Here is a 109,657-nt window from a genome sequence, read left to right on the forward strand (position 1 = left end):
CATCGAAGCGCCGTTCCACTGCGCCTACGGTTTCAACATCCATCTGGGCGAGGGCGTGTTCCTCAATGCCGGCTGCACCATCCTCGACACGGCAACCGTCAGCATCGGCGCGGGCACGATGTTCGGCCCCGGCGTACAGATCTATTGCCCCGAGCACCACAAGGACCCGGTCCAGCGTCGCGCCGGCCTGGAGATTGGCCGGCCGGTCACCATCGGCCGCAATGTCTGGATCGGCGGCAGCGCCATCTTGCTGGGCGGCATCGAGATTGGCGACGACGCTATCGTCGGCGCCGGCTCGGTGGTGACGAAAAGTGTTGCGGCCGGCGCGATCGTCGTCGGCAATCCGGCACGGCTGATTTCTGGATAGAGAAACTATTATTCCTGTCATTGACAGCGCCCCTGCGCGCCGCCATATCCTAAGGCGTTAATGTTCTCAGGGCGGGGTGAAAGTCCCCACCGGCGGTAAGGGTTTTCGAACCCAAGCCCGCGAGCGCTTCCCGGTAACGGGAGGGTCAGCAGATCCGGTGCAACTCCGGAGCCGACGGTCATAGTCCGGATGGAAGAGAACGAACGGGAAAGCGGAGGCGCAAGCCGCCGGGATTCCGTCTCGTGCGTCCTGATTCTGGTTCGAAACGGAAGGATGGACCCATGAATCAGCAATCCCCGAAAGACTTCGATACAACCCGCGTCGCCGTGATCCGTGCGCGCTGGCATGCCGACATCGTCGACGAATGCGTGAAAGCCTTCAGCTCCGAGATCGAGACGCTGTCGGACGGCCGCTTCGCAGTCGATGTCTATGACGTGCCTGGCGCCTACGAGATCCCGCTGTTTGCCAAGACGTTGGCCGAGACCGGCCGCTACCAGGCGATCCTCGGCACCGCCTTTGTCGTCAATGGCGGCATCTACCGCCACGACTTCGTGGCGCATGCCGTGCTCGACGGCATGATGAATGTGCAGCTTCAGACAGGCGTTCCGGTGCTGTCGGCGGTGCTCACCCCGCACAATTACCACGACAGCGCCGAGCATCACCGCTTCTTCTTCGACCACTTCAAGGTCAAGGGCAAGGAAGCCGCCAACGCCTGCGTCGAACTGCTCAAGGCACGCGCCCTGGTCGCCGCCTGAAGTGATCGCACCGACCCGGCCCTCCTCTCAGGGGAGGGCCGACGGCCCCTGCGATGGCACGTCACACCGGAAGCCAGAAGCTGGCCCTATGCTTCGGAACGCTGCGGTTGCAGGATGCGCAAAGCATCATGCAAGGGGGCTGACATGTCGTCCATTCCACTGCCACTCAAGGGGGCGTGCCGCTGCGGCCGCGTCGAGATCGAGGTGTCAAAAGCGCCGATCTGCACCGCGGCCTGCCACTGTCCCGGCTGCCAGAAGATGTCGTCCTCGGCCTATTCGCTGACGGCGATGGTGCCGGCAGACGGCTTTGCCGTCACCCAGGGCGAAACCGTTGTCGGGGGAGCGCATGGGGAGCAGTTGCACCACCAGTTCTGCGACCATTGCAAGACGTGGATGTTCACCCGTGTCGCCGGTGTCGACTGGTTCGTCAATGTGCGTCCGACCATGCTGGAGGATGCCACGTGGTTCCGGCCCTTCATGGAAACCTATACCAGGACGAAGATGCCCTTCGCCGCGACGGGGGCTGTCAGGAGCTTCGACGAATTCCCCGAAATGGAGGAGCTTGAGCCGTTGTTGCACGAGTATCTCGCCTGGGCGGAAGCGGGCGAGACCTAAGGTGCCCGGCGCGCCAGCGGCGCAAAGCTGCTCAGGCCGAGCCAGGCCTGCATGGCGTGGGCGATCTTGTCGTCGCCATCGAGCTCCAACCGACCGGAATCGAGTTCCTGGTTGAGTTTGGACAGGCCCATCCAAACCGATGTCATGCTGCGCAGGGATCCCCTGACCTCGAGGTCGATGTCGAAGCCGGGGTCGGAATTGCAAAGGTCGACTGTCCCGTCGGCGACCACCAGCCACCAATTTTGCTGCGCTTTCGCCACTTCGGGGTACAGAAAGTGAATCGTGCAGCGTTTTGGCGGCAGGGGCTGCGGGTTGAGGTTGCGGCGCATGTCCCACATCAGGAGCGAAGGGTCGAGATTCCTGAGGGTTAGCTGGGATTCCACCCAGCGATGGCCCCAGTCGCCGAGGCCGAGAATGATCGGCCGCAAATCCTCTCCGGCCTCGGTCAGCCGGTATTCGACGCTGCCCGCGCCCCCACGCTCGGTCTGGATCACGCCAGCGCGCTCAAGTTCCTTCAGCCGCTTGGACAGCAGAGCCGGTGACATGCGTGGCACGCCGCGGCGCAGATCGTTGAAACGGCTCGATCCCATCAGCATTTCGCGCACGACCAGCGTTGTCCAGCGGGTGCACAGCACTTCCGACGCCATCGAAACCGGGCAAAACTGGCCGTAACCGCCGCGATCGCTCATCTCGCACCATTCGCAGGAGACCCGGCCTTATAGCGCAAAAGCAGCGTGCTCGCACCTAGCCCATAGGGACGATCGGCTCGGCCGGCGATTCACTTCCTGAACTGGACCGGGGCGGCCCTTGGCGCGATCCTTGGCTCTGACCTGCCGGTCAACAGGAGACGACTTGATGAGAAGTCTTGATAACGCTGCGCTGGCACGTGCCGGCGTGACTGGTGCAATGCCGATCGATGTGGTCGCTGCGGCTAACGACCTGGTTCCAGCCCTGTCCGAGCGGGCGCGGCAGTTTGACGAGGGCGACATCTTCGTCGCCGACAATTATGCGCTCTTTAAGAAGGCCGGCCTCACCAGCGCTGGCGTGCCGCTCGAACTGGGCGGCGGCGGTGCCGACATCGCCGAGCTTGCGGAAATGCTGCGTATCATGGCGCGGGCTTGCGGCTCGACAGCGCTCGCCTTTGCCATGCACACGCATCAGGTGGCCATCCCCGCCTGGCGCTGGCGCCACCAGAAGGTCGCTGCTGTCGAACCGCTGCTCAAGCGCGTCGCTGCCGAAAACCTGATCCTGCTGTCGTCAGGCGGGTCCGACTGGATCGGTGGTTCAGGCAAGGCCGAGAAGGTCGAGGGCGGCTACCGCATCACGGCGCGCAAGGTCTTCACCTCAGGTGCTGCCGCCGGCGACATATTGATGACCGGGGCGATCACTTGTGCCGACGACGGCAGCGAAAAGGTGATCCATTTCGGCGTGCCGATGCGGGCGCCCGAGGTTCGCGTGATGGACAACTGGCGCACGCTCGGCATGCGCGGCACCGGCTCGAACGACGTCGTCATCGACGGGCTGTTCGTGCCCGATGCGTCGGTCGCCTTTTCGCGCGCGGCGGGCCACTGGCATCCGGTGTTCCAGATCATCGCCACAATTGCCTTCCCGCTGATCTACGCCGTCTATCTTGGCATAGCCGAGAGCGCCCGCGACATTGCTGTCGAGATCGCCAGGAAGAAGCCGGCCAGCGAGACCGTACTCAACCTTGCCGGCCGCATGGACACCGCCCTGCGCGCCGCCCAGATGGCGCATCGTTCGATGATCGAGGAGGTCGGGCGCAACCGCCCGTCGGCGGAAAGCGTCAATGAGGTGATGATCGGCCGTACGCTGGTCGCCAGCCATGGGCTCGAAGTCGTTGAACTGGCAATGGAACTTGCCGGCGGCTCGTCCTTCTACCGCGACAAGGGCCTTGAACGCCGCTTCCGCGACATGCAGGCCGCGCGCTTCCACCCGCTTCAATCCGGCCCGCAGGCGCGATATGCCGGGGCTGTGGCGCTTGGGCTTCCGGTCGACACGATCTTCTGAACATAACTCCCAAGGCAATCAGCCGTCGCGACCAGTCGCGGCGGCTGATATGTAGTGTTCGAGCCTTTCGCAATGCGGTACATCTGCACACGTGCATGTTCCCGCGAAGTCGGTTCCGGCTATGGTTAGGCTTCGATCCGCACCCGCTGATCCAGTGTCAGACCCATGTCCGGGCCAACGGTCCTTGCCTCGCGAATGAGTGCCACGACCTCGTTGCGGTAGACCATGCCGGTGTGATCGAACGGCAAGCCCCTGAGGTCCATGCTTGGGATCTGGCCGGGCACGTCGCCGCCGATCGGCTTGCCGTTCCAGGTTTCGCCAAAACCGCCCAGCGCGACGTAGGTGTTGAACGCAACCTTGAATTGCCGATCGAGGACGTCCTCGATCGGCTTGCCCGCGATCGTGATGGCCGTCGCCGTGGCCTCGATGGCAGATGCGTTCAGCTTGATCGTGTAGCGCAGGGCGGAAGAGAAATGCAGGAAGCCGCGCGAAACGAAGGCTGAAGTGTCGACCTTGCTCACTTCTTCCGGCCGCAGCACACGCTTGGCGTTGCTCTGGAGCATGTCGCGGATCTGGGCGCCGGTCATCGTGGCCACGTGCACGCCGTCGGCATAAGGCATGACATCATACCACTGGCGGAAGCTGAGCGGTCCCTGTGGCAGACCCGAGGTGATGCCCGAAGCGTTGAACAACGCCACGTCGATGCGGCCGCCGGGGAAATCCTCCGAACGCCTGACCAGCGCGTCGTTCATGAAATTGGCAAGCGCGGTCTCGCCAACATAACGATCGGCGAAGGTGCGTTCGTTCGAAACGAGCGTGTCGTCCGGAACCTGGCCGATGACTTCGTTCAGCCTCGTGTCGAGCGCCTTGATCAGCGGTGCCACATGCGTCTGTTCGAAATCGACGTCGTAGTCCGCTTCCTGTTCGAAGGTCTCGTAGCCGGCCTCGCCAGCTTTGACGCGCTGGTCGCGCGCCTTGGTGGGACGCAGGCCGACCGAAGTGAACCAGCCCTTGCGGCCGTTGTCGCTGCGGATCGATATGGCGATCTCGCCGAGATAGGCGCCATGGGCCTGCGCCTGCGTGATCAGCACGCCTTCGACGACATTGTCGGTGTCGATACCCTCGGCGTTGAGCTTGGTGTGGGTATGGGCGCCGATGATGACGATCGGCTTGTCCGTCAGAGGGGCGATGGCCTGGGCGATGGCGAAGTCGCCTTCGCCGACGGTGCGGGCGGTGCCCGCCTTGCCGCTCTTGTGCTGGTCGCCGCCATAACCGCAGTGCGACAGCACAACCACGATGTCGGCGACCGACGCCACCGCCGGCAGCACGTTGCGCACAGCTTCGAGGGGGCTGGCGACCGCAAGCTTCGGGTCGGCGGGCTGGCCGACGCGCGTGTCGACGGATGTGGTCAGGCCGACGAAACCGATTCGCAGTCCCTTCGCCTCGCCGATCACGGCGGCGAAGTAGTCTTCGTCACGCTTCAAGTCCGAGGAACCATGCACGTTTGCCGACAGCAGCGGGAAGCTGGCATCGGTCTCGATGCCCTTCTTCAACACGGCAGCGCCACGGTCGAATTCATGATTGCCGAGCACCGCGACATCCACGCCGCCGGCGGAATAGACGCGGTATCCGGCGTCGGCGATGAACTCGTCCGGCGACCATCCAAGCAGTTCGTCGAAGATCGATCCGGTGTGATCGTCGCCACCGGAAACAAACAGCACCACCTCGTCGGCGACGGCGTTGGCGCGTGCGTCCTTCACCTGCTTGACCATCTGCGAGAAGACGTGGGTGTCGCCCTTCTTCGCGTGCATTTCGGTGATGTGGTTGTGCAAGTCGTTGAAATGCATCAGCCGCAGCAGGCGGCGTTCGCCCATTTCCAGCCCTGACATGGGGACGGCCGCGCCCGTTTCGGTCACGATCGCCTTGATCGGCCCGGCCAGCGGGTCGCCCTTGAGCAGGTATAGCTTTTCAAAGGCGCCGTTCGAATTCGGCGTCGCGGCGATCATGGCAAGTTCACCAGCCGCAGGCGCTGCTTGCGCGCGGAAAACGATGTAGGGAGATATGGCTGCTGTAGCAGCCAGCGCTGCGCCGCCTTTCAGCATCGAACGTCGCGAAAGGCTGCCTTTATGCGTAGTCATGTAGTCTTCCTTGCTGGTCCCACGCGACATGCGTGGACTCATGGCGGGCAGGCCTAGAGTGACCACATGACAGTGCGATGAAGCTCCTGGGAACTAACAGGTTTCCTGCACTGCGTGCCGCAACGACAAGATCGGGGATGGTGCAGCCAGGTTCCGTATGCGTGGCAGCGTCTTTCTCTCGCTTGACCCTCACGCGACGTGAGGGACTACTCATCCGGTCCTGCGGAGACATGGTCGGATGACGGCATATGCTGTGGGTGAACTGGCGCGGCTTGCTGGCGTGACGGTCCGGACGCTGCGCCATTATCACGACATCGGTCTGCTCAAGCCCGTTTTTGTCGGCGCGAACGGCTATCGCAGCTATGGCGAAGAACAACTGCTGCGGCTGCAGCAGGTGCTCATCCACCGCGAACTCGGCATTCCGCTCGGCGAGATCGCTGCCATCCTCGATGCGCCCGGTCAGGCAGCAGCGCCGGCGGATGGAGGCCGAGGCAAGCCGCTACCGCCAGCTTGTCAGGACGATCGACCGCACGATCGCCAAACTCGAAGGAGATCGCGCGATGAAACATGCCGAACTGTAAAAGGGCTTTTCCGAAAAGCAGACGGAACTTGAGGACTGGCTGGTCGAGCGTTACGGCGAGCCGATGCGCAAGGCAGTTAGCCATGCGCCGAAGCTCAGCGCAGAGCAGAGCAACGCGATGGCCGAGCTGCGCGACATCGAACAGGCACTGGCGTCAGCCATGGAAAAGGGCATCGTGCCCGAGGCGCGCGAACTCGACATGCTGGTCGAGCGCCACCACCGCGCCGACATCTACGACCATCCCGACTTCGCCCGGCGCTACGAGGAGCTTGCGCCGGGCCTTGCCAGCTGGCTGCCCACGGCGATGAAGGCCTGGGCACGACGCAAGGCCGCCTGAAGTCGTAGAGCACGCGCCTGTTGGGACTTGCGCCAATGACGGCGATGGGCGTTTCGAGGAAAGCGATGCGCCCGAAAAAGAAAAGGGGCGGGGCCTTGCGGCCTCGCCCCTCCGTCTGGGTATGACGCCCCGAACTCAGAACAGTCCTTCGATCTGGCCCTGTTCGTTGAGGAAGATCTTCTCGGATGACGGTGCCTTGGGCAGGCCGGGCATGGTCATGATCTCACCGCAGATGGCGACGATGAAGCCGGCACCTGCTGCCAGGCGCACTTCACGTACCGGTACGACGTGGTCGACAGGGGCACCCCTGAGGTTCGGGTCGGTCGAGAACGAATACTGCGTCTTGGCCATGCACACCGGCAGGTGGCCGTAGCCGGCCTGTTCCCAGGCATGCAGCTGGTCGCGCACCGACTTGTCGGCGATGGCTTCGGAGCCGCGGTAGATGCGCTTGACGATGGTGTCGATCTTGTCGAACAGCTTCATGTCGTCGGGATAGAGCGGCGAGAACTGCGAGGCGCCGCTTTCGGCCAGCTGCACCACCTTGTGGGCGAGCTCCTCGATGCCGGCCGACCCCTTGGCCCAGTGCTTGCACAGGATCGCTTCCGCACCCATCGAGGCGACATACTCCTTCATCGCTGCGATTTCGGCGTCGGTGTCGGAGACGAAGTGGTTCATCGCCACCACCACAGGCACGCCGAACTGCTTGACGTTCTCGATGTGGCGGCCAAGGTTGGCGCAGCCCTTCTTCACCGCCTCGACATTCTCCTTGCCGAGCTCTTCCTTCTTGACGCCGCCATTCATCTTCATCGCGCGCACGGTGGCGACGATGACGGCGGCTGCCGGCTTGAGACCCGCCTTGCGGCACTTGATGTCGAAGAACTTCTCGGCACCGAGGTCAGCGCCGAAGCCGGCTTCGGTGACGACATAGTCGGCGAGCTTGAGGGCGGTGGTGGTGGCGACGACCGAGTTGCAGCCATGGGCGATGTTGGCGAAGGGGCCGCCATGGACGAAGGCCGGGTTGTTCTCCAGCGTCTGCACCAGGTTCGGCTGCACCGCATCCTTCAGCAGCACGGCCATGGCGCCATCGGCCTTGAGGTCGCGGGCATAGACGGCGGTCTTGTCGCGGCGATAGGCGACGATGATGTCGCCGAGGCGCTTCTCGAGATCTTTCAGATCGGTTGCCAGGCACAGGATCGCCATGACTTCGGAAGCGACGGTGATGTCGAAGCCGGCTTCACGCGGAAAGCCGTTGGCGACGCCGCCGAGCGAGCAGTTGATCTGGCGCAGTGCGCGGTCGTTCATGTCCATCACCCGGCGCCAGACGACGCGGCGGGTGTCGATGCCGAGCTCGTTGCCCCAGTAGATGTGGTTGTCGATCAGCGCCGACAAAAGGTTGTGCGCGGTGGTGATGGCGTGGAAGTCGCCGGTGAAGTGGAGGTTCATGTCCTCCATCGGCACGACCTGGGCATAACCGCCGCCGGCGGCACCACCCTTGACGCCGAAGTTCGGCCCAAGCGAGGCTTCACGGATGCAGACGATGGCCTTCTTGCCGATGCGGTTCAGGCCGTCACCGAGGCCGACCGTGGTGGTGGTCTTGCCTTCGCCGGCCGGCGTCGGGTTGATCGCGGTGACCAGGATCAGCTTGCCGTCCTTGTTCTTGCGCGCATTGGCAATGAACTCGGCCGAGATCTTCGCCTTGTCGTGGCCATAAGGCAGCAGATGCTCGGTCGGAATGCCGATCTTGGCACCGACCTCCTGGATCTGCTTCTTCTTCGCCGCACGCGCGATCTCGATGTCGGTCTTGAATTCGGCCATGACGGCTCCTCCACAATGATTGCCCAGATGGCGCGCCGCGGCCATCGATGTCGCCGCCATAGAAGCGCGACATCGCCATCGCCTGCCGTCTCAAAACAGCCGCCCAATGCACGGATTGCGACAGGGCAGGTGAGTGAATAGGGAGCAGCGAATAGCGAGTGGAGAGGAGCCGCGACGCGCGGAGCGCGCCTCTCACCACCACTCCCTATTCGCTATTCGCCATCCCCTTACCTGCTCAGCACGTTGCTGATCTCGACCAGGTTCGAACGGACGCGCAGGATGTAGAAGCCCATGGTGATCAGGTGCGAGGGCATGAACCAGCCGTTTTCAGCACCATTGGAGATGATGAAGGGCTGGATGTTGAGGGCGGCACGAGTCTGCTGCTCCATCGTATCCCAAAGATTGTCGAGGTTGCGTGTCTTCAGCACGTCCTCAAAATCGGCATGGGTCGCCTTGAGCAGGCCGTAATAGCCGTAGAGCTGGCCATAGGCGAACCAGAAGCGGTCGTCGGCGCGCGGGTCGAACCAGCCATTGTTGTAGTTCTCGGCGCGGTCCTTGAGGATCGCCGACGTCGCGCCGATATCGTTCGAAATGCGGTCGATGAACTGGATCAGATTGTCGGCGCGGGCGTCGAACACCGCCTGGCACTTCTCGAGGCGGCCGTTGAAATTGTTCAGGCTCTTGATCGCCGAGCGGTAGTAGCTTGGGGTCGGCGTCTTGGGGCCGAACGGGGTCAGGCCGAAATACCAGGTGTATTCGTCGAACTGCATGTTGCCACGGGCGTCCTGCAGATCGGAATCGACCTGGCTGGTGCCACGCACGCGGCCGAGATTGTCGGCCAGTTCGGTGGTCGTGCGGCGGATCGCCTGGTTGATGCCGCGCTGGAACGAAGCCTTGTTGTCGAGGAAAGGCGTGTGATCCCAGGACAGGCCGAACAGGCCGGTCTTGTACAGGACCATAGACGAGATCCAGGCATTCTGGTTGACGTTGAGGTCGATCAGTTCAGCGGAGATGTCGGCGATCGCCGAACGGCCGCAGGTCTTGGCAGTGTCGGTGCCGCCGCCGGCGACAACCTGCTCGCCGGCCGAGACATTGCGGTTCTCGAAATTATGAGTCGCTACATAGTCGGGGTTGAAGTTGGTCCACACCTGGGTGTTCCAGCCAAAGTAGCCATACAGCGCCACAAGCCCGACGACAGCGCCGCCAACTAGCGTCTTCAGCACCCATCCGCGCTGGACGAACCAGCGCCAGGCCCAGATGAACGGCAGCAACAATATGCCGATGACGAAGCCAAGGCCCCTACCGATCAGCTGAAACATCCGGGTGAAGAAACTCACGATCGGATCAAGCATTTGGAATCCCCTCAGTCGGTCAGGCCGTAGAGCTGTGCGCGGAACGCCGCCTTGTCTTTCAGATATGTGGTTTTCAATGTGTCGACAACATTGGATCGCCAGGTCTCGTTGAGCTCTTCATAATCCTTGTAGAAGCCTTGCTTGTTGAAGACATAACGCGAGACGAAATCCGACGGCACAAATTCGGAGATCAGACGGTTGGTCAGCCAGGCGTCGGGATGGTCGGTCTTGGCGCGCACCACCAGGAAGCGGTGCAGCGGAAATACCTCTTCCAGCCGCAACTGGCCGAGCTGGGCGATCTCGCGCTTGGCGGCATTGAGAAAGGGGAAGGTGCCGTCACGGTTGATCGCGTCGGCATGGCTGTGGATCCAGGTCTGCAGCCAGACCTTGTCGACCTTGCCGATGTCGCGCTTCGGCTCGGCCTCGCGGATCAGGGCGCGCACAGCCATTTCAGCGCGGTGCTCGAGATAGCCCGAGCTTTCGATCCACGAGGCGCGGGGCAGGTCGAGCCGGCCGGTCGACGCCAGGAACTTGAACACCTTTTCGGCGTCTTTGATCGAGAGATAGCTCACCTGCCATGGCCGCGAGCGGCGGAAACCAGGCGCCGACGGATCTGATATGACCGTTGTCACATCAGGGTCGACGAAGACGTAGAGCCCGCCGAAATGGCTGGTCCAGAAGGCGTTGTGGCGGAAGATCACCTGGTCGGGCACCAGCGCGTTCTCACGGATATCGCCGCAGACCTTGGCAAGTTCGACCATACGCTGGAGCATGGCATCGTCGCGCCAGGCCTCGGGCTCCTGCTTGAGTTTGTCGACAAGCTTGCCGAGCTCGGCCGCCTTGCCGAGCACATCCTCGGCCGACAGCACGCGGAACTCGACCTGATTGATCGACAACAGATCTTCGATGTCCTCGACCTTGGACACCGAATCCTCGATCTCGCCGTAGATCACGTCCTTGATCGTCAGCGCATCGATGGCGCGCTGGTTCTTCGACATGAATTCGAAAAGCAGCTGCGAGGTGTTGGAGAATGCCGTGTGCACGACCGGCAAGTCGATCTGCGACGGCGTCAGGATGATGAAGCGGCGGTTGACCTCGTTGGGGTCAAGATACTGGTAGTCGCCGAGCTCCTCGGCAATCTCTGGCGAGAAGCCGGTGCGGTCGATCTCGAAACTCTTGAGCTTCGTCGCGGGCAGGCCGAAAGCGGTCAGCGCCTTGTTATAGCGCCCGATCAAATGCGATTCGTCGACCGGAAGGAGACGACCGTAGATGAGTTCATTGTCGCGGAGGAGGTCCATCTATTCCTTCTCCCCGCTTACGGGGAGAAGGTGCCCGAAGGGCGGATGAGGGGCAGCACCAAGCTTCACAGGTGATCCTCGTTCGAATGCGCAGGAAGAAACTTCAGATCCAGGGCAATTGTCTTGTTGTCGAGCCGACCGTCAAGCACGGCAACAATCGTGTCCAGCACCTGCTTGCGTCGCTGGAGCACATCGATGTGCCAAACTCTGATCACTGACCGTCCGTTTCGATTCATAGTCTCGTCACGATGCACATCCCGTATGTCGTGCGCGTGTTGGCTGCCATCAACTTCGACCACGAGATTGGCTTCTCGGCAGGCGAAGTCAGCGAAATAGGGGCCGGCATCTGGCGAATGAACTTATAGCCGTTCAAGCGTCTTGACCGAAGTTCGAACCAGAGCTTGTCCTCGGCATCATTATCCACTTGCCTAAGCTGCCGTGCCCGTGAAGTCTTGAGTTCATTTCCGCCACGCACTGCGCTGCCCCTCATCCGCCCTTTGGGCACCTTCTCCCCGTGAACGGGGAGAAGGAAACTCAAGCATTCCACAGCCCCTTCGCTTTCAGCTCCTCCATCTCCTTCGCCGCGCGCTCGCGCAGCCTTGCGTCGCGCAACAGCTTGGACACGGCGGCATCGTCTGATTTGTCGGAGTAGCGGAATTCGCTGTCGGCGTAGCGGTTGATCTCCTGCATCACCATGTCCATCGAGAACGGTCCGCGCAGCTCCTCGATCATCGCCTTTTTCTCGTCGTAGCCCTTGTGCATGAAAGCCTCGGGTTTTTCGAACCATTCGTCAGGCAGCTCGATGTCCATGGCGCGCATCTTGATCGCGTCGGTGACGTTCTTGATGGCGCGACCGGTGAAGCGTGGCTCGGCTTCTTTGATCATGTGCAAATAGGTGCCGACGTCGGCCAGCGTCTTGGGTACGCCATTGTCCTTAATGAAGCGGTCGTAGACCTTTTCCAGGCCGTCTTCCTGCGGCTTGGCGTGCTCCTCATAGGCCTCGGTCACGGCGCGCTGGATCTCCTGCGCGGCATAAAGCTCATGCTCGCCGAGCGGGATCTTATGGTTCTTGCCGGCAAGCAGGACAAAGATGTCGATGTAGTCGTCGCGGGTCTGCGGGCCGTCGACCAGCCAGCGGGCGCCGGCGCGCTGGCGCAGCGCATCGTCGACATTCTCGGGATAGTTGGAGAACATGCCGAAGGAGCAGTTGCCGCGCACGACCGTGCCGGCACCGGCGAATGCATCCATCAGTACGCCGGTGATTTCCTGCTGGCCGGCCGACGCCCGGTCGTCGGAGCGCTTGGCAGCCACCTGGTCGATGTCGTCGATGGTGCCAAAGCCGATGGCGCGCGGGTTGAGCACGTTGTTGATGAACTGGCGGCAGTTCTGGCCAGACTTGCCCTGGTAGGACGAGATCTGGTCGACGCCGAAATTCTCGTAGGCGAAGGGATAGCCGGCGACCTGGCAGTAATTGTTGACCAGGCCTGCGATCATCTGGATCAGCGTGGTCTTGCCGGTGCCCGGTGCGCCGTCGCCGATGAAGGTGAACAGGAAGCCGCCGAGCTCGACAAACGGGTTCAGCTCGCGGTCGAAATCATAGGCCATCAGCATCTTGGCCAGCCGGACCGACTGGAATTTTGCGATGTGGTTGCCGACCACCTCCTGCGGCTTCTTGAAGGTCATGACCAGCGGCTTCGACTTCTTGCCCGGCGCGACGTCGAAGCCGTCGAGGGTGAAGTCGTCGGCGTCGATGCGGATATGGGCGTTCTCGAAGGCGCCGATGCCGTCGAAGCGGCCCTTGCGCTGCAACAGGCCCTCGATGGCTGTGCGGGCAAAGGCGCGACCGCGCGTCAGAAGGTCGGCATCGTCCTTGGCGCCCGACAGCGCTCGGTCGAGGCCGGAGACGATCGACTTCACCGCGTCCTGGGGCGTGTCGAACAGGAAGTCTGGTTCGCTGACGTCATTGGGCGCTTCGCCGTCGCTGTCGATCAGCTGGGCAAGGTAGGAGGCGAGCGTGAAGCCGGCGACATAGGCCGACGCCGACAGCAGCTTCTTGAAATGGCTGGCCTCGTCGCCTTCGAGCGGGCTGCGCGCATTCTTGGCCTGCAGCCCCTCCAGATCGGTCGAGCGCGAGAACACGTCCGAAACGGCAAGCGCCACCGCAATGCCGCGGCGGGCGCGAAACAGCAGCGTGTGCTGTGGGATCGACATCAGTTGGTCGTCGGGGCGGATCGCCGTGACGGTCTTCTGCAACTCGACCTCGCGCGTCTTGCGGATCGAGCCGGCCGAAACCGTCGAGACGAAACGCCTGTTGGTGCCGGCAAGCGCCGTACCAGATTGGCCGGAGGAATCCTCCAGCACGACGATGCGGGTGATGAAGCTCTGCGCCGTGGCGCGGTGCTTCTCGATGTCGGCTTCGGAAATCGTGGTCAGGCCGGTGTCCATCAGATTTCTCCCGCTATCAGTGTTTTAGTCCTGCCAGGGTTTCCCCCACTCCGCCTCGCTGCGCTCGGCACCTCTCCCCTCTCCGGAGGGAGAGGAACGGCGCGAGGCCCGATGGCGGTCTTTCCTCTCCCCCGTCGAACGGGGGAGAGGTGTTGTCGAGGCGAAGCCGAGACGGAGTGGGGGCGACCGCCTTGCTCTCAGACATCCGAGATCACCTGTCCCTTCGACAGGATGTGCACCTTGTAGCCGCCGAAGATCTTCTCGGCTTCGCCCGCGGCGTAGAGCGTCTGGTAAGCCTCGTGCGGGATCAGTGCGTGTTTCTCGTAGCTCGAGACGCCCTGGCGCGCGGCCTCGAGGTCGTCGGTGTTGATGAAGAACTCCTCGCTCGACGGCTCGCTCGACCACAGGCCCTTGCGGCCGGGTTTCTCGGCCTTGGAGTAGACCTCCTGGATAGTCCAGGTCAAAAGCCAGGCGTTTTCGGCCTTGCGCACTTTCGACAGCACCTCGCTGACCGTCGAATTGTGCTCCGTGATGCCGGCCGAATAGAACGGGCCCAGCACCATCCGCCTGAGCTGCTTGGGGTGCAGGACGGGAAAATCCTTGTCGAGATTGGTGGCGACTGTCAGCGGTGACAGCGAATAGGCCGAGTTCTTCTCGGTGAAGTCGTCGAAGCGGTGGGCGAGATCGGGGTTGAGCAGGCCGTCGACCGGCAACGGGATCTCGATCCTCTCGTTGAGCCTGCCGCTGTCGGTGTCGACGAGCTGCTCGACCATCGCCTCCGACGAATCCTCGACGGTCGCCATATAGATCAGCGGCAGGTTGGCAGTGCCGTCGAAGCTGCCCCAGTGGACGAGATAATAGGGCCGCATCGACTTTGGATTGACCGACACCTTGGCAGTCTGCGCCAGGATGAAGGGCGAGAAGGTCGAGCCGTCCTTGACGTCCTCGAGATAGAGCCGCTCGGCCATCGAGCGCTGCAGCGCCTCGGGAAATTCCTTGTGGCGCAGGATGAAGTCGGCCATCTCCTCGCGCAGTTCGCCCGGTGGTGGGATGCTGGCCAACCGCTGCGCCGCCGTCTTGCGGTCGTTTTCCAGTTCGAGCACGTTCTGGAACACCGGGAAGCCGCTCTCGGCGCGCGAAATCTTGAAGGTCTCCATGAAGCCGAGCCGGTTGCGCCAACAGGCGAAGGACCGTTCCAGTCGCGAGATATAGGCCGCCGCCACCTTCGCCACGATGCCGTGCCGGTAGAGCGGCGAGCGGTCGTCGCGCATGAAGATTTCAAGCCCGCTGAGCGCCGCCGCAATCGCGTCGAAGTAGCGGACGGCTGGGTCGTCTGTGGGGGTCATGGGCAAATTCTCGAATGCATGGGCTCGACGTTGCCCCCCTCTGGCCTGCCGGCCATCTCCCCCACAAGGGGGTAGATCGGCTGTCGCGTTTCCTGTCGCCCGAACTTCATCGCCGAATACTGGCGAAGCGCCAACCACCGCCTAATCTCCCCCCTTGTGGGGGAGATGGCCGGCAGGCCAGAGGGGGGCGCGACAGGGCGCGACATTGCGGATGCTTGCTAGGTTACGGCTGCACGTAGTCCGAAGCGTTGTGCTTCTTCAGCACCTCGTCGAAGCGGCGGGCAAACGCGTCGTCGGCCAGCTTCTTGCGGCGCTGGATGTCGGCCGTCGCCACCATGTTTTTCTCGTGCAGTTCGAGCAGGTCGCCGATGTGCTTCTGGGCGGCGGCGCCGATGCCGGCCATGGTCTCTTCGGCGGTGTTGTCGACCTTCGAGCCCAGCGTATTGATCTTGTGGGCAACGTCCTGCTGCGCTGCCGTCTTCAGCGAGTCTTCCAGCGCCTTGTACAAGACGATGCGCTGCTCGGTGTCGATGGTCAGCTTGTTGATCAGCGTCGCCTGCGCTGCGATCTGGTTGTTCAGCGAATCGACGAAGGTCTGGAACATCGAGGTATAGCGTTCGAGCGTCTGGCTCTCGGCCAGGATTTCCTGCTCCTTGGCCTGCTTCTCGTTGTATTCGGTGGCGAGCTTGGAACGCTCGGATTCGAGCTCGGTGCGCTCCTTCTGGCTGGTCGAGGCCGCGATCTTGTTTTCGATGTCGAGCAGAAGCGGGTTCAGCTCCTCGATGCGCTTCTGGGTCGCTTCGAGGTTTGACATCGTCACCTTGCGGCGCTCGATCACCTGGGAAAGGCTAGCCTCCGAGGTCTTGTAGCGCTCGTCGAGGACCTGCTTCTGCGCCTTCAGGATGCCGACGATGGTGTCGGACTTGACCAGCAGTTCCTGCAGATTGCCGGCCAGCGACATGTTGCGCACGCGGTCGGTGCGCATGCGCTGCTTGCTGGAATCGGAGAAGATGCCGACGAAGGTTTCCCAGCCGGTGAAGCTCTTCATGCTCTCGAATTCCGAACCGAAGACGTTGGTGGCGTCCTCAAGTCCGATGATCAGGTCGGCGATGTTGCCTTCCATCACCTTCTGCTGCTTCAGCACGTCCTGGATGCGCGCGTTCTCGATGTCGAAGTCGGAGGCGCCGATCTTGGCGTCCGTCGTGGCAATCTTGTCGAGCACTGTGCCCGACTGCTCGATCTTGCTCCGCATGTCCTCCACGACCTGCTTGGTCTTGGCGATTTCGGCATCGAAATTCTGCAGCGTTGCCATACGTTCCTCCGGTGTCGAATGCGGGACAGTGGCGCCGAATATATGTGGCGCATCTTGCGATTGAAAGACACACAGCCGCGGGCGAAAGCAATTATGCCGGGGCTACTTAGCTTGGTGTGGCAAATCCGATGAAGTCGTCGGGCTGGGCGCGGCCCATTTCCTCTTCCCAGTGGCGCCGACACAAGGAGACGTAGACGTCCTTGCCGATCGCCACCTGCTCGCCCTGGCGGGCGACCTTGCCGTCCGGGCCGAGCCGCACGACCATCGTCGCCTTGCGGCCGCAGCGGCAGATCGTGCGCACCTCGCGCAGGTCGTCGGCGATGGCGAGCAGCGCCCGCGAGCCCGAGAACAGATTGCCCTGGAAGTCGGTGCGCAGCCCGTAGCACATGACGGGAATGCCCAGCCTGTCGGCGACGCGCGCAAGCTGCCAGACCTGCTCTTCCTCGAGGAACTGCGCCTCGTCGACAAAGATACAGTGGACGGTCGTGTGCTGATGATGCTCGGCGATGCGGGCATAGAGGTCGTCGCCGCCGCGGAACATCTCGGCGCCTGCTTCAAGCCCGATGCGCGAGGAGATGTAGCCGGTGTCGCCCTTGCGGTAGTGGCCTGCGACAAACAGCATCGTCGTCATGCCGCGCTCGCGGTAGTTGTAGGACGCCTGCAGCAGCATCGTCGTCTTGCCGGCATTCATCGTGGCGTAATGGAAATAGAGCTTGGCCATGGTTCTTCTAATCAGAAGCCGTCGGGCGCGGGGAGGGGCCAGCCCTGCCATCCACCGCAAAAAACCTTTGTGATGTCGCTGATGGATAAGCCAGCGGCGTCTGTCGTTGCGTCATGTCACTTGAATCCAAAGGAAAATGGTGTTTGGCTCGCGACAAAGACGAACAACAACAATACCGCGTTGCCGTCATAAATACGAATGGGAGATTCCATATGTCGCGCTTGAAACTACTCGCCGCCGCTGTCGGCGTGTCGGCGGTCATGACTGCCGGTGCCGCTTTTGCGGGCGATGCCGAAAGCTGCAAGAAGGTGCGCCTGTCCGATGTCGGCTGGACCGACATCCAGGCCACGACAGGCGTCGCTTCGGTGCTTTTGACCGCACTCGGCTACGAGCCGGAGGTTATCCAGCTGTCGGTGCCGGTCACCTACGCCTCGCTGAAGAACAAGGATCTCGACGTCTTCCTCGGCAACTGGATGCCGTCGATGACCGCCGACATCAAGGAATATGTCGCCGACGGCTCGGTCGAGACCATCGGCGAAAACCTGTCCGGCGCCGGCTACGGCATCGTCGTGCCGTCCTACGTCGCCGAAGGCGGGGTCAAGACGCTGACCGATCTCGGCAAGTTCAAGGACAAGTTCGGCGGCAAGATCTACGGCATCGAAGCCGGCAATGACGGCAACCGCATCATCCTCGACATGATCTCCAAGCCCGAGAACAATCTCACTGGCTTCGAGCTGGTCGAATCATCGGAAGCCGGCATGCTGACCCAGGCCGAGCAGTCGATGAAGTCGAACGAGTGGATCGCCTTCCTCGGCTGGACGCCGCATCCGGTCATGGGTGCGATGAAGATCGCCTATCTCGATGGCATGGGTGACTCGGGCTTTGGCGCTGCCACCGTCAGCACAAACGTGCGCAAGGGCTATGTCGCCGAGTGCCCGAATGTCGGCAAGTTCCTCGGCAATCTGAAGTTCAACCTGGAGATGGAAGGCACCATGATGGATGCCATCCTCAAGGGCGGTAACGCCAATGACGTTGCCAAGGACTGGCTCAAGGCCAATCCGGATGCAGCAACGCCCTGGCTCAACGGCGTCACCACCTTCGACGGCGGCGATGCAACGGCTGCGGTGAAGGCTGCTCTGGCGAGCTAATTCGGCATCCTTGCCTGCAAATGACATGATGAAGGGCAGCGAAGCGAGACAGCTGCCCTTTTTCGTATCAAGTTAAGCGAGAAGCGCCGGCGCGACCGGCGCCTGCGAAAGCAATAGAGAGGGGACAGATGGATCCGGTATCGAACTTGCTGGCTGCCTACAAGATTCCGATCGGCCTGTGGGGCAAGGCGTTCTTCACCTTCCTGACCGACAATTTCAACGCCATCTTCCGCGGCTTTTCCAACGGGCTCAACTTGTTGCTCGACGGGCTCGTCGACGGGCTGCTGCTGCTGCCTCCGGTGGTGGTCGTGGCGCTGGTCGCGGCTCTCGCTTGGTACCTGCAGCGTTCGCGGGCGCTGGCTATAGGGGTTGCGCTCGGTCTGCTGTTCATCATCAATCAGGGCCTTTGGAAGCAGACCGTCGAGACGCTGGTGCTGGTCGTTGCTGCCGCTGCCGCCTCGATGGCCATCGGCGTGCCGCTTGGCATCTGGGCGGCGCACAAGCCCAAGGTCTACCGCTTCATGTTGCCGGTACTCGACCTGATGCAGACGCTGCCGACCTTCGTCTACCTGATCCCGGTGCTCACCTTGTTCGGTCTTGGCAACGCGCCCGGCCTGATCGTCACCATCATCTTCGTCATTCCGACGGCGGTGCGCCTGACCCATCTCGGCGTCACGTCGGTGCCGACCGCGATCATCGAGGCCGGCCAGGCCTTTGGTGCCACCAAGCGCCAGCTGCTGTGGAAGGTCGAGCTACCGGCGGCCCTACCCACCATCATGGCGGGACTCACCCAGTGCATCATGCTGTCGCTGTCGATGGTCGTGTTCGCCGCCCTCATCGGCGCCGGTGGCCTCGGCACCGAAATCAACCGCGCGCTCGGCTCGCGCAAGATCGACCTCGGACTTGAAGCAGGGCTGGCGATCGTCGTGCTCGCCATCGTTCTCGACCGCATGACGCGCATCGGCGTGGGAGGCAAGAAATGAACGTCGCCGTCGATTTCAAGAATGTCGACATCGTCTTTGGTGCCGACACCTCCGCTTCGCTCGCCATGCTCGACAAGGGTGCCACTCGCGCCGAGATCCTCGAAAAGACCGGCAATGTGCTGGGTTGCGCCGGCGCCAACCTGACCATCAACGAGGGCGAAATATCTGTCCTGATGGGCCTTTCCGGCTCCGGCAAGTCGACGCTGCTGCGCGCCGTCAATCGCCTCAACATCGTTTCGCGTGGCCAGGTCATGGTCAAGGACGGCGACAGGATGGTCGACGTCGTCTCCTGCGACGAGCCGACCTTGCGCCGCCTGCGCCAGCACCAGGTCGCCATGGTGTTCCAGCAGTTCGGCCTTTTGCCCTGGCGTACGGTCGAGGAAAATGTCGGCCTCGGCCTCGAGCTTGCCGGCATGCCCGACGCCGAGCGCAAGGCCAAGGTCGGCAAGCAACTCGACCTGGTCAACCTGACGCCCTGGGCCAAGAAATACGCGCATGAGCTGTCGGGCGGCATGCAGCAGCGTGTCGGCCTAGCCCGCGCCTTCGCCACCGAAGCGCCGATCCTGTTGATGGACGAGCCATTCTCGGCGCTCGACCCGCTGATCCGCACCAAACTGCAGGACGAGCTGCTGCAGCTGCAGAAGACGCTGAAGAAGACGATCATCTTCGTCAGTCACGACCTCGAGGAAGCGCTCAAGATCGGCAACACCATCACCATCATGGAAGGGGGCCGCATCGTTCAGTCCGGGCCGCCAGAAGATATCGTGCTGCGTCCGGCCAATGACTATGTCCGCGACTTCATTGCCAACGTGAATCCGCTGTCGGTGCTCACCGCATGGAATGTCATGCGTGACCGCCGCGACCTTGAGGATGCGGGCGAAGGCTGGCTCTGGCTCGATCGGCGCAAGACCACGCGCTTCAAGATCGACGCGCAGGGCCTGGTTGCCGCCGCCGAGCGCAACGGCCAGCCGGCTGTCTGGGTTTCGGTCGACGACATCGACAAGTCGGCCGACGAGGCCTCGCACGTCTTCTGGGCGAAGCCGGGCACATCGCTCAAGCTGGTGATGCTTGCCATGCACCGCTCGCAGACATCGCCGGTGGCGCTGTTCGACGATCAGTCCCGCTTCGTCGGCGCCATCGGTATCCGCGACGTGCTGAGCGCGGTGCTGCGCCGATGACAGCTCTCTTCTCCCCGTGAATGGGGAGGTGAGATGAGTTCCGCGTAGCCGACGAAGAGCCGGCTGCTTGGCTTTTCGATCATCGGACGCCGGCACGCAGATAAGGGGCAGCGCTAGCGTCTCAGAGTTCGCTCTGCCCTTCGGGCCATCTTCTCCCCGGTGGACGGGGAGAAGGAAAGCCTTTCACTCTTCCTCATCACCCAGAAGCTCGTCCAGCCTGGCCGCATAAGGCTGCACGGCGTCGATATATTGCGCGCCTTCGGCGCGCAGGGCCCGTGTCTCGGCGATCTTTTCCTCGACGAAGCTGCGCATTTCGGTTTTCTGCTCGGCATTCAGGTCGCTGGCATCGACCTTTTCCGTAAGGCCAGAGAACGTCGCTTCGAAGCGTTCGGCGGCGATCGTCGCGAGATAGCCGCGGAAGGTGGCGCCGAGCGCCTCCTTCCAGCTTTCCCTGTCGAAGCCGGCCTTGGCGATGCGGCCGTCGAGCCCGGCATCGTCGTCGAACCAACGGTCGGCCTCCTCCTCGTCATAGGCGAGGCGACCAAGCTCTGGCTCAAGTTCGCCCAATAGCTGCACCACCTTGCCGGCCTCTTCGAGCGTCAACGCGCGGGCTGGCAGCACCAGGGCGCCAAGCGCCAGGCTCGCCGCCAACAGGCCCGTGGCGATGCGGCGTCCGAGGATGGCGCTCATCCCATGCACTCCGCATCGAGTGCCTTGTCGGCGTCGTTCTGCGCTTTGGCCTGAACCAGCGAACCGCCGACCGAGGCGACCGAGCCCGCGATCGCGCCGCCGCGGCCAAGTCCGCCGAAGCCGCCGACCATCGACAGCGCGCCGCCGAGCATGGCGGCATTCGTCTGCGCCTGGGTCGCCTTGCGCATGGCTTCGTCGCAGCGCTGTGCTGCCGTCTGCTTCTTGCCCTTGGTGGCCAGCTGCGCCGCCGTCTTGGGCGCGCCTGCCGTTGTCGAGGTGCTGGTTGTCGACGTCGTCTGGCTGCAGGCGGCAAGCACGCCGCACATCATCAATGCAATCGCTCTTTTCATGGGTCTCTCGATTTCGCTGGAGAAGGCGCGAACTCCGTGGGGCGGGCCATGCGCGGACCGTCGACTCTGCCCAGTCGACGGTCCGGCGATGGCCGGCCTCGCATGCGTTCGAAGAGCGCCCCCGCCCGTCGGATGCATCGGTCCGCCACGGCGCCGATTTACGATGGCAGCACAAATGTCGTCTTGGCGTGGGGCGAACAGGTGCGGTCTGGAGCGAACAGGGCGGTGCGTCTAACGCATGCGCCGAGAACCGGAACCGATATTTCGGCAAGCCGATACGAAGCCTCCATGAGGTTGATCGGCTTTCATGCGTCGGGAGGCACGGCGCTTTATTGACAGCGGCGCAGCGCTGCCGCCTTGATTTCCGACGGTGTCACGCCGAAGCGCTGCCTGAAGGCACGGTTGAAGTGGGACAGGTCGTTGAAGCCGGTATCGAAGGCGATCGCCGACACCGTGCTGGCGCCGGCAAGGTCGAGCGCGTTGTAGGCGAGGTCGAGCCGAGCATCGCGCAGGAACTCGGAGAAGGTGATTCCTTCCTGCTCGAACAGTCGCTGGATGTAGCGCGGGGTCACGCCCTGGCGCCGCGCAATCGCGGTGACTGTAAGCTCTGGATCGGTCAGCTGGCGCAACATCTCGGCCTTGATCAGTTCCAGCCGCGCGGCGCCAAGGCTGGCGCGCACCGGTTCGGCGTTGGCTGAGGTCGCGCCTTGCACGACGAGGGCGGCTAGATCGTAGATGTGATTGCCGGCAAGCCGGCGGCCGGCCTCGCCCTCGGGTGCCTGCGACCGCAACAGGTCGGCATAACCCGTCAGCAGCCCGGCGCCGGCGGCATCGGCACGGATATGATGAAACGCCTTCTGACGGATGCGCGGCGCAAGCGCTGCCAGCCGCGCCTGGTTCAAGGACACGACCTTCAGCAGCGTGTTGGGCAAGGCGAAGGCCATCGACGTCGCTTCGTTGAGCAAGGTGATGTCGCCGGCCTTGATCGACAAGGCCGGCTTGCCAGCCACCGCCACCTCATAGTCGGTGGTGTGGATGGTCATCAAATAGTCCTGGCGGCCGTCCGCCGCCATCAGGTCCTTGGGGCGCTCGCCGAGCACGGCCGAATAGCATGCGGTGCCGACGGTCGTGCCGGCGTCGAGGAAGTAGGCGGAAACGTCGAAGGCAAAGTTGTCGGCATCTTGCGGCCGAAAGCGCAGGCCGGCGACATGGCGGGCGACAAAGTCGTGCAGGTAGGCCAGGCGGTCGCGCGCGGGAACGTCAAAGGTCGAAAGGCGCTGCATCGAACGGTTCCGTTTCAGAATGCACCCGACAGCTACCTAGGCGGGAAGGTTTTTCTGTTTCAATCTATGCGGGGTTGCATCCTTATTCACGGAACGGCTGTTGCGGTCAAGATGGCGGTTTGCCGGTAGCTGCCAGTAACCGCCATCAATTGGCCAGAGGGATCAGGCTTCTACAAACGGCTTGAAGCCGCCATAGATCATACGCTTGCCGTCGAACGGCCATGACGCCGGATCGCCCTCCAAGCGTGGGTCGGCCATCACCTTCTTCATGATCTCGTCGCGGTCCTCGCGCGAGCGGTAGACGATCCAAGAGAAGACGACGATCTCGTCGTCCGTGGCCTGCACCGCGCGGGGAAAGGAGGTGACTTCGCCATAAGGCACGTCGTCGGCCAGGCACTCGACATAGGCGATTGCTCCGTGGTCCTTCCAGACCTCGCTCCCGAGGCGAGCCATCTCCTTGTAGGCATCGATCTTGCCCTTCGGCACGGCGAGCAAGAACCCATCGACATAAGACATGCGTTTTCTCCTCGTGTTGTGACGTTGCAAGGACGAATGGCTGCCGGCCGATCCTACAATGCCGGCCAAAATTTCTTGTAGGCGTCCTCGAACGCATAATGGTCGGATAGAGGGCCGGGTTCCGAAACCGTTGCGGCGCGCTGCGATCAACCCCATACTATGGCGAGGTGAGCATGAGGCGCGATTGCCATGCCCGAAACCTCCACGGCTCCACGCACCAAACTCCGTCCCAAGACCGAGCGGCCGAAGCTGCACAAGGTCATTCTCGTCAATGACGACTTCACCCCGCGCGACTTCGTCGTCACGGTGCTGAAGGGCGAATTTCACATGTCGGAAGACCAGGCCTACAGGGTGATGATCACCGCACACCAGCGTGGTGTCTGCGTCGTTGCGGTGTTCACCCGGGATGTCGCCGAGACCAAGGCGACGCGGGCGACGGAAGCCGGCAAGGCCAAGGGCTATCCGCTGCAGTTCACGACAGAACCGGAGGAGTGAGGAGCGTCCGCGCAGCAGAGGGCAAGATGCCCGCAGGCAGGCTGCCGCCAATCCGCTACAATGCTGCCGGTCCCGTACCCGAGGCCGGGCCGACATAGAGTTCGCGTCCGCCCCAGTCGCAGATGCGGACATGGTCAGGCACCTGCGGCATTGTGAGCGTATGGAAAAGCGAGCTGGCGACATCGACGGCCGCGTCGATATCCGGCGCTTCGAGGGAAATGCGGTCGAGCGTCGCGTGCGCGCCGTCTTCCTTGCGCAGGCGATAGAATTCGATGACGAAATTCACATCTGCCTCCAGCCGCCTTCGCGAACAGGTCAGCCTTTCGGCTTGCCTTTGTAGGATGTTGTCTCTGCCTGCTTGACCTGCGAACCGAAGGTGGACGCGGCTTTGACTTCGACCTTCTCCTTCTTGGGCTTTCTGGTTTCGCGGTTGCTGCGTTGTTGGCCCTTGGCCATGGTCGTGCCCTTCCTGTTGCGAAGCGAACCTATTCGGCTACCGCTTCGACGCCCTCGAGATTGTCTTCCGTGGTGACCCGCTCGTGGTTTTCGCCGTCACTGCGGATGCGGTATTGCGGCGAGCCGTCCTTGGCCGGCAGCGTCGCCTTGACGTGGAAGGTCTCTGCGTCCTTCACCGCGATGCCGATCCGACTCTTGATCCGCACCATCTGGCCGACGGTGAAGCGATGCGACGGCTTTTCCACACGCGGGGCTGAAGCCGGTCCTTTTGTGAACCTGATCATGCGGCCTTTTCCTGATCCTGCCGCAGCGCGGCTTCGAGTTCGGCATAGTCGATGGCGAGAACCTGGCTGGTCAGCAGATTGGATGATCGCGCGGGCAGGTGAATGTAGGTGGCGACGCGGCGGTAAGCGATCCACGAGATGCCGTCGATCAGCTCTTCGTCCTGGTCGATGTCGTAGTCGCCTGCCGGCTGGATCTCCTCGATCCCGCGCAAGGCGAACGGCCTGTCGAAATGGACGGTTGAACGTTTGGTGCGCCCGGTCATCGATGTCTCCCGAAATGAACGAAAAGCGGAGCAATGCCCCGCTTTCGCCGCCTCAAGCGTGCCTGGGTCGGACCGGATGGGTGCTGCCAGTACATCCGTGGTCAGCGTCCATCGATCCGGGCCAAATGAAATCAGAGCAGCTGAAGATTGGTGGCCGACTCGCGGCCCTTGTTGTCACGCTCCAGCTCGAAATTCAGCTTCTGGCCTTCGGCCAGGCCGGAAAAGCCGGCGCGCTCGAGCGCGCTGACATGGACAAAAACGTCCTTGCCGCCGCCGGCCTGCTCGATGAAGCCAAAGCCCTTCTGGCCATTGTAGAACTTCACGGTCCCAGTGTTCATGTGAGTATCTTTCGAATGAGAAAAGTCGTCGCGCGGCAAGTATTGCCGCACATCAATAGATCGACGATTTGGAAAGAGTTTGGCGGGTCGAGAACCTCTGACGCCGCGATAGCCAAGCTGGCCCAAAAAACGATTGGTTACTTCTAAACCTTAATTGCGGTTTATGTAAGGTGTTTTTTTGCATGCTGGGTTCTAATTCAAAATTTATTTCGGATCGTGTCCGTCTAGCCGCGGTCGTGGAATGCTGATACCGTCTCAGCACTAGCAGACAATTGGCAGTTGCTTTCCCGCAGGACCGTCTGGTCCTTCGCGGCGGACTGCATTTCCCCCATGCGAGGACAAAGCCATGATGTTCACGAGAAGGCCGAAAACCTCAGTCGTCAAAGTTTCCGCGCCGCCGGCCAAGCTGGTCAAGCTGACCGCGCGCAAGGACGAAATCGCGCGTCTGCGGCTCGCCGATAGCGACGGCTCGCGACGTCGCGAGCTGCAAATGATGGAAGACAATCGCCTGCGCTGATTGATTTCGAGGGGCTACCGGCCCTCGCGGTACCACATTCCGCCAAGCGCCAGCAGCAGCAATCCAAGGCCGAGGAAACCGCCGAACAGCGGCACACGCGACACTGACTTCAGCACGCTGTCGTCGGTGGTGCGGAAGCCGAGCCAGTCGCGGCCGGAGGCTTCGGCGTTGCCGCGCACCGGTACGATGCTTGGCAGCGAGATGCCGTTGGACAGGGCCGAGATGGCGGTCGCCGCAAGGCGGCGCACGTCGCCGCCGGTTGCCTCGGCGGCTGGGCGCAGCACGTTTTCGGTCGAGACCACGTCGGCGAATTCGGGCGCGTTGACCGGCCCGACATGGGCAAGCGCGGTCAGGTCGCCATTGCCGACCTGGTAGAGGCCGATCTCGCCGACCTCGACGCTGCCGGTGAAGATGCCGGGGTCGCTCTTGTCGAGCTGGACGTCGAGTGTCTTGCCGGACGGCGTGATGACGCGGGCAGGACCAGCTTCGTCGCGCATCGTCTGGCGGCGGATGTCCAGCACCATGCCGCGACCGTCTGCGGTCAGGCGCTCTTCCTCGAGCTCGGGTTCCTTCATCAGCCAGTGCGCGATGCGGCGGTAGAGCGAGACATGCGGGCCGCCACCCTCGAAGCCGCGCGCCCACAGCCAGCCCTGGTCGGACAGGAACATGCCGACCCGGCCTTCGCCCTTGCGGTCGAGCAGGAGCAGGGGCCTGTCATCGGCACCCTTCATCACCACTTCGCCCTCCGGCTGTTCAATGCCGATCTGGCGGAACCAGCGGCTCCAACGCGGCGGCTCCTGCGCCGAACCCTCGAGGCCGCGCGTCACCGGGTGGCGCTGACCGAGTTCGGTCAAGCGTGGATAGAAGGCTTTCTCGACAACGTCGCCATTGGGCATGGCGGGCAGGGCAGAGATCAGCGGTGTATTGGCGATCGACTGCTCGCCGGCATATTCGGGGCCGGCGGCGATCAGCAGCGCGCCGCCCTTTTCGACATATTCGGCAATGTAGTCGTAATAGAGGATCGGCAGCACGTCGCGGTGCTGGTAGCGGTCGAAGATGATCAGGTCGAAGTCGTTGATGCGCTCGACGAACAGCTCGCGCGTCGGAAAGGCGATCAGCGACAGCTCGTTTATCGGCGTGCCGTCCTGCTTTTCAGGCGGCCGCAGAATGGTGAAATGCACGAGGTCGACCGAGGCGTCGGACTTCAAGAGGTTGCGCCAGGTGCGCTCGCCGGCATGCGGTTCGCCCGAGACCAGAAGTACGCGCAGGTTCTCGCGGATGCCGTCGACGAGGGCTATGGCGCGGTTGTTGCTGTCGGTCAGCTCGCCCGGAACCCGGTCGATCGACAGTTCGACGATGTTGCGCCCGGCCGACGGCACGGTGATCTGCAGCGGCATTTCCTGGCCGACAAACGCGCGCTGCACCGACACCTGGTTACCGTTGATCGACACGCGCACGTCGACCGACCCGGCCTCGCCTCCGGTGTCGATCACGCGATAGGTCATGTCGAGCGGCTTGCCGACGATACCAAAGCGGGGAGCGTTCTCGAAGCGGATGCGGCGGTCGCGCTCATTCTCCTCGCCGGTGATGAGCGCGTGCAGCGGTGCGCTGATCGCTGGGGCACCGGGCACGTCATGCACCTGGCCGTCGGTGACCATCACGGCGCCGCCGATACGCGACGGCGGAACATCGCGGAATGCACCTTCGAGTGCCGCAAACAGCCGCGTTTCGGTGCGGTCGTCGGCGGCCTCGGAACGGCCGGCCTCGACGACACGCACCTCGAACTGCCTGAAGCGCGCCAGCCGTTCCTTGAGGCCTTCGACCACTGCATTGGTCTGGGCGGTACGGTCGCCGATGTCTTGGCTCTGGCTGCGGTCGACGATGATCGCGACCACGCTCTTCAGCGGCTCGCGCTCTTCGTCGAGGATCACAGGGTTTGCCAGTGCCAACCCGAGCGCGCCGAGCGCAACCAGTCGCAGCCAGGCGCCGCGCTGGCGGAACCAAAGGCCGACAAAAGCGAGCAGGGCGAGCGGCACGAGCAGCGCCGCCAGAAGTGGCCACGACAGCAGGGGCTCGAAGGCGACGGACCAGTTCATGCTATTGCCCCAGCCGTTCGAGCAGGACAGGTACGTGCACCTGGTCGGATTTGTAGTTGCCGGTCAGCATGTACATCATGATGTTGACGCCGGCGCGTAGCGCATAGACGCGCTGCATCGGGTCTGAAGGCACCGTTGGCAGCATCGGGTCGCCGTTTTCGTCGATGGCCCAGGCGCCGGCGAAATCGTTGGCGGTGATCATGATCGGGGTCACGCCGTCACCTGTGCGCACCGGCCGGCCCTCCGCGTTCGATGCCTCAAGCGACGCCTCGACCCACAGCGGGCTGCCGTTGAAACGGCCGGGGAACTCCGGAAGGATGAAGAACGCCTTGGTCAGCACATGATCGGCCGGCACCGGCTCCAGTGGGGGCACGTTGAGGCTGGAAAGGATATCGCGCAGCCGCTCGGTCGCCGGGCTCGCTGCATCGGCGCCAATGCCATTGGCGAACTGGTCGCGGGTATCGAAAAGCACGGTGCCGCCCTGCTTCATGTAGGCGTCAACGCGGGCGATCGCCGCTTCGCTCGGCATCGCGGCGGCCGGGTCGATCGGCCAGTAGATCAACGGGTAGAAGGCAAGTTCGTCCTTGGCGATGTCGACGCCGGCCGGCTCGCCCGGTTCGAGCGCGGTCTTCTCGATCAGGAATTTTGTCAGCCCGGCGATGCCGGCACGGCTTATGGCATCGACCGCGGATTCGCCGGTCAGAACATAGGCGACGCGGGTCTTCGAGATAGCCTCGACCGCCTCGACGTCGCCTGGCTTGGCGTCGTCGGCATGCGCCAGATCCGGCTGCGCCATCAGTGCGCCGAGGCAAAGCAAAACTGCCGCGGCCGTGCCGGCCGTTCGCCCGCGTCTCGCGCCACGGCGCGAGAACGTGCCGCCCATCCAAAGCACGGCGAGCGTGTCGAGCGCCATCAATGCCAGAGCTGCTGCCACAAGCGAACCTTTCAGGTCGCGCGATTCGTCGAAAGCGTAACGTATTTCGGTCACCGGCGCAGAAAGCTGCGGTCGCACCAGCGGCGACAGCGTGCTGTCGGTTTTCAGCAGATTGTGGGCGAGCACACCTTCTTCGCTGCCATAGAGGCCGGGTGGGTTTTCGAGCGTGACGGGCAGGGCGCCGGCACCTGCCAGCAGCGGCCGGGCATCCGGCGTCGGCGGCACAATGCGGCCGTCCGCCGAAATCATCCGGTACGGTGCCAGCGATGCCGGCTTGCCCTCGATGCCTGAGGTTGCCGTGCCCTGGTTACGCGACAGCTGCACGATCCGGCGCAGCATCTCGACGAAGCTGCCCGAGATCGGCAGGTTCGACCATGTCGCCTGCGGCGCGATGTGGAACAGCACCAGCGTGCCCTTGCCGCGCCGGGCGCCCGTCACCAGCGGCGTGCCGTCGGCGAGATTGGCCCAGGTGCTGGCAGCAAGGTCAGGCGTCGGCTCGGCCAACACCTGCTTGCTCACAGTCACCTCGTTGGGCGGCGACAGGTCGGCAAACGGGCCGGCGTTGGGGAAGTCGCTGACCGGTTGCGGTGCCGTCCATGACAGGGCGCCGCCGAGCGAACGTTCGCCGAGCCTGAGCCGCACCGGCAGCAATTCCTCGTCATTGCCGGCCGCGGCGAGGCGGGAGCCGGCGAAACGCACCAGCGTGCCGCCCTCCTTGAGCCAGGTCAGCAATTTTTCGCGCGCCTGCGGCGGGATGGTGCCGACGTCGGCCATGACAATCATTGCCGGCTTCTGCTCCAGCATTTGCGGGATCGCCTCGGCGAGATCCGAACTCGTCGGCTCGCTCAGGTCAGCAAAGGGTTCGAGCGCGCGGCGAATGTAATAGAGCGGCGCCAGCAGCGGCTGCGAGTCGTCGGCGTCCGACTGCGACAGCAGGCCGACACGGCGGCGTTTGGAGCTGTCGTCGAGGACCCGCACGGCGCCTGCCTGGCCCTGGCCGTCGAGCGCGATCGAGGCAAAATCGTTGCGCAGTTCGAAAGGCACGGTCATCGTGCCGGTTGCCACCGTCTGGCCCGGCGCGAAGGCCAGCGTGGCGTCGGCGATGCGGCGGCCCTTGTCGTCGAAGGCACCCGCCGTCACGGCCCCCGGAGCGGGGTCGCCCGGCGCGCGGATGGCGGTCAGCGCAAAGCCGTCCATCTCGTTTTCGGCTGATGTCAGGCCCTTGGCGTCGAGCCGTTCGGGCGAGGCCCACAGCACATTGGCTGGGTTCTGGCCCAGCAGCGTCGAAAACGCTTGCTCGTCGCCTTCACCCGCCAGCCCGTCGTCGAGAACGGCTATGCTCGTGCCGGGCAAAGTTGCCAGGACGGTAGCGACGCGTGCGTAAACGGGGCCCCTGTCGGTCGGCACCGGCCGCGGTTCGGCGGCGCGCAGGCGATCGAGCGCTGCCTGCGCATCGAACGGACCGATCTCGGCATTGGGCTTTTCGGCGGTGAAGGCCAGCACGACCGGCTGTCCTGATGCACCGGCATCGGCGATAAGCCGTTCGGCCGTGGCAACGCGGCGTTTCCAGTCCGGTGCGCTCGCCCAGCCATTGTCGACCACAAGTGCCAGCGCAGCTCCACCCGTCGGCACCTTCTCGCGCGGATTGAACACCGGCTCGGCCAACGCCAGCACCACCAGTGCCGCCATCAGCAGGCGCAGCAGGGTGAGCCACCACGGGCTCTGATGTGGGGTCTCTTCCTTCTTGAACACCCGCGCCAAAATCTTCAGCGGCGGGAAGATTTCGGCCTGCGGCTTGGGCGGCGTCAGCCTGAGCAGCCACCAGATGACGGGCAGGGCGAGCAGCCCCCACAGCACGGCTGGAAATCCGAACGACAGCGGCAGCCAGCTCATCGGCGCCCTCCCGGTCCGTGGCCTTCCGAGGTCAGTGCCATATGAACGCGCACCAGCGCCTCGGAGGCAAGGCGGTCTGTATGGTTGACCGTGTAGCTCCAGCCGAGCCGCTTGCACCAGGCGGCCAGTTCCTCGCGGCGCGCGCCGTAGAGATTGCGATAGGCGTCCGACAATTGCTCGGCACGGCCGGCGGTCAGCTTTTCGCCCGTCTCGGGGTCGGTGAATTCGGTGCGGCCGGCATAGGGAAAACTCTCTTCCGCAGGATCGGCGACCTCGATCAGATGGACACGGGCGCCATGGCGGGCCAACGTATCGAGCCAGGCCATCGTCTCTTCGACCGGATCGAGGAAGTCACCGATGATGACGATGTCGGAGAAGCGACGGATGCTGGACAGATCAGGTTTCGCCGGCAGTGAAACGGCTTGCGCCAGATGCGAGGCCAGCCGCTCGGCGCCGTTGCGGGCGCTGAACGGGTCGGTCAGTCCCGGCCATGCTATGCGCTCGCCGCTGCGTGACAGAAGCTCGGCCAGCGCAAAGACCAGCACCAGTGCGCGTGATTCCTTCGACACGGTCGCCGTCTTCGACTTGTACAGCATCGACGGCGACAGGTCTGCCCACAGCCAGACCGTGTGGGCCGCTTCCCATTCGCGGTCGCGCACATAGGTGTGGTCGTCGCGGGCCGAGCGCCGCCAGTCGATGCGCGCCATCGCCTCGCCCTGCACATAGGGTCGGAACTGCCAGAAATTCTCGCCTATGCCGCGCTTCTTGCGGCCATGCCAACCGGCGATGACAGTGTTGACGATGCGGCGGGCCTCGACCAGCAGGTCAGGCACCAGCGAGGCGCGCAACCTGCCACGGGCAAGCGCATCGCTGGTCCCAACCGGTACCGATGCCTCGCCGATGCGCGCCATCAGATGTCCTTGACCAGCCGCGCCACCACGTCGCGGACCGTCATGCCTTCGGCGCGGGCGGCGAAGGTCAGCGCCATGCGGTGCTGCAGCACCGGTTCCGCCAGCGCGCGGATGTCGTCGATCGACGGCGCAAGCCGCCCGTCATAGAGGGCGCGCGCCCTGGCACACAGTGTCAGCGCCTGGCTGGCGCGTGGACCGGGCCCCCAGGAGACGTGTTTGTCAGTCTCGGCATGGCCCTGGCCGGGGCGCGCCGAACGCACCAGCTTGAGGATCGCCTCGACCACGGTTTCGGGCACCGGCATGCGCCGGATCAGCAACTGGATGTCCTTCAGGCGTTCGGGATCGAGCACATTCTGCGCCCTGGCGTCTTCGATGCCGGTGGTTTCCAGCAGGATGCGTCGCTCGGCTTCGAGCTCGGGATAAAGGATGTCGACCTGCATCAGGAACCGGTCGAGCTGGGCTTCCGGCAGCGGATAGGTGCCTTCCTGCTCGAGCGGATTCTGGGTTGCCAGCACATGGAAAGGGGCAGGTAGGTCGTGGCGCTCGCCGGCGACCGTCACGTGGTACTCCTGCATCGCCTGCAGCAGTGCTGACTGGGTGCGCGGGCTGGCGCGGTTGATCTCGTCGGCCATCAGCAATTGCGCGAAGATCGGCCCTGATATGAAGCGGAAGGAGCGCTTGCCCTGGTCGTCCTGCTCCATCACCTCGGAGCCGAGGATGTCAGATGGCATCAGGTCGGGGGTGAACTGGATGCGGCGCGAGTCGAGGCCGAGCACGATGCCGAGCGTCTCGACCAACTTGGTCTTGGCAAGGCCGGGCACGCCGACAAGCAGCGCATGGCCGCCGGCCAAAAGCGCCACCAGAGTGCGTTCAACGACGCTTTCCTGGCCGAAGATGACGCGGCCGACGCCAGCGCGGATCTTGGCGATGTCGGCAAGCGCACGTTCGGCTGCGGCGATCATCTCGCTCTCGCTCATCGCCGTTTCCTTGATCATCACGCTCATGCGGGCCGGATCCTTCTTCTGGCGCGGCGCCTGAAATCAAAACCGATTCCCGGACTGCCGATGCGCTCACTCAAAATGCTACAGCGTGCCTCTCTCGTCCATCAGAACAGGGGGCCGCTTCGTCAATCTACAAGGATTATTTGCCTCTTGGTCCGGTGCGTCGTCCGTGTGGACGTCGTGCCTGCCGCCCAATCCCCAGAGGTCAAACGATCCCGGGCGTCGCGATCTCCATGCCCGCACCTTTGCGAGGTCATGGCATTGAACTTAAATCACTTGCCTATGCTGACAAGCGCAACAACAGTGACTATTTCGTGACCATGACTGGCGACCTTGACCATAGCCGCGAGGCAGCAACTGACCTTGGCCTGACCCGCGCCGGCGACACCGCCGGCCTCGAGGCGCTGATTTCGCGTGCCGCCCGCGCCGGCAAGGGCCTGCCGCCGGTCGAGCGCTGGAATCCCGATTTCTGCGGCGATCTCGACATGGAAATCAAGCCCGACGGGACCTGGTTCTATTTGGGCACGCCGATCGGCCGCATGCCGCTGGTGCAGCTGTTTTCGACCGTCCTGCGTAAGGACGAGGACGGCAAGACCTACCTGGTCACCCCGGTGGAACGGGTCGGAATCCGCGTCGTCGACGCGCATTTCGTTGCTGTCGAGATGAATGTGACGGGCGAGGGCGCTGACCAGATCCTGACCTTTCGCACCAATGTCGGCGATGTCGTCGAAGCCGGGCCCGAGCATCCGCTGCGTTTCGTCGACGAGCCCGAGACAGGCGGCCTCAAGCCATACCTGTTGGTCCGCGGGCGTCTCGAGGCGCTGGTGGCGCGTCCGGTGATGTACGAGCTCGCCGAAGTTGGCGAGCGCATCGACATATCAGGTAAGGACATGTTTGCCGTGCGCTCGAAGGGTGAGGTCTACCCCATAATGCCCTGGGACAAGCTGGAGCGGCTGAGCGCGTGATGGTTCATGCCCTGAGAGCGCATTATTCGGCGCAGGATTTCCGCCAGCGCGCCGCACAGGAGCATCTCAACGATGCGGTTGCCGACCATGGCGACCACGTGCTGAACCCGGACATGCGCGAACTGTTCGTGCACGACCGGCTGCGCGATGCCGCTGTGCTGATCCCGGTGGTGGATCACGGCGATGCCTCGACGGTCATCCTCACGAAGCGTGCCGAAAAGCTGAAGAGCCATTCCGGCCAGATCGCCTTTCCCGGCGGACGCATCGACCCGACTGACGTCTCGCCCGAGGCGGCGGCGCTGCGGGAAACAGTCGAGGAGATCGGCATAACCTCCGATTTCGTCGAAATCATCGGGCGCTTGCCGGATTATATCACCGGCAGCGGTTACCGCATCGCGCCGGTGCTTGGCATCGTGCGTCCCGGCTTCCGCCTGACAGTCAACGAGGGTGAAGTGGACGACGTCTTCGAGGTGCCGCTCGGCTTCCTGATGGATCCGGCCAATCATGGCCGCGCCAGCCGCACCTGGCAGGACCAGGAGCGCTTCTTCTATGCCATGCCCTATGAAGAGCGTTACATCTGGGGCGTCACCGCCGGCATCATCCGCGCGCTCTATGAAAGGCTCTACACATGAGCGCAACTATCGCCGGCGCCTCCTGGCTGAGCGACCCGCAGCTGCAGAAACTGCTCGCAGTGCTGAACGCCGACGGCGGCGAGGCGCGCATCGCCGGCGGTGCCGTGCGCAATACGCTGCTCGGTGAGCCCGTCGCAGATGTCGACATCGCTACGTCAAATCTGCCTGACGAGACCGTCCGCCGCGCCGAAGCGGCCGGCTTCAGGACCGCACCCACCGGCGCCGAGCATGGCACCATCACCGTTATTGCTGGCGGCAAGCCATTCGAGGTCACCACCTTGCGCGCCGACGTCGAGACCGACGGTCGCCGCGCCAAGGTCGTCTTCGGCAGCGACTGGACGGCTGACGCCGAACGACGCGATTTCACCATCAACGCGCTCTATGCCAGCGCCGACGGCAGCGTGATCGACCTCGTTGGCGGGCTGAGCGATCTCGACAGCCGGACGCTGCGCTTCATCGGCGACGCCGAGACCCGCATTCGCGAGGACTATCTGCGCATCCTGCGCTTTTTCCGCTTCTTCGCCTGGTACGGCAAAGGCCGTCCCGATGCCGAAGGGCTGAAGGCCAGCGCCCGGCTCAAGGACGGCATCGCGCGGCTGTCCGCCGAACGCGTCTGGTCGGAGCTCAAGCGGCTGCTCGGCGCGCCCGATCCGTCGCGTGCCATGTTGTGGATGCGCCAGGCCGGCGTGCTGACCGCCGCTCTGCCCGAGAGCGAAAAATGGGGCATCGATGCCATCCACGCGCTGGTCCGCGCAGAGAACGATCTCGGCTGGAAAGCCGACCCGCTGCTGCGGCTCGAATCGATCGTGCCACCGGATGCGGCGCGCATGAAAACCCTTGGCGACCGGCTGAGGCTTGCCAATGTCGAAACCGACAGGCTGGTCCAGTGGGCGGCAACCGCCAAGGTTGAGCCAACCGTTACCGAGGGCGAACTGGCCAAGCGGCTCTATCGCGGCAATGTCGACGCCATCGCCGATCGCCTGCGCCTCGATCTCGCCTCAGCGCGCGGTCGCGCCGAGCAGGACGACAAGGCGCTGATCGAAGCCGGCGGCTATTTCCGCCTGCTGTCCTTCATCGGCACATGGCAAAAGCCCGACGTTCCCTTGCGCGGCGGCGATCTTGCTGCGCTTGGCGTCGAGGGCGCGGCACTCGGTTCGTTGCTCAAGGCATTGGAAGGAGAGTGGGTCGACAGCGGCTTTGTGCTGGACCGCGACGCGCTGCTCGAGCGCGCCGCCAAGATGCTGAAAGTCTAGCGCATAGGCCCGAAAATTGGTGTCGATTTTCGGAAGGCACTATGCGTGAGATTCAGAGGTCAGGCCGCGTTGCGGACCTTTTCGATGCGCGAGCGAATGGCTTCTATCATCGTCTCGCGGATGATGGTTTCGCCATGGGTCTCGCGCATATGCTCGGCGACGCGGCGAATGATTTCAGCTTCGTCCTCGTGGCGGGTGTGCCACTGGCAGCCGGGGACAAGCGACCCGCACTGAAATTCCTTCATCGGATGTCTCCTTCCTCGTCCGTTTCGGGGGTGCACTATAACACGCAATCGGGCGATTGGTTGCGCTTGGTGGTGGGCCAGTCGACAGTTTGAGTTGGTCCGCCCGAGCATTCGTGGAAAAATCCCGCTTTGTCAGTGCGTTGACGCTGCAGGTTGAAAAAATGATTCCGCCGGCTCGCAATGAAAAGGGCGGAACCTCGTGTTCCGCCCTTTTTTGCAGCGCGCGGCTTGGGCGCTACTTCACGATCTTGACGGACTCAGCCACCTTGTTTGTGCCGCTCATGTCCCAGGTGATCGAAACCTTTTCGCCTGCCTTCAGGCCGGGATCCTTGAACTTCTTCGACAGCAAGAAGGATGTGCCGTCGGCGAGCGTCAGGCTCATCGCCTTGGCGTCGAAGGTCTTGATCGTCCCATCCGTATGCTGGACGGCGGCGAAGGATACGGCAGAGGTTGCAAAAATGGCAGCTGCGGCTGCCGGAACAAGAAGCTTGCGCATGGCATGCTCTCCGACGAATGCGGGCGCCCGAATGGACCGACCCGCCTTATGAAGGGCCGTCCAGTCACGTCGCGTCGCGGCCCAAGAGATCGAGCCGCCGGCGTTTCCCGGCCCCGGCGATAGAAATAGCCGTGCTTTGCCAGGGGCATATTAGACGAAAAACATATTTTCAAACGGTGACTTAGCCACATTCCGCGCCCAAATCTCTGTTTGTGGCGCCGAATGTGGCAACTGCGAACCTTACGAAAAAGTAAGACCCCGTGAGAGCTTGGCGATTACTCGCCGAACCTCTTCTTCGGCTTGTACTTCTTGGCCGCGCCAGCACCCGCCGGCTTGTCGTAGGCCGGCTTGTCACCCGCACGCTTTTCGAACGGCTTCTTCTCGTAAGGCTTCTTTTCAAAAGCCTTCTTCTTGAAGGGTGGCTTGTCGGCGGGATCGTATTGGCCCTTGCGGTGCTGCTTCTTCGGCTTGGCGCCGTGGTCGGATGCAGGCGCGGCACCAGTACGGGTGATGGTCACGCCCTTTTCGCCGGTGCCCTGTTCCTCGACGGCCGCGGCAAAGGCGTCGGCACGCTCGGAGATGATCTCGAAATGCGAATCGTTCTCGAAGATGCGTATCGAGCCGATCTCGCGCTTGGTGACGCGGCCTGCCTTGCAGATCAGCGGCAACAGCCAGCGTGGTTCGGCGCGGTGCTTGCGGCCGACCGAGACGGCGAACCAGACGCCGCTTTCGAAGCGGTTGTCGGGACGTTCCGCCTTGGCGGCGTCGAACACCGGTACAGGGCGGTCCGAGAGCTCTTCGGCGGCGGGACGCGAGGCCATCTGCTGGCGCAGCCAGGCCAGCGCGATCGTCTCGGGCGAGTGGGCGGCGAGGATTTCGGCGACCTGCGTTGCCTCGTCCTCGGCGGCAGCCTCGATGTCGGTGAGTTCGGCCAGCATGCGCTCGCGGTTGCGGGCGTCGATCTCTGCCGGGCCGGGTGCTGCCTGCGTCGTTGCCTCGAGCTTCGCGAGCTTGAGCAGGCGGGCAGCGCTGCCACGACGGTGGAACGGCACGATCAGCACGCACACGCCCTTGCGACCGGCACGGCCGGTACGGCCCGAGCGGTGCAACAACGTATCAGGGTTGGTTGGCAGGTCGGCGTGGATGACGAGGTCGAGGTTCGGCAGGTCGATGCCGCGGGCGGCGACGTCGGTCGCCACGCAGACGCGGGCGCGGCCGTCTCGCATTGCCTGCAGCGCGTTGTTGCGTTCGGCCTGGCTCAGCTCGCCCGACAGCGCCACAACGGCGAAGCCGCGATTGGCAAGGCGCGCCGAGAAGTGCTTGACCGCTTCGCGCGTCGCGCAGAACACCATTGTGCTCTGGGCATCGAAGTAAAGCAGCGTGTTGATGATGGCGTTCTCGCGCTCGGACGGAGCGACCAGCACGGAGCGGTATTCGATGTCGTCGTGCTGGCGGCTTTCGCCTGCTGCGGTGATGCGCAGCGCGTTGCGCTGGAAGCGCTTGGCCATCTGGGCGATCTGCGGCGGCACTGTTGCCGAGAACAGAAGCGTGCGGCGTTCCTGCGGTGCTGCCGCCAGGATGAACTCCAAGTCTTCGCGGAAGCCGAGGTCGAGCATCTCGTCGGCTTCGTCGAGAACCACGGCGCGCAGACCGGAAATGTCCAGGGAACCGCGGGTGATGTGGTCGCGCAGGCGGCCCGGCGTGCCGACGACGATGTCGGCGCCTTCGTCGAGTGCGCGGCGTTCCTTGCGCATGTCCATGCCGCCGACGCAGGAGGCGATGCGGGCGCCGGTCGCGGCATAGAGCCATTCGAACTCGCGGCGCACCTGAATGGCGAGCTCGCGCGTCGGCGCGATGATCACTGCCGAAGGTGCTGCGCCCGGCGTGAAGCGCTCGCGGCCGTCAAGCAGGGTCGGCGCGATGGCGATGCCGAAGGCCACCGTCTTGCCCGAGCCGGTCTGGGCCGAGACCAGGAGGTCGACGCCGCTGGCCTCGGGAGCCAGCACCGAGGTTTGCACCGGGGTCAGCGTTTCGTAGCCACGCGCGGCGAGCGCTCCGGCCAGCGCCGGAACCATGTTGTCGAAAATCGTCACGAAAATCTTCCAATGAGAGCAAGGCCCGTCACCAAAGGACGAGGGCCAAGGAAAGCGCGCTCTCTAAAGCTTTGCTGCCCGCACGTCAATGCGACGGCGGGCAGGGCAGCCATGCGTCCGGCTCAGGGCCACCTGACCTCAGGTGGCATGCTCGACAGGATCGAGGCGATGTTGCCGCCGGTCTTCAGGCCGAAGATCGTGCCGCGGTCATACAGCAGGTTGAACTCGACATAGCGGCCGCGGCGCACCAGCTGTTCGTCGCGGTCGCCGTCGGTCCAGTTGGTGTTGAAGTTCTGCCGCACCAAATGCTGGTAGGTGACGAGGAAGGCGCGGCCGACGTCCTGGACGAAGCGGAAGTCTGCGTCCCAGCCGCCCTTCTCCTCAGGCGAATGCTGCCAGTCGAAGAAGATTCCGCCGGTGCCGCGCGGCTCGTTGCGATGCGGCAGGAAGAAGTATTCGTCGCACCAATCCTTGTATTTCTGGTGGTCGGCCACACCGGCGTGCTTGGAGCAGGCAAACTGCATCGCCTTGTGGAAGGCGACGGTATCGGCGTCGTCCTGCGTGCGGCGGCGGTCGAGCACCGGCGTGAGATCGGCACCGCCGCCGAACCACCAGCGCGAGGTCGCCACCATGCGTGTGTTCATATGCACGGCGGGTACGTTCGGGTTCTGCGGGTGGGCAATCAGCGAGATGCCCGAGGCCCAGAAGCGCGGGTCTTCTTCGGCGCCCGGCATCTGCTTGCGGAATTCCGGCGAGAACTCGCCATGCACGGTCGAGGTGTGCACGCCGACCTTCTCGAAGACGCGGCCATGCATCATCGACATGATGCCGCCGCCGCCCTTGCCGTCGTCGCGCTGCCAGGGCGTGCGCTCGAAACGGCCCGGTGCCCATGACGCCAGCGGTCCCTCGACCTCATCCTCCAGCGCCTCGAAGGCGAGGCATATGCGGTCGCGCAGCTCCTCGAACCAGGCGCGCGCGCGCGCCTTCCTGTCTTCGATGTCGGCCGGCAGTCCCGCCGGGATTTCAGGACGCTGCAATTTAGGCTCCGCACAAATGACTCGTAATTGTCCGGCGCGATCCCTAATCTCCTTCTCGCAAGGGTCAAGGAGTTCTTTATGGGCACACCGACCAGACCGCCGCTGGAGGATCTCGCCAAGAGGCTCCAGCGCAGCCGGGCCGAACGTGAGCGCAGGCCGCGCGACGGGTTCCTGCGCGAGACCTTCGTGTTGCCGCGCCACGACGCACGGCTCAAGGCGCAGGAGTGGTTCTCGCGCTGGCCGAAGCAGGCTTACTGGACCGAGATCGAAAGCTGGTTCGAGCGCCCCGGCGACGTCATCGAGTTCACCATCCGCCGCCTGCCGACATCGGACTGATCTTCTCTAAACCGAGACTGAGTCGGGCTGCCGCGCAACCGCAGCTGGCGGCTGCAAGCTATTGGTGCGAGATTCCAAACTGCCCTTCGGTGCCCTGGCTAACCAGCCGGCCGTTTCGCAAATCCCTTGACCAGGATCGGTCCCGTCGGCTTGCCGGTCGGCGAGCCCGGGCGCGGTTCGAGCGTGATCTCGTAGAGCTGGTCGGCCGCGGGCACAGGCAGCTTCTGGCCCTTGAGCGTGGTCACCTCGGCGCTGGACAGCGTGCCCAGCGAAACCGGGCCGACCGAGGCGTCGTAGAGCGTCCACACCTGCATGATCTTGTCCTGCGGCACCTCGAAATCGGCAAGCGGGATGATCTTGACGCTGTTGTCGGCAAAGGCCTCGAACACTGCTCCCGTGGTGTTGTCGGGCGTCTGCAGCACCACGAGCACAACCGGCTCCGGCACCGTCTTCATGACGAAGCCGCCGGCATAGCCGAGGCCGAACGCGGCCGCGAGCGACGCTGCCAGGGCGAGTTTGCGCCAGGGGGTCGTATGCGTCGCGCTGTTCTGATTGGCAGCGCTTTGTGCCGGCGGTGAGGTGCCGTGGTCCTGCGGCAGGGTTGCAATCTTGCCCAGGATTTCGTCCCACATGCCGGCAGGCACCTCGGCGGGCTTCGCCGTGTGGTCGAGGCTGGACATGCGTTCGGCGAGCCGTCGCACTGTCTCGGCAAATTCCGGGTCGCGCTCCATATCGCGCTCCGCTTCGGCGCGGGCGTCATCATCCAGCAGACCGAGCACATAGTCGCCGGCGTGGGCAAAGCGTTCGTTGTCGCGGCTCATGACAGGCACTCCTGCAAGGCGATGACGCCGCGGCGAATCCAGGCTTTGACGGTGCCCAGCGGCGCGTTCAGCTTCGCTGCGATCTCGCCATGTGTGTAGCCCAGCACATAGGCCAGCAGGATCGACCTGCGCCGCGCCTCATCCAACTGGCTCAGGCAATGCTTGAGCGCGTCGGCCTCGTCGAGAGCCTCGAAGGCCGCGTCGGCGCTGCTGTCGCTTTCGCCGTGCCTGGCCATGTCGTCACCTGTCAGACGGAGGCGCTGGCCGTCACGCAGCATGTTGAGCGCGCGGTTGCGGACGATGGTGGTCAGCCAGGCGCGGGCACTGCCGCGTGCCGGGTCGAAGCGCGGCGCATGCTTCCAGGCGGCGATGAAGCCTTCCTGTACTGCTTCCTCGGCGAGATCCTTGCGGCGCAGGATGCGGCGGGCGATGGCGATCAGCCTGCCGGCCTCGCTGGCGAAAAGGTCGCCGAGCGCCTCGCGGTCGCCGCTTGCGACCCGAAGCATCAGGCCGTCACAGAATTGGTCGCTTCGTTCGACAGCCGACATGCGGTCCCTTCTCGCCCGTTTGCAATGATACACGCCGGATGCATCTGGGGATGCAAGCCCTTCTGAGAAATTTGCGGCGTCCTGCATCCAGAACCCGATCCCGTGGGTAAGGCCGGCGAGCGACGCAAAATCACCAGCGCTCACCGACCAATGAGAAGGAGATCGACATGAACCGCATCGCACTGCATATCGCCCTTGCCGGCACAATGCTCGCCGGCTTTTCCGCAGCGGCAGTGGCTGCTCCGGCGCTTGGCCTTTCCGGCGACAAGACCTTGATCTGGTTCGACACCGACAAGCCGGGCGAGGCCAGGAAGATGGAGGTGACCGGGGTCGACAAGCTCCATGGAATCGACCTGCGATCGTCCGATAACATGGTCTATGGCTTGGCCGGCGACGGCTCGCTGGTCACCATCAACCTCGACACCGGTGCGGCTGCGGCGGTGTCGAAGCTGTCCAAGCTGCCGCCCGAGGGCGCCAAGGTCAGCGTCGACTTCAACCCGGCAGCCGACAAGCTGCGCGTTATTGCGTCCGACGGCACCAATCTGCGTGTCGATCCCGCGACCGGCGCGGTAACCGAAGACGGCAAGCTCGCCTTCGAGGCTGGCGATGCGAGCGCCGAGATGCCGACTGAGATCATTGCCACCGCCTATACCAATTCCTTCGGCAAGCCCGAAAAAACGGCGATGTACGACATCCATGCCGGCGGGCTGTTCCTGCAGCAGACCAAACCGAATGACGGTACACTGAAGACGATCGGCAAGCTCGGCATCGAGCCCGGCGACGCCGTCGGCTTCGATATCCAGACGTCGGAAGATGGCGCCAACACCGCGTGGCTGGCCACAGGCGGCATGCTCTACAAGGTCAACATGGAGAGCGGTGCTGCCGAAAAGGCGGGCGAGGGCCTCGATGCCGGCTTGCGCGACCTGGCTATCCTGCGCTGACGCATCGAACACCACTGATCCGGGGAGGCAACGCCCCGGGTCGGCCGTTTTCACTCCACCAGCAGCCGCCGCGGCCCTGGGCCCTGGCGCGCCAGCCGGTCCTCGCGGTTGCGCAGCGGGCACTTGTCGATCGACATGCAGCCGCAGCCGATGCAGTCGGTCAGGCCGTCGCGCAGCTTCTTCAACTGTTCGATGCGGTGGTCGAGGTCGTGGCGCCAACCCGTTGAAAGCAGACTCCAATCCTCACGCGTAGGCGTGCGCCCGTCAGGCAGGGCGGCGAAGGCGGCGGCAATGTCGGCGAGCGAGATGCCGACATCCTGGGCGATCCGGATCACGGCCACACGGCGCAGCACGTCCCTGGAGTAACGCCGCTGGTTGCCCGCCGTGCGGTGGCTGTGGATCAGCCCGCGCGTCTCGTAGAAATGCAGCGCCGAAACCGCAACGCCGCTGCGCTTTGCCACCTCGCCGACAGTCAGTTCGCTTGCCATCGAAAATTCCCGCTTGACCTCAATATTAGTTGAGGTTGTACGAGGATATCCTTCACCGTGCAACGAAGGATGACGACATGGCGAGATCCGCTGCAGACGAATGGAACGACGGTTTGCCAGGAGGCTGTTTCGCCGCGGCCGCACTGCGACTCGCGGCAGCCATTTCAGCCGAGCTGGCGCATCGCCTCGCCGGAAACCATCGCAGCAGCCAGCGCGACGTTGAGGCTGCGACCGCCGCCGGGCATCGGGATGAGCAGCCGCTCGAAGGCGAGATCGTGGATGTGATCCGGCACACCGGCCGATTCGCGGCCGACCATGACGACGTCGCCTGGTTCGAAGCGGAAATCCGTGTAGGGCAGGGTGGCTTTCGTCGACAGCAGCACCAGGCGTCGGCCTTCGCCTCGGCGCCAGTTCTCGAAGCGGTCGAAGTCGACGTGCCGGGTCAGCGCCGCCATTTCGAGATAGTCCATGCCGGCGCGTTTCAGCGAACGGTCGGAGATGTCGAAGCCGGCGGGTTCGATCAGGTCGACGGCGACGCCAAGGCAGGCGGCCATGCGCAGGATGGTGCCGGTGTTGCCGGCGATGTCGGGCTGGTAGAGGGCGATGCGGAATGGGCCGTTCATCTTGATATCCTAATCTGTGGCAGCAAGGCCACAGCAAGTCGTGCCCAAGCAAAAAGTGAAGATGATGCTGTGGCGTTCTGCCGCGAAGGGGAGTATACGGCCTGCATTGTCAACCCGAACCGATGGAGGGGTACATGATGCTGCTTGACACACACCGCCCCGACTGTGGGCGACGTACTGCCTGAGGGCGGACCGGTTCGACGACTTTTCCTGACAATTCCAGGCATATTCGCATCGCGGTCCGCAGAAGCCCTTATCCGGTTTTCGAAGGACAATTCCGATGTTTGTCAACATCCCCACCGGGCACGACGCCCGTAACGAACACGACTCTGCATTTTTCGCCCACCGCAACGAGTTAGCTGAAGCAAGGCACCATGCCATGATGCTGGCGCTCGGCGCGCATCAGCCCAAGGCGCACCCTCCGGTACGCCGGCGGCCGCATCGCGGCATGCTGCCAGACGTCGACCTGTCGAATGTCGTCGTTGATCCCAGCTACAGGCCGCTGTTCGGCCGCATCGCTGCCCTGATCGGCCGGCTTGCCGGCCGGTCGGGTGCTACCCGGCCTGCTGCCGGAACGATGTCAGGAGGCAATAGCTGAGGATTCGCCGAATCCTCAGCGGCCCCCTACATTTCGAAAGCCCCCGCCGGCTCTTAACTCCGAGAATCCGGCGTAATATGGCCGTGCCAGTGACCTTCCAAGATACGTCCCACGCGGAATTCGCCGCGTGCAGCATACCGAACTGAGAGACTGAAATGTTCCGCTGGTTTGAAAACAGACTGAATCCGTTCCCGGTGGAGGAACCGGTCGAGCCGCCGAAGACGCTGGTCGCCTTCTGCCTGCACTACACCAAGGGTGCCTGGCTCTACATCATGATCGCCGCCGTGCTGACGTCGCTGATCGCGCTTGCGGAAGTGTGGATGTTCGGCTTTCTCGGCAACATCGTCGACTGGCTGTCGGCCCAGAACCGCGAGACCTTCCTTCAGAACGAAGGCTGGAAGCTCGCCGGCATGGCCTTCATCGTCATGGTCGTGCTGCCGGGCATGGTGGTGCTGCAGTCGCTGGTCAACCAGCAGACGCTGATGGGCAACTATCCCATGCGCATCCGCTGGCAGGTGCACCGCTACCTGCTCAAGCAATCGATGAGCTTCTACCAGGACGAATTCGCCGGCCGCATCGCCACCAAGCTGATGCAGACCGCACTCGCCGTGCGCGAATGCGTGGTCAAGCTGATCGACGTGCTCAACTACGTCATTGTCTATTTCATCGGCGTGCTGATCATCGTCGGCTCGGCCGACCTGCGCCTTGCCGCCCCCCTGATCGTGTGGCTCGTCTGCTACGTGCTGTTGCTGCGCTACTTCGTGCCGCGTCTCGGCAAGCTGGCTGAAGAGCAGGCCGACGCGCGCTCGACAATGACCGGCCGCGTCGTCGACAGCTACACCAACATCCAGACCGTCAAGCTGTTCTCGCATTCACGCCGCGAGGCGACCTTCGCCAGGGAAGGCATGTCGCTGTTCATGGATACGGTCTACCGTTCGATGCGGCTGGTGACCTCGCTCTACGGCGTGCTCTATTTGCTCAACTCGACGCTGCTTCTGTCGGTTGGCATCCTGTCGATCTCACTGTGGCTCAACGGCGCCGTTTCCATCGGCGCGGTCGCGGTCGTACTTGGCCTGGTGCTGCGCCTTTGGGGCATGTCGCAATGGATCATGTGGGAGGTCTCCGGCCTGTTCGAGAGCATCGGCACCGTCCAGGATGGCATCACTTCGATCGCCATGCCGCGCCTGGTCGAAGACAAGTCCGAGGCAAAGGAGATCGTCGTCGACAAGGGCGGCATTGCCTTCGACAATGTGCGTTTTCACTACGGCAAGAAGAAGGGTGTCATCGAGGATCTCACGCTCAACGTTCGTCCTGGCGAGAAGGTCGGCATCGTCGGCCGCTCGGGTGCCGGCAAGTCGACGCTGGTCAACCTGCTGCTGCGCTTCTACGACATCGAAGGCGGCCGCATCCTGATCGATGGGCAGGACATTTCGGCCGTCCAGCAGGACAGCCTGCGCGCCCGCATCGGCATGGTGACGCAGGACACCTCGCTGCTGCACCGCTCGGTCGCCGACAACATACTCTACGGCCGTCCCGACGCCACCGAAGAGATGATGATCGAGGCGGCGCGGCGCGCCGAAGCACTCGACTTCGTCGCCACTCTTGCCGATCCCAAGGGCCGCAAGGGTTTCGCGGCGCATGTCGGCGAGCGCGGCGTCAAGCTGTCGGGTGGCCAGCGTCAGCGCATCGCAATCGCCCGTGTCATGCTCAAGGACGCGCCGATCCTGATCCTCGACGAGGCGACGTCGGCGCTCGACTCCGAGGTCGAGGCGGCGATCCAGGAAAACCTCTATCGACTGATGGAAGGCAAGACCGTCATCGCCATCGCCCATCGGCTGTCCACCATCGCCGCGATGGACCGCCTGGTGGTCATGGACAAAGGCCGCATCGTCGAACAGGGCAGCCATGACGAACTGGTCGCCAAGGGCGGCATCTACGCCGCCCTCTGGCAACGCCAATCCGGCGGCTTCCTGCTCGACGACGTTGTCGATGCGGCGGCAAACGACGGCGAGGCCAAGAGCCAGGCAGCAGAGTAGTGTGGATCGATATCGAGGCCTTCCGCCGGTGCGGAAGGCCTCTTTCATTTCGGATGGCGGGGCCAGCCCTCCTCATTTTGTGAACATGCCGCCCAAGATTCGCCTGGCTTGGCGGCACGTTTCTCCTGCCAAGTCACGGTTGCCTCAATGGTCGGTTTGGGCCGAAAATAGTGAGTCGTTGCAGCCGGATAGCCCAGAGAGCTGATGAACAGAATCTACAAATGGTTCGAAAGCTGGGTCTATCCCTTCCGGGAGCCTAGGAATCTCAGGCCGCCGGCGACAGTCTGGGGCTTCCTCTGGCATTATGTCGGTCAGGCGAAATTTGCCTTCTTCGCCATGCTGGTCATCGGCGGGATCGCCCCCCTTGTCGAGGCCGGGCTGTTCTATTTCGTCGGCCGCCTCGTCGATATCCTCGACGGCTTGCCCGCCGATCGTAGCTGGGCGGCACTGTGGGATGTCGCGGGGCCCGAAGTGCTGTTCATGGCGCTCGTCGTGCTGGTCATCCGCACGTTCGTCGTCGGCTTGTCTGCGCTCGTCGACGAACAGACGATCACGCCTGGCTTCTACAACCTCGTACGCTGGCAGGCGCATCGCCATGTCTCGCGCCAGTCCTATTCCTTCTTCCAGAACGACTTTGCCGGCCGCATCGCGACAAAGGTCTGGCAGGCTGGGCAGGCGACCGGCGACCTGATGGAAAGCTTCATAGAGGTTGTCTGGTTCATGCTGGTCTACACCGTCACCACGCTTGCGGTGGTAGCCGGCCTCGACTGGCGGCTTGCGGCACTTGTCGTCGTGTGGATCGTCGCCTTCGGCTTCCTCGCCAACCATTACCTGCCGTCGATCCGCAAGCATGCAGAGGCGACCGCCGAGGCCGGCTCGATGATCAACGGCCGTATCGTCGACAGCTATTCCAACGTGCAGACGCTGAAGCTGTTCGCTGCCGACGGCGACGACCGCTACATCCGCTCCGGCTTCGACATCTATCTCGATGCGCTGCGGCCGTTCACCCGCAGGCTCACCGGTGTGCGCCTGGCGCTGACGGCACTGTCGGGCGTCATGATTACGGCCATCGCCTGGTATTCGATCCATCTCTGGATCGAGGGCGCGATCACTGTCGGCGCCGTCGCCTTCACGCTCAGCCTCGTGTTGCGCCTCAACATGCTGCTTGGCCGGCTGATGATGCAGCTCAACGGAATCCTCAGGAATCTCGGTGTGCTTGAAAACTCCAAGGCGCTGATCAGCCAGCCGCTTGGCCTTGTCGACAGGCCCGATGCCGGAGAGCTGGCGGTCAAGGGCGGCGAAATCCGCGCCGACAAGGTGGTCTTCCACTATGGCAAGGGGGGCGGCGTGCTCGACGGCATCGAGCTTGTCGTCAAGCCGGGCGAGAAGGTCGGCATCGTCGGCCCGTCGGGCGCCGGCAAGACCACGCTCGCCAATCTCATCCTGCGCCTCTACGCCCTCGAAGGCGGGCGCATCCTTATCGACGGCCAGGACATCGCCACCGTCACGCAGAACTCCCTGCGCGGACAGATCGGCGTCGTCAGCCAGGACACGGCGCTGTTCCATCGTTCGCTGCGCGACAACATCAAGCTCGGCAAGCCCGACGCATCGGATGATGAGGTCGTTGCTGCCGCGCGCAAGGCCGAAGCGCACGACTTCATCCAGACGCTTGCCGACAATCGCGGCCGCCAGGGCTATGATGCCTTCGTCGGCGAGCGCGGTGTCAAGCTGTCGGGCGGCCAGCGCCAGCGCGTGGCGATCGCGCGCGTCTTCCTCAAGGATGCGCCGATCCTGATCCTCGACGAGGCGACGTCGGCGCTCGACAGCGACATCGAGGCGGCGATCCAGGAAAACCTGCACGCCCTGATGCAGAACAAGACCGTGCTCGCCATCGCCCACCGGCTGTCGACCATCGCCGCTCTCGACCGGCTGGTCGTGCTCGACAAGGGCGGCATTGCCGAACAGGGAACGCATGACGAGCTGCTCGCGCTCGACGGCCTCTACGCCCGCCTGTGGAAGCGCCAGTCCGGCGGCTTCCTGTTCAACGAGGATGGCGTCCTCGACGAATCGAGGCCGGCGTGATGGTTACTGTCGTGCGAAGCACCCCCCTCTGGCCTGCCGGCCTTCTCCCCCGCAAGGGGGGAGATCGGCTGTCATCGCAGCCTGCTTCAATCACCATCGTTGCAGGACGAGAGCTGCAGCCGACGAGACTAATCTCCCCCCTTACGGGGGAGATGGCCGGCAGGCCAGAGGGTGCCTCGCGCCAACATATGCGACAGGCCTCGCACCGACCTCGGCATAGTGCCTCATGCCAACCTCAACTGAACATCTGGTGCCAATCTACGCGAAGCGCCTCGCGCTACCCCGTGCTGAACACCTTCCGCCAGCCCGCGCGGAGCACGCCATGACCCCCGATCCTTTCCAGCAGAAATTCTGGCGGCGCTTCGAAGGCGCGATTGATCCGTTCCAGGACACCGAACGCGAGGTGCTGCCGGAAAGTGCGTGGGCCTTCATCCTCTACTTCGCCCGCCAGGCGAAGGGGCCGTTCACCTTGCTTTTGATCAGCGGCTTCCTCGCGGGTGCCATTGATGCGGCGTTGTACTGGTCGGTCGGCTGGCTCATCGACCTGCTCGACGCCACCACCCCGCAGCGGCTGTTTGCCGACCACTGGCCCGAGCTCGTTGGCCTGCTCGTGCTGATCCTCGTCGTTCGCGCCGTCATCATCATCGGCTCGGCCGTCGTCGAGCAGCAGGTCGTCGTCCCCGGCTTCTTCTCCATGGTGCGCTGGCAGGCGTTCCGGCGTGTCATCGAGCAGCCCTATGATTTCTATCAGAACGATTTCGCCGGCCGCATCGCCACCAAGATCGTGCAAGGTGGCGAGGCGGTCGGCGACTTCATCGTCAACGTGCTGCAGACGATGTGGGCGTTCCTCACCTTCGTGCTCCTGTCGCTGACCATCCTGGTCTCGCTCGACCCGCTGATGGGAGGCGTGGTGCTCGCCTGGTTCGCCGGCTACGCCGCGATCGTCTATTTCCTGTTGCCGGAGATGCGCCGCGCCGGTCGCGCTACTGCCGACCAGCGCTCGATCTTCAATGGCCGCCTCGTCGATGCCTTCACCAACATCATGGCGGTCAAGCTGTTCGACAGCGGGAGGCGCGAGCACGCCTACGTCCGTGACGGGCTCGAAAGCTATCTCGGCGCGGTGTTCAGGTTAACCCGCTCGATCACGACAGTGCGTTCGGCGGTGGCGCTCATCAACGGTGTGATGATGTCGGCGGTGGCGGCGATCTGCATCTTGAGCTGGTCGCGCGGCGAAATCTCCACCGGCGCCATTGCTGCGGCACTAGGCCTCGTCTTCCGGCTCAACCAGATGTCGGGCTGGATGATGTTCAACATCAATGGGCTCGTCCGCAACTACGCCACCATCCAGGACGCCACCCGCACCATCTCGGTGCGCCCGGCGATCCGCGATGCCGAGAACGCCGCCGTGCTGCCGCGCGCCTCCGGCGACATCCTGTTCGACAACGTCTCCTTCCACTACGGCAAGGGCAGCGGCGTCATCGAAAACCTCAATTTGCACATCCGGCCGGGCGAGCGCGTGGCACTTGTCGGCCCATCGGGTGCGGGCAAGACCACTATCGTCAACCTCGCGCTGCGCCTGTTCGACGTCGAACAGGGCCGCATCATGATCGACGGTCGCGACGTGCGCGACATTACCCAGGCGTCGCTGCGGGCCCAGTTCGGCGTCGTCAGCCAGGATGCGATGCTGATGCACCGCTCGATCTCGGACAATATCGGCTATGGCCGGGCAGGGGCATCACAGGCCGAGATCGTCGACGCCGCCCGCCGAGCCGCGGCCCACGACTTCATCGTCGATGTCGCCGACCCGCGCGGCCGTCGCGGCTACGACGCCCATGTCGGCGAGCGCGGCGTCAAGCTGTCTGGCGGTCAGCGCCAGCGCGTGGCCATTGCCCGCATGATGCTGAAGGACGCGCCGATCCTGATCCTCGACGAGGCGACGTCGGCTCTCGACAGCGAAGTCGAGGCGGCGATCCAGGACAATCTCGACCGGCTGATGGAGGGCAAGACCGTCATCGCCATAGCCCACCGCCTGTCGACCATCGCTGCCCTCGACCGGCTGATCGTGCTCGACGAGGGCCGCATCGTCGAGGAGGGCAGCCACGACGCGCTGATCGCCAAGGGCGGGCTCTACGCGCAATTGTGGAAGCGCCAGTCCGGCGGCTTCCTCGCCGACCGGCTCGCGGCGGAGTAGGATCGCGCCATGCCGGTCTTCAGTCTGGAGCCTTTGGTGCCCGATTCAGCTGCTTTCCAGGGGTTGCGGGAGACGAGCCTTGAGGAGGGCTTCAGCATGCTGCAGCGTCTCCAGGAACATTGGCGCGACGGCAGCAACACGTTTTCGAAGCCCGGCGAGGCGCTGCTCGGCGTCTTCGTCGGCGCATCCCTGGTCGGTGCCGGCGGACTCAACATCGATCCCTATCTCGCTGGCGGCGGTTCAGGTCGCGTTCGACATGTCTATGTCGGCCCCCGGTTTCGGCGCCATGGCGTCGGCCGATTGCTGGTCGAGGGCATCATCGCCCGTGCCCGCCCGGAATTTGCTGTGCTGAACCTGCGTGCCCCCGACACAGCGCATGCGTTCTACGAAGCCCTGGGGTTCAAGCCGGTGGAGGGTGAGAAGTTCGCCAGCCATCGCCTGATATTCGCCCAGTCATCTCAGGGGAGCTAGCGATGTCCTCCGTTCGTCCGCCCTCGATCCTCTCGAACCGCTCGGAACAGACGCTCAATGTGCTCGAATACGAGTTCCTCGCCGAAAAGGCGGCTGCACTCGGCCGCGCCGGGGAGCGGGTCGGCGAAGCGCTCGGCAAGCTCAACCTGCACCAGGGCGACGCCGAGCAGCGCCGTGCGCTCGTCAAGGCTGCGGCGGACGCGGTCTATGTCTATTTCATCCAGCGCGAGCTGTGCGGCCTGCGCAAGCATGACGACGCCATTCGCGACCATGCCATCCCGCGCGAGGTGTTGGTGCGACTCGGCGCGAGCTGAACCTTTGGCGACGCTTTTCCGGTGCAAGGGCAGGGCGCCCTCGTCGATGCCAAAGCGCGCTTATGTCAGGGGCTGCTGAACAACCGCAAACCCGCCGCCACCGGCGCTTTGGCAGGGGTTTTCCACTGCTTTGCATCGTCCCCGCGACAATCTGCCCATGTGCCGTGTGCCGTCTGGACAAAAAGGGCCTTCACGCATAAACCGAAGTCCAAATGCCGGAGGAATTCGCTAGCCTGGTTGCCATGCGCTGTCGGGCGTGCATCGTTGAGCGGGGACAATTGCTCAGCCTCCGGTTGGAATTGAGGCAAAAGGATCAGTCCCGTGAGCGCAACCGATACGAGCGAGCCAAATCGCCGCGATTTTCTCTATGTCGCTACCGGCATGGCCGGTGCAGTCGGCGCCGCCGCCGTGGCTTGGCCCTTCATCGACCAGATGCGCCCGGACGCCTCGACGCTCGCCGCTTCGTCGGTCGAGGTTGACGTCTCGTCGCTCACGCCGGGCATGTCGCTGACGGTCAAGTGGCGCGGCAAGCCGGTGTTCATCCGCAACCGCACCCCCGAAGAGATCAAGGCGGCACAGGAAGTGCCGATGGCCGACCTCAAGGATCCGGTCGCGCGCAATGCCAACATTTCCAGCGACGCCCAGGCGACCGACATCGATCGCACCGCCGGCGAAGGCAAGGAAAACTGGCTGGTCATGGTTGGCGTCTGCACCCATCTGGGCTGCGTGCCGCTCGGCCAGCAGGGTGATTTCGGTGGCTGGTTCTGCCCGTGCCACGGCTCCCACTACGACACGGCGGGCCGCATCCGCAAAGGACCGGCGCCGGAAAACCTTCACATACCGAATTTCCAGTTTCTTTCCGACACGACGATCCGGATAGGCTGAGGCAGGGGGACATAATTCCATGAGCGGTGGACACTCGACCTATTCGCCCAAAACCGGCATCGGCCGCTGGATCGATGCACGCATGCCGCTGCCGCGGCTGGTGCACGACTCGTTCGTCTCCTACCCGGTTCCACGCAACCTGAACTACGCCTACACCTTTGGCGGCATTCTCTCGATCATGCTGGTGGCGCAGATCATCACCGGCGTCGTGCTGGCCATGCACTATGCCAACGACACGACGCTCGCCTTCCAGTCGGTCGAAAAGATCATGCGCGACGTCAACTCCGGCTGGCTCTTGCGCTACATGCACTCCAACGGTGCGTCGTTCTTCTTCATCGCCGTCTACATCCACATCATGCGCGGTCTCTACTACGGCTCCTACAAGGCGCCGCGTGAACTGCTGTGGATCCTCGGCTGCATCATCTATCTGCTGATGATGGCGACCGGCTTCATGGGCTACGTTCTGCCCTGGGGTCAGATGTCCTTCTGGGGCGCGACCGTCATTACCGGCTTCTTCACTGCCATTCCGCTTGTCGGCGAGTGGGTCCAGCAGCTGCTGCTCGGCGGCTTCGCCGTCGACAATCCGACGCTGAACCGCTTCTTTGCGCTGCACTACCTGCTGCCGTTCATGATCGCCGGCGTCGTCGTGCTGCACGTCTGGGCCCTGCACGTCACCGGCCAGACGAACCCGACCGGCATCGAAGTGAAGTCGAAGACGGACACCGTTGCCTTCACGCCCTATGCGACCATCAAGGATGGTTTCGCCATGGTCGTGTTCCTGGCCGTGTTCGCCTACTTCATCTTCTACATCCCGAACTTCCTCGGCCACCCCGACAACTACATCCAGGCCGACTCGCTGAAGACGCCTGCGCACATCGTTCCGGAATGGTACTACCTGCCGTTCTACGCGATCCTGCGCGCCGTCACCTTCAACATCGGGCCGATCGACTCCAAGCTCGGTGGCGTGCTCGCCATGTTCGGTTCGATCGCCGTGCTGTTCGTCGTGCCGTGGCTCGACACCTCGAAGGTCCGTTCGGCCGTGTACCGTCCGTGGTACAAGCTGTTCTTCTGGCTCTTCGTCATCAACGCGATCTTCCTCGGCTGGCTCGGTTCGCGCCCCGCTGAAGGTGCCTATGTGATCATGTCGCAGCTGGCCACGCTCTACTACTTCGCATTCTTCCTGGTCATTATGCCGGTTCTTGGCCTGATCGAGACTCCGCGCCGCTTGCCCAACTCGATCACCGAAGCCGTGCTCGAGAAGAACAAGAGCGGCTCGGCTCATCCGGCCGGTGCAACCGCTGCGCCCGAAACCCGCGGCTGAACCAACGAGAATCTGAAAGGGATTTTGGAATGAAAAAGATTCTCAACGGTCTGGCGGCCATCGGCTTCCTTCTCGCCGGCACCGCCGGCGCGGCGGTCGCCGCCGAGGAAGCGAACCACGCTGCCGAGCCGACCCACTTCCCGATCCACAAGCCGAAGGAAATGGACTGGACCTTCGCCGGACCGTTCGGCACCTTCGACAAAGGCCAGCTCCAGCGCGGCCTCAAGATCTACAAGGAAGTGTGCTCGGCCTGTCACTCGATGAACCTGGTGGCGTTCCGCACGCTCGAGGACCTCGGCTACTCCGAAGCGCAGGTCAAGGCTTTCGCCGCCGAGTATGAAGTGCAGGACGGTCCGAACGCCGAAGGCGAGATGTTCACCCGCAAGGCGCTGCCCGGCGATCACTTCCCGTCGCCCTTCCCGAACACGGCCGCCGCTGCCGCCGCCAATGGTGGTGCTGCTCCGCCCGACTTCTCGCTGATCGCCAAGGCGCGCGGCGTCGAACGCGGCTTCCCGACCTTCGTCTTCGACATCTTCACGATGTACGCGTCGAACGGCCCCGACTACATCCACGCGCTGCTTACCGGCTATGACGAACAGCCGCCGGCCGGAATGGAAATCGCCGAGGGTACGCACTACAATCCGTTCTTCATCGCCGGCAAGTCGCTGGCCATGGCCAAGCCGCTTTCGGACGGCCAGGTGACCTACGAGGACGGTTCGCCAGAGACGGTCGAGCAATATTCGCGCGACGTATCGGCGTTCCTGATGTGGGCTGCCGAGCCGCACCTTGAGGCACGCAAGCAGACCGGCTTTGCCGTCATGATCTTCCTGGTGCTGTTTGCTGGCCTCGTCTACGCCACCAAGCGCAAGGTCTGGGCCAACGTCGCCCACTAAGCCGCACCGCAGAACGATAGTGAAGGGCGCTCGCAAGGCGCCCTTTTCTTTTGCCGTCCAAACCGTCACAACTTCCGCTGCATCCCCGGTGCCGAACCGGGATGGTGCGCGAACCACAGCGCCAGGGCGTTGATTGCGGGGAGGCCCCCGCGGCGCCGCCGGCAACGGAGCCCCCGCCGATGAACACCTCGCTCGAACAGACGCTGCTTGGCGCCATCAGGACGATCCCAGACTATCCGCGCCCCGGCGTGATGTTCCGCGACATCACCACGCTGCTCGGCAATGCCCGCGCCTTCCGCCGCACCATCGACGAGCTCGTCCATCCCTATGCCGGTGCCAAGATCGACCAGGTCGCCGGCATCGAAGCACGCGGCTTCATCCTCGGCGGCGCCATCGCCCACCAGATGTCTGCCGGCTTCGTGCCGATCCGCAAGAAGGGCAAGCTGCCGCACGAGACCGTGCGCATCGCCTACAGCCTCGAATACGGTCTCGACGAGATGGAGATGCACAAGGACGCGGTCAAGACGGGCGAGAAGGTCATCCTCGTCGACGACCTCATCGCCACCGGCGGCACGGCAGAGGCCGCCGTCAAGTTGCTGCGCCAGATCGGCGCCGACATCGTCGCCGCCTGCTTCATCGTCGACCTCCCCGAACTCGGCGGCCGCAAGAAACTTGAAGCACTTGACGTCGACGTTCGCACCCTGATCGCCTTCGACGGACATTGAGGGGCGTACTGCCCATTGCAGCGTGGAGAACTTCTCCACGCTTCTGCGCTTTTCTGATCGGTTCGTTGCGCATTTGCATGGTTGCAGGAACGCGACCCTGATGTCGCTTGCCTCCGCTCGACCGGATGTCCAGCCAGGCTCGAAAGCCTAAGACGCTCGCTCGGTTCCTTGCGCCATTTGCGGTCTCGCAGGCCGCTTGCCGCTGAAACAATCGAAACACTCTCGTGGCGGTTCAGAAAAACAGCTGAAATCGACGCGGCGTAGGACTGGACATGCCGCGAGTGCGGCAGGTTCAACCGGCCAAGCGCGGCCCTCCATTGCCCGAACCCAAGATCGCGGCAGAGGCGCGGGTGCGTCTTGTTCCCAACACGAGTGTTCGACAATGCTGAAGTCAACTGCTTCGCACGAGTTTCCCGAGCGGCTCCGCGCGCGCCTCATCGGCCAGGACCATCCCGGCTATGAGGCGGCGCGCAGCCTTTACAACGCCATGATCGACAAGCGGCCGCGCTGGATCGTGCCCTGCGCCGACGTCGGCGACGTGGTTGCGGCGGTCAATCATGCCCGCGACCGCCAGCTGCTTGTCGCCATTCGCGGCGGTGGCCACAACGGTCCTGGCCTGGGCAGCTGCGACGGTGGCATGGTCATCGACATGTCGCCGATGAAGCGCATCGACATCGACCCGGTTACGCGCACCGTTCGCGTCGAGGCAGGCTGCACCCAGGGCGACGTCGACCGGGCGACCAGCGTGCACGGGCTGGCGGTGCCGGCTGGCATCGTGTCGAGCACGGGTATCGCAGGGCTGACGCTTGGCGGCGGCACTGGCTATCTGACCCGCAAGCACGGCCTCACCATCGACAATCTGCTCGCCACCGATATCGTTCTGGCCGATGGCAGCGTCGTCACCGCAAGTGCTGATGAGCATCCCGAGCTGTTCTGGGCGCTGCGCGGCGGCGGTGGCAATTTCGGCGTCGTCACCCGCTTCACCTTCCAGGCGCATCCGGCGAAAGACGTCTATGCCGGGCCGATCTTCTACGACATCGCCCATGCGGCCGAGATCATGCGCTGGTACCGCGACTTCCTGCCAGAGGCGCCACGTGAACTCGGCATGTTCTTCGGCATGAAGACGGTGCCTTCCTGCGATCCGTTCCCACGCGAGATCTGGGGGCGGCGCATCTGTGCGCTGATCAGTTGCTACAACGGCCCCGAGGAGGACGGCATCCGGGCCATGGAGCCGATGCGTGACGCGCTTCCCAAGCCACTGATGGACGGCATGATGAAGATAGGTTTTGCCGACCTGCAGGGGCTTTTCGACCCGCTGCTGCCCAAGGGGCTGCATTGGTACTGGAAGGGCGACTATGTCGACGAACTGTCCGATAGCGCCATCGCGGCCCATGTCGAGCACGGCTCCAAGAGCCCGAGCGAACTGTCGCTGATGCATCTCTACCCCATCGACGGCGCGGTCCACGACGTGGCCCACGATGCTACCGCCTGGGGCGCACGTCGCGCCCGCTGGTCGATGGTCATCGCCGGCATCGACCCCGACCCGGCGAAGGCGCCGGCGCTGAAGCAATGGGCAAGTGCCTACTGGGCCGCGGTGCACGAGCACAATGGGCATGGCGGTGCCTACATCAACTTCATGATGGACGACGAGGGCGAGGCGCGCGTGCGCGCCGCCTATGGCGGCAACTACCAGCGCCTGGTTGCCGTCAAGCGCCGCTACGACCCGGCAAACCTCTTCCGCGTCAACCACAACATCCGGCCGTAAGCCGGCGCCTGCGACGAACATTCTGCCATCCGTGGGAAACTTCTCCACGGGTGGCCGTTTCTTTTTGCTGCGCGCGCCCGATACTAGTCGCCAGCGTCGTGATCGGTCGCACCCCTCTGGCCTGCCGGCCATCTCCCCCACAAGGAGGGAGATCAGTCGCGTCGCCGTCGGCGCCTTTTCTGAGAGGCCGCAAGGGGCAAGCAGCTACGTCGGTGACTAGGCGAGGCGTCTATGAAGGCCTGATCTCCCTCCTTGTGGAGGAGATGGCCGGCAGGCCAGAGGGGGGTGCGAAGGATCGAGAGGTGGAAGATTGGCTTCGTGCGGCACCCTCCGAGCCAGGGGAGATTAGGGGCAGATCATAACTGAGAGATCTTGGCTCTGCCCCTCATCCGGCCCTTCGGGACCACCCTCTCCCAGAAGACGGGGTGAGGGGAATGTCCAGCGCTAATCCACCTTCACCAGCACGGCGCTGTCGAACTCGATGACCTTGTCGCCGGTCGAGTCGAAACCTTCGGAGTGCAGTGTCATCATCCGCCAACCAGGGCGCGTGGCGAGCGGGCGGTGGTCTATGCCGCGCCGGGTGAAGGTCACCGTCTCGCCGGCGAAAACCGGCTTCAGCCATTTCAGGTTCTTGAAACCGGGCGATGGACCGAATTCGGGCTTCGGTCCGGGACCGTCCCAGGTCCGGCCGCGATGCGCCAGGTTGAGCTTCATCCACGCCGCCGTGGTGTGCCAGCCCGAGGCGCACAGGCCGCCGAAGACGCTTGCCTTGGCAGCTTCCTCATCGGTGTGGAAGGGCTGCGGGTCGTACTTGCTGGCGAAATCCTTGATCGCCTCGGCGCTGAAATGATGGCTGCCGAGCGTTGTGGTGACACCGATGCCGAGATACTCGTCGAGGGTCATTGAGCTGCCTCGCGGGTCAGGAACATACAGGTGTTGACCAGTTCGAAGACGGGCTCACCCTTCTGGTTGACCAGTTCGGCGCGCCACCTGACGAAGCCGAGCCCAGGCTTGGAGCGCGACAGGCGGCTGGACAGGATGGTCAGCTTGCCACCCAGCACGTCGCCGGCCAGCACCGGCTTTTTCCACTTGGCGTAGTCGATGCCTGGCGCGCCTTGCGAGGTCGAGTCGAGCAGCAGGGCATCGCACAGCATGCGCATGAACATCGAGCAGGTGTGCCAGCCAGATGCCGACAGCCCACCGAGAATGCTCGCCTTGCCGGCCTCCTCATCGAGGTGGAAGGGCTGGGCATCGAATTCCGAGGCGAATTCGAGGATCTCCTCGGCGACTACGACCTTGGAACCGAGGTCGATGACGACGCCCTCGGCGAGGTCCTCATATGCCCATGTCTTGCTGCTGCTCATCGGCAATCCTGTTCAAGCTTGTACGATAACCTTGGACCGACCCCGCGGGTCACGCAAGGCCGGCCACAGGGCAATCGTTGGCTCAGAGCCAGCCGCGGCGGCGGAACCACCAGAACGGCAGGATGGCCGATACCACCATCAGCCCGATCGCCATGGGATAGCCGAACATCCACTTCAGCTCCGGCATCAGGTCGAAATTCATGCCGTAGATCGAGGCGACCAGCGTCGGCGGCAGGAACACCACTGCCGCCACCGAGACGATCTTGATGATGCCGTTCTGCTCGATGTTGATCATGCCGAGCGTGGCGTCGAGCAGGAACGTGATCTTCTGCGACAGGAACGAGGCGTGGTCGGTGAGCGACAGCACGTCGCGCGACAGCGTCTTCACCCGTGCCTTGGCATCCTTGCCGTTCTTGCCCTGGGCCAGTGCATTGGCGAGGAAGCCCGACAGGCGCTGCAGCGAGGTCAGGCTGTCGCGGATGTTCGACGTCAGCGACTCCTTGCGGCCGAGATCCTTGAGGATCTGCTGAAAGCCCCGGTCGCGGCTGGAGGCCTTGGTTCCGGTCGGGTTGAAGATGTCTTTCGACAACAGTTCGATATCGCGGGACACGCGCTCCAGCACGTCTGCAAGGCGGTCGACAAGCGCCTCCAGCAGCCCGACAAGGATCGTTTCGCCCGAGGTGCAGCCGATCGCCGCCTTTTCGGCGCGCAGCGGGAACGCGAGGAACGCCTTCGGTTCGTGATAGCGGATAGTGACCAGCAAGTTGCGTCGCAACACGAACGTCACCGGCGACATCACAGGGTCGTCACTGTCAGATTGCGACGGCAGCGTGGCGGTCATGAAGTAGGCGCCGTCCTCGACATAGAGGCGGGACGAGATTTCGATCTCCTCCATTTCCTCGCGCGTCGGAACGCCAACGCCGAGCCACTGCTCGACGTCGGCTTCTTCCTGCTTGGTCGGATTGAACAGGTCGGCCCAGACAATGCTGTCCTTTTCGGCCGTGATGGAGCCTGCAAGGCGCAGACGATCGTTTTCCACGACGAATGCCTTGATCATCGTCGGTCTCCCATATTGGAGCTGATATCGTGCCCGATCTTGGGCGGGGTTATAGGATTGCGCCGCAGGATCACGAATGGCCGGGCAAGCGCCTAGGCGCGATAGACCTGCGCGCCTGCGACGTCAAGTTGCAAATCGATAAGGTGATGCCGGGCCGGCAGCCGCTCAGAAGAACTCGTCGAGCAACTGGTAGTAGGACAGCTTGGCCGCGTCCGCCTCGGGCAGGCCGTAGAGCGCGAGGAAAGGTTCGATCCACTCTTCGCCGAGATTGAAGTGGATGCTCCAGCAGGCAAGCGCGAGGTCCTGGTGCAGGTCGGCAACACCAAGCCGGCTGCAATCGACAAAGCCGGTGAAGCGGCCGCCATCGGCCACGAAATTCGGCATCGAGGCGTCGCCATGTGTCACGACGAGGGTCTCGGATGCCGGCCGTCGCGCCAGAAGCTCGCCGAACACCTGCTGTGCGGTCTGGCCGAGCCGTTCATCGTCGAAATCGTATTCATCGACCTCGCCGGCCTCGGCGCGGGCCTTGGCGACGGCGATGCGTTGCCCGAGGCGGTGATCGAACGGGCAGGTGGCGACGTCGAGTGCATGCAACCGTCGCAGCGCGTCGGCCATGATGGCGATGGCCTTGTCGGGCGCCATTTCTTGCGAAACGAGATCCCGTCCGGCAACTGCAGTCATCAACAGCCAGTGGTGGCCGGCATGCGTTTCGAAGACGAAGACCTCAGGGCAGGGAATGCCATGGTTGCCCAGCCAGCGCAGTCGGGCCACCTCGTCAGGCAACTCGGCGAATTTGCCTGACAGCTCGGTCTTGAGGAACAGCACAGGCTTGCCGTTGGCCGTCAGCTTGAACACCCCGGCATCCGAATGACCGATTGTCTGCCGGTCCCAGCTGTAGCCCGCCAGGGCTTCACGCAGCGATGCGGGAAGATCCATCTCGAAATGTGCGTGCTGTTTCATCCAGTCCCTCAAAGCGGTCGCTTTTGGCGCGGGGTAGCATCACTGTCGTCCCTCGTGGGGGCCAGATAGGTATTCGAAGTTGGGCCGTCGAGAACAATCCGGTTGATCGTGCGTAAGTCGGTCGACGTTTCGTGACGACGTGCTGGATTTAGCTGCATGAACAAAAAAGGCCGGGGTGACCCCGACCTTTCTCTAGCGTCTCAACATCCAGTGCCAGTACATCCGTGGTCAAAGCTGGAGACGATCTGCAAAACTCCAGGCAACCGTAGCCAGGCTTGGTTAGCAAAAGGTTAACGCTGCGTGGACAAAAAGCCGGCCTCGCGAAGGCCGGGCGACCGACTGGCTCATTGCCAAAAGAAAAGCCCCGCAGAGCGGGTCCCGCAGAGCGGGGCTTTCGTACGCGGGCATGATGGTGCCAAGCGATCAGGTGTTGAACTTGAACAGCATCACGTCGCCGTCCTGGACGACATATTCCTTGCCTTCGTCGCGTGCCTTGCCGGCTTCCTTGGCCGGGACTTCGCCGCCAAGGGTGACGAAGTCGTTGAAGGCGATGGTCTGGGCGCGGATGAAGCCGCGTTCGAAGTCGGTGTGGATGACACCGGCAGCCTGGGGTGCCTTGGCGCCCTTGTGCACGGTCCAGGCCCGCGTCTCCTTTGGGCCCACGGTGAAGTAGGTGATCAGGTGCAGGAGCTCATAGCCGGCGCGGATGAGCTTATCGAGGCCCGGCTCGTCGAGGCCGAGATCGGCGAGGAATTCCTGCGCCTCTTCGTCGGGCAGCTGTGCCACTTCGGCTTCGATCGCAGCGGAGATGACGACAACGCCGGCGCCCTGTGCCTCGGCCATCTTCTGGACGGCCCGAGTGTGCTCATTGCCGGTGGCAGCGTCGCTTTCGGCGACGTTGCAGACATAGAGCACCGGATGCGAGGTCAGAAGGTTGAGGCCCTGCAGGATCTCGAGATCCTCGGCAGCAATGCCCTTGAGCAGCAGGCGTGCCGGCTTGCCGTCCTGCAGCAGCGCCAAGGCCTGCTCCATCATCGGCAGGATCGTCGTCGCTTCCTTGTCCTTGCTGGCCGCGCGCTTGCGGAACTGCACGATGCGGCGCTCGAGGCTTTCGAGATCGGCGAGCATCAACTCGGTCTCGACAGTCTCGGCGTCGGCGACGGGATCGATGCGCCCTTCGACATGGGTGATGTCGTCGTCTTCGAAGCAGCGCAGGACGTGCACGATGGCGTCGACTTCACGGATGTTGGCGAGGAACTGGTTGCCCAAGCCTTCACCCTTCGAGGCGCCGCGCACCAGGCCGGCAATGTCGACGAAGGAGATGCGGGTCGGAATGATCTCCTTCGACTTGGCGATGTTGGCCAGTTGCTTGAGGCGCGGATCGGGAACCGCGACCTCGCCGGTGTTCGGCTCGATGGTGCAGAACGGATAGTTCGCCGCCTGTGCGGCGGCTGTGCGCGTAAGCGCGTTGAAAAGCGTCGATTTGCCAACGTTGGGCAGGCCGACGATGCCGCATTTGAAACCCATGGTCTTCTGGTCCTATCGGGAAATCGGAATTTGCTGAGGGCTATGGGCGATAGGGCCTAAGATCGTCAAGTCTTTCAGCGTCGCACGCGGTATTGCGCATGCACTGCACCGTTGGCCAAGGGCTTGGCAAAGGCGAGATCGAGCCAGCGATCGGCCTGTTTGCCGCCGAAAGCCTGCAGGCCCGAGCCGAGGATTATGGGGATGGTGCCGATCTCGATCGTGTCGAGCAGGCCGGCATCCATGAACTGGCGGGTTAGGTCGCCGCCGCCAAGCAGCCAGATGCGGCCTTTGGCGCCCCGCGCGCGAAGATTGGCAAGCATTTCCGCTGGCGTGCCGGCCATGGCCTCTGCGTTCTCGGGCAGATTGTCGAGCGGGCGCGAGGTGGCAACGAGGCAAGGGTATTTGGCGTAGGCCCATTCGGGTTCACGGCGGACGACATCATAAGTGGCGCGGCCCATGACGATGCCGCTCAGTGACGCCATGAAGCCGGAAAAGTCGTAATCGTCATCAGGTGGAAAGTTGTCGAGCCAGTCGAACGTGCCGTCCTCGCGGGCAATGAAGCCGTCAAGCGACATCGCGAACATGTAGATGACGTCGTCAATGCCTGTTGTCGCCATGATCCGCTCCCTGTTGCCAGCGACGGGTTCTACCATTGCGGCTGGTCGTCTTGTGTCAGGAGACTTTCAATGGCCGGGCGAATCCGGTGGCCCCTCAGTCCTTGCCGAGCAGCTTCTTCAGCATCGCGGCCATCGGGCCGGTCTCGGGAAGCTTGACCACAGGCTGGTTCGGGCGGGCCTGGCGGATGTGGCTCTGGGCCTTCGGCGCCTGCGGCTTGGGTGCCTTAGGCGGCGGGGCGTCGTTCGCGCCGGTCGGCTGGAGCTTGTCGCGCAGGCCGACGGTGACCTTGTTCATGAAACCGTTGTCGTCACCCTTGGTCAGCAGATCGGCGCTGTCGGCCATCAGGTCGAGCAGAACGTCGAGCCACTCCTTGTCGGCCTTGGCGAAGTCGCCGAGCACGTGGCCGTGGACCATCTCCTTGACGCCAGGATGGCCTATGCCGATGCGGACGCGGCGATAGTCCCTGGCGATGTGCTGGTCGATGGAGCGGATGCCGTTGTGGCCGCCGGCGCCGCCGCCAACCTTGACCCTCACCTTGCCGGCAACGAGGTCGAGTTCGTCATAGAAGACGGTGAGATCGGCAGGGGCGAGCTTGTAGAAGCGCATGGCCTCGCCGACCGACTGGCCGGACAGGTTCATGAAGGTCTGAGGCTTGATCAGGACGATCTTCTCGCCGGCGATGTTGCCCTCAGCGACCATGCCCTTGAACTTCTTCGTCCAGGGCGAAAACGAATGGCGGCGGGCAATTGCGTCCGCCGCCATGAAGCCGACATTGTGCCGGTTGTTCTGGTATTGCGTACCCGGATTGCCGAGACCTGCAAAGAGCAGCATGTGTCGGGATCTCCGGGTATGCGCCGATTATGCCTCGGAGGCAGCCTCGGTTGCGCCTTCTTCCGACTTCGATGCCGAGGTGCCGGCGATCGTTGCGATGGTGAAGTCGCGGTCGGAGATGACGGGCTTCACGCCCTTCGGCAGTTTGACGGCCGAGATGTGGATCGAATCGCCGATGTCGACGCCGTCGAGATCGACGGTGATGAACTCGGGGATCGCGTTGGCCGGGCAGTGGAACTCGACCTCGTGACGGACGATGTTCAGCGCACCACCGCGCTTGAGGCCTGGCGACTTCTCTTCATTGATGAAGTGAACCGGAACCTGGACGTTGACTTCGGTGTTTGCGCCAACGCGCAGGAAGTCGACATGCATCGGGAAGTCGCGGACCGGATCAAGCTGGTAGTCCTTCGGCAGGACCTTGATCTTCTTGCCGTCGACGTCGATCGTCGCCACGGTGGTCAGGAAGCCGCCGCCATGGATCTTGTAGAAGATGTCCTTGTAGGACAGGGCGATGGCCAGGGGAGGCTGCTTGTCGCCGTAAATGACTGCAGGCACTTTGCCGTTGCGACGAACTTCACGGGCGGACCCCTTACCGACCAGTTCGCGTGCTTCGGCCTTGAGCTCGTATGTTTCGCTCATGGCATTTCCTTTCGGTTGTATGGAGCGCCTACGGCGGGCATGAAGCCTGATCCGTAAACGTCGAAAGCCGCCGGGTGAGGCGGCCTTCCGCCGCGTTGCCTCCAAGGGTGTCTACGCGGGTGGCGGCTCTATATCGGAAGGCGGCAAAAAGTGCAACCGCCGCACCGGTTTTGGGGCTGGCTCGCTGTTGGCGCCGCTGTGGCTGCTCGCACTTATGCTGCCAAGCCTGTATCAGGCCGAGTTCAAGTAACTAAGCCGACAAGTTCATCATGTACGAAATTCTCCCGCTCCAGCTTTCGACCGGTACCATCGTGGTGCTGGTCATTGCCGCCTTCGTTGCCGGTTGCGCGCGCGGCTTCTCGGGTTTTGGCGGGGCGCTGATCTTCGTGCCGGTGGCAAGCGCGCTGATTGGCGCCAAGCTTGCCGTGCCGTTGCTCTTGATCGTCGACCTGGTGCTGACGCCGGGGCTGATCCCCAAGGCGTGGCGCAGCGCTGACCGCGGCAATGTCGGGGTTATGGCGCTGGGGGCGATGATTGGCGTGCCCAGCGGCACTTACCTGCTCACCCATGTCGACGGCGTCATGATCCGCTGGGCGATCGTCGCCATCGTTGCCGGGCTGCTGGCGCTCCTGATGTCGGGCTGGCGCTATCACGGCCGCCCGCATGCCAGCCTGACGGCGGCGGTCGGCATGACCTCGGGGGTGTTTTCGGGCGCTGCCCAGGTCGGCGGGCCACCCGTCGTCGCCTACTGGCTCGGCGGCGCCATCCCGCCGCTGACGGTGCGGGCCAACATCGTGCTCTATTTCGCCATATCGAGTGTGCTGTCGATCACCAGCTACCTCATTGCCGGCCTGCTGACCTGGGAGACGGTTGGGCTGTCGCTGACCATCGGGCCGACCTTCGCAATCGGCCTCTATATCGGCTCGCGCCTGTTCAGTCGCGCCAACGAGGCAACCTTCCGGCGCATCTGCTACGGTCTGATCGCCACCGCCGCGATCATCGGCCTGCCGGCACTCGACGGCGTGCTGAGATGATTGAACCAGTCGACGCTTTCAAATAGACTTCACATATCGGGGGCATGGTGGACTCCCCGTGAGGCCGAAGGGCCCAAGCTCCGCCTTCGCGATGTTGTGCGGAGGAAAGACCATGCCCGGAATGATCTCAGCAATAAAACTGATCCATCTCATCGGTACGGAGAAGTGTCCTTTGATCGTCGACGTGCGTCGCCGCGCCGCGTTTGCTGCCGCGCCGACGCGGATCGCCGGTGCGTTGTGGCGCGACCACATGAAGGTAGGGGAGTGGCTGCCACAGTTTCCGGCGGGGAGGAGCATCGTCGTCTATTGTGCGCATGGCCACAATGTCAGCGAGATCGGGCTGACCAAGCTGCTCGCCGCCGGTGCGGATGCGCTGATGCTGGAAGGTGGCATCGACGCCTGGCTTGCGGCTGGCGGGCCTGTCGTGGCGCGCGAGGCACCAGGCCTCGAGCCGGGGCTGCCATGGCCCAGCGAATGGGTGACGCGGGCCCGGCCGAAGATCGACCGCATCGCCTGTCCATGGCTGATCAGGCGCTTCATCGACCCGCTGGCCATTTTCCACTTCGTCTCGGCCGAATGGGTCAAGGACGTCGCCGACGAGACCGGCGCCATCCCCTTCGACATCAAGGACGTGCATTATTCGCACCGTGGCGACGACTGCAGCTTCGACACACTCATAGCGGAATTCGGCCTGTCGGATCCACCGCTGCTGCATCTCGCCCGCATCGTCAGGGCTGCGGATACGGCGCGGCTTGACATGGAGCCCGAGGCTGCAGGACTTCTCGCCATGTCGCTCGGCCTGTCGGCCATCGAAGGCGACGATCATGCCCAGCTCGAAAGAGGCATGACGCTCTATGATGCGCTCTATGGCTGGTGCCGTTACGCCACCCAGGAAACCCACAACTGGCCAGCGAAGGCGGTTTGACATGGATGCCACGCTGCCAAGCCCCAACCCTTCCTTCGGAGAGGCGACGAGGACCTTCGCCAGGATCGGGCTTTTGTCGTTCGGTGGGCCGGCCGGCCAGATCGCGCTGATGCACAGGATCCTCGTCGACGAGAAACGCTGGCTCGACGAGCCGCGTTTCCTGCATGCGCTCAACTATTGCATGCTGCTGCCCGGACCCGAGGCGATGCAGCTTGCGACCTACTGCGGCTGGCTGCTGCACGGCATCAGGGGCGGTCTGGTGGCCGGACTATTGTTCGTGCTGCCCGGTGCCTTGGTCATCACCGCATTGTCGGCGATCTACCTCACCGTCGGCCATGTCGCGCTGGTGCAAGGGCTGCTGTTCGGGCTCAAGGCGGCAGTGCTTGCCGTCGTGCTCGAGGCGTTGATCAAGGTGTCAAGGCGGGCGCTGAAGGGTGGCGCGATGGTCGCACTGGCGATTGTGGCCTTCATTGCCATTGCCTTCCTCAAGCTGCCATTTCCGCTGATCGTCGTCGCGGCGGCGGCAATCGGCGCGGTGCTGCACCTCGCCGGGCTGCAACAGAGCGGCGCCGAGGCGGCTGACGAAGATGACGTTGCCTACGCCATGCCGGAATGGACAAGGCCCAGCGCGCGGCGGCTCTTCTCCACGGTCGCCGTCTGGCTGGCAATCTGGTTCGTGCCGCTGATCATCCTGTGGCAGGCGCTCGGTCCGGCCCATGTCTACACGGCGGAAGCGACCTTCTTCTCCAAGATGGCAGCGGTGACCTTTGGCGGCGCCTATGCCGTGCTTGCCTATGTCGCCCAGCAGGCGGTCGAGGTGCATGGCTGGCTGAAGCCCGACGAGATGCTGACCGGCCTCGGCCTTGCCGAGACGACGCCGGGGCCGTTGATCCTGGTGCTGGTCTTCGTCGGCTTCCTCGGCGGCGCTCGGCTTGCGGCACTGGCGCCCTTGGCCGGTGGCATTGGCGGGGCGTTGGTGACGCTGTGGTTCACCTTCGTGCCGTGTTTCCTGTGGGTCTTCGTCGGCGCGCCCTATGTCGAGACGGTGCGCCATGTGCGCTGGTTGGCGAGCGCGCTGTCGGCGGTGACGGCGGCAGTGGTCGGCATCATCGCCAATCTCGCCGTGTGGTTTGGGCTCCACGTCCTGTTCGGTAACGTCGACGAGGTGGGTTGGGGGCCGTTCGTGCTGCCGGCACCTGAAATCGGCAGCTTCGACGCGGTTGCAGCGGTCATTGCGGTCGCCGCCGGGGTGGCGCTGATCCGCTTCAAGGCCAACATGATCGCCGTACTCGCCGTCGCGGCGCTCGCCGGCATGGCCTGGCGGATGTGCTGAAACAGTGCTGCCGGGACGAAAAAGCCCCGCCTCGGCATGCCGGGCGGGGCTTTGAAATGTCTGCTTGCGGCAAAGAATCAGTCGAACAGGCTCGACACCGATTCTTCGGTCGCCGTGCGCGAAATCGCTTCGCCGATCAGGTCGCCGATCGAGACGACGCGAATGTTGTGTGCGTCCATGACAGCCTGGGTCGGCTGGATCGAGTCGGTAATAACCAGTTCCTGCAACTGCGAGCCGGCGATGCGGGCAGCGGCACCGCCCGAGAGCACGCCGTGGGTGATGTAGGCGGTGACCGAGGTGGCGCCCTTGGCGAGCAGCGCGTCGGCCGCGTTGCACAGCGTGCCGCCGGAATCGACGATGTCGTCGATCAGCAGGCAATCCTTGCCGTGCACTTCGCCGATGACGTTCATCACTTCGGATTCACCGGGGCGCTCACGGCGTTTGTCGACGATGGCAAGCTGGGCGTCGATGCGCTTGGCCAGCGCACGTGCACGCACCACGCCGCCGACATCAGGCGAAACCACCGTGACGTTGCCCAGCTGCTTGTACTTGGCCTTGACGTCGCGGGCCATCACCGGAACCGAGAACAAATTGTCGGTCGGGATGTCGAAGAAGCCCTGGATCTGGCCGGCATGCAGGTCGAGCGTCAGCACGCGGTTGGCGCCGGCACGCGCAATCATGTTGGCGACGAGCTTGGCCGAGATCGGCGTGCGGCCGGAGGCGCGGCGATCCTGCCGTGCATAGCCGAAATAGGGGATGACGGCCGTGATGCGCCGTGCCGACGAGCGCATGAAGGCATCGATCATGATGAGCAGTTCCATCAGGTGATCGTTGGTCGGGAAGGCGGTCGACTGCAGGATGAAGACATCCTCGCCGCGCACGTTCTCCTGAATTTCGACGAAGATTTCCTGGTCGGCGAAGCGCCTGACGCTGGCCTTGCCCAGGGGAATGTTGAGATAGCGAGCGACAGCTTCTGCTAGCACCCGGTTGGAATTGCCCGCGAAGAGTTTCATACGCCGATCCTGGAAGTGAATATGAGCGGGCTTTTAGCGGCCTTGGCTCGTATTGCAAGCGGAGTCGCCATTGAATCCCAAAAAAGCGACATACCGGAACGGAATGCCGCAGCTTAGCCGGGTTTTGCCGCCAGCCACTGGGCCAACTGGTCGATGGTGTTGTCGGCGATGGTCTGCATGGTCGCGGGCGCTACCGTTGGCCATCCTTCACCGCTGCCGGTCGACGGCGCGGTCTGCTGGCCGTTGATGCGGTGCAGCCGGGTGCCGGCGGGGTCGTAGACGTCCCAGACATAGACGACCGTCGTGTCCTTGCCCTCGGTCATTGCCGAGAAATAGCCGCGCATGATGATGCCGGGCGGCGTGGTGTCGGTGCTGCCGGCGAGCGTGATGCCGCGTTCGCGGGCCCTGATGCCGAGGCGCTGGGTCAGCGGCGTCGCCGCTTCGACGGTCGCGCCGACGATCGGGGCGAACTGCACGCGCGCTTTGCCGACGATGGCGGCGGTCTGTGCCGGAGCGGCCGCTGCAGCCGTCGATGCAGGACCCGCTGCTGCGGCGGCGGTTGCCGCGCCCGTCACGGCGGGTGCTGCGACATCGGTGCCTTCAATCCGGGCAAGTGCCGTCGACTGCTCGGTGGGGGCCACGGCAGACGGTTCAAGGACGTCCTTGGCGCTGTTGCAAGCGGACAGGGCGGCAGAGGCGGACAGGCAGGCTGCCGCAAAAATCCAACGTCTCATTTGCCCGAACTCCCTGGCAAACGCCCCTCAGCGCTCTGCGCAATCATCGTACGATCAAGTCGAGATCATGGCGGGACAGCGGCTTGGGTGCGGATTCAGTGGTCAGATAGGTACGACCCAACGTCATCGCGGTCTCGGTTTCCGAATCCATGATGATCATGTGGGCGAACAAAGTCATGTTGGGGGCAATCGGTTCGGGATTGCCCTGGTAGAACATCGGCATGTCCATCCAGGACGGGGTAAAGCGGGCGCCGACCGAGTAACCGCAAGCATTGAGCCGATGCTTGGTCAGGTCATGTGCTTCCAGCGTGCGAGCATGCGCGTCGAAGACGTCGCCGAAGGTGTTGCCCGGCGTCATCGCCTTTTCAACCGCCAGCAGGGCGGCCAGCGAGGCGTCGTAGAGCTCCTGGTGGCGCCTGGAGGCCTTGCCGGTCAGCACCGTGCGCATCATCGGCGCATGGTAGTGGTTGAACACGCCGGCCCATTCCAGCGTCAACTGGTCGTTCTTGTTGAGCTTGCGGCGGCCGGACTTGTAGCGGCAGAGCAGGGCATCCGCGCCGGAGCCGATGATGAACTCGTTGGCGGGATAGTCGCCGCCGCCGGTGAAGATCGCGCCCTGCATGGCGGCCAGGATCCTGGCTTCGTCACCGCCCTGCTTGATCAGCGGCAGGGCCGCGTCGAGCGCATCGTCGGCGAGGCTCGCCGCTTTTTCCGCCTTTTCGATTTCAGCCGGGCTCTTGAACAGGCGCAAACGCCCGACGATGCCGGACGCATCGACGATCTGGCCGAAGGTCTGCAACTGCTCGTCGAGGCGGCGGCCGTTGAACGCGGTCAGGCCATGGGTGTCGTATTCGACGCCGACACGCGCTCCGAGCAGGCCGAGATCGTTGAGCAGGTTGCGCAGGTCGAGCGTCGGATTCGCATTGTCGCGGTCGGTCCACAGCACGATGTTTTCAATGATCGAGGTGTGGCGTGCCTGGCGCAGGTCGGCCGAACGGGTCAACAGCGTCATCGAGCCGTCGGCCATCACCACCAGCGACTGGAAGAAGCAGAAGCCGAACGTGTCGTAGCCGGTCAGCCAATACATGCTTTCCTGCGCGAACAGGACAACGGCATCGAGCTTCTTTTCGGCCATCTCGATCATCAGCCGGTCGCGCCGGGCGTCGAATTCGGTTCGTTCGAAATGCAGCGCCATGCTGTCAGTCCTCCAATGCAATTGCCGAAATCTGCCGCCCGTAATCAGCTTCCTTGCGGTGCGTGGTGCGCCGGTAGGAATAGAACAGCTCTTCTTCCGCATAGGTGCAGCGGTTCAGAGCTTCCGCCTGAACGCCGGCCTTGCGCAACCGGTCGACCGTGTAGAGGTTGAGGTCGAACATGTGGTGGCCAGCATTCTCCGACGGTGTGAAGTACCTGGCATTGTCGGCGTCGCCTTCGACGAAGCGGGCGACGAATTCGGGGCCGACCTCGTAATTGGCGGCGCTGATCGACGGGCCGAGCACGGCGAGGATGCGCTCACGCCTGGCGCCGAGGCCCTCCATCGCGGCAACGGTGTTTTCGAGCACGCCCGTAAAGGCGCCTTTCCAGCCGGCATGGGCAGCACCGATGATGCGCGCTTGCGGGTCGGCAAACAGCACTGGGCCGCAATCGGCCGAAGAGGCACCGAGCGCGATGCCGGGCCTGTCGGTCACCAGCGCGTCGGCCTTGGGGCGGCCGTCGGCAAAGGGGCCGGTGGCGACGACGACGTCGGGCGAATGGACCTGGTAGAGGCTGAGCAGGTGGTCGGCCGGCACACCCATCCAACTGGCGACGCGGCGGCGATTCTCGGCCACGCGCGTCTGGTCGTCGTCGGAGCCGACGCCGATGTTGAGGCCCTGATAGATGCCTTCGGAGACCCCGCCGGTGCGGGTGAAGTAACCGTGGCGGATGCCATTGGCCTCCGCGCTGGCGAGCAAGTTGGACCGGATCGGATCCGGTTTCGAGTCGTTCAGCATTGCCGCCTTGTCATCCTCGTCAGCGATTTCGTCAAGGCCGGGCCAGCCGCCACAGGTCGCCTCGCCATCTCGAGGCCGGACAGTGGGGCAGGCGCAAGCGTGCTGTCAACTGACGGCGGGGAAGGGAATTCTTGTGCCACGCGGAGCAACCGCAAGCACCTTGAACAGTGTTCCCATGGCATCGGGGCCGGCCAGCCGCTCGACCTCGCCGCGGATCTTTTCACGCCCGGCGGCGTCCGCATCGGCACCGAGCTTGCCGGCGCGTTCGAGCAGCCCCATGGCGAGCAGGAACGCGCCCTGGGTTGCCAGATGTGCATGAAGCCCATGTGCCCGGGCTGCCAAAGCAAGGGCCGCGAAGTCGACATGCGAGGTGAGGTCAGCCTCGCCGGGATTTGCGAGCACGTCGTCATAGTGGTGCTTGCGCAGCGCCTGCAGCGTGTCGCCGATGCCTGGTTCGACATGGCCGTAGTCGAAGAACAGGCCGGCGCCGCCAAAGGTGGCGAGATGGGTGGCGATCTGCTCCATCGTGCCGGTGCGCGCCGGGGCGAATTCGAAGATCGCACCCTCTGGCGCGGTCGCGGCGGCAACCGGCAGCAGCGCCGTCTCGATCGTTGCCGGGCCGGCAACGAAGCCAAGCTCGCCTGTTTCATCGAGGCCAACGACGCGCTCGTGCCAAGCGGCACCGATCCTGACGAACTGGCGGGTCGGGATGGCGTCGAACAGTTCGTTGCCGACGATGAACAGTGGCGCAGTGGGCAGCGTCGACACCGTGTCGTGCCAGTCGATCCGGATGCCGCTGCTGGCGAGCGTCTGTTTCTGCACCCCTCGCAGCTTCGGGCTCGTCTCAACCAGGGCGATGGAGGCGCCGGCGACGAAAGCGCCGTCGAGTTTTTGCAGAACCCTGAGCACGTCCTTCATCAGCGTGCCGCGCCCAGGGCCGATCTCGGCCAACGTCGCGCCGGTTGGAGACCCTGCCGCCTGCCAGGCGGCATAAAGCCAGACGGCGACGAGTTCGCCGAACATCTGGCTGACCTCGGGCGCCGTAGTGAAATCGCCCTCGACACCGAACGGCTCGCGCGTCGTGTAATAGCCGTCAGTTGGATCGAACAGGCACAGCGCCATGTAGTCGGCAACGCTGATCGGGCCCGATGCCGCGATCAGGCCTGCGATGCGCGTCCTGAGCGCAGTCATGCCGGCCTGGCGATCTGCGTGACCGGCTTGGCCGACAGCATCGCCCACAGGCCGATCAGCACCATCGGCACCGACAGCACCATGCCCATGGTCAGCCAGCCGCCGAGGAGATAGCCGATCTGCTGGTCGGGCTCACGGAAGAACTCGACGAATATGCGCGACAGGCCATAGCCGCAGACGAAGGCGCCGGCGATGAAACGCGGCGTCTTCAGTTTGAGCCTGGAATGAGTCAGGAAATACAGCACGAGGAACAGGACCAGGCCTTCGAGCAGGGCCTCGTAGATCTGGCTCGGGTGACGCAGAAAAGGTCCGCCGGTGGGAAACTCGATCGCCCATGGCACGTCGGTCACCCGGCCCCATAGCTCCGAATTGATGAAGTTGGCGAGGCGCACCAGGCCGAGGCCGACCGGCACGCCGGCGGCAACGACGTCGATCAGCGACCAGACGAGGATGCCGTGCTTGCGGGCGAACAGCACCATGGCAAGGGTGACGCCGAGCAGGCCGCCATGAAACGACATGCCGCCCTGCCAGACCGCGAAGATGTCGAGCGGATTGGAGATGTAGCGGGCGAGGTCGTAAAACAGGATGTAGCCGATGCGGCCACCAAGCACGACGCCAGCCGCTGCCCAGACCAGGAAATCGTCGAGGGCCTCGGGCTTCATCGGCAGCACGCCGTTCGGCCACAGACGGGTGTTGGTCACCAGCCGCTTGCCGTACCACCAGGCAAACAGTATGCCGACGATGTAGCCCAGCCCGTACCAGTGAATGGCCAGCGGCCCGAGTTGCACGATGACGGGATCGATGTTCGGAAAGGGCAGGGCAGCCAGCGGCAAGGCAAGGTATTCGCTCAAGTCAGTCTCCAGGGCAGGCAATCGCGGCGGACCATGCGGCAGGCTTTTGGCACGGTCAAGGCAGGCAACCCCGCAGTAACCGAGAAGTCATTGCGAGCAGGCGGGCATCTTTGCCGCAGCATTTGGCACCCTGTCGGGGCCACGATATCCTTGCATTCCGGGGCTTGCGCCACTACGTCGAATGGACAACGCGAGGGTTAGCCATGACGACCGGACCGAACCGCATTCTGGATGAATTCGCCAAGCTGATGACCGATGCCGCGGGTGCCGCCCAGGGCGTCAGGCGCGAGGTCGAAACCGCGTTCCGTTCGCAGGCCGAGCGGGCGATGAATTCGCTCGAACTGGTCCAGCGCGAGGAGTTCGAGGCGGTTCGCGACATGGCGATCAAGGCTCGTGCCGAAAACAAGGCGCTGGTTGCCCGCATCGAGGCACTCGAGGCTCAACTCGCCGGCCGCGCCGGTGAAGATGCCGACACGGCCTCACCGGCGGCCTCGCCAAAGCCCCGTACAAAGAAATAATTCGTTAACTTTTCCACAAAGCGCCATCCGAAAAAGTGCTTTGTCGTGAATCGCTTACCGGCGCTTTGTGAATCTGCGCCGCAGCCTGTTTCCACATCCGAATGGGACGTTGCGAAAAATTGGGCTGTTCACGAGAGTCACGATCAATACACTGAATTTACTGCACGATTCGAAACACCGTCGTGCACCGGATGGCGCGGTCCGGCTGGGGGGTATTGAGTCCGGCAGCGCTGGTCGTCCGAGTTCAAGAATAAGTTCGTCGTGTGTGTCCCCCGCGCGGAGCGCGATGACGCGCCCGGAACGACAGGAAGCATTTATGGAACTTCTCGAACTCGAGTTCTCCCGCGAAATCCATCCGGTGGATGTCATCGAGCAGGTGGCTCATAACAACGACTGGGCGTTCGAACGTGCCGGCGACGACGAGATCTCGATTTCAGTCGTCGGCAACTGGACCGAGTACCAGGTGTCGTTTTCCTGGATGGAAGACTTCGAGGCCCTGCATCTGGCATGCGCCTTCGATGTCAAGGTGCCTGAAAGCCGTACGCTTGAGATTCTCAGGCTCTTGTCGCTGATCAACGAGCAGATGCTGTTCGGGCATTTCGATCTTTGGGAAACCGAAGGCGCGATCATGTTCCGCCAGTCGCTGCTGCTCGCCGGCGGCGTCGAGCCGACCAGCCAGCAGGTCGAAGTGCTGCTGTCATCGGCGCTTGAAGCCTGCGAATGCTATTTCCAGGCTTTCCAGTTCGTCGTCTGGTCGGGCACCTCGGCCAAGGACGCACTGGCCAGCGTGCTGTTTGAGACGCACGGCAACGCCTGAGACTGTCGGATGAGTTCGCACAAGGCGCCGAAAGCGGAGATCAGCTTTGCCGATTTCGACAAGGTCGACATACGCACCGGCACGATCGTCGAGGTCGAGCCGTTCCCGGAAGCGCGCAAGCCGGCGTTCAAGCTGAAGATCGATTTTGGCACCGATATCGGCGTCAAGAAATCGTCGGCGCAGATCACCAAATATTATACGCCCGAGACGCTGCTGGGTCGGCAGGTGTTCGCCGTCGTCAACTTCCCGCCGCGCCAGATCGGCCCGTTCATGTCGGAAGTGCTCACCCTTGGCTTCCCCGACGAGGACGGCGACGTCGTGCTCGGCGCCATAGAGCGCAAGGTGCCGGACGGCGGCCGCCTGTTCTAGGATTCAGGTGAGGCCGGCCTGCAAATGGCGGCTCCCTGCGTTTCCGGTACTCACGTACCCAAATTTAGGGTCCGTTCCGGTTCTCGGAACCCACCATTTTCGACTCGGCCTGACCTGAATCGCGGATGCGCTGGGCATCACGCGGCGTAAGCCGCCTTCACATTGTCCAGGAACATTTCGGCGCAGGCATTCCAGGTGTAGCGCATGGCCCGTTCGCGGGCCTCGGTGCGGTCGACCTTGAGTGCGCCCAGTGCTGCCTCGCGCAGGTCTTCCGAAACAACGCCTCCGATGCCGTCGCCGACTATGTCGATCGGCCCAGTCACCGGATAGGCGGCAACAGGCGTGCCGCTGGCCAGCGCCTCGATGATGACATTGCCGAAGGTGTCGGTGCGGCTCGGGAAGACGAAAACGTCTGATGAGGCGTAGATCTCGGCCAGTTCGTCGCTCGGGCGGCGCCCGAGGAAATGCGCCTCAGGATATTTTGCCTTCAGCCTTTCGAGTTCTGGCCCGTCGCCGACAAGCACCTTGGTACCGGGCAGGTCGAGGTCGAGGAAGGCTGGCAGGTTCTTCTCCACCGCGATGCGGCCGACGCACAGGAAGATCGGCCGCGGCAGGTCCATCTCGACCTTCTTGTCGGGATGGAAGTGGTTGATGTCGACGCCGCGCGTCCATGGTCGGAGTTTTTCGAAGCCCCGCGATGCCAGGTCGTCGGCGAGCGACTGCGTTGCGACCATGCAGCCCTGGCCGGAGTTGTGGAAATTGCGCAGCAGGCCGTAGGTCCAGCTCTCCGGCAGCGGCAGACGGGCGCTTACATATTCGGGAAAGCGGGTGTGGTAGCTTGTGGTGAAGGGGCGCTTGTTGGCGAGGCAATAGCGCCGCGCCATCATGCCGAGCGGGCCTTCGGTCACCAGATGGATGTGGTCGGGTCGCCGTTGCTCGATGATCCGCGCCACGTTGCCGGGCGTGGTCAGCGCCAGCCTTATGTCGGGATAGGTCGGCATCGGCAAGGTGCGGAAGATGTTGGGTGTCAGGAAGTCGGCCTCGGCACCGAAGGCGGTCAGGGTTTCGGCCAGTCGTTCGAGCGTGTGGACGACGCCATTGATCTGCGGACGCCATGCGTCGGTGACCATCAGGATGCGCAAGGGCGTCTTCCCCGTTGTCCGCGTCCCGGCCTGCCGGGAATCAGCGGTCCTCCATTCATTGCGAGGCGCCTTTGAGCAGCATTGCATGACGCTGGAATGACGACGGCTTTGTTCGCAACGGCTGCAGCGCCGCGCGTCCACTCGGATGCCCGCAGGACGCTGTACCGATTTGAAGTGATGCATGACCCGAAAATCGACTCGGATTTTCGGGTCATGCGCGGGCGAGGTCGGTTCTGCCCGAACCGGTATTTTCTTTGTGACGATTTTTCCCGGGGCGGGGCTCGGCGTGAAATCCGATCCTTTGCCTGGAGAGGGGCGTTTGCCGAGGATATGGCCAAGCTTCGCATTGAGCGGGGCGAGCCATCCTCCCAACGGCTCTCAGTGAGAATTCGAAATGACAGAGATCACCAAGTCCCTTTCCAACCGCAACACGATCAGCCGCCGCACGGCATTTGCCGCGCTGCTCGCCTCCGTCGTCACCGTCATCAGCTTCACCGTTCCGCAACAGGCGCTCGCCGAGGATAAGACCGCGATCAAGGTCGGCATCATCTCAGGCGAGGACGAGGATGTCTGGCGCGTGGTGAAGGCCGAGGCCGCCAAGCAGGGCCTCGCCATCGAAACCGTCGTGTTCAACGACTACACCCAACCAAACGAGGCGCTGGAGCGCGGCGAGATCGACGCCAACGCCTTCCAGCACCAGCCTTATCTCGACAACCAGATCAAGACGCAGGGCTACCATATTACCCCAGTCGGCTACACCGGCCTGTGGCCGATCGGGCTCTATTCGAAGAAGCACGCCAAGGTCGAGGCGCTGCCGGAAGCCGCCGTCATCGGTGTGCCCAACGATCCCTCCAACGAAGGCCGTGCCCTGCGTGTGCTCGCCGACGCCGGCCTGATCAAGCTCAAGGACGGCATCGGCATCCTGGCAACCGTCGCCGACGTCGTCGATAATCCGAAGAAGTTCGAGATCAAGGAACTCGACGCCGGCATCGTCGGCCGTTCGGTCGAGGATCTCGACGCCGCGGTGGTCAACACCGACTGGGCGCTGAAGAGCGGGCTGACGCCAGAGAACCGGATCGCCCAGGAGCCGGTCGCAGAAAATCCGTACCGCAACTTCATCGCCGTCAAGACCGGCAGCGAGAACGAAGGCTGGGTCAAGAAGCTTGTCGCCGCCTATCAGAACCCGACCGTCAAGGCCGAGTTCGACCGCGTCTACAAGGGCACCGGCGTCGCCGCCTACTGAGCTTGACGACTGATTACAATGGAGGCGGCCTGCCATGAATGGCGGGCCGCCTTCCGCATTGCCGAGGGAATTTCATGACCCAGCATCTTGCACCCATCGAAGGGGCGTCCCCTGTCGATACTGCGCTGTCGGAGACGGTGGTGCGCATCGTCGACCTCAGGCGGCGCTTCGGCCAGACACCGGCCGTCGACGGCGTTTCGCTCACCGTGCGCAAGGGCGAGGTACTTGGTATCATCGGCCGCAGCGGCGCCGGCAAGTCGACGCTGATCCGCTGCCTGAACGGACTGGAGCGACCCGACAGTGGCCAGATCTTCGTCGAGGGCCGTGAGATCACTGGCCTCAGCGAGCGCGATCTGCAGCCGCTGCGCCGACGTATCGGCATGATCTTCCAGCACTTCAACCTGTTGTCGGCCAAGACTGTCGAGGAGAATGTCGCGCTGCCGCTCAAGATCGAAGGCCAGTCCAGGGACGAGCGGCTCAGGCGTGCCGCCGAACTGCTCGAACTCGTCGGTCTCGCCGACAAGGCCAAGGCCTACCCAGCGGCACTTTCGGGCGGGCAGAAGCAGCGTGTCGGCATCGCGCGCGCGCTCGCCGCGCGGCCGGCGGTCCTGCTCTCCGACGAGGCGACCTCGGCGCTCGATCCAGAGACGACGCGCTCGATCCTGGCATTGCTGAAGGACATCAACCAAAAGCTCGGCCTGACTATCCTGCTGATCACCCACGAGATGGAGGTGGTCCGCAGCATTGCCGACCGCGTCGCCGTCATCGATGCCGGGCGAATCGTCGAGGAAGGGCCGGTGTGGTCGATCTTCGCCGACCCGCGCACCGAAGTGACACGCAGCCTGCTCGCCGGCATCCGGCCGCAGCTGCCGCAGGCGATCGCCACACGGCTAACCGGCGTTGGACGCGAGGCCATCCTGCGCGTCGACATCGCAGGCGAAGCAGCGCGCCGGCCGCTGCTCCAGGAACTGGCAACGTCGGTTCCCGGCCGGTTCCGGCTGGTCCATGGCGGCATCGACACCATACAGGGGGAGCCTGTCGGCACGCTGTTCCTCGGCGTCGACACTGCATCGCGCGGTATTGCCGAAACAATCGAATTCCTGAATGCCCGGAAAGCGCGGGTCGAGGTGCTTGGTTATGTCACAGACAATGCTTGAACTTCTTCTGCGCTCGTTGTGGGAGACCGTGCTGATGACGGCGGCATCGGGCTTGATCTCTCTGGTCTTCGGCTTGCCGCTCGGCCTGGCGCTCGTTGCCACCGACCGCGGCGGTATTGCCTGCAATCGCTGGGTCAACGGCATCCTCGGCGCACTCGTCAACGGCTTCCGCTCGGTGCCGTTCATCATCCTCCTGGTGGCGCTGATCCCAGTGACGCGGTTGATCGTCGGCACGTCGATCGGCACCTGGGCGGCGATCGTACCGCTGGCGATTGCCGCAACGCCCTATTATGCGCGCATCGCCGAAGTGTCGCTGCGCGAAGTCGACCGTGGCCTGATCGAGGCCGTGCGCGCCATGGGCGGCGGGCGCTGGGCGATCATCCGTGAGGTGCTGGTACCCGAGGCACTGCCAGGCATCGTTGCCGGCTTCACCGTTACGCTGGTGACGCTGGTCGGCGCCTCGGCCATGGCGGGTGCCATCGGTGCGGGCGGGCTCGGCGACCTCGCCATTCGCTACGGTTACCAGCGTTTCGAGACGGCTGTCATGGTTGCGGTCGTGGCTGTGCTGATCGTGCTCGTCTGTGGCATCCAGTGGATCGGCGACAGGCTGGTGACGCGGCTCGATCGCCGCGGCTGATCAGGCCGGCACGCGTATCATGGCGCGCAGGCCGCCCAGCGGGCTGTCGCTCAGCTTGATGTCGCCACCATGGCTGCGGGCGATGTCGCGGGCGACGGCCAGGCCGAGGCCGGTGCCGGTCGAATCAAGATTGCGCGCCTCGTCGAGGCGGTAGAACGGCTTGAACACCTCTTCGCGCTTCTCTTCCGGAATGCCGGGGCCGTTGTCGTCGACCATCACCACCAGCATGCCGCGATCGTGGACCGCCTTGACCTCGACCTCCTTGGCATAGCGGAAGGCGTTGCCGACGACGTTCTGCAGCAGGCGGTTGAACGCATTGGGGCGAACATGCACCTCGGGCTCGCCGACGAGCGTGATCTTGAGCTTGCGCTTGCGCAGCTTGGCTTCGTCACCCAGCCTGTCGAGATAGGTGGCAAGATCGAAGCGGCCGGGATCCTCCGAAGCCTCGCCGCGGGCGAAAGCCAGATAGGCCTCGAGCATCGACTGCATGTCGTCGACGTCCTGGCTGAGTGCTTCGGTGTCGACCTTGCTGCCTGACAGAGCCAGCTGCAGCTTGAAGCGCGTCAGGATGGTGCGCAGGTCGTGGCTGACGCCGGTCAGCATCGCCGTGCGCTGCTCGATCTGGCGTTCGATGCGTTCGCGCATCTGGATGAAGGCGAAACCGGCGCGTCGCACTTCTTCGGCGCCGCGTGGCCGGAAGTTGACCGGCATCGGCCGGCCCTTGCCAAAACTTTCGGCAGCCTCGGTGAGTTGCAAGATCGGGCGGATCTGGTTGCGCAGGAACGGAATGGCGATCATCAGCAGGACCAGTGACGTGCCGACCATCCACAGCAGGAAGATGTGGGTGTTCGAGGCATAGGCCTGGCTGCGGCGCACGAACACGCGCAATACCTTGTCGTCGAGCTGGACGCGCACTTCGACGATGTTGGAGTTGCCGACGGTATCGAGCCAGAACGGCCGGTTAATCTGCTTGCGGATTTCCGACGACAGCGCCTGGTCGAGGATCGAGAAGAACGGTTTCGGGCCAGGCGGGGGCAGGGGTTCGGCCGGCAACAGGTCGATCTTCAGCGACATGCGCTCCTGGGCGATGCGGATGATCTGGGCATAACTTTCGGGCTGCGGAAAGGTGTCGAGCAGGTCGATGATGCCGGCGATGTCACGCGTCACCGCCTGTGACAGGCGCACAGTCACCGTCTGCCAGTGCCGCTCCATGAAGACGAAGGCGACGACCGACTGCAGCAGGATCATCGGCGTGATGACGATGAGCAGCGAGCGCGCGTAGAGCCGCTTCGGCATGTAGATGGAGACACGTCGCCAGAAGCGGTTCCAGCTGCGCGGCACAGCCGTCAGCGCACGCCACATGCGTGTGCCGAGCCTGCCTCCGCCGGGCCGTTCCATGTCGGTGGTTGCCATCCGCCCTTCCACTTGCCGCCAACCGGTCAGGTTCCGGCCGGCTCGCCTCGATCCTAGCCCACGCCGGATCGTTCTGAAACTGTCTTTGAAGTTCAACAGCTTACGTTGTCAAACTCCGTCTCGCCCGATGCTGAAAACATAAGGCTTTTTCCTACAGCGCCAAATGGCTCTGGATTTACCGATGCCTGGAGAAGATCACCCGGAACTGTGCCGAGACTGTGTCGCCAGTGCGTCGATGATCTCGGGCGCGGACAGACAGAGCGTCCGACCCACGTGTTGCGGCACAACAAAATTTGCCCGCCGTTGCGACCAGGTTGATGAACGGGGGATGACGAGGTTCGGGCCGCTGACACGGCCCGAAGTCGTCTGGCGGTCAGATGCCGAGCAGTTTCTTGGCTTCGTTGAGGGCTGTTTCCGATCCGGCGTGGTCGCCGGATGCGTGCAACTGTTCGCCCTTGGCGCGCAGTTCCTTGACCTTCGTCATGTCCGCCTCGGCGAGCGTGGAGGCGGGCAGAGCAGCGTCGATCGCCGCCATGATGCTCGGGCAGGAATGGGCGAATGCGGTGGCAGGCAAGACAGACAGGGCAAATGCAAGCGTGATAGCACGTAACATGGCCGTTTCTCCCGCGCCGGCCCGCTTGATGCGGAAGAGTTGTTGCCGGCGGGCCATGTTACCTCGGAGTGACCGGCTTCAACAACCGGCCCTCCGGAACTGCTCCGGCTACTCCACGCTGAGCCGGTAGCCGATGCCGCGTACCGTCTGCAGCCAGACGGGATTGGCCGGATCGCGCTCGATCTTGCGCCGCAGACGGTTGATCTGGACGTCGATGGTGCGCTCGCCGACTTCCGAGTCGCCGGTCACCAGTTCATGGCGCGGGATGGTCTCGCCGGCACGCGCGGCGAAGATGGCGAGGATTTCCTGCTCGCGGTCGGTCAGCTTGAGGGCTTCGCCGCCACGCTTCAGTTCGCGGCGGGCGATCTGGAAGGTGTAGGGGCCGAACACCAACTGCTCGACCTTCGGTGTTGCCGCCGGGCCGCCGCGGCGCAGGATGTTGTTGATCCTGAGGATCAGTTCGCGCGGGTCGAACGGCTTGGGCAGATAGTCGTCGGCGCCGGCCTCGAGGCCGGTGATGCGGCTGTCGGTCTCCGACAATGCCGTCAGCATCAGGATCGGCACGTCCTTCTGGTCACGCAGCGACTTGGTCAATTCGATGCCGTTTTCGCCCGGCATCATCACGTCGAGGATGAGAAGGTCGAAGTCGAGGCCGGCAAGCTTGCGCCGCGCTTCGTCTGCATTGCCCGCGACAGTAACGCGAAAGCCGTTTTCGGTCAGATACTGCTTGAGCAGGTTGCGGATGCGCGTGTCGTCGTCGACGACGAGCAGATGCGGAGCATCGTCGCCCAACGTGGCCTGGCTGGCCGTCTTGTCGTTATTCTCCATGGTCTTTCCCCGGCGTGTTTCCGGGCAGATGATCAATCTGCGCCCTTAATTCGGGATTGACCATCGCCTTGAGGAATCTTTCGATCCAGGCGCGCTCGGTCTCTCCCGCGCCCTCCAGTGCCGCATGGATGCGGCGTGACTGTGGCCGCGCCAGCGCCAGTGTCAATGTACGGCCCTTGGGCGTCGGGTAGAGTTCGCGCTGGCGCCGGTCGCGCGGCCCCTGCACCTGAACGATGTAGCCGGCGTCGATGAGCTGCTTGAGCACCCGCGCGAGGCTCTGCTTGGTGATCTTGAGCACGTCGAGCAGCTCGGCGACCGTCAGTCCGGGCAGGCGGTTGACGAAGTGCAGCACGCGGTGATGGGCGCGGCCGAAACCGTATTCGGCGAGGATCTGGTCGGGGTCGGAAGTGAAGTCGCGATAGGCGAAATACATCAGCTCGATGATCGAGAAATCGATGCCTTCGTCTGCCGTCACGGCGGTGCGGATCGGTTGGGCGGTTGCGCCGCTGCGTTGTGCCATAGAATTCCTGTTCGTCAATTTATGTCAGCACTATTGACATAAATTAGGTGCGATGGTAATTTTTGCCAAGCTTTTCGGCGGATTGCGAACGAAAAGGCAAGGTGCGGTGGTTTTTTCCGAAACATCGTGAGTTTGCTTTGGTATTCTGCCCCGCCTACGCTTTATCCATCAGGCCCCTTCGGGCCATCAAGAACGATACGAAACGATAGGCAGGCTCCCGCCTGCGGGAAGGTTTACCATGGCATCCGTTCCTTTCGACAAGCTCGATGGATTCATCTGGATGAACGGCGAGTTCGTCCAATGGGCCGACGCCAAGATACACGTACTAACCCATGGTCTGCACTATGCAAGCGCGGTGTTCGAGGGTGAGCGCGCCTATGGCGGCGAGATTTTCAAGCTGACCGAGCACACCGAGCGCCTGCACGAGTCCGCCCGCATCCTGGGCTTCACCATTCCCTATTCGGTCGAGGTGATCGACGATGCCTGCCGCGAGCTCTTGAAGAAGCAGGGCTTCAAGGACGCCTATGTGCGCCCGATCGCCTGGCGTGGCAGCGAGGAAATGGGCGTCGCCGCCCATAAGAACCGCATCAATGTCGCCGTCGCGATCTGGCAGTGGCCGAGCTATTTCGACCCGGCGCAGAAGCTGAAAGGCATCCGCCTCGACATCGCCGAATGGCGCCGCCCCGACCCGCGTACGGCACCGTCGAAGTCCAAGGCTGCCGGCCTCTACATGATCTGCACGCTGTCCAAGCATGCGGCCGAGGCCAAGGGTTATGCCGATGCGATGATGCTCGACTGGCGCGGCCAGGTCGCCGAGGCCACAGGCGCCAACATCTTCTTCGTCAAGGACGGCAAGGTGCATACACCAAAGCCGGACTGCTTCCTCGATGGCATCACGCGCCGCACTGTCATTGGCCTCGCCAAGGATCGCGGCCTCGAAGTCGTCGAGCGGGTGATCATGCCGGACGAACTGGAAGGCTTCGAGCAATGCTTCCTGACCGGCACGGCGGCTGAAGTGACGCCGGTTTCGGAGATCGGGCAGTACCGATTCGAGGTCGGCGAAATCGCCAAGACGCTGATGAACGACTATTCTGCGGCGGTTCAGCCCAAGCACGCGATTGCTGCTGAATAACAAGCAGAATCAATTAATTGACCTTGAAGAAGGGCGGTTTTCGGACCGCCCTTTTTGCGTCTTCCTCGTCCAATTTGACATTCCCCGATTTCGGGGTCTGATGTTGCTGTCGGCATACTGAGGGCCGGCATGCAATTTGGAGGGAATTGTTATCGAATCGCTTCTTCCTATCATCATACAAATTGTAACCGGCGTTATCGGTGGACAGGCCGTCGGCGCGGCGATCAAGACGGCGGCGATGGGGCAGGTGACGAAATTGCTCGCCGGTGGCGTCGGCGGTCTCGCGGGCGGACAGATCCTCGGCAGCCTTCTCGGCGGCGCGGCTGATCCGGCAACGGCAGGTGCACTCAGCGGCATTCTCGGCGATGTGGTTGGTGGTGCCGGCGGCGGTGCCATCGTGACGGCCATCGTCGGCGCGATCATGGGTGCCATGAAGAAATAATCCCGCTACAGATTGGAATTCGGATTGGGCGGCTACGGCCGCCCCTTTCATTTTCTGGATCAGCGGCGCTGCCTGCCACCCACCAGAATGGGCATGGACGAAGCGCGCGTCAGTCCTTATGTCGGGGCGAACTTGGCGCATCGGCCCGAAAATCGGTGTCGATCTTCGGAAAGCACGATGCGCAGATTCACACAGTTGGAGCGTCCTTTGTGCGTCCATTCGGACGCACGGCGCTCCAAGGAAAGGACCCGCCATGGGACAGCTCAATGCCGGGATCGTCCCGGTTACGCCCTTCCAGCAGAACTGCACGATCCTGTTCGATACCGACGACAAGACCGGCGTCGTTGTCGATCCGGGCGGCGATGTCGACACCATCCTGTCGGTGCTCAAGCAAAACGGCATCACGATCACGGCGATCTGGCTGACCCACGGCCATATCGACCATGCTGGTGGCGCGATGGAGCTTAAAGATACGCTCGGCGTCGACATCATCGGCCCGCACGAGGCCGACAAGCCGCTGCTCGACAATCTGGTGACCCAGGCCCAGAAATTCGGCATGGACGGTTCGGTGCGCAATTGCGTGCCTGACCGGTTCCTCACCGAGGGCGAAACCGTGTCCTTCGGAACTCATGTTTTCGAGGTGCTGCATTGCCCCGGCCACGCGCCCGGCCACGTTGTCTTCTACAACCGTGACGCGAAATTCGCCCATGTCGGCGACGTGCTGTTCCAGGGCTCTGTCGGCCGCACCGACCTCTATGGCGGCGACCACGCCACCTTGATCCGGTCGATCAAGGAGAAACTCCTGCCGCTCGGCGACGAGATCGGCTTCATCTGTGGCCACGGCCCGGGCAGCCGCTTCGGCGACGAACGCCGCAGCAATCCCTATCTGGTTTGATTGGATCGATCAGGCCGTCTGCCTGATCTGAGGCGGCCGCTGTCGGTCTGCTCCGCAGCAGCCTTTCGCCCAACGGACTACCTCACATGAAAAACGGCGCCAACCGCAAGGCTGGCGCCGTTTTGTCATTGTTTCAGGTTTGGCTGCCGCGGCCGGGCAGGGAGGGCCGACACAGTCCATGCCCGTGGCTGCGGTCAGTTGGCTTCGCAGAAGCGCTCGACGCCGTCATAGCCGGTGAAGGTGCCGCTGCGCGGCTTGAAGCTACGGTAGCGGTCCGAACAGTAGCTGTACCATTCGGGCGTCCACGGCTCGATCGCGTAGCTCTCGCGATAGACCACACGGCGCTGCACCGGGGTGGGGCGATAGTAGTCCTGGCCATAATCCTGGCGGTAGACGCGGCGCGGCTGCGGCTCGTAGTCGTAATAGTCGTCATAGACCGGCTGCGAACGGTTGGCGTTGCCAGCAATCACGGCGCCCGCGATGAGGCCGAGCGCACCCGCAGCGACGATCGCGCCGGTGTTGTCGTGGCGGTTGTGACGGCGCCAGCGCTCGCCGGCCTCGGCCGCGGGCAGGGCGGTCAACGTGGTAGCGGCAACGGCCGCCGAAAGGACGAGGGTCTTGAAAATACGGTTCATGTCGGTCTCCTTCGCCGTCCGGCCCGTATCAAGGCCAGAATTTAGCGTCGACACTATGTCTAGGGGAGCCCGCCTGAACGCAGCCTGAACGGATTTTCAGGTGCAATGGGTCAAAGAGACTACCGCCGACAAACGCCAATATGCGTTGCGGCGAATACAGCAGCATGCTTGGCCGGAGCACGAACTCCGGCCTCCTTGAAGGTTCTCAGCCGACGGTCAGATTGACGGCCTTCGGACCCTTGCCGCGCTTGTCCGGCTCGGTGTCGAAAGAAACCTTCTGCCCATCCTCAAGACCGGGAAGACCCGACGCCTGCACGGCCGAAATATGAACGAAGACATCCTTCGCTCCGTCGTCCGGCGTGATGAAGCCGAAGCCTTTGGCATGATTGAAGAACTTGACGGTGCCGGTCTGCGGCATGGGAAACTCCTCTGATCCCATCAATTCCAGTCTTCGGGCCGGCAAATGCCCGAAGACGAAATTTGTCGTTCATTTTTGGGTCATCGGCAAGCAAAAGTTTTGCCTGCCGATACCTGTCCAAAGACCGCTCAAGCCCGGCAATTACCGGGCCCAAGTGGCCAAATGCAAGGCGTTTCGCGGCTTAGTATTCGCAGTAGCGGATCGGGCCGATCTGGATGCAGGAGGGTGGCCGCGGACGCAGCGGATCGAACCTCGAATAGACACGCACGCGGCAATTGGGGCCGACATGGCGGTGGGGCACGTTGCCGTAGCGCGGCAGGAAGTGGCGGCGAACCTCGCGATGGCAGTCGCGCACCTGGACCGGCGGGCGGACCCGGATCGGCCGGCAGTCGGGGCGGCGGTGGACATGCCACTCGGTACGGCCGAACTGAGGAACAAAATGGCGCTGCGGGTCGCCGTGGCAACCACGGACCTGGATCACCAACCCGCCATCGGCCTGCGGCGCATTACCCGCCGGCATCGCCTCGACCGGCCCGCCATATCCTAGCCCTGCGGCCAGGAGCATTGCGCCCAGAGACTTCAGCAACTTCATGGTCTGCCTCCTCTGCGTGGGAAGCAGATACTGCCTCCGCGGCAAGACTATGTCACGGTTGGCTGTGGCTCGCCAGAGTGGCGCCGGCTGGACGCAGAGACTATCTCGTTGATTTGGCGACGGATAATTGCGGAGCCACCCACCAAAGAAGAAGGGCGCGATGGTGATCCACCGCGCCCCTCTTCAAAGCAAAAAACCTTACGCGGCTTAGCCGGCGCGGAGGTTGACCGCCTTAGGACCCTTGCCCATACGGTCGGGCTCGACGTCGAAGCTGACCTTCTGGCCGTCGACGAGCGTGCGCAGGCCCGAAGCCTCGATAGCGGAGATATGGACGAACACGTCCTTCGCGCCGCCATCCGGCGTGATGAAGCCGAAGCCTTTGGTTGCGTTGAAGAACTTTACGGTACCGGTCTGGGTCATTGGGAGAACTCCTTCACCCGTTCAGTGGTCTGGACATGCCGACCGCCTGGCGTCGGCGGCACGTCGGTGGTTTGCTTGGCGGTCATGCATTTGCGCACGATTAAACCCCCCGCCGAGTCACGGGGTCGTCAGAGATTCACAGTATCGGGGAAAGGGTCGTGCAAAACGTTCCAGTCTCCGGGTCAGCAAACGCCCGAACTGAAACTGATATTGCATGGAAACGCGTAGGTTGCAAGATGTCGCGGCAAGGGCGGTAGGCACTTCGCAGCGTCGCATAAATATACGACATTTCTAAAGGCGCCATTGGCCAGATTGCCGCGCCTGTTGGCGCCAGTTTCGCCGATCCCGATTGCATTCGTTGACAGAATCGCCAGGATCGGGGCAGGGGCTGGAACATTTCCCGCACGGGCGGGGATGAGAGGGAGCTGTTTTCATGGTTTTTTCGGCAAAGACCTTTGCGCGAAAAGCAACTGTCGCCTCGTTGCTGTCGCTGATGCTGGCCTCTTGCGTGGTCGTCGAGGACGGCCCGGGTCCCGGCCCGCGCCCGCCGCGCCCCGATCCGGGCCCGCAATTCTGCACCCGCGAGTATGACCCGGTCTGCGCGCGCCGTGGCGGCGACCGTCAGACCTTCGCCAATTCCTGCATGGCGGAGGCCGCCGGCTACCGCATTATCCGTGGCGGCGAATGCCGTGGTGGCGGTGACGATGGCTGGGGCGGTGGTGGCGGCGGTGGCCGGGGAGACCAGTTCTGTACCAGGGAGTATCGCCCTGTTTGCGGCCGCCGCGGTGACACGCTCCGGACCTTCCCGAACGCCTGTGAAGCCGATTCCTCGGGCTATCGCGTCATCGACGACCAGGGCCCCTGCTGAGCGTATCGAGCTGGTTTCTCCCGGCAGCCCATGCCGGGAGTTATCTTCGCGTGGCATCAGTCGCCAACCGACGAACACATAACCTTGCGGATGCGGCAATCGTCGCCGACATGGCGATGCTTGACGCTTCATGTCATCGCCTTGCGCGCGAACATCGCCCACGCGGCTGTTCGGCAGTGCTATGTCGGAGCCCAGACCGGCTCAGTAGGCTCGTTGCACGCACAGCCTGGTTCAGCGCTGCCGGACGATCGCGCCGATCGCATTGACGATCAGGCGGGATGCCGTCTCTGCCGTCAGGCCGTCGATGTCTGCGGGCGAATAAAACTCGACGAGGTCGAAGCCTGCGATCCGCGCACGCTTGCCGAGGCCGGCGATCAGATCGATCGCCTGCGTGTAGGTGAGGCCGCCGGGCGTTCGTGCGGCGACCCCCGGCATGATGCTTGGATCGAGACCGTCGCAATCGAGGGTGACGACGACCCGCGCGCCTTCAGGTATGTGTCGGAGTGCTGCCTCGACGCCATGGGCATGAAGCTCGCGGGCGGTGACGAAGCGGCTGCCGTAGCGCCGAGCCGCCTCGATCTCGGCGAGCCGGGCGCTGCCGACGCTGCGCATGCCGACCTGGACCATGCCTGCGACATGCGGCATCTCGCTGGCCCGGCGCATCGGGTTCGAATAGCCGTAGCGTTCGCCGAGCACCTCGTCGCGCCAGTCGATATGGGCATCGATTTGCAGAACCCAGACCGGGCCGTGATCGGCAAAGCCGGCGAGGAAGGGGATCGGCACGGAATCGTCACCGCCGAGCAATATCGGCACAGCGCCAAGTGCCAGGATTTCGCGCGTCCTGGCTTCGATGCGGGCGCGGTTGGCCGCATTGTCGTGCATGATGGTCGCGATGTCGCCGGCGTCGGTGCAGCAGACAGGCTTGCCGTCGAACAGCGGGCCGCCGAGGTCAAAATCCCAGTGTTCGACGAGCGTGGCGTCGTCCTGGCTGGCAGCGCGGATGGCGTCGGCGGCCAAGGCATATCCGCTGCTGTCCTTGCCGGGATAGGTGGTGCCATGAGCGGCGGAGAAGATCACCGCACGGGGCGTGCCGCCATCAGCGAGGCGATCGGGAAGGCCGAGGAAGCGGAGCGATGCGGTCATGTCGATCTGGTCTCAATGGCGTGGGTGCGGTTGCGGTGAAGTCTAGGCTGCGCCCGCAAACGCTGGAGGTGTGGCGCGACAGGTTCGACTGGTTTACTCCCGGGTGCGTCGCAGCGTGCCGAGACCGTTGCCGTCGAGCGCCTCGATGGTGATTGTCGACGCCGTGCCGTCGGCGCCGATCACGAAGCTGACCGCCGACGGCATGTCGGGGAGTTCGGGCGAGGGAAAGCTCAGGAACATGTCGCGGTCGAAATGGCTGAGCGGATAGGATCTGGCACCGTCCGGGCCAAGCTTGAGAACGAGACCGTCTCCGGCTGCCGCGACGACGGCCTCGCCGACGAAATCGTTGGCGTAGCGGCCGGCATAGGCGGTGGCTGGACGTGCCGGCGTGGCAGGCGAGGGTGAGGTGGCGTAGGTCGCCTGGGCGGCCGCGACGGCGGGGCCAAACATGCCGGCGTAGATCGCATTCCAGTCCTTCAGCCAATCCTTGCCGACTTTGCCGTCGAAGACGAGGTCGGCGAAGCTGTCCGACAGGCCCTCGGGCACGCCGGTCGGGAAAGCGTTGGCGAGAATGACGATGCCGAGCTGCCGTTCAGGGAACAAGGTGACGAGGCTGCGAGCGCCGACGCTGAAGGCGCCGGCGTGGCCCCAGCTCAGGCCATGGCGGCCGAACTCGACATTCCAGCCGAGGCCGTAGAAGGACTGGCCGCCGCTGACCGGGTTTTTGCCGCGCGTCATCAGCGGGATATGTGTCTGGTCGAGTGCTGTGGCTGCGATGAGCTGCTTGCCGTCATGGCTGCCGTTGGCCAATTCGAGCCGAAGCCACTGGGCGAGGTCGCGCACCGTGGAGCTGACGCCGCCGGCCGGCGCCTGTGCGTCCGGCTGCCGCTCGACCCAGGCGGCCCAGCCACCGTCGGCCTTGACGTGGAGCGTGGCGCGGTTGGCGCGACCGACGAAATCGGCATGGCGGGAGCTTGTCGAAGTCATGCCGAGTGGACGGTAGAGCTTTTCCTCGGCGACGTCCTCCCAGGTCTTGCCCGTCGGGATGGCTGCGGCGACCGCGCCCTCGGTCAGGCCGAAATTGCTGTAGGAATAGCCGGCGCGGAAGCTCGACGAAGGCGATACGAACCGGAGCCGTCGCAGGATTTCGGCGCGCTCGTAGCCGATTTCCTCGAGATCGTCGCCGGCGGTGCCGGGAAGTCCGCTGCGATGGGAAAACAGGTCGCGAACGGTGAGCTGGCTTGTCGGGTAAGGGTCATTGAGGCGGAAGGCGGGGTCGAGATCAGATATCTTCGCATCCCAGGAAACGGTGCCGTCGCCGACCAGTGCTGCCACGACCGTCGCCGAGATCGGCTTGGACATCGACGCGATCTGGAACACCGTGTCGGCGTCGACCTTTTCCGGCTTGCCGGCCTCGCGCAGCCCAAAACCCTTGAGGAAGACAACCTTGTCGTCGTGGACGACGCCGATGGCGAGCGCCGGCACGCTGCCGTCTGAAATGGCTGCTTCGGCCAACTGCTCCAGCTGCGCCAGCGCGGCGGTAACTTGCTCGGTCGTCGCGGTCTGAGCGGATGAGGGCGTCGGTGCAAGGGCAAGGGCGGGGAGGAGCCACGCCAGACGGCGGACGAACGACCTTGCGGACAGCAGCATGCGCCGGACCCCCCTGCTTTATGGCCTGCCTTCGAGGCTACAGCCTGCCATTGAGGAAGCCAAGAGCTGGAACGGCTACCTGATCGTGCCGGCCGGGTCGCGGCCGTCGCGAAAGCCTAGGTCCCTGCCAAGGTGGAGCGACAGCTCGCGCGGATCGAACCCGGCGCGGCGACGGCCATGGCGGCTGCTCGTTGCGAGCTGCGTCAGCCATGTCTGGAGCGGGCCTAGGGTGGCGGCCAGGGTGAGGTGGGTCATGGACTTGGCTTTCAATAGTCAAATTCTGTTGAGGAAGTGCCTCCTCTTTCCTCCTGTTTTTGCTATGAATCCAACTGAACGTAAGGATGAGTGCATAAGGAAAACTTATGGCGATTGTTCAGCTGCCGCCGCTGACGGCGATCCGTGCCTTCGAAGCGGCGGCGCGGCTCGGCAACTTCACCCGGGCTGCGGAAGAGCTTGGTACGACGCAAGCGGCGGTGAGCTACCAGATCAAGCTCTTGGAGGAGCGTGCCGGCACGCCGCTGTTTTTGAGACGGCCCAAGCAGACCGAACTGACCGAAGCAGGTCGGGCGCTGGCGCCGAAAGTCAGTGCCGCCTTCGAGATGCTGGGCGAGGCGTGGGGCGAAACCCGCGGCGGGGCGCGCGGTGTGCTGGTCGTCTCGACGCTGCCGACATTCGCCGCGAGCTGGCTGGCGCGGCACCTCGGCGCGTTCCAGATGGTGCAGCCGGATCTTGCGGTGCGGCTCGAGACGACGACCCGCAACACCGACTTCAGGACCGAGCAGGTCGATGTCGTCATCCGCAGGGATGACGGGAATTTGCCGCTCGGGCTGGCTGGGCATCTGATCGTGCCGACAGATTTCGCGCCGATGCTGAGCCCGAAGCTCGCCGCGACGATCGGCGGGGTCAAGGAACCGGCCGACCTGCTCAGGCTGCCGCAGATAGACCCCGGCGACCTGTGGTGGGGCGAGTGGTTCGTGGGCGCCGGCCTGCCCGCCGACATGCTGCCGCAGCGCCCGGCACCGAAGATGGGCTCGCAGGCCTATGAGGCGATCGCCGCCATCGTCGGCCATGGCGTGGCGATGCTGACGCCGACCTTCTACCGCGAAGAACTTGCCAATGGCACGCTGATCCAGCCCTTCGAGCATGTCGGCTCCGACGGCTCCGGCTTCTGGCTGGTCTATCCCGAGGAGCGCCGCAACGTGCCCAAGATCAAGGTCTTTCGCGAGTGGATCCTGGCCGAGGTCGAACGGACACTGGGCAGAGGCGGGCAGTGTTAGGGAGAGACGCTGCGGACATCAAATTCCTGGCTACCATTTCTTGCGCCGTTTCGAGGCGCCGGCAAAAATCCGCGAACGTCAATGTGTGAGGCTAATGTGAGGATCGGCGATATTCGAAAACGGGCTCAAGGGGTGAAAGCGGGCACCGTCAGCTCGCTTGAGCTGGATTACGCGCGCGGCATCCTTCGAGCGCATGGGGGTGACATCAATTCAGCCTTGTATGTCGTCGGACTTTGCGGAGCCGCCGACGATGCCTTGTTGATCGAGCCCTATCTTCGCGGTCCGGAACGTGACGTCCATGGCGAAACAGCACTCAAGGCATTGGTCCGCTACCTGGGTCTCGTAGATCGTTACCGTCCGCTTCTACGGAAGCTGATCATGTCTCCGACCGATCTGGGTTGGATGAACAGCCGTATGTCGGCGATCCATCTCGCCAAGGACTACTTCAAAGACTTCCGCGACGATGAGTTGGGCTGCGAGCTCGTTGCAATATTCTGCAACCCGTCTGATCAGGATCAGCTGTCGGCGCGCGGCACACTCGTCGACATTCTGGGCATCAGAGATGAGCTCGGAGATCCTTTCGGCCTTGAGCTGGAAGCTGGCGATACCGATGCCGGCTACATCGTGAAGATGGCCCGGCAACGCTTCAATTGCCACGGCGGATTGCACTGACGCATGATCATCCCGGTAGTCGTCCCGGCGCGCTTGTCCCCTACGGCGATGGCGCGATAGACCGGCCGGGTTGGAAATTGCGGTCGAGCGAGCAGAGGCAGGGGCGAAATGGCTCAGAAGGTCATTGGTCTGATCGGCGGATTTGAGCTGGGAGAGCTCGGCGGAATATTACCGCATCATCAATGAGCGGGTGCGCACACTACGTGGCGGGCTGCATTCGGCGCGCATGCTGATGTGGTCGTTCGATTTCGCCGAGATCGAGGCGCTGCAGGGCAGCGGACGCTGGGCCCGGAAACGAGGTTGTAGAATCTGCGCGTTGCCTCCGAAAATCGATGCCGGACTTTGGGCTCTGCGTTTAGGCGCGCGGGACGAGGGCTTCGATGGCCTTCATCGCCATATCGAGGCCATGCTCGGCGCCGATCGCCTGGCCCATTGCAGTCGCCGTCTGGCGCATACCAGGTGCATCTGTGGCGGTGAATGCTGCTGCGAGCGCCGCAACGGTCAGCGATTCCCGGTCCAGTGGGGCGGGCCCCGCGCCGAGGTCAGCGACGCGGCGGCTCCAGAATGGCTGGTCGCCGAAAAACGGGCAGATGATCGTTGGCAATCCGGCGCGTAGCGAAGCAGCGGTTGTGCCGGCACCACCGTGGTGCAAGGCTGCGCTCATCTGAGGCAGCAGCCGGTCATGCGGTGCCGCGGTCATGACATGGACATGCGCCGGGGGTGAGGGCACCTCGAGAGCGCCGCCGCCGAGCGCCAGAACGCCGCGCTTGCCGGTGCGGGCCAACGCCTCGATGACATCGGCCGCCAGCTTGCCGGGGGCGAGACCGGGCATGCTGCCGAAGCCGACATAGATGGGCTTGTCGCCAGCGGCAAGGAATGCCCTGAGATCGGTCGGCAACCGCCAGTCGTCCTCGTCGAGAAACCAGTATCCGGTGACAAGGACATCGCCGCCCCAATCGGTCGGCCTGGGGACGACGGCCGGACTGTAAGCGTAGAGCGTGACAGCCGGCGCGCCGGGCCGATGGCCGGACGGCAGGCCGAGCGACTGCGCGCGCCAACGCGCGAGTTCCTTCCGAAACAGCAGGCCCGGGCCGCGCGTTGCCAGCAGATGGCTGAGGCGGTTGAGCGGGCCCAGGTTGGCGAAAGGCAGGAGCGGGCTTGGAAACGCGGCCGTCGGCGTGAAGCCGGGCAGTGGCGAGGCGAGAACCGCCGGTCGGCCTAGTCGCGCGGCAATGTCTGGAGAGGCGATCGACTTGGGGTGATGAATGATGACATCGGGACCGAAATGGCCGATTGCCGCCCATTCGGCGTCGAGCAGGCGGCGCATCAGTGGGCGGACATGCTTGAGCAGCTTCAGCCCGGCGCCGAATCCTCGACTTCCAGCAATCGCCGCCTTGCCCTCAGGCGTGTCCATCAACGCCAGGAACTCCCCCGGCAAAGGCCAGAAGTCGATGCCGTGGCGGGTGACCATCGCTTCGAACTGCTCGGGCGCCGCGAGTTGGACCTCGTGGCCACGCCGCAAGAGGCCGCGAGCCAATGCAACATAGGGCTGGACGTCACCCCGCGTGCCAAGCGTCTGGATGGCGATGCGCATGGCGGCTCCCCTATGCGGACTGACCAGTAGTCAGTTATACTGACTGGCGGTCACTAGCAAGAAGCGATAAGGTGGGAGCATGCGGCATAGGCGGTGAGTGGAGGTGAGATGCCCCGGATTGTCAGGCATCCTGAAGTAAGAAGGGCGGAACTGCTTGCGGCGGCGGCTCGGCTGTTCGGCGCGCGCGGCTATGAGGCGGCATCGGTCGACGACATCATTGGCGACGTCGGGCTGTCGAAGGGGGCGTTCTATTACTACTTCCCTTCGAAGGACGCGTTGCTGGAGGCGTTGGCACGTCAGGCCGCTGAGCGCGCCCGGGCCGAACTCGAGGCGATTCTGGCAACGCCTGCCATGAGCGCAGTCGAGCAACTCAACGCGTTCTTGCGCCGCGGCCGCGACACCGACAGGGCGGCCGAGGCGATTGCCACCTTCGCCAGCATCTTCTTGCCTGAAAATATCGTGCTCTACCACCGCATGCACCGAACGGTGATGGCCGTGATGGCGCCCGCGCTGGCGCGCATCATCGAAAAGGGCCGGCGCGAAGGCAGCATGGCAAGCAACGATCCTCTGATCTCGGCCGAACTGGTGCTGCTGCTCGGCGCGGTCACTCATGGCGCCGTGGCCGACCTGCTCGCGGCCGAAGGCGCCGATGCCTTGAGCCAGGCGATCGCCGCCTTCGAGCGCCGACTGGCCGAGCAGGGATTGGCCGTCGACCGCATTCTCGGCCTGCCGGATGGCACGGCACGGTTCGTGGAGCCGGGGTTCGTCGCGGCGATGGCGGCAGCCAGGCCGAACCGGAACCCGCTTGGCGCGACCGTTGCCGCAGGCTAGTGCTTGGGGTTCGGATTCGTCACCCAGGAGCCTGGGATATGCCACAGAAGGTTATTGGTCTTATCGGCGGGTTGAGCTGGGAAAGCTCGGCCGAATACTACCGGATCATCAACGAGCAGGTGCGCGCGCGGCTGGGCGGGCTGCATTCGGCTCGCATGCTGATGTGGTCGTTCGACTTCGCCGAGATCGAGGCTTTGCAGAGCAGCGACCGTTGGCAGGAGGCGACGCTGGAGATGATTGGCGCCGCGCGACGGCTGGAGCGCGGCGGGGCCGACTTTGTCGTCATCTGCTCCAACACCATGCATCGCATGGCGTCAGAGGTGCAGGCGGCAATCGGCATTCCGCTGTTGCACATCGCCGACCCGACCGCCGAACGCATCCGCGCCGCAGGACTTGGCCGCGTTGGTCTCCTCGGCACTGCCTTCACCATGGAGCAGGACTTCTACAAGGGCAGGCTTGCCGAGCTACATGGACTCAAGGTGCTGGTGCCTGAGGCCGAGGACCGGGCGGTGGTGCATCGCATCATCTATGACGAGCTGGTGCAGGGTCGCGTCGAGGCACGCTCGCGCCTGGCCTATCGCGAGGTGATCGCGCGGCTCGTCGCGCGCGGGGCAGAGGCCGTGATCCTCGGCTGCACCGAGATCATGCTGCTGGTCGGGTCGGAAGACAGCGCCGTGCCTTTGTTCGACACCACTGGCATCCACGCCGAAGCGATGGTGGAGCGGGCGCTGGGCTGAAGTCTGGTCGAGTAACGGCCGGCGCGCTTCTTCTCGCCCGAAGCGACGGGTGAGGCTGCGCGCCGAGGCCCGTCCTGCATGGCAATTGACAAAGGCGCGCCAGCCGGGGCAGGATTTCAGGGCTGCGTAGGGCGCATCGGCGAAGGCCGAAAGGGCAATGCCCGCCTACTGTCAGACCAAGTCCAACAGTTGCGCCCATGCCGAACCTCGAAAACCTCAAGAAGCAGGCCAAGCAATATCTGCGCTGGTATCGCGAAGGCTATCATCCCGTCGCCGCCGAGATCAGGGCGGCGTTGCCGCGCTTCCAGCATCTCGACGACAGCGAGGTGATGCAGGCTGCCTTCAAGCTCGCCGATGCGCAGGAGCTTGTCGCACGACAGCAAGGTTTTGAAAGCTGGCAAGCGCTCAAATCAGAAGCCCTTGTGATGAATGACCAAAAAACGCGGACCACACGTCCAACCCTGACCGCGACCGCAGCGCAGCTGTTCGTCGCCGATATCACGGCATCATGCAATTTCTTTACCGGCAAACTCGGCTTTTCGGTCGACTTCGTCTATGGCGAGCCGCCTTTCTGCGGGCAGGTTGTCAGGGACAGGGCGCAACTGGCGCTCAGGCTGGTGTGTGAGCCGGTGTTTGCAGGTGACATCCGCCAACGCGAGCACCTGCTATCCGCCTCGATCACCGTCGATACGGCCAGCGAGATCAAGCAGTTGTTCCTCGACTTCCAGGCGGCGGGCGTGGTCTTTCACCAGACGCTGCGCAAGGAACCGTGGGGCGCCAGGAACTTCATCGTGCTCGATCCCGACGGCAATCTGATCCTGTTTGCCGGCCCCGCGGATTAGGCGGGCCAACCGGGCCGATCGCCCCAAATCAAGGCAATCTGAACGGCGGATATGCACAAATGCCGCCGCGACATGTATCGTATGGGACCAGCCTCTTAGAGTTCTTTGCCGCAAAACTTTTGTTGGTGTCCGTGCGGACGCCAGAACACAGGGAGGAACAGGATATGGCTTCAGTTTCGATACATCCGGCGCTCGACGGCGGGGTCAAACCCGGCAGTGCCGCCTTTACCGGCGGCACGCTCGTCTGCGCCTGCGCCGACAAACCGGTCAAGGTGGCGATCAGGGGCCAGGTTGCCCACAACCACGCCTGCGGCTGCACCAAATGCTGGAAGCCGGAAGGCGCCAGGTTCTCGGTCGTGGCGGTCACCGCACATGAGAACGTGACGGTGCTGGAAAATGGCGACAAGCTCGCGGTGGTCGATCCGTCGGCGCTGATCCAGCGCCACGCCTGCAAGGGCTGCGGTGTGCACATGTATGGCCCGGTCGAGCGCGACCATGCCTTCAAGGGCCTCGACTTCATCCATCCCGAGCGCTTCCAGGAAGCGGGCTGGGCCGAACCGGGCTTCGCCGCCTTCGTGTCGTCGATCATCGAGGCGGGTGTCGACCCCTCCGAAATGGACGGCGTGCGCGGCCGGCTGAGGGAACTCGGGCTTGAACCCTATGACTGCCTGTCGCCCGGACTGATGGATTACATCGCCACATGGGTGGCCAAGAAGTCGGGCGTGCTGAAGGCCTGAGCCGCATTCCTTGAAGGCATTGGGGCTGGTCGGTCCTAGCTCCTAAGGCCTATGCCCTGCCTGCATCCAGCCACGGTGACCCGTGCTAGGATGCGGGCGGGAGAAACGGCGGCAACGCCTGATGCGCCCGCACGCCTCCGCAACTGAGGGAGGTCAGCATGGCATATTATGTTTTCCTGACGAATTTCACGGACCAAGGAGTCAAATCGGTACGGGAGACGACCAAACGTGCCGATGTGTTCAGGGCGATGGCCGACAAGGGTGGCGCCAAGGTTCACACGCTGTTGTGGACGCTCGGCAAGCATGACGTGGTGGCGATTGTCGAAGCACCCGACGACCTGACGGTGACGGCGCTCAGCTTGTCCATTTCTGCACTTGGCAATGTCAAGACACAGACGCTCAAGGCGTTCGATGCCGCGGACATGAACAAGATCCTGGCAAAGATGGCCTGATTTTCATTCCCGTCGCGGGGCGGGAGCCTTCGATTTCCAGCCTCTTCCGGCTTCTGCCCGGCGCGGGTGCGTTTCCGCTTTTCGTCGAACCGCGGAAATCTCCCCGTCTTCCCGTTCTTGCGCAATTCCGGACGGAGAACCGCTGTACAGTTTTCCTGGGATTGCGCTAGTTCAACGGGTCGTAATCGGGGATGTGCCCGAAGCTGTAGCCGCGCTGCCTGAGCCCCTGGATGAGGGCGGTGAGATTGGCGGTGCCGTTGAAGGTGTCCTGGAAGATCTCGTCATGCATCAACAGGATCAGCCTGTTCGGCCTGACGAAGCGGACCTTGCCTGTGAACATGTGGTCGATCTCGCTGACGAGCCTGGTGACGCTTTGCACCGGCTTGCCGGTGCCGTCATGGACCCATTCGTGATCCCAACCATAGAGCCAGAAGCCGGTGGCGGCGACGAACTCGTAGTCCGGTTCCTCGATGCCGATCTCGATGCGGTCGATCGAAAGGTCGTTGGTCGAGATGTTGGGCAGGCGAAAGACGTTGCGGCCGGGGAGCCGGGCATGGGTCGGCACGTCCAACCCGAGGGCCGCATTGGCCCGCACCATGTCGGCGACGACACCTTCGGTGTCGGCATAGAACTTGCGGTACCGGTTGAAGGCGTGGCTGTAGCTGTGGTTGCCCAAGGTGACCAGGGGCATGCTTTTGGCGCGGGCGACAAGCGCCTTGCTCTCCGGACTGGACTTGGCGTGCAAGCCGACCATGAACATGGTGGCGGGCACGTTTTCCGCCTGCAGCACATCGAGGATGTTGCCGGTGCCGTCGAGCGGACCGTCGTCGAAGGTGAGATAGATGGTGCGGTCTGCCGCCTGTACCGGCGAGCAGGCCAGGACAAGGGCGGCCAACAACCAGAGGATGGTCATGCCCGGAGCGCCATGCCTTTTGCCTGCTGCTTTCAGCATCGTTCTGCCTGTGACTCGCAACCTCTCACCGGCGCCATCGGTACCCTGTGATTACAGCGCGTGCAAAGGTGGGGTCTGGACCTACTGAATTCAGCGGTGCGGTGGCCGGCTGCGTGCTAGATGTCGCGGCAAGTTTGCCGGGGCCGGACATTGAACCATCAGGGCATGACGCAGCAGCCTGACATCGCCGATTTCATCGTCGCGAACATGCATGTCGTGGCGGTGCCTTCGGTTCCCGAAATCAGGCTCTATTCCGCGCATCCGGGCAGCGGGCTGTGGCGGCTCGCGTCCGATGACGCCGGCGACGATGCGCCGCCGCCCTACTGGGCCTATCAATGGGCCGGCGGGCTGGTTCTGGCGCGACATTTTCTGGAGCGACCCGAGACAGTGAGGGGGCGGCGCGTGCTCGACCTTGGCGCCGGTTCGGGGGTGGTCGGCATCGCCGCTGGTATGGCGGGGGCAAGTTCCGTGCTCGCGGCCGAGGTGGACCGCAATGGCGTGGCCGCGATCGGGCTCAATGCGGCGCTGAACGGTGTCGACATCATTGCCATCAGCGGTGATGTGACCGGCGGCCGGGTGCCCGAGGTGGATATCGTTGCGGTCGGCGACCTGTTCTACGACGCCGAACTGGGTGCGCGGGTGACCGCCTTTCTCGACCGCTGCGTCGACGCAGGCATCGAGGCGCTCGTCGGTGACCCCGGCCGGGCCCACCTTCCGCATGCACGGCTTCGACTGGTTGCCGAACATGCGGTGGCGGATGTCGGCACCGGCCAAGCGGCCACGACTAAGCCGAGTGCGGTGTTTTCGTTCGGCTGAGGTCTCAGCCGATTCGACAGTCAGGATGCAGGGTCATTTGCCGAAGCTCCTGAGCATGCGGATCGTCAGGACCGTGGTCAGCACCGAGAGCGGAAATTGGGCGAGACCTGAAATCTCGAAGAACAGGTCCTTGGGCATTTCGTAGGGCGGGGTCGGGAAGATGGCGTGGAAGGCCGCTTCGCCGAAGCCGAAATAGACGACGTTCTTGAAGACATGATTGTAGCCGCCCTCGACATAACCGACCAGCACGATGGGGATGACGAAAACGACGACTGCCGCCGCCCAGGTGAGCAGGCGTGCCGAGCGCTCCGTGTTGGCAAACCAACCTGCATACAGCAGGGCAGCGATGATGATTGCCGCAGGTGCGACGAAAAGCAGGATATGCAGGCGCCAGGGTGTGCCGAAGACTACGGCGCCATATGCGTGGTGCAGCGAGGTCAGCGCGAGCAGCAGCAAGGCGCTCGCGGCGACGCGCAGATGGGTGTTGACCGAGATGGCGGGCGTCGAAGCGGCTGTCATGGAATTGTCTCCTGTTGACGGAAGGCGCTTCGGCTATCACGATACCGGACACGCTGTTCGGGAATTGCCGGACAGTGGGTGGGCCAAAGTCCGGAAACGGACCACTGGCTGGGAACGTCCGGAAATCGGAGACCTGAAATGGCGATCGACCGGCGGGTGGTCCGCACGCGCACGGCACTCTATGATGCGCTGGTGGCGCTGATCCGCGCCAAGGATTATGCCGCGATCACCGTCGAGGACATTCTCGACGAAGCCAATGTCGGGCGCTCGACCTTCTATGCCCATTTCACCTCGAAGGACGACCTGTTGCAGCGCAGCCTGGAGAGGCTGCGTGACCTGCTCGTCGGGGTCCGTCAGGGGGCACTGGACGGCGTCGAGGACGGTTGGGATCCGGCGCGGGCGCTGTTCGAGCATGTCGGCGAATATGCCGACGTCCAGGCCGCTCTGGCCGGCGGCCATGGCGGGGCCGTGCTGCGCGAGGCGGTGGACAAGGTGCTGGCCGATGTGCTGCGCCAGACGATGGGTGCCGGCCCCGCCGGCGGGCTGCCGCGCGAACTGGTGATCCAGCACATGGTGGCGACCTTCAACACGACCTTGCGCTGGTGGCGGGAACACCGACCTGCCATGGCACCCGCCGAGGCCGACGCGCTATTCCGGCAGTTGCTCTTGCGCGGACTGCCAGCCGATGTCGCCACGCCGTTCATTGGTGCGGACGAACGGGTGGTAAAGTCGCTTTCCGGTGCTTGACTCCTTCTCTATTGTGGGAATATTTCTCATATATGGAAAGTTATCTCGCTGATGAGACTGGCATTGACCGGCGCATTGCCCAGCGGCTGCGCTCGCTCCGGGCCGGGCGCGGTTGGCCGCTGGATGAGCTGGCGCGGCGCAGCACTGTCAGCCGGGCAACCCTGTCGCGGCTGGAAAACGCCGAGGTCAGCCCGACGGCGAGCGTGCTCGGCAAGCTCTGCGCTGCCTACGGGCTGACAATGTCGCGGCTGATGCACATGGTGGAAGGCGAGTTCGCGCCGCTCGTGCGGCGTGAGGCGCAAACGGTTTGGTCGGACCCGGAGGTCGGTTTTCGCCGCCGCTCGATCTCGCCGCCGGCGCAGACGCTGGCCGGCGAGGCGCTGGAATGCACGCTCGATGCGGCCGTCACGATCACCTATGACACGCCGCCGCGGCCGGGGCTCGAGCATCATCTGGTGCTGGTCGAGGGGCAGCTCACGGTGACTGTCGACGGCCGGGCGCATGAGCTCAGGCCCGGCGACTGCCTGAGATACCAGCTGTTCGGTCCGAGCGCCTTCGCCACACCGGCGGAGACGGGCGCCAGGTATTTTCTGTTTGTTGTGTGAGGTTTCATGAGCGTGGCCATTTCGACATTTTCGGCCGAGGACATTTCGCATCATCTCGGCGAGCTCGGCGCGCTGCTGCATGCCTGTGTGCATGACGGGGCAAGCATCGGCTTCGTTTTGCCATACGCCCAGAGCGAGGCCGAGGCATTCTGGCGCGACAAGGTGCTGCCGGGCGTGGGCGCCGGGATGCGCATCATGCTGGTGGCGCACAAGGACGGGCGCATCGCCGGCACCGTGCAACTGGGCTGCGATACCATGCCCAACCAGCCGCACCGCGCCGACGTCAACAAGCTGATGGTGCATCCCGACCTCCGCCGCCAGGGCATCGCGCGGTTGCTGATGCGGGAAGTGGAGGGGCGGGCGCGGGAATTGGGGCGCAGCCTGCTGACGCTCGACACGCGCACCGGCGACAGTGCGGAGCCGCTCTACACGGCCCTGGGCTACCAGATGGTGGGAACAATCCCTGCCTATGCCCGCGATCCCTTCGGTAGCGACCGGCTTGATGCGACGACAGTGATGTACAAGCTGCTGTAGCAAGGAATCCGGAGGGTCTGATGCTGCCGGAATAGGCAGGCTTCTGACGGCGCGGGTCGAAAGGTCCGGTAGGCGCGGGCTCGGAAACCGATTCCGGAAATACGGCTAAATCCCTGGCTGCCATATTCTTTCTTCGCATCCCTCGTTCCCGAGGGCATAAATGATCGGCGAGACTGACGTTGAGTCGGTCTCGGCACGCAAGCCGATCCGCCGGGGACGCATATGGGCGAGGACCTTCACAACATCTGGCTCAATGATGCGCTGGTGTTCCTGTTTGCGGCGGGTGTGCTGGTGCCGCTGATGCGGGTGGCGTGCATTCCGAGCGTGCTCGGCTTCCTGCTTGCCGGCCTGGCGCTTGGGCCGTTCGGCATGGGCGCGCTGGCCGAAAGCTGGCCGGTGCTCAGCCATTTCACCTTTGCCGATCCCGAGGCGGCGAAGCCGTTTGCCGAACTCGGCGTGCTGTTCCTGCTGTTTTTGCTCGGGCTCGAACTGTCCTTCGAGAAGCTGTGGTCGCTCCGGCGCCTGGTGGTTGGCGCGGGCGGGCTGCAGGCGCTTGCGAGCGTTGCCGGCATCACCGCCATTGCTGCGTGGTTCGGAGCCGAAAGCCGCGTCGCACTGGCGATCGGTCTTGCCCTGGCGCTGTCGTCGACGGCTATCGTCATGCAGACGCTGACCGAGCAGAAGCGCGTCGCCGGTCCCGTGGGGCGGGCGGCGCTCGCGGTGCTGCTGTTCCAGGACATGCTGGTGGCGCCGATCCTGATCCTCATCGGCTTTCTCGGGCAGGGGCCTGACGCCAACCTGCTGCCGGCGCTGCTGGAGGCGCTGATCCAGGGCGGCATCGCCGTCGTCATCATCCTGCTGTTCGGGCGCTTCGTGCTCAAGGACGCGTTCCGACTGGCGGCGCGCGCCGGCGGCCGCGATTTCCTGATGGGGCTGACGCTGCTGGTCATCGTCGGCGGCGCGGTGTTCACGGCGGCTGCCGGCCTGTCCTTGGCGCTCGGCGCCTTCATGGCCGGGCTGCTGCTCGGCGAAACCGAGTTCAAGCACCAGGCCGAGGTCGACCTCGAACCCTTCAAGGGGTTGCTGCTCGGCCTGTTCTTCATGACTGTCGGCATCGGTCTCGACCTTGCGACGGTGTGGAGCGAGTTGCCGATCGTGCTGGCCGGGCTGGTGGCGCTGCTGGTGGTCAAGGCGGCCATCGTTACCTTTGCCTGCCGCGCCTTCGGGCTGGAGCGGGGACGGGCTGTGGAGACCGGCTTCCTGCTCGCGCCGGCAAGCGAGTTCGCTTTCGTGGTTGTTACGACGGCGGCGGCAGCCAATGTGCTGGACGCGCCAACGGCGACGCTGGTGACGGGCATTGCCGGTCTGTCGATGCTGGTGACGCCGCTGGTGGCGATGATCGGCCGGCGGATCGCCGCGCGGATCGATGCGAGGCAGCCGGTGGAGGTTTCGACCGAGTCCTATCCTGACCTCCGGGGGCATGTCGTCATCGCCGGTTTCGGGCGGGTCGGGCGCACCATCGCCCGCATCCTCGATGCCGAGGACACCGACATCGTCGCGCTCGAGCGCAATCCCGAAATCGTGGCGCGCGAGCGCAAGGCGGGCCGTAAGATCTATCTCGGTGACGCCGCGCGCCCCGAAATCCTGGCCCATGCCGGTGCCGCGGGCGCGAGCCTGTTCATCGTCACCGTCGACGACGCCAGGGACGCGGCGGCGATGGTCAATGCTGTCCGGCAGATGCGCGGCGATGCGCCCGTGCTCGCCCGGGCCCAGGATGCCGCCCATGCGCGCCAGCTCTACGAGGCGGGCGCGGAATTCGTTATTCCCGACGCCGTCGAGGCGGGTTTGCAGCTGGCGGGCCGGGCGCTTCTGGAGTTCGGCTACTCCAATGAAGTGCTGAAGGACCGCATCGCGACCGAGCGCAGCGTCGAATACCAGCGCGCCGGGGCGGAGTAGTCATCTGCTCGAAGATTGATTCAGTTGGGCGGCGTAAGTGACGAAGTCAAAACGTTTTTCGCTCCCGCTGGCCGTCGCTCGCGGCGAAGGGGCAGCCGCGAGGCCGTGTCAGGAGGCTGCATTTTTTTGCGGTGCAGCGGATTGACGCGAGATGAATTGCGTTTTACGACTGACGAAATTCGAAAATCGTCAGTCGTAAAATTGAGCGACCCGAAATGAACGACATTGCTGAAAGCCCCGTGGATCTGGCGCGACAGGAGACTGTCGGGCGCATTCTCGATTCAGCCGAGCGGCTGTTCCGGCACTACGGCTACACCAAGACCAATGTCGCCGACATCGCCCGCGACCTCGGCATGTCGCCGGCCAATATCTATCGTTTCTTCGCCTCAAAGGTGGAAATCCACCAGGCGATCTGCGGCCGCATGCTCGGCGCCGTCTATCAGATGGCCTGCCAGATCCTGCGTGCCGAAGGCAGTGCCACCGAGCGCCTGCGCAGTTTCATCTATGCCCAGCACAACCTGACAGTCGAGACGATGCTCGACCAGGAGAAAGTGCATGAGATGGTGATCGTGGCGTTGGAGCGCGACTGGCACGTCATCGAAAAGCATATCGACCGACTGCATGATCTGATGGCTGAAGTCATCGCCCAGGGCATCGCCGCCGGCGAATTTGCCGAGCAGGATCCGAGGATCGCTGCGCGCTGCTTCGGTGCCGCAACAGCCACTTTGTGCCATCCGCAGATGGTCTCGCAGTGCGTCAACAAGCCCAATCGGGCGACGTTCGAGGAACTTACTGATTACGCGCTCAGGGCGCTGAAGAAATAGCCGGGGCCCTCGGGCCGACATCCAGATCAATAGACAACCAGGAGTGCGAACGATGATTTCGTTCAAGACCTTCAATGCGAATCTGCGTCCTCTTGCCAGCCTAGCTCTGGTATCGCTGCTTGGCGTTGGCCTTTCTGCCTGCTCCGAAGCCAAGACCGAGACGGTCGAAGCGGTCCGCCCGGTCAAGGTGGTCGAGATCGCCAACACGGGCACGACCCGCGAGCTCGACTATTCGGGTTCGGTGAAGGCGCGCACCGAGGTGAATCTCGGCTTCCGCGTCGCCGGCAAGATCACCGAAAGGGTGGTCAATATCGGCGACAAGGTGAAGACGGGAGACCTGCTCGCTCGCATCGACGCGACCGACTATCAGCTGGGTGTCAGCACGGCGGAAGCCAACCTTCACGCGGCGGAAAAGCAGGTCGAGACGGCCAAGCTGGCCGATGAGCGGGCAGCACAGCTTTATGCCAAGAAGTTCGCCTCCGAAGCGCAGCGTGAGCAGGCGGCACTTGCCTACAGGCAAGCGTCGTCGCAGCGCGACGCTGCTGCCTCGTCGCTGAAGCAGGCGAGGAACCAGGTCGGTTATGCTGAGCTGCGCGCCGACCAGAACGGCATCGTCACCTCGGTCAGCGCCGATACCGGTCAGGTGGTCGGGGCCGGAACGCCTGTCGTCGCGGTCGCCGTCGATGGCGACAAGGAAGTGCAGATCGCCGTGCCCGAACTGGAGATCGCCCAGTTCCAGCCGGGCAAGCCGGTTAAGGTCAGCTTCTGGTCCGACGCCGGGCTGGTGCTCGACGGCAAGGTGCGCGAGGTCGCCGGCAGCGCCGACCCGCAATCCAGGACGTTTTCGGTGCGCGTCAGCCTGCCCGACGACAACAGGGTGCTTTTGGGCATGAGCGCGACGATCGAGGCGTCGGTCGAGAACGGCAAGGCGTTCGTCGCGATCCCGCTCAGCGCGCTCGCCAAGCAGGGCGACAAGGACATCGTCTGGGTGGTCAACGGCGAACAGGTACATGCCCGCGACATCAAAGTGGCGGGCTTCGCCGACGCCGGCGTCCAGGTTGCCGACGGCCTGAAGCCGGGTGACTTGGTGGTGGCGGCCGGTACGCAGTTCATGGCCGAGAATCTGAGGGTCAAGGTGCCGACAGCAGAGCAGCGTGCGGCATCGAACGAAGCCACTGCGGCCGTCCGCTAAGGCAGCATGAGGCGGCGGCCGACAGGGCCGCCGCGAACGCCATTCACATTTGAACCTGCGCATCTGCTGTGCCGGACACCGGACGCGTGCGCCTTATCGGAACCACGGCCATGGACAATTCCAGCCAGGACAAGCAGCCCTTCAACCTGTCGCGCTGGGCGATCGGGCACCCGAGCATCGCACGGTTCCTGTTCGGGCTGATCATCATCACCGGAGCGCTCGGCCTGATGCGCATGGGCCAGAGCGAAGACCCGGAATTCACCTTCCGCGTCATGGTGGTTCAGGCGGTGTGGCCAGGCGCCTCGATCGAGGAGATGCAGGACCAGGTCGTCAACAAGATCGAGCGCAAGCTGCAGGAAACGCCGCATCTCGACTGGGTGAAGTCCTACACGCGCGCCGGCAGCGCCATCATCACTGTGCAGGTCAAGGGCGACACCGACACCGCCGAGGTGAAGGACGCCTTCTATCAGGTGCGCAAGAAGGTCGGCGACATCTCGAGCGAGCTGCCGCAAGGCCTGCTCGGACCCTATTTCAACGACGAGTTTGGCGATACCTTCATCACGCTGCACTCGATCGCGGGCGAGGGCTACAGCTATCCCGAACTGAAGACGCTGGCGATCAAGGCGCGCGACATGCTGCTGACGACGCCCGGCGTCGAAAAGGCCGTCATCCTCGGCGACCAGCCGCAGCGCATCTATATCGACGTCTCGTCCAAGGCATTGGCCGAACGCGGCCTGACGCTGAACGACGTGCGCAACACCATCGCCGGGCAGAACAACATCGACCCGGCGGGTGCTGTCGACACCGGCACGCATTCGGTGCGCATCTCGGTCGAGGGCGACCTGTCCAAGACGGCCGATATCCGCGAGCTGCGACTGCGCGCCGGCAACCAGGTTACCCGCCTCGGCGACATCGCCACGGTGACATCGGGTCTTGAGGATCCCTACCAGCGCAAGTTCCGCTACAACGGCCAGGACAGCGTCCAGGTCGGCGTGGTGATGGCCAAGGGCTTCAAGGTTACCGACGTCGGCAAGGCTGTCGAGGAGACCTACAAGCGTTTCGAGGAATCGCTGCCTTATGGCGTGTCGGTCGACCAGATCTCCAATCAGCCGGAAGTGGTGACGGAAGCCATCGGCGAGTTCATGAAGGCGCTGATCGAGGCGCTGCTGATCGTGCTGGTGGTGTCGTTCCTGTCGATTGGCTGGCGCTCGGGCCTGGTCATCGCGATCACCATCCCGCTGGTGCTCGCCGCTACCTTCGCTGTCATGTACCAGCTGGGCATCGACCTGCAGCGCATCTCGCTCGGCGCACTGATCATTGCGCTTGGCCTGCTCGTCGACGATGCGATGATCGTCGTCGAGATGATGGAGCGAAAGCTCGAGGAGGGGCTGGTCAAGGTCGAGGCGGCGTCATTTGCCTATTCCTCGACGGCGTTCCCGATGCTGACGGGCACGCTGATCACCACGGCAGGCTTCATTCCCGTCGGCTTCGCCGAATCCACGGCGGGTGAATATGTGCGCTCGCTGTTCTATGTCGTCGGCATCGCGCTCGTCATCTCGTGGTTCGTGGCCGTCTATTTCACGCCATGGCTCGGCAACATGATCCTGAAGCAGCGCAAGCATGCCGGCAGTCATCACGATGCCTTCGATACCAACTTCTACCGCCGCCTGCGCGCGACGGTGAGCTGGGCCGTGCGCCACCGCATCATCGTGCTTGTCATGACGCTGGTGACCTTCTTCGGCTCGCTGTTTGCCTTCCAGTTCATCCCGCAGAACTTCTTCCCGCAGTCGTCGCGGCCGGAAATTCTCGTCGACCTGTGGCTGCCCGAGGGCACAAGCATCAAGGAGGTCGAAAAGCAGGCCCAGGCGCTGGAAAAGCGCATGATGGACGACCCCGACAAGAAGTTCGTCGCCACCTATGTCGGCGAGGGCGCGCCGCGCTTCTTCCTGCCGCTGGACCAGCAGCTGCGCAACCCGAACTATGCCCAGCTTCTGATCATGGCCAATGACGAGCCGGCGCGCGAACGACTGATCACCAAGCTGCGCACCATCCTGGCCGAGGATTTCCCCTCGATCCGCGGCAAGGTCGATCGCCTGTTCCTCGGACCGCCGACAGGCTGGCCGGTGCAGCTGCGCGTCATGGGGCCGGACCGGGCCGAAGTGCGCCGCATCGCCGACGAGGTGAAGGCCAAGTTCGCGGCGACGCCGGAACTCGGCGCCATCCATGACGACTGGCTGGAACAGGTGCCCGGCATGAAGCTGGTGGTCGATCAGGACAGGGCGCGGGCGCTTGGCGTATCGTCGCAACGCATCCGCCAGATGCTGCAGGCAACGATGCAGGGCGCGCCGCTCGACAATTTCCGCGACGGCGAGGAGACGGTATCGATCGTCGCCCGCGAGCCGGAGGCCAACCGTCACCTTCTGACGGCGGTCAACTCGGTCTATATTCCGACCGACTTTGGTGGGTTCGTGCCGCTGTCGCAGGTGGCCAAGGTGGTGCCTGTCATGGAGCAGGGCATCGAATGGCGCCGCGACCGCCTGCCGACGATCACGGTCAGGGCGACGCTGCCCGACCACATCCAGCCCAACGACGTGGCGATGAAGCTCTATGCCGATCTCAAGCCGCTGCGCGACGGCCTGGCTCCCGGCTACAAGGTCGAGATCCAGGGCGGTGCCGAGGACGCGGCCGAAAGCCAGGCCTCGATCGCCGCCAAGGCGCCGGTGATGTTGCTCGTCATCGTGCTTTTGTTGATGGTGCAATTGCAGCACTTCGGCAAGGCAATGCTGGTGCTGGCGACAGGTCCGCTCGGCATCATCGGGGCCGCTGCGGCATTGTTGATCTCAGGCGCGCCGTTCGGCTTCGTGGCGATCCTCGGCGTCATCGCGCTGCTCGGCATCATCATCCGCAACTCGATCATCCTCGTCGACCAGATCGACCAGGACATCGCGGCGGGCATGGAGCGCTCAGAGGCGATCATTGGCGCTGCCGTGCGCCGCTTCCGGCCGATCGTTCTGACGGCGATGACGGCGGTGCTGGCGCTGATCCCGATTTCCTGGGGCGTGTTCTGGGGCCCGCTCGCCTATTCGATGATGGGCGGCATCCTGGTCGCAACCGTGCTGACCATCCTGGTGCTGCCGGCCGGCTATGCGCTGTTCTTTGGCCGTGAGCCGAAGACCAAGCCGGCCGAACCGCTCGCGGCGAACAGCGAAAACACCGCTGCGGTCGTTCAGCACCCGGCGCTGGCGGCGGAATAGTCGCGCGCCAAGCGCTGAGCTTTCAACCGGCTCCTGCCGCATGCAGGGGCCGGTGTTCGTTTGGGCAGGCCGTCGTGGTTAGGGCGCCACCTTCGGCGCCCGCTGCTCGATACCGTTCTGGTGCAGCGTCATGCTGGTGGTACGGCCGTCGGCGCCGACGTTGAAGCTGAGCTGGGCGTTGACGACCTTGAGGAAGAACTGGCTGTCGTTCTCGGCAAAAATCTCGTGGCGGCCCTGACCGGTCGCCTGGGCGAAAAGGCTTGAGCCTTCGCGGGTGATGGCGATCTCGAACTCCGGGGCCAGACTGTAGACGCCGACATAACGGTCGTAGATCGCCGGATCGAGCGTGATGGCGACACGTTCTCTTGGCGGTTCGGCGAGCGGGTTCTTGCTGTCGAGCAGGTGTCGGCCGATGTCGTCGACGCCGGCTTCGGTCGAGGTGTTGGAAAGGGCTACAACCCCGACACTCTTGGCCGGCATGAAGCCGAGATAGGAGCGATAGCCGCCGGTGCCGCCATTGTGCCAGATGACCTGGTCGTCGCCACTTCCCGAGATGACCCAGCCGAGCCCGGTCTCGTCGCCTTCGGCGCCGGTCGGGCGACGGATGGCCAAGGTGGTGGCAAGGGCCGCATGAAGCGGCGAAGCGGGCGCATCCACCAGCATCTCGACGAAGTTCAGCATGTCGTCGGCGGTCGACAACAGGGCGCCGGCGCCGGCGAGCGTCGGCAGGTCCCAGTTCAGCACCGGCATCAACTGGGCGTCGTGGCCATTGGCCAGGCGCGACTTCATGTAGACGGCCGGCGTATCGGCGGTGGAGCGCATGTTGAGCGGCGCAAGGATGCGCTCGCGCACCAGCGCGCCATAACTCAGACCGGCCCGGCGTGACAACGCATGGCCGAGCAGGCCCATTCCGAGATTGGAGTATTCGTACTGGCTGCCGATGGCGCGCGGCAGTTCGTACGCCGACAGGAACGCGTACATCTGATCGACGGAATAGTCGGCATACGGATTGTCGTCGTCGGCCGGTGCCATGTTTTCGGGCAGACGTGGCAGGCCGGAGGTGTGGGTGGCGAGGTCGGTCAGGGTGATCTCGCAGCCGTCGCGCGTCGGCATATGGACGGTGGCTGGCAGATGCATGGCGACCGGGTCGACGAGCCCGACCTCGCCGCGCCCAGCCATCTCGGCGAGCAGCAGCGTGGTGAAGACCTTGGTGATCGAGCCGATCTCGAAGCCGGTGTCGGCGTCGACCGGGCGGGCGTAGAAGGCGCCGAAATTGCCATGCGAGACGATGACGCGGCCCTCCGGGCCGAAAGTGCCGACGACGATGCCGACGCTCTGGCGCTGCTGGTCGATGCGCTCAACGAGGATGCGCTTGATCTCGGCCGGGGATGG

The 109,657-nt window shown here is 63.8% G+C and carries 115 protein-coding genes, 1 pseudogene and 1 riboswitch (2 of these 117 only partly in view); of the genes and pseudogenes, 55 read left to right on the top strand and 61 right to left on the bottom strand.

Annotated features, from left to right (window positions below):
* The 3 genes from IG197_RS22210 to IG197_RS22220 all read left to right on the top strand — a co-directional run.
* Positions 1-367 carry the 3' portion of a sugar O-acetyltransferase gene (locus IG197_RS22210; protein ID WP_192315039.1) on the top strand. It extends 188 nt beyond the left edge of the window, so the window shows 367 of its 555 coding nt (coding positions 189-555); its start codon lies beyond the left edge, outside the window; it ends in the stop codon at positions 365-367.
* A gap of 58 nt (positions 368-425) precedes the next feature.
* Positions 426-572: riboswitch (FMN riboswitch) on the top strand.
* A 76-nt stretch (positions 573-648) separates the two neighbouring features.
* Positions 649-1,122, top strand: a complete 474-nt coding sequence (locus tag IG197_RS22215; RefSeq protein WP_067959252.1) for a 6,7-dimethyl-8-ribityllumazine synthase — start codon at positions 649-651, stop codon at positions 1,120-1,122.
* A 144-nt stretch (positions 1,123-1,266) separates the two neighbouring features.
* Positions 1,267-1,737 (top strand): GFA family protein, encoded by a 471-nt coding sequence (locus tag IG197_RS22220; RefSeq protein ID WP_192315040.1) that lies wholly within the window; start codon positions 1,267-1,269, stop codon positions 1,735-1,737.
* Here the strand turns inward: IG197_RS22220 and IG197_RS22225 are convergent.
* Positions 1,734-2,426 (bottom strand): helix-turn-helix domain-containing protein, encoded by a 693-nt coding sequence (locus tag IG197_RS22225; protein WP_067959258.1) that lies wholly within the window; start codon positions 2,424-2,426, stop codon positions 1,734-1,736. The two genes, IG197_RS22220 and IG197_RS22225, sit on opposite strands and share 4 nt — an antisense overlap.
* Before the next feature lie 217 nt (positions 2,427-2,643).
* Between IG197_RS22225 and IG197_RS22230 the strand changes: the two genes are divergently transcribed.
* Positions 2,644-3,765 carry an acyl-CoA dehydrogenase family protein gene (locus IG197_RS22230; RefSeq protein ID WP_192319919.1) on the top strand — a complete coding sequence of 374 codons (1,122 nt, stop codon included), beginning with the start codon at positions 2,644-2,646 and terminating at the stop codon, positions 3,763-3,765.
* Between the two features lie 125 nt (positions 3,766-3,890).
* Here the strand turns inward: IG197_RS22230 and IG197_RS22235 are convergent, their stop codons facing one another.
* On the bottom strand, positions 3,891-5,903 hold the full coding sequence (locus IG197_RS22235; RefSeq protein WP_192315042.1) for a bifunctional UDP-sugar hydrolase/5'-nucleotidase: 2,013 nt from the start codon (positions 5,901-5,903) through the stop codon (positions 3,891-3,893).
* Between the two features lie 238 nt (positions 5,904-6,141).
* Between IG197_RS22235 and IG197_RS36280 the strand changes: the two genes are divergently transcribed.
* Both IG197_RS36280 and IG197_RS36285 read left to right on the top strand, forming a co-directional pair.
* Positions 6,142-6,516, top strand: a complete 375-nt coding sequence (locus IG197_RS36280; protein WP_192315044.1) for a MerR family transcriptional regulator — start codon at positions 6,142-6,144, stop codon at positions 6,514-6,516.
* A gap of 31 nt (positions 6,517-6,547) precedes the next feature.
* Positions 6,548-6,820, top strand: a complete 273-nt coding sequence (locus tag IG197_RS36285; RefSeq protein WP_192315046.1) for a TipAS antibiotic-recognition domain-containing protein — start codon at positions 6,548-6,550, stop codon at positions 6,818-6,820.
* Positions 6,821-6,955: 135 nt separating this feature from the next.
* Here IG197_RS36285 and IG197_RS22250 read toward each other — a convergent pair whose 3' ends face one another.
* The 8 genes and pseudogenes from IG197_RS22250 to IG197_RS22285 all read right to left on the bottom strand — a co-directional run bounded on the left by IG197_RS22250 (position 6,956) and on the right by IG197_RS22285 (position 17,109).
* Positions 6,956-8,635 (bottom strand): formate--tetrahydrofolate ligase, encoded by a 1,680-nt coding sequence (locus tag IG197_RS22250; RefSeq protein ID WP_067965347.1) that lies wholly within the window; start codon positions 8,633-8,635, stop codon positions 6,956-6,958.
* A gap of 227 nt (positions 8,636-8,862) precedes the next feature.
* Positions 8,863-9,987 carry a DUF2333 family protein gene (locus IG197_RS22255; protein ID WP_067959273.1) on the bottom strand — a complete coding sequence of 375 codons (1,125 nt, stop codon included), beginning with the start codon at positions 9,985-9,987 and terminating at the stop codon, positions 8,863-8,865.
* A gap of 11 nt (positions 9,988-9,998) precedes the next feature.
* Positions 9,999-11,285, bottom strand: a complete 1,287-nt coding sequence (locus IG197_RS22260; RefSeq protein WP_192315047.1) for a DUF6638 family protein — start codon at positions 11,283-11,285, stop codon at positions 9,999-10,001.
* 65 nt (positions 11,286-11,350) lie between these two features.
* Positions 11,351-11,760 (bottom strand): annotated as a pseudogene (locus IG197_RS22265) (endonuclease domain-containing protein).
* Positions 11,761-11,819: 59 nt separating this feature from the next.
* Positions 11,820-13,730: an AAA family ATPase gene (locus IG197_RS22270; RefSeq protein WP_192315049.1), complete on the bottom strand. Its 1,911-nt coding sequence runs from the start codon at positions 13,728-13,730 to the stop codon at positions 11,820-11,822.
* Positions 13,731-13,927: 197 nt separating this feature from the next.
* The gene (locus IG197_RS22275; protein WP_192315051.1) at positions 13,928-15,076 is read right to left on the bottom strand and encodes a hypothetical protein; all 1,149 of its coding nucleotides are present in this window, start codon (positions 15,074-15,076) and stop codon (positions 13,928-13,930) included.
* 223 nt (positions 15,077-15,299) lie between these two features.
* The gene (locus IG197_RS22280) at positions 15,300-16,388 is read right to left on the bottom strand and encodes a hypothetical protein (RefSeq protein ID WP_067959283.1); all 1,089 of its coding nucleotides are present in this window, start codon (positions 16,386-16,388) and stop codon (positions 15,300-15,302) included.
* Between the two features lie 106 nt (positions 16,389-16,494).
* Positions 16,495-17,109, bottom strand: coding sequence for a thymidine kinase (locus IG197_RS22285; RefSeq protein WP_067959286.1), 615 nt, complete (start codon positions 17,107-17,109; stop codon positions 16,495-16,497).
* A gap of 212 nt (positions 17,110-17,321) precedes the next feature.
* On the opposite strand from IG197_RS22285, the gene choX reads away from it, so the two are divergent.
* The 3 genes from choX (at position 17,322) to choV (ending at position 20,418) form a co-directional block, all read left to right on the top strand.
* Positions 17,322-18,257, top strand: coding sequence for a choline ABC transporter substrate-binding protein (gene choX, locus IG197_RS22290; RefSeq protein ID WP_154384741.1), 936 nt, complete (start codon positions 17,322-17,324; stop codon positions 18,255-18,257).
* A 128-nt stretch (positions 18,258-18,385) separates the two neighbouring features.
* Positions 18,386-19,240, top strand: a complete 855-nt coding sequence (gene choW, locus IG197_RS22295) for a choline ABC transporter permease subunit (RefSeq protein WP_067959292.1) — start codon at positions 18,386-18,388, stop codon at positions 19,238-19,240.
* Positions 19,237-20,418, top strand: a complete 1,182-nt coding sequence (gene choV, locus IG197_RS22300; RefSeq protein WP_192315052.1) for a choline ABC transporter ATP-binding protein — start codon at positions 19,237-19,239, stop codon at positions 20,416-20,418. The genes choW and choV overlap by 4 nt, the downstream gene beginning before the upstream one ends.
* A 183-nt stretch (positions 20,419-20,601) precedes the next feature.
* Here choV and IG197_RS22305 read toward each other — a convergent pair whose 3' ends face one another.
* The 4 genes from IG197_RS22305 to IG197_RS22320 form a co-directional block, all read right to left on the bottom strand.
* Positions 20,602-21,108 carry a hypothetical protein gene (locus tag IG197_RS22305; RefSeq protein ID WP_192315053.1) on the bottom strand — a complete coding sequence of 169 codons (507 nt, stop codon included), beginning with the start codon at positions 21,106-21,108 and terminating at the stop codon, positions 20,602-20,604.
* Positions 21,105-21,458, bottom strand: coding sequence for a hypothetical protein (locus IG197_RS22310; protein WP_192315054.1), 354 nt, complete (start codon positions 21,456-21,458; stop codon positions 21,105-21,107). The genes IG197_RS22305 and IG197_RS22310 overlap by 4 nt, the downstream gene beginning before the upstream one ends.
* A 329-nt stretch (positions 21,459-21,787) precedes the next feature.
* Positions 21,788-22,741: an AraC family transcriptional regulator gene (locus IG197_RS22315; protein WP_192315055.1), complete on the bottom strand. Its 954-nt coding sequence runs from the start codon at positions 22,739-22,741 to the stop codon at positions 21,788-21,790.
* Between the two features lie 162 nt (positions 22,742-22,903).
* Positions 22,904-23,257, bottom strand: a complete 354-nt coding sequence (locus IG197_RS22320; RefSeq protein WP_067959305.1) for a DUF1428 domain-containing protein — start codon at positions 23,255-23,257, stop codon at positions 22,904-22,906.
* A 189-nt stretch (positions 23,258-23,446) separates the two neighbouring features.
* Here IG197_RS22320 and clpS point away from each other — a divergent pair, with 189 nt between their 5' ends.
* Positions 23,447-23,752: an ATP-dependent Clp protease adapter ClpS gene (clpS, locus tag IG197_RS22325; RefSeq protein ID WP_192315056.1), complete on the top strand. Its 306-nt coding sequence runs from the start codon at positions 23,447-23,449 to the stop codon at positions 23,750-23,752.
* A gap of 55 nt (positions 23,753-23,807) precedes the next feature.
* Here the strand turns inward: clpS and IG197_RS22330 are convergent, their stop codons facing one another.
* From IG197_RS22330 to IG197_RS22350, 5 genes are all read right to left on the bottom strand, one after another.
* Positions 23,808-24,038 carry a hypothetical protein gene (locus tag IG197_RS22330; RefSeq protein ID WP_067959310.1) on the bottom strand — a complete coding sequence of 77 codons (231 nt, stop codon included), beginning with the start codon at positions 24,036-24,038 and terminating at the stop codon, positions 23,808-23,810.
* Positions 24,039-24,067: 29 nt separating this feature from the next.
* Entirely contained in the window at positions 24,068-24,208 is a 141-nt protein-coding gene (locus IG197_RS22335) for a hypothetical protein (protein WP_165915833.1), read from the bottom strand.
* 29 nt (positions 24,209-24,237) lie between these two features.
* Positions 24,238-24,492, bottom strand: a complete 255-nt coding sequence (locus tag IG197_RS22340; protein ID WP_067959314.1) for a hypothetical protein — start codon at positions 24,490-24,492, stop codon at positions 24,238-24,240.
* Complete coding sequence (locus IG197_RS22345) at positions 24,489-24,755, bottom strand: hypothetical protein (RefSeq protein ID WP_067959317.1); 267 nt, start codon at positions 24,753-24,755, stop codon at positions 24,489-24,491. Before IG197_RS22345 ends, IG197_RS22340 begins: the two co-directional genes overlap by 4 nt.
* Before the next feature lie 131 nt (positions 24,756-24,886).
* Positions 24,887-25,093 (bottom strand): cold-shock protein, encoded by a 207-nt coding sequence (locus IG197_RS22350; RefSeq protein ID WP_067959320.1) that lies wholly within the window; start codon positions 25,091-25,093, stop codon positions 24,887-24,889.
* Positions 25,094-25,439: 346 nt separating this feature from the next.
* Between IG197_RS22350 and IG197_RS22355 the strand changes: the two genes are divergently transcribed.
* A complete protein-coding gene (locus IG197_RS22355) occupies positions 25,440-25,610 on the top strand; it encodes a hypothetical protein (RefSeq protein ID WP_157097043.1) in 171 nt (56 codons plus the stop codon).
* Between the two features lie 14 nt (positions 25,611-25,624).
* Here IG197_RS22355 and IG197_RS22360 read toward each other — a convergent pair whose 3' ends face one another.
* From IG197_RS22360 to IG197_RS22375, 4 genes are read right to left on the bottom strand one after another with little or no spacing between them, the layout of a single operon-like run.
* Positions 25,625-27,706, bottom strand: a complete 2,082-nt coding sequence (locus IG197_RS22360) for a hypothetical protein (protein WP_192315057.1) — start codon at positions 27,704-27,706, stop codon at positions 25,625-25,627.
* A gap of 1 nt (position 27,707) precedes the next feature.
* The gene (locus tag IG197_RS22365) at positions 27,708-30,533 is read right to left on the bottom strand and encodes a DUF4159 domain-containing protein (RefSeq protein WP_192315058.1); all 2,826 of its coding nucleotides are present in this window, start codon (positions 30,531-30,533) and stop codon (positions 27,708-27,710) included.
* A complete protein-coding gene (locus IG197_RS22370) occupies positions 30,530-31,444 on the bottom strand; it encodes a DUF58 domain-containing protein (protein WP_192315059.1) in 915 nt (304 codons plus the stop codon). Before IG197_RS22370 ends, IG197_RS22365 begins: the two co-directional genes overlap by 4 nt.
* Entirely contained in the window at positions 31,444-32,448 is a 1,005-nt protein-coding gene (locus tag IG197_RS22375) for a MoxR family ATPase (RefSeq protein ID WP_182573330.1), read from the bottom strand. Before IG197_RS22375 ends, IG197_RS22370 begins: the two co-directional genes overlap by 1 nt.
* A gap of 317 nt (positions 32,449-32,765) precedes the next feature.
* Here IG197_RS22375 and IG197_RS22380 point away from each other — a divergent pair, with 317 nt between their 5' ends.
* Genes IG197_RS22380 through IG197_RS22390 form a run of 3 tightly spaced genes read left to right on the top strand, consistent with a single transcriptional unit; the run spans position 32,766 to position 35,295 of the window.
* On the top strand, positions 32,766-33,410 hold the full coding sequence (locus tag IG197_RS22380) for a DUF1285 domain-containing protein (protein ID WP_192319921.1): 645 nt from the start codon (positions 32,766-32,768) through the stop codon (positions 33,408-33,410).
* Positions 33,410-34,042 carry a CoA pyrophosphatase gene (locus IG197_RS22385; RefSeq protein WP_192319923.1) on the top strand — a complete coding sequence of 211 codons (633 nt, stop codon included), beginning with the start codon at positions 33,410-33,412 and terminating at the stop codon, positions 34,040-34,042. Before IG197_RS22380 ends, IG197_RS22385 begins: the two co-directional genes overlap by 1 nt.
* Positions 34,039-35,295, top strand: coding sequence for a CCA tRNA nucleotidyltransferase (locus tag IG197_RS22390; RefSeq protein WP_192315060.1), 1,257 nt, complete (start codon positions 34,039-34,041; stop codon positions 35,293-35,295). Before IG197_RS22385 ends, IG197_RS22390 begins: the two co-directional genes overlap by 4 nt.
* A gap of 59 nt (positions 35,296-35,354) precedes the next feature.
* Here the strand turns inward: IG197_RS22390 and IG197_RS22395 are convergent, their stop codons facing one another.
* The 4 genes from IG197_RS22395 to hemF all read right to left on the bottom strand — a co-directional run bounded on the left by IG197_RS22395 (position 35,355) and on the right by hemF (position 39,166).
* On the bottom strand, positions 35,355-35,540 hold the full coding sequence (locus IG197_RS22395; RefSeq protein ID WP_067959336.1) for a DUF1059 domain-containing protein: 186 nt from the start codon (positions 35,538-35,540) through the stop codon (positions 35,355-35,357).
* A 235-nt stretch (positions 35,541-35,775) separates the two neighbouring features.
* Positions 35,776-36,036: a DUF1344 domain-containing protein gene (locus IG197_RS22400; RefSeq protein WP_192315062.1), complete on the bottom strand. Its 261-nt coding sequence runs from the start codon at positions 36,034-36,036 to the stop codon at positions 35,776-35,778.
* 275 nt (positions 36,037-36,311) lie between these two features.
* A complete protein-coding gene (locus tag IG197_RS22405) occupies positions 36,312-38,129 on the bottom strand; it encodes a DEAD/DEAH box helicase (RefSeq protein ID WP_067959342.1) in 1,818 nt (605 codons plus the stop codon).
* Positions 38,130-38,251: 122 nt separating this feature from the next.
* On the bottom strand, positions 38,252-39,166 hold the full coding sequence (gene hemF, locus IG197_RS22410) for an oxygen-dependent coproporphyrinogen oxidase (protein ID WP_067959345.1): 915 nt from the start codon (positions 39,164-39,166) through the stop codon (positions 38,252-38,254).
* A 78-nt stretch (positions 39,167-39,244) separates the two neighbouring features.
* Here hemF and IG197_RS22415 point away from each other — a divergent pair, with 78 nt between their 5' ends.
* Positions 39,245-39,502, top strand: coding sequence for a hypothetical protein (locus tag IG197_RS22415; protein ID WP_067959348.1), 258 nt, complete (start codon positions 39,245-39,247; stop codon positions 39,500-39,502).
* 98 nt (positions 39,503-39,600) lie between these two features.
* Here the strand turns inward: IG197_RS22415 and IG197_RS22420 are convergent, their stop codons facing one another.
* The gene (locus IG197_RS22420) at positions 39,601-40,323 is read right to left on the bottom strand and encodes an anti-sigma factor domain-containing protein (RefSeq protein WP_182573324.1); all 723 of its coding nucleotides are present in this window, start codon (positions 40,321-40,323) and stop codon (positions 39,601-39,603) included.
* Entirely contained in the window at positions 40,320-40,871 is a 552-nt protein-coding gene (locus tag IG197_RS22425) for a sigma-70 family RNA polymerase sigma factor (protein WP_154384749.1), read from the bottom strand. The genes IG197_RS22420 and IG197_RS22425 overlap by 4 nt, the downstream gene beginning before the upstream one ends.
* A 167-nt stretch (positions 40,872-41,038) precedes the next feature.
* Here IG197_RS22425 and IG197_RS22430 point away from each other — a divergent pair, with 167 nt between their 5' ends.
* Positions 41,039-41,812 carry a DUF4394 domain-containing protein gene (locus IG197_RS22430; RefSeq protein WP_246670735.1) on the top strand — a complete coding sequence of 258 codons (774 nt, stop codon included), beginning with the start codon at positions 41,039-41,041 and terminating at the stop codon, positions 41,810-41,812.
* Between the two features lie 50 nt (positions 41,813-41,862).
* On the opposite strand, the gene soxR is transcribed toward IG197_RS22430, so the two are convergent.
* Both soxR and IG197_RS22440 read right to left on the bottom strand, forming a co-directional pair.
* Positions 41,863-42,300: a redox-sensitive transcriptional activator SoxR gene (gene soxR / locus IG197_RS22435; protein WP_154384750.1), complete on the bottom strand. Its 438-nt coding sequence runs from the start codon at positions 42,298-42,300 to the stop codon at positions 41,863-41,865.
* Between the two features lie 164 nt (positions 42,301-42,464).
* Positions 42,465-42,923, bottom strand: coding sequence for a tRNA (cytidine(34)-2'-O)-methyltransferase (locus IG197_RS22440; RefSeq protein WP_067959356.1), 459 nt, complete (start codon positions 42,921-42,923; stop codon positions 42,465-42,467).
* A gap of 280 nt (positions 42,924-43,203) precedes the next feature.
* On the opposite strand from IG197_RS22440, the gene IG197_RS22445 reads away from it, so the two are divergent.
* From IG197_RS22445 to IG197_RS22495, 11 genes are all read left to right on the top strand, one after another.
* The gene (locus IG197_RS22445; RefSeq protein ID WP_192315063.1) at positions 43,204-43,521 is read left to right on the top strand and encodes a hypothetical protein; all 318 of its coding nucleotides are present in this window, start codon (positions 43,204-43,206) and stop codon (positions 43,519-43,521) included.
* A gap of 155 nt (positions 43,522-43,676) precedes the next feature.
* A complete protein-coding gene (locus IG197_RS22450; protein ID WP_192315064.1) occupies positions 43,677-45,557 on the top strand; it encodes an ABC transporter ATP-binding protein in 1,881 nt (626 codons plus the stop codon).
* A gap of 204 nt (positions 45,558-45,761) precedes the next feature.
* A complete protein-coding gene (locus IG197_RS22455; protein ID WP_192315065.1) occupies positions 45,762-47,639 on the top strand; it encodes an ABC transporter ATP-binding protein in 1,878 nt (625 codons plus the stop codon).
* Positions 47,640-47,961: 322 nt separating this feature from the next.
* Complete coding sequence (locus IG197_RS22460; RefSeq protein WP_115731134.1) at positions 47,962-49,830, top strand: ABC transporter ATP-binding protein; 1,869 nt, start codon at positions 47,962-47,964, stop codon at positions 49,828-49,830.
* 96 nt (positions 49,831-49,926) lie between these two features.
* Positions 49,927-50,301, top strand: coding sequence for a GNAT family N-acetyltransferase (locus IG197_RS22465; protein ID WP_246765218.1), 375 nt, complete (start codon positions 49,927-49,929; stop codon positions 50,299-50,301).
* Positions 50,302-50,303: 2 nt separating this feature from the next.
* The gene (locus IG197_RS22470; RefSeq protein ID WP_192315067.1) at positions 50,304-50,615 is read left to right on the top strand and encodes a DUF6665 family protein; all 312 of its coding nucleotides are present in this window, start codon (positions 50,304-50,306) and stop codon (positions 50,613-50,615) included.
* 321 nt (positions 50,616-50,936) lie between these two features.
* Positions 50,937-51,500 carry a ubiquinol-cytochrome c reductase iron-sulfur subunit gene (gene petA, locus IG197_RS22475; RefSeq protein WP_115731137.1) on the top strand — a complete coding sequence of 188 codons (564 nt, stop codon included), beginning with the start codon at positions 50,937-50,939 and terminating at the stop codon, positions 51,498-51,500.
* 19 nt (positions 51,501-51,519) lie between these two features.
* Positions 51,520-52,821 (top strand): cytochrome b/b6, encoded by a 1,302-nt coding sequence (locus IG197_RS22480; RefSeq protein WP_115731138.1) that lies wholly within the window; start codon positions 51,520-51,522, stop codon positions 52,819-52,821.
* A 29-nt stretch (positions 52,822-52,850) separates the two neighbouring features.
* A complete protein-coding gene (locus IG197_RS22485) occupies positions 52,851-53,714 on the top strand; it encodes a cytochrome c1 (RefSeq protein WP_192315068.1) in 864 nt (287 codons plus the stop codon).
* Positions 53,715-53,893: 179 nt separating this feature from the next.
* The gene (locus IG197_RS22490) at positions 53,894-54,439 is read left to right on the top strand and encodes an adenine phosphoribosyltransferase (RefSeq protein WP_115733712.1); all 546 of its coding nucleotides are present in this window, start codon (positions 53,894-53,896) and stop codon (positions 54,437-54,439) included.
* A 382-nt stretch (positions 54,440-54,821) separates the two neighbouring features.
* Entirely contained in the window at positions 54,822-56,204 is a 1,383-nt protein-coding gene (locus IG197_RS22495; protein ID WP_192315069.1) for an FAD-binding oxidoreductase, read from the top strand.
* A 444-nt stretch (positions 56,205-56,648) separates the two neighbouring features.
* On the opposite strand, the gene IG197_RS22500 is transcribed toward IG197_RS22495, so the two are convergent.
* The 8 genes from IG197_RS22500 to IG197_RS22535 form a co-directional block, all read right to left on the bottom strand.
* A complete protein-coding gene (locus IG197_RS22500; RefSeq protein WP_115731141.1) occupies positions 56,649-57,107 on the bottom strand; it encodes a MaoC family dehydratase in 459 nt (152 codons plus the stop codon).
* A complete protein-coding gene (locus IG197_RS22505) occupies positions 57,104-57,568 on the bottom strand; it encodes a MaoC family dehydratase (protein ID WP_192315071.1) in 465 nt (154 codons plus the stop codon). Before IG197_RS22505 ends, IG197_RS22500 begins: the two co-directional genes overlap by 4 nt.
* 82 nt (positions 57,569-57,650) lie before the next feature.
* Complete coding sequence (gene corA / locus IG197_RS22510; RefSeq protein WP_115731143.1) at positions 57,651-58,625, bottom strand: magnesium/cobalt transporter CorA; 975 nt, start codon at positions 58,623-58,625, stop codon at positions 57,651-57,653.
* 165 nt (positions 58,626-58,790) lie between these two features.
* Positions 58,791-59,585 carry an APH(3')-II family aminoglycoside O-phosphotransferase gene (locus IG197_RS22515; RefSeq protein WP_192315073.1) on the bottom strand — a complete coding sequence of 265 codons (795 nt, stop codon included), beginning with the start codon at positions 59,583-59,585 and terminating at the stop codon, positions 58,791-58,793.
* A 423-nt stretch (positions 59,586-60,008) separates the two neighbouring features.
* Positions 60,009-61,112, bottom strand: coding sequence for a redox-regulated ATPase YchF (gene ychF / locus IG197_RS22520; protein ID WP_115731145.1), 1,104 nt, complete (start codon positions 61,110-61,112; stop codon positions 60,009-60,011).
* Positions 61,113-61,186: 74 nt separating this feature from the next.
* A complete protein-coding gene (locus IG197_RS22525; RefSeq protein WP_192315074.1) occupies positions 61,187-61,729 on the bottom strand; it encodes a dihydrofolate reductase family protein in 543 nt (180 codons plus the stop codon).
* A gap of 94 nt (positions 61,730-61,823) precedes the next feature.
* The gene (pth, locus tag IG197_RS22530; RefSeq protein ID WP_192315076.1) at positions 61,824-62,561 is read right to left on the bottom strand and encodes an aminoacyl-tRNA hydrolase; all 738 of its coding nucleotides are present in this window, start codon (positions 62,559-62,561) and stop codon (positions 61,824-61,826) included.
* Positions 62,562-62,588: 27 nt separating this feature from the next.
* Positions 62,589-63,200, bottom strand: a complete 612-nt coding sequence (locus tag IG197_RS22535; protein WP_067959407.1) for a 50S ribosomal protein L25/general stress protein Ctc — start codon at positions 63,198-63,200, stop codon at positions 62,589-62,591.
* A gap of 269 nt (positions 63,201-63,469) precedes the next feature.
* On the opposite strand from IG197_RS22535, the gene IG197_RS22540 reads away from it, so the two are divergent.
* The 3 genes from IG197_RS22540 to chrA all read left to right on the top strand — a co-directional run bounded on the left by IG197_RS22540 (position 63,470) and on the right by chrA (position 66,492).
* Entirely contained in the window at positions 63,470-64,234 is a 765-nt protein-coding gene (locus IG197_RS22540; protein ID WP_067959410.1) for a sulfite exporter TauE/SafE family protein, read from the top strand.
* A 121-nt stretch (positions 64,235-64,355) separates the two neighbouring features.
* Entirely contained in the window at positions 64,356-65,159 is an 804-nt protein-coding gene (locus IG197_RS22545; RefSeq protein ID WP_157097205.1) for a sulfurtransferase/chromate resistance protein, read from the top strand.
* A 1-nt stretch (position 65,160) separates the two neighbouring features.
* Positions 65,161-66,492 carry a chromate efflux transporter gene (chrA, locus tag IG197_RS22550; RefSeq protein ID WP_192315078.1) on the top strand — a complete coding sequence of 444 codons (1,332 nt, stop codon included), beginning with the start codon at positions 65,161-65,163 and terminating at the stop codon, positions 66,490-66,492.
* A 77-nt stretch (positions 66,493-66,569) separates the two neighbouring features.
* Here chrA and IG197_RS22555 read toward each other — a convergent pair whose 3' ends face one another.
* The 6 genes from IG197_RS22555 to lgt all read right to left on the bottom strand — a co-directional run bounded on the left by IG197_RS22555 (position 66,570) and on the right by lgt (position 72,272).
* Positions 66,570-67,505: a ribose-phosphate pyrophosphokinase gene (locus tag IG197_RS22555; protein ID WP_067959419.1), complete on the bottom strand. Its 936-nt coding sequence runs from the start codon at positions 67,503-67,505 to the stop codon at positions 66,570-66,572.
* A 113-nt stretch (positions 67,506-67,618) separates the two neighbouring features.
* Entirely contained in the window at positions 67,619-68,239 is a 621-nt protein-coding gene (locus IG197_RS22560; RefSeq protein ID WP_192315079.1) for a hypothetical protein, read from the bottom strand.
* A 43-nt stretch (positions 68,240-68,282) separates the two neighbouring features.
* Positions 68,283-69,434, bottom strand: a complete 1,152-nt coding sequence (locus IG197_RS22565) for a Xaa-Pro peptidase family protein (RefSeq protein WP_067959425.1) — start codon at positions 69,432-69,434, stop codon at positions 68,283-68,285.
* Positions 69,435-69,438: 4 nt separating this feature from the next.
* Positions 69,439-70,230 carry a peptidoglycan editing factor PgeF gene (gene pgeF / locus IG197_RS22570; RefSeq protein ID WP_067959427.1) on the bottom strand — a complete coding sequence of 264 codons (792 nt, stop codon included), beginning with the start codon at positions 70,228-70,230 and terminating at the stop codon, positions 69,439-69,441.
* Positions 70,231-70,335: 105 nt separating this feature from the next.
* Positions 70,336-71,421 (bottom strand): class I SAM-dependent methyltransferase, encoded by a 1,086-nt coding sequence (locus IG197_RS22575; RefSeq protein ID WP_192315080.1) that lies wholly within the window; start codon positions 71,419-71,421, stop codon positions 70,336-70,338.
* The gene (gene lgt, locus IG197_RS22580; protein WP_192315081.1) at positions 71,418-72,272 is read right to left on the bottom strand and encodes a prolipoprotein diacylglyceryl transferase; all 855 of its coding nucleotides are present in this window, start codon (positions 72,270-72,272) and stop codon (positions 71,418-71,420) included. Before lgt ends, IG197_RS22575 begins: the two co-directional genes overlap by 4 nt.
* A 203-nt stretch (positions 72,273-72,475) precedes the next feature.
* Between lgt and IG197_RS22585 the strand changes: the two genes are divergently transcribed.
* The 3 genes from IG197_RS22585 to IG197_RS22595 all read left to right on the top strand — a co-directional run bounded on the left by IG197_RS22585 (position 72,476) and on the right by IG197_RS22595 (position 73,976).
* Positions 72,476-72,790 carry an accessory factor UbiK family protein gene (locus tag IG197_RS22585; protein WP_067959433.1) on the top strand — a complete coding sequence of 105 codons (315 nt, stop codon included), beginning with the start codon at positions 72,476-72,478 and terminating at the stop codon, positions 72,788-72,790.
* Positions 72,791-73,106: 316 nt separating this feature from the next.
* On the top strand, positions 73,107-73,607 hold the full coding sequence (locus IG197_RS22590) for a YbjN domain-containing protein (protein WP_067959436.1): 501 nt from the start codon (positions 73,107-73,109) through the stop codon (positions 73,605-73,607).
* A 9-nt stretch (positions 73,608-73,616) separates the two neighbouring features.
* Positions 73,617-73,976, top strand: a complete 360-nt coding sequence (locus tag IG197_RS22595; protein ID WP_067959441.1) for a tRNA-binding protein — start codon at positions 73,617-73,619, stop codon at positions 73,974-73,976.
* Between the two features lie 137 nt (positions 73,977-74,113).
* On the opposite strand, the gene IG197_RS22600 is transcribed toward IG197_RS22595, so the two are convergent.
* The gene (locus tag IG197_RS22600; RefSeq protein ID WP_067959444.1) at positions 74,114-75,118 is read right to left on the bottom strand and encodes a glycosyltransferase family 1 protein; all 1,005 of its coding nucleotides are present in this window, start codon (positions 75,116-75,118) and stop codon (positions 74,114-74,116) included.
* A gap of 394 nt (positions 75,119-75,512) precedes the next feature.
* Between IG197_RS22600 and IG197_RS22605 the strand changes: the two genes are divergently transcribed.
* The 3 genes from IG197_RS22605 (at position 75,513) to IG197_RS22615 (ending at position 78,155) form a co-directional block, all read left to right on the top strand.
* On the top strand, positions 75,513-76,361 hold the full coding sequence (locus tag IG197_RS22605) for a MetQ/NlpA family ABC transporter substrate-binding protein (protein WP_192315082.1): 849 nt from the start codon (positions 75,513-75,515) through the stop codon (positions 76,359-76,361).
* A 74-nt stretch (positions 76,362-76,435) separates the two neighbouring features.
* Positions 76,436-77,518: a methionine ABC transporter ATP-binding protein gene (locus IG197_RS22610; RefSeq protein ID WP_192315083.1), complete on the top strand. Its 1,083-nt coding sequence runs from the start codon at positions 76,436-76,438 to the stop codon at positions 77,516-77,518.
* A complete protein-coding gene (locus IG197_RS22615; RefSeq protein ID WP_067959453.1) occupies positions 77,499-78,155 on the top strand; it encodes a methionine ABC transporter permease in 657 nt (218 codons plus the stop codon). The genes IG197_RS22610 and IG197_RS22615 overlap by 20 nt, the downstream gene beginning before the upstream one ends.
* Here IG197_RS22615 and IG197_RS22620 read toward each other — a convergent pair whose 3' ends face one another.
* The 4 genes from IG197_RS22620 to IG197_RS22635 form a co-directional block, all read right to left on the bottom strand.
* Positions 78,156-79,568 carry an ATP-binding protein gene (locus IG197_RS22620; protein WP_154384767.1) on the bottom strand — a complete coding sequence of 471 codons (1,413 nt, stop codon included), beginning with the start codon at positions 79,566-79,568 and terminating at the stop codon, positions 78,156-78,158.
* A gap of 373 nt (positions 79,569-79,941) precedes the next feature.
* The gene (locus IG197_RS22625) at positions 79,942-80,181 is read right to left on the bottom strand and encodes a hypothetical protein (protein WP_067966263.1); all 240 of its coding nucleotides are present in this window, start codon (positions 80,179-80,181) and stop codon (positions 79,942-79,944) included.
* A 108-nt stretch (positions 80,182-80,289) separates the two neighbouring features.
* Positions 80,290-81,009, bottom strand: a complete 720-nt coding sequence (locus IG197_RS22630) for a response regulator (protein WP_067959456.1) — start codon at positions 81,007-81,009, stop codon at positions 80,290-80,292.
* Entirely contained in the window at positions 80,999-81,529 is a 531-nt protein-coding gene (locus IG197_RS22635; RefSeq protein WP_067959459.1) for a MarR family winged helix-turn-helix transcriptional regulator, read from the bottom strand. The genes IG197_RS22630 and IG197_RS22635 overlap by 11 nt, the downstream gene beginning before the upstream one ends.
* A gap of 238 nt (positions 81,530-81,767) precedes the next feature.
* Here IG197_RS22635 and IG197_RS22640 point away from each other — a divergent pair, with 238 nt between their 5' ends.
* The 3 genes from IG197_RS22640 to IG197_RS22650 all read left to right on the top strand — a co-directional run bounded on the left by IG197_RS22640 (position 81,768) and on the right by IG197_RS22650 (position 83,998).
* A complete protein-coding gene (locus IG197_RS22640) occupies positions 81,768-82,661 on the top strand; it encodes a branched-chain amino acid aminotransferase (protein ID WP_154384768.1) in 894 nt (297 codons plus the stop codon).
* 151 nt (positions 82,662-82,812) lie between these two features.
* Complete coding sequence (locus tag IG197_RS36290; protein ID WP_154384769.1) at positions 82,813-83,103, top strand: hypothetical protein; 291 nt, start codon at positions 82,813-82,815, stop codon at positions 83,101-83,103.
* A gap of 253 nt (positions 83,104-83,356) precedes the next feature.
* A complete protein-coding gene (locus tag IG197_RS22650; protein ID WP_067959467.1) occupies positions 83,357-83,998 on the top strand; it encodes an MBL fold metallo-hydrolase in 642 nt (213 codons plus the stop codon).
* Between the two features lie 194 nt (positions 83,999-84,192).
* On the opposite strand, the gene IG197_RS22655 is transcribed toward IG197_RS22650, so the two are convergent.
* From IG197_RS22655 to IG197_RS22670, 4 genes are all read right to left on the bottom strand, one after another.
* Complete coding sequence (locus IG197_RS22655) at positions 84,193-84,633, bottom strand: BA14K family protein (RefSeq protein ID WP_192315084.1); 441 nt, start codon at positions 84,631-84,633, stop codon at positions 84,193-84,195.
* Between the two features lie 205 nt (positions 84,634-84,838).
* The gene (locus IG197_RS22660) at positions 84,839-85,051 is read right to left on the bottom strand and encodes a cold-shock protein (RefSeq protein WP_018428999.1); all 213 of its coding nucleotides are present in this window, start codon (positions 85,049-85,051) and stop codon (positions 84,839-84,841) included.
* Between the two features lie 181 nt (positions 85,052-85,232).
* Entirely contained in the window at positions 85,233-85,643 is a 411-nt protein-coding gene (locus tag IG197_RS22665; RefSeq protein WP_067959474.1) for a hypothetical protein, read from the bottom strand.
* Between the two features lie 207 nt (positions 85,644-85,850).
* A complete protein-coding gene (locus IG197_RS22670) occupies positions 85,851-86,063 on the bottom strand; it encodes a cold-shock protein (protein WP_067959476.1) in 213 nt (70 codons plus the stop codon).
* A gap of 433 nt (positions 86,064-86,496) precedes the next feature.
* On the opposite strand from IG197_RS22670, the gene IG197_RS22675 reads away from it, so the two are divergent.
* Positions 86,497-86,931, top strand: coding sequence for a Kazal-type serine protease inhibitor domain-containing protein (locus tag IG197_RS22675; protein WP_067959479.1), 435 nt, complete (start codon positions 86,497-86,499; stop codon positions 86,929-86,931).
* 231 nt (positions 86,932-87,162) lie between these two features.
* Here IG197_RS22675 and IG197_RS22680 read toward each other — a convergent pair whose 3' ends face one another.
* The 3 genes from IG197_RS22680 to IG197_RS22690 all read right to left on the bottom strand — a co-directional run bounded on the left by IG197_RS22680 (position 87,163) and on the right by IG197_RS22690 (position 89,979).
* Complete coding sequence (locus IG197_RS22680; RefSeq protein WP_192315085.1) at positions 87,163-88,074, bottom strand: agmatinase; 912 nt, start codon at positions 88,072-88,074, stop codon at positions 87,163-87,165.
* A gap of 93 nt (positions 88,075-88,167) precedes the next feature.
* Positions 88,168-89,724, bottom strand: a complete 1,557-nt coding sequence (locus IG197_RS22685) for a serine hydrolase (RefSeq protein ID WP_192315086.1) — start codon at positions 89,722-89,724, stop codon at positions 88,168-88,170.
* A gap of 75 nt (positions 89,725-89,799) precedes the next feature.
* A complete protein-coding gene (locus IG197_RS22690; RefSeq protein ID WP_182573317.1) occupies positions 89,800-89,979 on the bottom strand; it encodes a hypothetical protein in 180 nt (59 codons plus the stop codon).
* A gap of 107 nt (positions 89,980-90,086) precedes the next feature.
* On the opposite strand from IG197_RS22690, the gene IG197_RS22695 reads away from it, so the two are divergent.
* Both IG197_RS22695 and IG197_RS22700 read left to right on the top strand, forming a co-directional pair.
* Positions 90,087-91,001: a LysR substrate-binding domain-containing protein gene (locus IG197_RS22695; RefSeq protein WP_192315087.1), complete on the top strand. Its 915-nt coding sequence runs from the start codon at positions 90,087-90,089 to the stop codon at positions 90,999-91,001.
* Positions 91,002-91,097: 96 nt separating this feature from the next.
* Positions 91,098-91,673: a hypothetical protein gene (locus IG197_RS22700; RefSeq protein ID WP_192315088.1), complete on the top strand. Its 576-nt coding sequence runs from the start codon at positions 91,098-91,100 to the stop codon at positions 91,671-91,673.
* 355 nt (positions 91,674-92,028) lie between these two features.
* Here the strand turns inward: IG197_RS22700 and IG197_RS22705 are convergent, their stop codons facing one another.
* Positions 92,029-93,267, bottom strand: a complete 1,239-nt coding sequence (locus IG197_RS22705) for a glycosyltransferase (protein WP_192315089.1) — start codon at positions 93,265-93,267, stop codon at positions 92,029-92,031.
* 108 nt (positions 93,268-93,375) lie between these two features.
* Between IG197_RS22705 and IG197_RS22710 the strand changes: the two genes are divergently transcribed.
* From IG197_RS22710 to IG197_RS22730, 5 genes are all read left to right on the top strand, one after another.
* Complete coding sequence (locus tag IG197_RS22710) at positions 93,376-94,098, top strand: TetR/AcrR family transcriptional regulator (protein ID WP_182573315.1); 723 nt, start codon at positions 93,376-93,378, stop codon at positions 94,096-94,098.
* Positions 94,099-94,136: 38 nt separating this feature from the next.
* Entirely contained in the window at positions 94,137-94,835 is a 699-nt protein-coding gene (locus IG197_RS22715; protein ID WP_192315090.1) for an aspartate/glutamate racemase family protein, read from the top strand.
* Between the two features lie 197 nt (positions 94,836-95,032).
* The gene (locus IG197_RS22720) at positions 95,033-95,677 is read left to right on the top strand and encodes a VOC family protein (protein ID WP_192315091.1); all 645 of its coding nucleotides are present in this window, start codon (positions 95,033-95,035) and stop codon (positions 95,675-95,677) included.
* A 164-nt stretch (positions 95,678-95,841) separates the two neighbouring features.
* Positions 95,842-96,414 (top strand): S-(hydroxymethyl)glutathione synthase, encoded by a 573-nt coding sequence (gene gfa / locus IG197_RS22725; RefSeq protein ID WP_067959508.1) that lies wholly within the window; start codon positions 95,842-95,844, stop codon positions 96,412-96,414.
* 158 nt (positions 96,415-96,572) lie between these two features.
* Positions 96,573-96,866 carry a GYD domain-containing protein gene (locus IG197_RS22730; RefSeq protein ID WP_192315092.1) on the top strand — a complete coding sequence of 98 codons (294 nt, stop codon included), beginning with the start codon at positions 96,573-96,575 and terminating at the stop codon, positions 96,864-96,866.
* Between the two features lie 166 nt (positions 96,867-97,032).
* Here IG197_RS22730 and IG197_RS22735 read toward each other — a convergent pair whose 3' ends face one another.
* Positions 97,033-97,779: a polysaccharide deacetylase family protein gene (locus IG197_RS22735; protein ID WP_192315093.1), complete on the bottom strand. Its 747-nt coding sequence runs from the start codon at positions 97,777-97,779 to the stop codon at positions 97,033-97,035.
* A 204-nt stretch (positions 97,780-97,983) separates the two neighbouring features.
* On the opposite strand from IG197_RS22735, the gene IG197_RS22740 reads away from it, so the two are divergent.
* On the top strand, positions 97,984-98,634 hold the full coding sequence (locus tag IG197_RS22740) for a methyltransferase (protein ID WP_192319927.1): 651 nt from the start codon (positions 97,984-97,986) through the stop codon (positions 98,632-98,634).
* A gap of 33 nt (positions 98,635-98,667) precedes the next feature.
* Here the strand turns inward: IG197_RS22740 and IG197_RS22745 are convergent, their stop codons facing one another.
* The gene (locus IG197_RS22745) at positions 98,668-99,153 is read right to left on the bottom strand and encodes a hypothetical protein (protein ID WP_192315094.1); all 486 of its coding nucleotides are present in this window, start codon (positions 99,151-99,153) and stop codon (positions 98,668-98,670) included.
* 138 nt (positions 99,154-99,291) lie between these two features.
* Between IG197_RS22745 and IG197_RS22750 the strand changes: the two genes are divergently transcribed.
* From IG197_RS22750 to IG197_RS22780, 7 genes are all read left to right on the top strand, one after another.
* Positions 99,292-99,900 (top strand): TetR/AcrR family transcriptional regulator, encoded by a 609-nt coding sequence (locus IG197_RS22750; RefSeq protein WP_192315095.1) that lies wholly within the window; start codon positions 99,292-99,294, stop codon positions 99,898-99,900.
* Positions 99,901-99,932: 32 nt separating this feature from the next.
* Entirely contained in the window at positions 99,933-100,505 is a 573-nt protein-coding gene (locus tag IG197_RS22755) for a helix-turn-helix domain-containing protein (protein WP_192315096.1), read from the top strand.
* 6 nt (positions 100,506-100,511) lie between these two features.
* On the top strand, positions 100,512-101,039 hold the full coding sequence (locus tag IG197_RS22760) for a GNAT family N-acetyltransferase (protein ID WP_154384786.1): 528 nt from the start codon (positions 100,512-100,514) through the stop codon (positions 101,037-101,039).
* A 222-nt stretch (positions 101,040-101,261) separates the two neighbouring features.
* The gene (locus IG197_RS22765; RefSeq protein WP_192315097.1) at positions 101,262-102,995 is read left to right on the top strand and encodes a cation:proton antiporter; all 1,734 of its coding nucleotides are present in this window, start codon (positions 101,262-101,264) and stop codon (positions 102,993-102,995) included.
* 215 nt (positions 102,996-103,210) lie between these two features.
* Positions 103,211-103,819, top strand: a complete 609-nt coding sequence (locus tag IG197_RS22770; RefSeq protein WP_192315098.1) for a TetR family transcriptional regulator — start codon at positions 103,211-103,213, stop codon at positions 103,817-103,819.
* Between the two features lie 52 nt (positions 103,820-103,871).
* On the top strand, positions 103,872-105,011 hold the full coding sequence (locus tag IG197_RS22775; protein WP_192315099.1) for an efflux RND transporter periplasmic adaptor subunit: 1,140 nt from the start codon (positions 103,872-103,874) through the stop codon (positions 105,009-105,011).
* Between the two features lie 110 nt (positions 105,012-105,121).
* Entirely contained in the window at positions 105,122-108,265 is a 3,144-nt protein-coding gene (locus IG197_RS22780; RefSeq protein ID WP_192315100.1) for an efflux RND transporter permease subunit, read from the top strand.
* Between the two features lie 78 nt (positions 108,266-108,343).
* Here IG197_RS22780 and IG197_RS22785 read toward each other — a convergent pair whose 3' ends face one another.
* Positions 108,344-109,657, bottom strand: partial view of a serine hydrolase gene (locus tag IG197_RS22785; RefSeq protein ID WP_192315102.1) — the 3' portion only. 42 nt of this gene lie beyond the right edge of the window; only the last 1,314 of its 1,356 coding nucleotides appear in the window; the start codon falls outside the window, past its right edge; its stop codon occupies positions 108,344-108,346.

It is taken from the genome of Aminobacter sp. SR38, from assembly GCF_014843375.1.
GTDB lineage: Bacteria > Pseudomonadota > Alphaproteobacteria > Rhizobiales > Rhizobiaceae > Aminobacter > Aminobacter ciceronei.

Bases quoted from the DNA above. Each gene is read 5' to 3' on its own strand.
- IG197_RS22215 (WP_067959252.1), top strand. From the start codon at position 649: ATGAATCAGCAATCCCCGAAAGACTTCGATACAACCCGCGTCGCCGTG.
- IG197_RS22220 (WP_192315040.1), top strand. From the start codon at position 1,267: ATGTCGTCCATTCCACTGCCACTCAAGGGGGCGTGCCGCTGCGGCCGC.
- IG197_RS22225 (WP_067959258.1), bottom strand. From the start codon at position 2,426: ATGAGCGATCGCGGCGGTTACGGCCAGTTTTGCCCGGTTTCGATGGCG.
- IG197_RS22230 (WP_192319919.1), top strand. From the start codon at position 2,644: ATGCCGATCGATGTGGTCGCTGCGGCTAACGACCTGGTTCCAGCCCTG.
- IG197_RS22235 (WP_192315042.1), bottom strand. From the start codon at position 5,903: ATGACTACGCATAAAGGCAGCCTTTCGCGACGTTCGATGCTGAAAGGC.
- IG197_RS36280 (WP_192315044.1), top strand. From the start codon at position 6,142: ATGACGGCATATGCTGTGGGTGAACTGGCGCGGCTTGCTGGCGTGACG.
- IG197_RS36285 (WP_192315046.1), top strand. From the start codon at position 6,548: ATGCGCAAGGCAGTTAGCCATGCGCCGAAGCTCAGCGCAGAGCAGAGC.
- IG197_RS22250 (WP_067965347.1), bottom strand. From the start codon at position 8,635: ATGGCCGAATTCAAGACCGACATCGAGATCGCGCGTGCGGCGAAGAAG.
- IG197_RS22255 (WP_067959273.1), bottom strand. From the start codon at position 9,987: ATGCTTGATCCGATCGTGAGTTTCTTCACCCGGATGTTTCAGCTGATC.
- IG197_RS22260 (WP_192315047.1), bottom strand. From the start codon at position 11,285: ATGGACCTCCTCCGCGACAATGAACTCATCTACGGTCGTCTCCTTCCG.
- IG197_RS22270 (WP_192315049.1), bottom strand. From the start codon at position 13,730: ATGGACACCGGCCTGACCACGATTTCCGAAGCCGACATCGAGAAGCAC.
- IG197_RS22275 (WP_192315051.1), bottom strand. From the start codon at position 15,076: ATGACCCCCACAGACGACCCAGCCGTCCGCTACTTCGACGCGATTGCG.
- IG197_RS22280 (WP_067959283.1), bottom strand. From the start codon at position 16,388: ATGGCAACGCTGCAGAATTTCGATGCCGAAATCGCCAAGACCAAGCAG.
- IG197_RS22285 (WP_067959286.1), bottom strand. From the start codon at position 17,109: ATGGCCAAGCTCTATTTCCATTACGCCACGATGAATGCCGGCAAGACG.
- choX (WP_154384741.1), top strand. From the start codon at position 17,322: ATGTCGCGCTTGAAACTACTCGCCGCCGCTGTCGGCGTGTCGGCGGTC.
- choW (WP_067959292.1), top strand. From the start codon at position 18,386: ATGGATCCGGTATCGAACTTGCTGGCTGCCTACAAGATTCCGATCGGC.
- choV (WP_192315052.1), top strand. From the start codon at position 19,237: ATGAACGTCGCCGTCGATTTCAAGAATGTCGACATCGTCTTTGGTGCC.
- IG197_RS22305 (WP_192315053.1), bottom strand. From the start codon at position 21,108: ATGAGCGCCATCCTCGGACGCCGCATCGCCACGGGCCTGTTGGCGGCG.
- IG197_RS22310 (WP_192315054.1), bottom strand. From the start codon at position 21,458: ATGAAAAGAGCGATTGCATTGATGATGTGCGGCGTGCTTGCCGCCTGC.
- IG197_RS22315 (WP_192315055.1), bottom strand. From the start codon at position 22,741: ATGCAGCGCCTTTCGACCTTTGACGTTCCCGCGCGCGACCGCCTGGCC.
- IG197_RS22320 (WP_067959305.1), bottom strand. From the start codon at position 23,257: ATGTCTTATGTCGATGGGTTCTTGCTCGCCGTGCCGAAGGGCAAGATC.
- clpS (WP_192315056.1), top strand. From the start codon at position 23,447: ATGCCCGAAACCTCCACGGCTCCACGCACCAAACTCCGTCCCAAGACC.
- IG197_RS22335 (WP_165915833.1), bottom strand. From the start codon at position 24,208: ATGGCCAAGGGCCAACAACGCAGCAACCGCGAAACCAGAAAGCCCAAG.
- IG197_RS22340 (WP_067959314.1), bottom strand. From the start codon at position 24,492: ATGATCAGGTTCACAAAAGGACCGGCTTCAGCCCCGCGTGTGGAAAAG.
- IG197_RS22345 (WP_067959317.1), bottom strand. From the start codon at position 24,755: ATGACCGGGCGCACCAAACGTTCAACCGTCCATTTCGACAGGCCGTTC.
- IG197_RS22350 (WP_067959320.1), bottom strand. From the start codon at position 25,093: ATGAACACTGGGACCGTGAAGTTCTACAATGGCCAGAAGGGCTTTGGC.
- IG197_RS22355 (WP_157097043.1), top strand. From the start codon at position 25,440: ATGATGTTCACGAGAAGGCCGAAAACCTCAGTCGTCAAAGTTTCCGCG.
- IG197_RS22360 (WP_192315057.1), bottom strand. From the start codon at position 27,706: ATGAACTGGTCCGTCGCCTTCGAGCCCCTGCTGTCGTGGCCACTTCTG.
- IG197_RS22365 (WP_192315058.1), bottom strand. From the start codon at position 30,533: ATGAGCTGGCTGCCGCTGTCGTTCGGATTTCCAGCCGTGCTGTGGGGG.
- IG197_RS22370 (WP_192315059.1), bottom strand. From the start codon at position 31,444: ATGGCGCGCATCGGCGAGGCATCGGTACCGGTTGGGACCAGCGATGCG.
- IG197_RS22375 (WP_182573330.1), bottom strand. From the start codon at position 32,448: ATGAGCGTGATGATCAAGGAAACGGCGATGAGCGAGAGCGAGATGATC.
- IG197_RS22380 (WP_192319921.1), top strand. From the start codon at position 32,766: ATGACTGGCGACCTTGACCATAGCCGCGAGGCAGCAACTGACCTTGGC.
- IG197_RS22385 (WP_192319923.1), top strand. From the start codon at position 33,410: ATGGTTCATGCCCTGAGAGCGCATTATTCGGCGCAGGATTTCCGCCAG.
- IG197_RS22390 (WP_192315060.1), top strand. From the start codon at position 34,039: ATGAGCGCAACTATCGCCGGCGCCTCCTGGCTGAGCGACCCGCAGCTG.
- IG197_RS22395 (WP_067959336.1), bottom strand. From the start codon at position 35,540: ATGAAGGAATTTCAGTGCGGGTCGCTTGTCCCCGGCTGCCAGTGGCAC.
- IG197_RS22400 (WP_192315062.1), bottom strand. From the start codon at position 36,036: ATGCGCAAGCTTCTTGTTCCGGCAGCCGCAGCTGCCATTTTTGCAACC.
- IG197_RS22415 (WP_067959348.1), top strand. From the start codon at position 39,245: ATGGGCACACCGACCAGACCGCCGCTGGAGGATCTCGCCAAGAGGCTC.
- IG197_RS22420 (WP_182573324.1), bottom strand. From the start codon at position 40,323: ATGAGCCGCGACAACGAACGCTTTGCCCACGCCGGCGACTATGTGCTC.
- IG197_RS22425 (WP_154384749.1), bottom strand. From the start codon at position 40,871: ATGTCGGCTGTCGAACGAAGCGACCAATTCTGTGACGGCCTGATGCTT.
- IG197_RS22430 (WP_246670735.1), top strand. From the start codon at position 41,039: ATGAACCGCATCGCACTGCATATCGCCCTTGCCGGCACAATGCTCGCC.
- soxR (WP_154384750.1), bottom strand. From the start codon at position 42,300: ATGGCAAGCGAACTGACTGTCGGCGAGGTGGCAAAGCGCAGCGGCGTT.
- IG197_RS22440 (WP_067959356.1), bottom strand. From the start codon at position 42,923: ATGAACGGCCCATTCCGCATCGCCCTCTACCAGCCCGACATCGCCGGC.
- IG197_RS22445 (WP_192315063.1), top strand. From the start codon at position 43,204: ATGTTTGTCAACATCCCCACCGGGCACGACGCCCGTAACGAACACGAC.
- IG197_RS22450 (WP_192315064.1), top strand. From the start codon at position 43,677: ATGTTCCGCTGGTTTGAAAACAGACTGAATCCGTTCCCGGTGGAGGAA.
- IG197_RS22455 (WP_192315065.1), top strand. From the start codon at position 45,762: ATGAACAGAATCTACAAATGGTTCGAAAGCTGGGTCTATCCCTTCCGG.
- IG197_RS22460 (WP_115731134.1), top strand. From the start codon at position 47,962: ATGACCCCCGATCCTTTCCAGCAGAAATTCTGGCGGCGCTTCGAAGGC.
- IG197_RS22465 (WP_246765218.1), top strand. From the start codon at position 49,927: ATGCTGCAGCGTCTCCAGGAACATTGGCGCGACGGCAGCAACACGTTT.
- IG197_RS22470 (WP_192315067.1), top strand. From the start codon at position 50,304: ATGTCCTCCGTTCGTCCGCCCTCGATCCTCTCGAACCGCTCGGAACAG.
- IG197_RS22480 (WP_115731138.1), top strand. From the start codon at position 51,520: ATGAGCGGTGGACACTCGACCTATTCGCCCAAAACCGGCATCGGCCGC.
- IG197_RS22485 (WP_192315068.1), top strand. From the start codon at position 52,851: ATGAAAAAGATTCTCAACGGTCTGGCGGCCATCGGCTTCCTTCTCGCC.
- IG197_RS22490 (WP_115733712.1), top strand. From the start codon at position 53,894: ATGAACACCTCGCTCGAACAGACGCTGCTTGGCGCCATCAGGACGATC.
- IG197_RS22495 (WP_192315069.1), top strand. From the start codon at position 54,822: ATGCTGAAGTCAACTGCTTCGCACGAGTTTCCCGAGCGGCTCCGCGCG.
- IG197_RS22500 (WP_115731141.1), bottom strand. From the start codon at position 57,107: ATGACCCTCGACGAGTATCTCGGCATCGGTGTCACCACAACGCTCGGC.
- IG197_RS22505 (WP_192315071.1), bottom strand. From the start codon at position 57,568: ATGAGCAGCAGCAAGACATGGGCATATGAGGACCTCGCCGAGGGCGTC.
- corA (WP_115731143.1), bottom strand. From the start codon at position 58,625: ATGATCAAGGCATTCGTCGTGGAAAACGATCGTCTGCGCCTTGCAGGC.
- IG197_RS22515 (WP_192315073.1), bottom strand. From the start codon at position 59,585: ATGAAACAGCACGCACATTTCGAGATGGATCTTCCCGCATCGCTGCGT.
- ychF (WP_115731145.1), bottom strand. From the start codon at position 61,112: ATGGGTTTCAAATGCGGCATCGTCGGCCTGCCCAACGTTGGCAAATCG.
- IG197_RS22525 (WP_192315074.1), bottom strand. From the start codon at position 61,729: ATGGCGACAACAGGCATTGACGACGTCATCTACATGTTCGCGATGTCG.
- pth (WP_192315076.1), bottom strand. From the start codon at position 62,561: ATGCTGCTCTTTGCAGGTCTCGGCAATCCGGGTACGCAATACCAGAAC.
- IG197_RS22535 (WP_067959407.1), bottom strand. From the start codon at position 63,200: ATGAGCGAAACATACGAGCTCAAGGCCGAAGCACGCGAACTGGTCGGT.
- IG197_RS22540 (WP_067959410.1), top strand. From the start codon at position 63,470: ATGTACGAAATTCTCCCGCTCCAGCTTTCGACCGGTACCATCGTGGTG.
- IG197_RS22545 (WP_157097205.1), top strand. From the start codon at position 64,356: ATGATCTCAGCAATAAAACTGATCCATCTCATCGGTACGGAGAAGTGT.
- chrA (WP_192315078.1), top strand. From the start codon at position 65,161: ATGGATGCCACGCTGCCAAGCCCCAACCCTTCCTTCGGAGAGGCGACG.
- IG197_RS22555 (WP_067959419.1), bottom strand. From the start codon at position 67,505: ATGAAACTCTTCGCGGGCAATTCCAACCGGGTGCTAGCAGAAGCTGTC.
- IG197_RS22560 (WP_192315079.1), bottom strand. From the start codon at position 68,239: ATGAGACGTTGGATTTTTGCGGCAGCCTGCCTGTCCGCCTCTGCCGCC.
- IG197_RS22565 (WP_067959425.1), bottom strand. From the start codon at position 69,434: ATGGCGCTGCATTTCGAACGAACCGAATTCGACGCCCGGCGCGACCGG.
- pgeF (WP_067959427.1), bottom strand. From the start codon at position 70,230: ATGCTGAACGACTCGAAACCGGATCCGATCCGGTCCAACTTGCTCGCC.
- IG197_RS22575 (WP_192315080.1), bottom strand. From the start codon at position 71,421: ATGACTGCGCTCAGGACGCGCATCGCAGGCCTGATCGCGGCATCGGGC.
- IG197_RS22585 (WP_067959433.1), top strand. From the start codon at position 72,476: ATGACGACCGGACCGAACCGCATTCTGGATGAATTCGCCAAGCTGATG.
- IG197_RS22590 (WP_067959436.1), top strand. From the start codon at position 73,107: ATGGAACTTCTCGAACTCGAGTTCTCCCGCGAAATCCATCCGGTGGAT.
- IG197_RS22595 (WP_067959441.1), top strand. From the start codon at position 73,617: ATGAGTTCGCACAAGGCGCCGAAAGCGGAGATCAGCTTTGCCGATTTC.
- IG197_RS22605 (WP_192315082.1), top strand. From the start codon at position 75,513: ATGACAGAGATCACCAAGTCCCTTTCCAACCGCAACACGATCAGCCGC.
- IG197_RS22610 (WP_192315083.1), top strand. From the start codon at position 76,436: ATGACCCAGCATCTTGCACCCATCGAAGGGGCGTCCCCTGTCGATACT.
- IG197_RS22615 (WP_067959453.1), top strand. From the start codon at position 77,499: ATGTCACAGACAATGCTTGAACTTCTTCTGCGCTCGTTGTGGGAGACC.
- IG197_RS22620 (WP_154384767.1), bottom strand. From the start codon at position 79,568: ATGGCAACCACCGACATGGAACGGCCCGGCGGAGGCAGGCTCGGCACA.
- IG197_RS22625 (WP_067966263.1), bottom strand. From the start codon at position 80,181: ATGTTACGTGCTATCACGCTTGCATTTGCCCTGTCTGTCTTGCCTGCC.
- IG197_RS22630 (WP_067959456.1), bottom strand. From the start codon at position 81,009: ATGGAGAATAACGACAAGACGGCCAGCCAGGCCACGTTGGGCGACGAT.
- IG197_RS22635 (WP_067959459.1), bottom strand. From the start codon at position 81,529: ATGGCACAACGCAGCGGCGCAACCGCCCAACCGATCCGCACCGCCGTG.
- IG197_RS22640 (WP_154384768.1), top strand. From the start codon at position 81,768: ATGGCATCCGTTCCTTTCGACAAGCTCGATGGATTCATCTGGATGAAC.
- IG197_RS22650 (WP_067959467.1), top strand. From the start codon at position 83,357: ATGGGACAGCTCAATGCCGGGATCGTCCCGGTTACGCCCTTCCAGCAG.
- IG197_RS22655 (WP_192315084.1), bottom strand. From the start codon at position 84,633: ATGAACCGTATTTTCAAGACCCTCGTCCTTTCGGCGGCCGTTGCCGCT.
- IG197_RS22660 (WP_018428999.1), bottom strand. From the start codon at position 85,051: ATGCCGCAGACCGGCACCGTCAAGTTCTTCAATCATGCCAAAGGCTTC.
- IG197_RS22665 (WP_067959474.1), bottom strand. From the start codon at position 85,643: ATGAAGTTGCTGAAGTCTCTGGGCGCAATGCTCCTGGCCGCAGGGCTA.
- IG197_RS22670 (WP_067959476.1), bottom strand. From the start codon at position 86,063: ATGACCCAGACCGGTACCGTAAAGTTCTTCAACGCAACCAAAGGCTTC.
- IG197_RS22675 (WP_067959479.1), top strand. From the start codon at position 86,497: ATGGTTTTTTCGGCAAAGACCTTTGCGCGAAAAGCAACTGTCGCCTCG.
- IG197_RS22680 (WP_192315085.1), bottom strand. From the start codon at position 88,074: ATGACCGCATCGCTCCGCTTCCTCGGCCTTCCCGATCGCCTCGCTGAT.
- IG197_RS22685 (WP_192315086.1), bottom strand. From the start codon at position 89,724: ATGCTGCTGTCCGCAAGGTCGTTCGTCCGCCGTCTGGCGTGGCTCCTC.
- IG197_RS22690 (WP_182573317.1), bottom strand. From the start codon at position 89,979: ATGACCCACCTCACCCTGGCCGCCACCCTAGGCCCGCTCCAGACATGG.
- IG197_RS22695 (WP_192315087.1), top strand. From the start codon at position 90,087: ATGGCGATTGTTCAGCTGCCGCCGCTGACGGCGATCCGTGCCTTCGAA.
- IG197_RS22705 (WP_192315089.1), bottom strand. From the start codon at position 93,267: ATGCGCATCGCCATCCAGACGCTTGGCACGCGGGGTGACGTCCAGCCC.
- IG197_RS22710 (WP_182573315.1), top strand. From the start codon at position 93,376: ATGCCCCGGATTGTCAGGCATCCTGAAGTAAGAAGGGCGGAACTGCTT.
- IG197_RS22715 (WP_192315090.1), top strand. From the start codon at position 94,137: ATGCCACAGAAGGTTATTGGTCTTATCGGCGGGTTGAGCTGGGAAAGC.
- IG197_RS22720 (WP_192315091.1), top strand. From the start codon at position 95,033: ATGCCGAACCTCGAAAACCTCAAGAAGCAGGCCAAGCAATATCTGCGC.
- gfa (WP_067959508.1), top strand. From the start codon at position 95,842: ATGGCTTCAGTTTCGATACATCCGGCGCTCGACGGCGGGGTCAAACCC.
- IG197_RS22730 (WP_192315092.1), top strand. From the start codon at position 96,573: ATGGCATATTATGTTTTCCTGACGAATTTCACGGACCAAGGAGTCAAA.
- IG197_RS22735 (WP_192315093.1), bottom strand. From the start codon at position 97,779: ATGACCATCCTCTGGTTGTTGGCCGCCCTTGTCCTGGCCTGCTCGCCG.
- IG197_RS22740 (WP_192319927.1), top strand. From the start codon at position 97,984: ATGACGCAGCAGCCTGACATCGCCGATTTCATCGTCGCGAACATGCAT.
- IG197_RS22745 (WP_192315094.1), bottom strand. From the start codon at position 99,153: ATGACAGCCGCTTCGACGCCCGCCATCTCGGTCAACACCCATCTGCGC.
- IG197_RS22750 (WP_192315095.1), top strand. From the start codon at position 99,292: ATGGCGATCGACCGGCGGGTGGTCCGCACGCGCACGGCACTCTATGAT.
- IG197_RS22755 (WP_192315096.1), top strand. From the start codon at position 99,933: ATGGAAAGTTATCTCGCTGATGAGACTGGCATTGACCGGCGCATTGCC.
- IG197_RS22760 (WP_154384786.1), top strand. From the start codon at position 100,512: ATGAGCGTGGCCATTTCGACATTTTCGGCCGAGGACATTTCGCATCAT.
- IG197_RS22765 (WP_192315097.1), top strand. From the start codon at position 101,262: ATGGGCGAGGACCTTCACAACATCTGGCTCAATGATGCGCTGGTGTTC.
- IG197_RS22770 (WP_192315098.1), top strand. From the start codon at position 103,211: ATGAACGACATTGCTGAAAGCCCCGTGGATCTGGCGCGACAGGAGACT.
- IG197_RS22775 (WP_192315099.1), top strand. From the start codon at position 103,872: ATGATTTCGTTCAAGACCTTCAATGCGAATCTGCGTCCTCTTGCCAGC.
- IG197_RS22780 (WP_192315100.1), top strand. From the start codon at position 105,122: ATGGACAATTCCAGCCAGGACAAGCAGCCCTTCAACCTGTCGCGCTGG.